General features: G+C 63.8%; 120 protein-coding genes, 1 tRNA gene and 1 riboswitch (2 of these 122 running past the window's edge). Of the genes, 44 read left to right on the forward strand and 77 right to left on the reverse strand.

From position 1 onward, the window contains the following. The 7 genes in view from EO245_RS10670 to EO245_RS10700 are tightly spaced (at most 42 nt apart) and all read left to right on the forward strand, a layout consistent with a single transcriptional unit that may run on beyond the window. Positions 1–202, forward strand: the final stretch of a protein-coding gene (locus tag EO245_RS10670; RefSeq protein ID WP_128892911.1) for an invasion associated locus B family protein. 296 nt of this gene lie to the left of the window's left edge; 202 of the gene's 498 nt are visible here — the last part of the coding sequence; its start codon lies beyond the left edge, outside the window; it ends in the stop codon at positions 200–202. A 42-nt stretch (positions 203–244) separates the two neighbouring features. Continuing rightward, positions 245–1,483 carry a 23S rRNA (adenine(2503)-C(2))-methyltransferase RlmN gene (rlmN, locus tag EO245_RS10675; protein WP_128892912.1) on the forward strand — a complete coding sequence of 413 codons (1,239 nt, stop codon included), beginning with the start codon at positions 245–247 and terminating at the stop codon, positions 1,481–1,483. Beyond that, the gene (locus EO245_RS10680) at positions 1,480–2,070 is read left to right on the forward strand and encodes a bifunctional 2-polyprenyl-6-hydroxyphenol methylase/3-demethylubiquinol 3-O-methyltransferase UbiG (protein WP_128892913.1); all 591 of its coding nucleotides are present in this window, start codon (positions 1,480–1,482) and stop codon (positions 2,068–2,070) included. Before rlmN ends, EO245_RS10680 begins: the two co-directional genes overlap by 4 nt. Next, positions 2,067–2,720: an MOSC domain-containing protein gene (locus tag EO245_RS10685; protein ID WP_128892914.1), complete on the forward strand. Its 654-nt coding sequence runs from the start codon at positions 2,067–2,069 to the stop codon at positions 2,718–2,720. The genes EO245_RS10680 and EO245_RS10685 overlap by 4 nt, the downstream gene beginning before the upstream one ends. 42 nt (positions 2,721–2,762) lie before the next feature. Next, positions 2,763–3,527 carry an SDR family oxidoreductase gene (locus EO245_RS10690; RefSeq protein WP_128892915.1) on the forward strand — a complete coding sequence of 255 codons (765 nt, stop codon included), beginning with the start codon at positions 2,763–2,765 and terminating at the stop codon, positions 3,525–3,527. Then, positions 3,524–4,186, forward strand: coding sequence for a cytochrome b/b6 domain-containing protein (locus EO245_RS10695; RefSeq protein WP_128892916.1), 663 nt, complete (start codon positions 3,524–3,526; stop codon positions 4,184–4,186). The genes EO245_RS10690 and EO245_RS10695 overlap by 4 nt, the downstream gene beginning before the upstream one ends. Beyond that, positions 4,183–4,944, forward strand: a complete 762-nt coding sequence (locus tag EO245_RS10700) for a molybdopterin-dependent oxidoreductase (RefSeq protein WP_128892917.1) — start codon at positions 4,183–4,185, stop codon at positions 4,942–4,944. Before EO245_RS10695 ends, EO245_RS10700 begins: the two co-directional genes overlap by 4 nt. Here EO245_RS10700 and EO245_RS10705 read toward each other — a convergent pair whose 3' ends face one another. Then, complete coding sequence (locus EO245_RS10705) at positions 4,945–5,388, reverse strand: DUF1801 domain-containing protein (RefSeq protein WP_128892918.1); 444 nt, start codon at positions 5,386–5,388, stop codon at positions 4,945–4,947. A gap of 81 nt (positions 5,389–5,469) precedes the next feature. Here EO245_RS10705 and EO245_RS10710 point away from each other — a divergent pair, with 81 nt between their 5' ends. After that, entirely contained in the window at positions 5,470–6,783 is a 1,314-nt protein-coding gene (locus tag EO245_RS10710; RefSeq protein ID WP_128892919.1) for a cyclopropane-fatty-acyl-phospholipid synthase family protein, read from the forward strand. Positions 6,784–6,787: 4 nt separating this feature from the next. Here the strand turns inward: EO245_RS10710 and EO245_RS10715 are convergent, their stop codons facing one another. After that, positions 6,788–8,167: an acyltransferase gene (locus EO245_RS10715; RefSeq protein WP_128892920.1), complete on the reverse strand. Its 1,380-nt coding sequence runs from the start codon at positions 8,165–8,167 to the stop codon at positions 6,788–6,790. 155 nt (positions 8,168–8,322) lie between these two features. On the opposite strand from EO245_RS10715, the gene EO245_RS10720 reads away from it, so the two are divergent. Then, positions 8,323–9,537, forward strand: a complete 1,215-nt coding sequence (locus tag EO245_RS10720) for an argininosuccinate synthase (protein ID WP_128892921.1) — start codon at positions 8,323–8,325, stop codon at positions 9,535–9,537. 871 nt (positions 9,538–10,408) lie between these two features. Then, a complete protein-coding gene (locus tag EO245_RS10725) occupies positions 10,409–10,885 on the forward strand; it encodes a septal ring lytic transglycosylase RlpA family protein (RefSeq protein ID WP_234026879.1) in 477 nt (158 codons plus the stop codon). A gap of 13 nt (positions 10,886–10,898) precedes the next feature. Here the strand turns inward: EO245_RS10725 and EO245_RS10730 are convergent, their stop codons facing one another. From EO245_RS10730 to EO245_RS10740, 3 genes are all read right to left on the reverse strand, one after another. Next, complete coding sequence (locus tag EO245_RS10730) at positions 10,899–11,519, reverse strand: TIGR02466 family protein (protein WP_128892922.1); 621 nt, start codon at positions 11,517–11,519, stop codon at positions 10,899–10,901. Positions 11,520–11,611: 92 nt separating this feature from the next. After that, on the reverse strand, positions 11,612–11,923 hold the full coding sequence (locus EO245_RS10735; protein ID WP_128892923.1) for a hypothetical protein: 312 nt from the start codon (positions 11,921–11,923) through the stop codon (positions 11,612–11,614). Between the two features lie 219 nt (positions 11,924–12,142). Further along, positions 12,143–12,649, reverse strand: coding sequence for a hypothetical protein (locus EO245_RS10740; protein ID WP_128892924.1), 507 nt, complete (start codon positions 12,647–12,649; stop codon positions 12,143–12,145). A gap of 398 nt (positions 12,650–13,047) precedes the next feature. On the opposite strand from EO245_RS10740, the gene EO245_RS10745 reads away from it, so the two are divergent. After that, on the forward strand, positions 13,048–13,524 hold the full coding sequence (locus tag EO245_RS10745; protein WP_128892925.1) for a hypothetical protein: 477 nt from the start codon (positions 13,048–13,050) through the stop codon (positions 13,522–13,524). 22 nt (positions 13,525–13,546) lie between these two features. Next, positions 13,547–14,941 (forward strand): HD domain-containing protein, encoded by a 1,395-nt coding sequence (locus EO245_RS10750; protein WP_164931305.1) that lies wholly within the window; start codon positions 13,547–13,549, stop codon positions 14,939–14,941. Here EO245_RS10750 and uvrA read toward each other — a convergent pair. Further along, complete coding sequence (uvrA, locus tag EO245_RS10755) at positions 14,938–17,853, reverse strand: excinuclease ABC subunit UvrA (protein ID WP_128892927.1); 2,916 nt, start codon at positions 17,851–17,853, stop codon at positions 14,938–14,940. The two genes, EO245_RS10750 and uvrA, sit on opposite strands and share 4 nt — an antisense overlap. Positions 17,854–18,468: 615 nt before the next feature. Here uvrA and EO245_RS10760 point away from each other — a divergent pair. Both EO245_RS10760 and EO245_RS10765 read left to right on the forward strand, forming a co-directional pair. Further along, on the forward strand, positions 18,469–19,164 hold the full coding sequence (locus EO245_RS10760; protein WP_234026880.1) for a lysozyme: 696 nt from the start codon (positions 18,469–18,471) through the stop codon (positions 19,162–19,164). 145 nt (positions 19,165–19,309) lie between these two features. Beyond that, positions 19,310–21,550, forward strand: coding sequence for a M3 family metallopeptidase (locus EO245_RS10765; protein WP_128892928.1), 2,241 nt, complete (start codon positions 19,310–19,312; stop codon positions 21,548–21,550). Positions 21,551–21,569: 19 nt separating this feature from the next. Here EO245_RS10765 and EO245_RS10770 read toward each other — a convergent pair whose 3' ends face one another. The 5 genes from EO245_RS10770 to EO245_RS10790 form a co-directional block, all read right to left on the reverse strand. Continuing rightward, positions 21,570–21,860, reverse strand: a complete 291-nt coding sequence (locus EO245_RS10770) for a GCN5-related N-acetyltransferase (protein ID WP_128892929.1) — start codon at positions 21,858–21,860, stop codon at positions 21,570–21,572. Positions 21,861–21,874: 14 nt separating this feature from the next. After that, complete coding sequence (locus EO245_RS10775; protein WP_128892930.1) at positions 21,875–22,600, reverse strand: ABC transporter ATP-binding protein; 726 nt, start codon at positions 22,598–22,600, stop codon at positions 21,875–21,877. Then, the gene (locus EO245_RS10780) at positions 22,600–23,553 is read right to left on the reverse strand and encodes an iron ABC transporter permease (RefSeq protein ID WP_128892931.1); all 954 of its coding nucleotides are present in this window, start codon (positions 23,551–23,553) and stop codon (positions 22,600–22,602) included. Before EO245_RS10780 ends, EO245_RS10775 begins: the two co-directional genes overlap by 1 nt. Beyond that, entirely contained in the window at positions 23,550–24,332 is a 783-nt protein-coding gene (locus tag EO245_RS10785) for an ABC transporter substrate-binding protein (RefSeq protein WP_128892932.1), read from the reverse strand. The genes EO245_RS10780 and EO245_RS10785 overlap by 4 nt, the downstream gene beginning before the upstream one ends. Before the next feature lie 89 nt (positions 24,333–24,421). Further along, positions 24,422–26,293 carry a TonB-dependent siderophore receptor gene (locus tag EO245_RS10790; RefSeq protein WP_234026881.1) on the reverse strand — a complete coding sequence of 624 codons (1,872 nt, stop codon included), beginning with the start codon at positions 26,291–26,293 and terminating at the stop codon, positions 24,422–24,424. A 177-nt stretch (positions 26,294–26,470) separates the two neighbouring features. Next, positions 26,471–26,658, reverse strand: a riboswitch (cobalamin riboswitch). 184 nt (positions 26,659–26,842) lie between these two features. Here EO245_RS10790 and EO245_RS10795 point away from each other — a divergent pair. From EO245_RS10795 to EO245_RS10860, 14 genes are all read left to right on the forward strand, one after another. Further along, entirely contained in the window at positions 26,843–28,000 is a 1,158-nt protein-coding gene (locus tag EO245_RS10795; RefSeq protein ID WP_234026882.1) for a cell wall hydrolase, read from the forward strand. Positions 28,001–28,098: 98 nt separating this feature from the next. After that, on the forward strand, positions 28,099–28,413 hold the full coding sequence (locus tag EO245_RS10800) for a hypothetical protein (protein ID WP_128892934.1): 315 nt from the start codon (positions 28,099–28,101) through the stop codon (positions 28,411–28,413). Positions 28,414–28,524: 111 nt separating this feature from the next. Then, positions 28,525–30,489, forward strand: a complete 1,965-nt coding sequence (locus EO245_RS10805) for a bifunctional diguanylate cyclase/phosphodiesterase (protein WP_128892935.1) — start codon at positions 28,525–28,527, stop codon at positions 30,487–30,489. 287 nt (positions 30,490–30,776) lie between these two features. Beyond that, on the forward strand, positions 30,777–31,751 hold the full coding sequence (mdh, locus tag EO245_RS10810; RefSeq protein ID WP_128892936.1) for a malate dehydrogenase: 975 nt from the start codon (positions 30,777–30,779) through the stop codon (positions 31,749–31,751). Between the two features lie 38 nt (positions 31,752–31,789). Further along, positions 31,790–32,680, forward strand: a complete 891-nt coding sequence (sucD, locus tag EO245_RS10815; RefSeq protein ID WP_128892937.1) for a succinate--CoA ligase subunit alpha — start codon at positions 31,790–31,792, stop codon at positions 32,678–32,680. Between the two features lie 80 nt (positions 32,681–32,760). Further along, complete coding sequence (locus EO245_RS10820) at positions 32,761–35,604, forward strand: 2-oxoglutarate dehydrogenase E1 component (protein ID WP_128892938.1); 2,844 nt, start codon at positions 32,761–32,763, stop codon at positions 35,602–35,604. Between the two features lie 12 nt (positions 35,605–35,616). Further along, entirely contained in the window at positions 35,617–36,849 is a 1,233-nt protein-coding gene (gene odhB / locus EO245_RS10825) for a 2-oxoglutarate dehydrogenase complex dihydrolipoyllysine-residue succinyltransferase (RefSeq protein WP_128892939.1), read from the forward strand. Positions 36,850–36,947: 98 nt separating this feature from the next. Beyond that, a complete protein-coding gene (lpdA, locus tag EO245_RS10830; RefSeq protein WP_128892940.1) occupies positions 36,948–38,357 on the forward strand; it encodes a dihydrolipoyl dehydrogenase in 1,410 nt (469 codons plus the stop codon). Further along, positions 38,357–39,172: a hypothetical protein gene (locus EO245_RS10835; RefSeq protein WP_128892941.1), complete on the forward strand. Its 816-nt coding sequence runs from the start codon at positions 38,357–38,359 to the stop codon at positions 39,170–39,172. The genes lpdA and EO245_RS10835 overlap by 1 nt, the downstream gene beginning before the upstream one ends. 1 nt (position 39,173) lies before the next feature. Next, entirely contained in the window at positions 39,174–39,590 is a 417-nt protein-coding gene (locus EO245_RS10840; RefSeq protein ID WP_128892942.1) for a VOC family protein, read from the forward strand. Positions 39,591–39,653: 63 nt separating this feature from the next. Next, the gene (locus EO245_RS10845; RefSeq protein WP_128892943.1) at positions 39,654–41,027 is read left to right on the forward strand and encodes a serine hydrolase; all 1,374 of its coding nucleotides are present in this window, start codon (positions 39,654–39,656) and stop codon (positions 41,025–41,027) included. Between the two features lie 59 nt (positions 41,028–41,086). Next, positions 41,087–42,424 carry an amidase family protein gene (locus EO245_RS10850; RefSeq protein WP_128892944.1) on the forward strand — a complete coding sequence of 446 codons (1,338 nt, stop codon included), beginning with the start codon at positions 41,087–41,089 and terminating at the stop codon, positions 42,422–42,424. Between the two features lie 10 nt (positions 42,425–42,434). Beyond that, a complete protein-coding gene (locus tag EO245_RS10855) occupies positions 42,435–43,127 on the forward strand; it encodes a PepSY domain-containing protein (RefSeq protein ID WP_128892945.1) in 693 nt (230 codons plus the stop codon). After that, complete coding sequence (locus EO245_RS10860; protein ID WP_128892946.1) at positions 43,120–43,827, forward strand: trimeric intracellular cation channel family protein; 708 nt, start codon at positions 43,120–43,122, stop codon at positions 43,825–43,827. Before EO245_RS10855 ends, EO245_RS10860 begins: the two co-directional genes overlap by 8 nt. On the opposite strand, the gene EO245_RS13455 is transcribed toward EO245_RS10860, so the two are convergent. The 41 genes from EO245_RS13455 to EO245_RS11065 form a co-directional block, all read right to left on the reverse strand. Beyond that, the gene (locus EO245_RS13455) at positions 43,797–44,510 is read right to left on the reverse strand and encodes a hypothetical protein (RefSeq protein ID WP_199798650.1); all 714 of its coding nucleotides are present in this window, start codon (positions 44,508–44,510) and stop codon (positions 43,797–43,799) included. The two genes, EO245_RS10860 and EO245_RS13455, sit on opposite strands and share 31 nt — an antisense overlap. 116 nt (positions 44,511–44,626) lie before the next feature. After that, on the reverse strand, positions 44,627–45,211 hold the full coding sequence (locus EO245_RS10870) for a hypothetical protein (protein ID WP_128892947.1): 585 nt from the start codon (positions 45,209–45,211) through the stop codon (positions 44,627–44,629). Between the two features lie 135 nt (positions 45,212–45,346). After that, a complete protein-coding gene (locus EO245_RS10875; protein ID WP_128892948.1) occupies positions 45,347–47,491 on the reverse strand; it encodes a prolyl oligopeptidase family protein in 2,145 nt (714 codons plus the stop codon). A gap of 62 nt (positions 47,492–47,553) precedes the next feature. Then, on the reverse strand, positions 47,554–48,957 hold the full coding sequence (locus EO245_RS10880) for a serine hydrolase (RefSeq protein WP_128892949.1): 1,404 nt from the start codon (positions 48,955–48,957) through the stop codon (positions 47,554–47,556). A gap of 10 nt (positions 48,958–48,967) precedes the next feature. Then, positions 48,968–50,131, reverse strand: a complete 1,164-nt coding sequence (locus EO245_RS10885; RefSeq protein ID WP_128892950.1) for a saccharopine dehydrogenase family protein — start codon at positions 50,129–50,131, stop codon at positions 48,968–48,970. Further along, positions 50,109–50,777 carry a DUF4166 domain-containing protein gene (locus EO245_RS10890; protein WP_234026883.1) on the reverse strand — a complete coding sequence of 223 codons (669 nt, stop codon included), beginning with the start codon at positions 50,775–50,777 and terminating at the stop codon, positions 50,109–50,111. The genes EO245_RS10885 and EO245_RS10890 overlap by 23 nt, the downstream gene beginning before the upstream one ends. 154 nt (positions 50,778–50,931) lie before the next feature. Continuing rightward, a complete protein-coding gene (gene rplQ / locus EO245_RS10895; protein ID WP_128892951.1) occupies positions 50,932–51,354 on the reverse strand; it encodes a 50S ribosomal protein L17 in 423 nt (140 codons plus the stop codon). Positions 51,355–51,435: 81 nt separating this feature from the next. Further along, a complete protein-coding gene (locus EO245_RS10900; protein WP_128892952.1) occupies positions 51,436–52,494 on the reverse strand; it encodes a DNA-directed RNA polymerase subunit alpha in 1,059 nt (352 codons plus the stop codon). 104 nt (positions 52,495–52,598) lie between these two features. Continuing rightward, on the reverse strand, positions 52,599–52,988 hold the full coding sequence (gene rpsK / locus EO245_RS10905) for a 30S ribosomal protein S11 (protein ID WP_067598921.1): 390 nt from the start codon (positions 52,986–52,988) through the stop codon (positions 52,599–52,601). Positions 52,989–53,047: 59 nt separating this feature from the next. Continuing rightward, positions 53,048–53,416 (reverse strand): 30S ribosomal protein S13, encoded by a 369-nt coding sequence (gene rpsM / locus EO245_RS10910; protein ID WP_128892953.1) that lies wholly within the window; start codon positions 53,414–53,416, stop codon positions 53,048–53,050. Positions 53,417–53,750: 334 nt separating this feature from the next. Further along, positions 53,751–55,112 (reverse strand): NADP-specific glutamate dehydrogenase, encoded by a 1,362-nt coding sequence (gene gdhA / locus EO245_RS10915; RefSeq protein ID WP_128892954.1) that lies wholly within the window; start codon positions 55,110–55,112, stop codon positions 53,751–53,753. Between the two features lie 168 nt (positions 55,113–55,280). Continuing rightward, on the reverse strand, positions 55,281–55,961 hold the full coding sequence (locus EO245_RS10920) for an SRPBCC family protein (protein ID WP_128892955.1): 681 nt from the start codon (positions 55,959–55,961) through the stop codon (positions 55,281–55,283). A 63-nt stretch (positions 55,962–56,024) separates the two neighbouring features. Then, complete coding sequence (locus tag EO245_RS10925; protein WP_128892956.1) at positions 56,025–56,672, reverse strand: adenylate kinase; 648 nt, start codon at positions 56,670–56,672, stop codon at positions 56,025–56,027. Positions 56,673–56,703: 31 nt separating this feature from the next. Beyond that, positions 56,704–58,068, reverse strand: a complete 1,365-nt coding sequence (secY, locus tag EO245_RS10930; RefSeq protein WP_128892957.1) for a preprotein translocase subunit SecY — start codon at positions 58,066–58,068, stop codon at positions 56,704–56,706. Between the two features lie 105 nt (positions 58,069–58,173). Further along, positions 58,174–58,659, reverse strand: coding sequence for a 50S ribosomal protein L15 (gene rplO / locus EO245_RS10935; protein WP_128892958.1), 486 nt, complete (start codon positions 58,657–58,659; stop codon positions 58,174–58,176). Between the two features lie 79 nt (positions 58,660–58,738). Next, positions 58,739–58,924, reverse strand: coding sequence for a 50S ribosomal protein L30 (gene rpmD, locus EO245_RS10940; protein WP_128892959.1), 186 nt, complete (start codon positions 58,922–58,924; stop codon positions 58,739–58,741). A 4-nt stretch (positions 58,925–58,928) separates the two neighbouring features. Next, positions 58,929–59,723 (reverse strand): 30S ribosomal protein S5, encoded by a 795-nt coding sequence (rpsE, locus tag EO245_RS10945; protein ID WP_234027014.1) that lies wholly within the window; start codon positions 59,721–59,723, stop codon positions 58,929–58,931. Then, positions 59,723–60,067 (reverse strand): 50S ribosomal protein L18, encoded by a 345-nt coding sequence (gene rplR, locus EO245_RS10950; RefSeq protein ID WP_128892960.1) that lies wholly within the window; start codon positions 60,065–60,067, stop codon positions 59,723–59,725. Before rplR ends, rpsE begins: the two co-directional genes overlap by 1 nt. A 1-nt stretch (position 60,068) precedes the next feature. After that, positions 60,069–60,602, reverse strand: coding sequence for a 50S ribosomal protein L6 (rplF, locus tag EO245_RS10955; protein WP_128892961.1), 534 nt, complete (start codon positions 60,600–60,602; stop codon positions 60,069–60,071). After that, positions 60,602–60,997, reverse strand: a complete 396-nt coding sequence (gene rpsH / locus EO245_RS10960; RefSeq protein ID WP_128892962.1) for a 30S ribosomal protein S8 — start codon at positions 60,995–60,997, stop codon at positions 60,602–60,604. Before rpsH ends, rplF begins: the two co-directional genes overlap by 1 nt. An 11-nt stretch (positions 60,998–61,008) precedes the next feature. Next, entirely contained in the window at positions 61,009–61,314 is a 306-nt protein-coding gene (rpsN, locus tag EO245_RS10965) for a 30S ribosomal protein S14 (RefSeq protein WP_128892963.1), read from the reverse strand. Positions 61,315–61,341: 27 nt separating this feature from the next. Further along, on the reverse strand, positions 61,342–61,920 hold the full coding sequence (gene rplE / locus EO245_RS10970; RefSeq protein WP_128892964.1) for a 50S ribosomal protein L5: 579 nt from the start codon (positions 61,918–61,920) through the stop codon (positions 61,342–61,344). After that, positions 61,913–62,233, reverse strand: a complete 321-nt coding sequence (rplX, locus tag EO245_RS10975; protein WP_128892965.1) for a 50S ribosomal protein L24 — start codon at positions 62,231–62,233, stop codon at positions 61,913–61,915. The genes rplE and rplX overlap by 8 nt, the downstream gene beginning before the upstream one ends. Then, positions 62,233–62,601 carry a 50S ribosomal protein L14 gene (gene rplN, locus EO245_RS10980; protein ID WP_128892966.1) on the reverse strand — a complete coding sequence of 123 codons (369 nt, stop codon included), beginning with the start codon at positions 62,599–62,601 and terminating at the stop codon, positions 62,233–62,235. Before rplN ends, rplX begins: the two co-directional genes overlap by 1 nt. 62 nt (positions 62,602–62,663) lie before the next feature. Then, positions 62,664–62,954 carry a 30S ribosomal protein S17 gene (gene rpsQ, locus EO245_RS10985; protein ID WP_128892967.1) on the reverse strand — a complete coding sequence of 97 codons (291 nt, stop codon included), beginning with the start codon at positions 62,952–62,954 and terminating at the stop codon, positions 62,664–62,666. 10 nt (positions 62,955–62,964) lie between these two features. Continuing rightward, on the reverse strand, positions 62,965–63,171 hold the full coding sequence (gene rpmC, locus EO245_RS10990; RefSeq protein ID WP_128892968.1) for a 50S ribosomal protein L29: 207 nt from the start codon (positions 63,169–63,171) through the stop codon (positions 62,965–62,967). Positions 63,172–63,174: 3 nt separating this feature from the next. Further along, entirely contained in the window at positions 63,175–63,606 is a 432-nt protein-coding gene (gene rplP, locus EO245_RS10995) for a 50S ribosomal protein L16 (protein WP_128892969.1), read from the reverse strand. Between the two features lie 21 nt (positions 63,607–63,627). Beyond that, complete coding sequence (gene rpsC / locus EO245_RS11000) at positions 63,628–64,323, reverse strand: 30S ribosomal protein S3 (protein WP_128892970.1); 696 nt, start codon at positions 64,321–64,323, stop codon at positions 63,628–63,630. A 1-nt stretch (position 64,324) separates the two neighbouring features. After that, positions 64,325–64,702 carry a 50S ribosomal protein L22 gene (gene rplV, locus EO245_RS11005; protein WP_128892971.1) on the reverse strand — a complete coding sequence of 126 codons (378 nt, stop codon included), beginning with the start codon at positions 64,700–64,702 and terminating at the stop codon, positions 64,325–64,327. Continuing rightward, positions 64,702–64,977 carry a 30S ribosomal protein S19 gene (gene rpsS / locus EO245_RS11010; RefSeq protein ID WP_128892972.1) on the reverse strand — a complete coding sequence of 92 codons (276 nt, stop codon included), beginning with the start codon at positions 64,975–64,977 and terminating at the stop codon, positions 64,702–64,704. The genes rplV and rpsS overlap by 1 nt, the downstream gene beginning before the upstream one ends. Positions 64,978–64,983: 6 nt before the next feature. Next, the gene (gene rplB, locus EO245_RS11015) at positions 64,984–65,820 is read right to left on the reverse strand and encodes a 50S ribosomal protein L2 (RefSeq protein ID WP_128892973.1); all 837 of its coding nucleotides are present in this window, start codon (positions 65,818–65,820) and stop codon (positions 64,984–64,986) included. 23 nt (positions 65,821–65,843) lie between these two features. Continuing rightward, positions 65,844–66,152, reverse strand: coding sequence for a 50S ribosomal protein L23 (locus tag EO245_RS11020; RefSeq protein ID WP_128892974.1), 309 nt, complete (start codon positions 66,150–66,152; stop codon positions 65,844–65,846). After that, positions 66,145–66,768 carry a 50S ribosomal protein L4 gene (gene rplD, locus EO245_RS11025; RefSeq protein ID WP_128892975.1) on the reverse strand — a complete coding sequence of 208 codons (624 nt, stop codon included), beginning with the start codon at positions 66,766–66,768 and terminating at the stop codon, positions 66,145–66,147. Before rplD ends, EO245_RS11020 begins: the two co-directional genes overlap by 8 nt. A gap of 2 nt (positions 66,769–66,770) precedes the next feature. Then, positions 66,771–67,628 carry a 50S ribosomal protein L3 gene (gene rplC / locus EO245_RS11030; protein ID WP_128892976.1) on the reverse strand — a complete coding sequence of 286 codons (858 nt, stop codon included), beginning with the start codon at positions 67,626–67,628 and terminating at the stop codon, positions 66,771–66,773. A gap of 267 nt (positions 67,629–67,895) precedes the next feature. Then, complete coding sequence (rpsJ, locus tag EO245_RS11035; protein WP_006831877.1) at positions 67,896–68,207, reverse strand: 30S ribosomal protein S10; 312 nt, start codon at positions 68,205–68,207, stop codon at positions 67,896–67,898. A gap of 321 nt (positions 68,208–68,528) precedes the next feature. Further along, entirely contained in the window at positions 68,529–69,704 is a 1,176-nt protein-coding gene (gene tuf / locus EO245_RS11040) for an elongation factor Tu (protein WP_128892977.1), read from the reverse strand. Positions 69,705–69,796: 92 nt separating this feature from the next. Then, on the reverse strand, positions 69,797–71,893 hold the full coding sequence (gene fusA / locus EO245_RS11045; RefSeq protein ID WP_128892978.1) for an elongation factor G: 2,097 nt from the start codon (positions 71,891–71,893) through the stop codon (positions 69,797–69,799). A 113-nt stretch (positions 71,894–72,006) separates the two neighbouring features. Beyond that, positions 72,007–72,477: a 30S ribosomal protein S7 gene (gene rpsG, locus EO245_RS11050; RefSeq protein ID WP_128892979.1), complete on the reverse strand. Its 471-nt coding sequence runs from the start codon at positions 72,475–72,477 to the stop codon at positions 72,007–72,009. Between the two features lie 134 nt (positions 72,478–72,611). Next, positions 72,612–72,983 (reverse strand): 30S ribosomal protein S12, encoded by a 372-nt coding sequence (gene rpsL / locus EO245_RS11055; RefSeq protein WP_006831873.1) that lies wholly within the window; start codon positions 72,981–72,983, stop codon positions 72,612–72,614. Between the two features lie 364 nt (positions 72,984–73,347). Then, complete coding sequence (locus tag EO245_RS11060; protein ID WP_128892980.1) at positions 73,348–74,055, reverse strand: hypothetical protein; 708 nt, start codon at positions 74,053–74,055, stop codon at positions 73,348–73,350. After that, a complete protein-coding gene (locus EO245_RS11065; protein ID WP_128892981.1) occupies positions 74,015–75,061 on the reverse strand; it encodes a site-specific DNA-methyltransferase in 1,047 nt (348 codons plus the stop codon). The genes EO245_RS11060 and EO245_RS11065 overlap by 41 nt, the downstream gene beginning before the upstream one ends. 337 nt (positions 75,062–75,398) lie before the next feature. Between EO245_RS11065 and EO245_RS11070 the strand changes: the two genes are divergently transcribed. Beyond that, entirely contained in the window at positions 75,399–76,100 is a 702-nt protein-coding gene (locus EO245_RS11070; protein ID WP_234026884.1) for a hypothetical protein, read from the forward strand. Here the strand turns inward: EO245_RS11070 and EO245_RS11075 are convergent. The 4 genes from EO245_RS11075 to EO245_RS11090 all read right to left on the reverse strand — a co-directional run bounded on the left by EO245_RS11075 (position 76,097) and on the right by EO245_RS11090 (position 79,938). Next, complete coding sequence (locus EO245_RS11075) at positions 76,097–76,633, reverse strand: GNAT family N-acetyltransferase (protein ID WP_128892982.1); 537 nt, start codon at positions 76,631–76,633, stop codon at positions 76,097–76,099. The genes EO245_RS11070 and EO245_RS11075 overlap by 4 nt on opposite strands. Continuing rightward, positions 76,630–77,433, reverse strand: a complete 804-nt coding sequence (locus EO245_RS11080; RefSeq protein ID WP_128892983.1) for a LysR substrate-binding domain-containing protein — start codon at positions 77,431–77,433, stop codon at positions 76,630–76,632. Before EO245_RS11080 ends, EO245_RS11075 begins: the two co-directional genes overlap by 4 nt. A gap of 43 nt (positions 77,434–77,476) precedes the next feature. Beyond that, on the reverse strand, positions 77,477–77,875 hold the full coding sequence (gene apaG, locus EO245_RS11085; protein WP_128892984.1) for a Co2+/Mg2+ efflux protein ApaG: 399 nt from the start codon (positions 77,873–77,875) through the stop codon (positions 77,477–77,479). 77 nt (positions 77,876–77,952) lie between these two features. Further along, complete coding sequence (locus tag EO245_RS11090; RefSeq protein WP_164931307.1) at positions 77,953–79,938, reverse strand: S9 family peptidase; 1,986 nt, start codon at positions 79,936–79,938, stop codon at positions 77,953–77,955. 298 nt (positions 79,939–80,236) lie between these two features. Between EO245_RS11090 and EO245_RS11095 the strand changes: the two genes are divergently transcribed. From EO245_RS11095 to EO245_RS11105, 3 genes are read left to right on the forward strand one after another with little or no spacing between them, the layout of a single operon-like run. Next, a complete protein-coding gene (locus EO245_RS11095) occupies positions 80,237–81,484 on the forward strand; it encodes a Tad domain-containing protein (protein WP_128892986.1) in 1,248 nt (415 codons plus the stop codon). A 5-nt stretch (positions 81,485–81,489) separates the two neighbouring features. Next, positions 81,490–81,969, forward strand: a complete 480-nt coding sequence (locus EO245_RS11100) for a TadE/TadG family type IV pilus assembly protein (RefSeq protein WP_128892987.1) — start codon at positions 81,490–81,492, stop codon at positions 81,967–81,969. Then, positions 81,969–82,361, forward strand: coding sequence for a TadE family protein (locus EO245_RS11105; protein WP_164931308.1), 393 nt, complete (start codon positions 81,969–81,971; stop codon positions 82,359–82,361). Before EO245_RS11100 ends, EO245_RS11105 begins: the two co-directional genes overlap by 1 nt. A gap of 57 nt (positions 82,362–82,418) precedes the next feature. Here the strand turns inward: EO245_RS11105 and EO245_RS11110 are convergent, their stop codons facing one another. Together EO245_RS11110 and EO245_RS11115 are read right to left on the reverse strand one after the other, a co-directional pair. Then, positions 82,419–83,345 (reverse strand): sensor domain-containing diguanylate cyclase, encoded by a 927-nt coding sequence (locus tag EO245_RS11110; protein ID WP_164931309.1) that lies wholly within the window; start codon positions 83,343–83,345, stop codon positions 82,419–82,421. Positions 83,346–83,588: 243 nt separating this feature from the next. Continuing rightward, on the reverse strand, positions 83,589–84,251 hold the full coding sequence (locus EO245_RS11115) for a helix-turn-helix transcriptional regulator (protein ID WP_128892990.1): 663 nt from the start codon (positions 84,249–84,251) through the stop codon (positions 83,589–83,591). A 162-nt stretch (positions 84,252–84,413) separates the two neighbouring features. On the opposite strand from EO245_RS11115, the gene EO245_RS11120 reads away from it, so the two are divergent. Continuing rightward, complete coding sequence (locus tag EO245_RS11120) at positions 84,414–85,196, forward strand: SDR family NAD(P)-dependent oxidoreductase (RefSeq protein WP_128892991.1); 783 nt, start codon at positions 84,414–84,416, stop codon at positions 85,194–85,196. Positions 85,197–85,223: 27 nt separating this feature from the next. On the opposite strand, the gene EO245_RS11125 is transcribed toward EO245_RS11120, so the two are convergent. Further along, the gene (locus EO245_RS11125; protein WP_128892992.1) at positions 85,224–85,877 is read right to left on the reverse strand and encodes a hypothetical protein; all 654 of its coding nucleotides are present in this window, start codon (positions 85,875–85,877) and stop codon (positions 85,224–85,226) included. Positions 85,878–85,924: 47 nt separating this feature from the next. Next, the gene (locus EO245_RS11130) at positions 85,925–86,527 is read right to left on the reverse strand and encodes a 2-hydroxychromene-2-carboxylate isomerase (RefSeq protein ID WP_128892993.1); all 603 of its coding nucleotides are present in this window, start codon (positions 86,525–86,527) and stop codon (positions 85,925–85,927) included. 130 nt (positions 86,528–86,657) lie between these two features. On the opposite strand from EO245_RS11130, the gene EO245_RS11135 reads away from it, so the two are divergent. Then, positions 86,658–87,062 carry a DUF6628 family protein gene (locus EO245_RS11135; protein ID WP_128892994.1) on the forward strand — a complete coding sequence of 135 codons (405 nt, stop codon included), beginning with the start codon at positions 86,658–86,660 and terminating at the stop codon, positions 87,060–87,062. Here the strand turns inward: EO245_RS11135 and EO245_RS11140 are convergent. Both EO245_RS11140 and EO245_RS11145 read right to left on the reverse strand, forming a co-directional pair. After that, positions 87,059–88,264 (reverse strand): PLP-dependent aspartate aminotransferase family protein, encoded by a 1,206-nt coding sequence (locus tag EO245_RS11140; protein WP_128892995.1) that lies wholly within the window; start codon positions 88,262–88,264, stop codon positions 87,059–87,061. The two genes, EO245_RS11135 and EO245_RS11140, sit on opposite strands and share 4 nt — an antisense overlap. Positions 88,265–88,305: 41 nt before the next feature. Beyond that, on the reverse strand, positions 88,306–88,848 hold the full coding sequence (locus EO245_RS11145; RefSeq protein ID WP_234026885.1) for a TetR/AcrR family transcriptional regulator: 543 nt from the start codon (positions 88,846–88,848) through the stop codon (positions 88,306–88,308). A gap of 71 nt (positions 88,849–88,919) precedes the next feature. Here EO245_RS11145 and EO245_RS11150 point away from each other — a divergent pair, with 71 nt between their 5' ends. Next, positions 88,920–89,318 (forward strand): hypothetical protein, encoded by a 399-nt coding sequence (locus EO245_RS11150; protein WP_128892996.1) that lies wholly within the window; start codon positions 88,920–88,922, stop codon positions 89,316–89,318. Between the two features lie 5 nt (positions 89,319–89,323). On the opposite strand, the gene EO245_RS11155 is transcribed toward EO245_RS11150, so the two are convergent. Continuing rightward, positions 89,324–89,524 carry a hypothetical protein gene (locus EO245_RS11155; protein WP_128892997.1) on the reverse strand — a complete coding sequence of 67 codons (201 nt, stop codon included), beginning with the start codon at positions 89,522–89,524 and terminating at the stop codon, positions 89,324–89,326. A gap of 183 nt (positions 89,525–89,707) precedes the next feature. Here EO245_RS11155 and EO245_RS11160 point away from each other — a divergent pair, with 183 nt between their 5' ends. After that, a complete protein-coding gene (locus EO245_RS11160) occupies positions 89,708–90,982 on the forward strand; it encodes a glycosyltransferase family 39 protein (protein WP_128892998.1) in 1,275 nt (424 codons plus the stop codon). 3 nt (positions 90,983–90,985) lie between these two features. On the opposite strand, the gene EO245_RS11165 is transcribed toward EO245_RS11160, so the two are convergent. The 6 genes from EO245_RS11165 to EO245_RS11190 form a co-directional block, all read right to left on the reverse strand. Further along, positions 90,986–92,074 carry a glycosyltransferase family 2 protein gene (locus tag EO245_RS11165; protein WP_128892999.1) on the reverse strand — a complete coding sequence of 363 codons (1,089 nt, stop codon included), beginning with the start codon at positions 92,072–92,074 and terminating at the stop codon, positions 90,986–90,988. Between the two features lie 11 nt (positions 92,075–92,085). Further along, positions 92,086–93,144, reverse strand: coding sequence for a 3-isopropylmalate dehydrogenase (gene leuB / locus EO245_RS11170; RefSeq protein WP_128893000.1), 1,059 nt, complete (start codon positions 93,142–93,144; stop codon positions 92,086–92,088). Then, the gene (recO, locus tag EO245_RS11175; RefSeq protein WP_128893001.1) at positions 93,141–93,743 is read right to left on the reverse strand and encodes a DNA repair protein RecO; all 603 of its coding nucleotides are present in this window, start codon (positions 93,741–93,743) and stop codon (positions 93,141–93,143) included. The genes leuB and recO overlap by 4 nt, the downstream gene beginning before the upstream one ends. A 12-nt stretch (positions 93,744–93,755) precedes the next feature. After that, positions 93,756–94,007: an accessory factor UbiK family protein gene (locus EO245_RS11180; protein ID WP_128893002.1), complete on the reverse strand. Its 252-nt coding sequence runs from the start codon at positions 94,005–94,007 to the stop codon at positions 93,756–93,758. 180 nt (positions 94,008–94,187) lie between these two features. Next, positions 94,188–94,736, reverse strand: a complete 549-nt coding sequence (locus tag EO245_RS11185; RefSeq protein WP_128893003.1) for a TspO/MBR family protein — start codon at positions 94,734–94,736, stop codon at positions 94,188–94,190. Between the two features lie 100 nt (positions 94,737–94,836). Further along, the gene (locus tag EO245_RS11190) at positions 94,837–95,583 is read right to left on the reverse strand and encodes a TlyA family RNA methyltransferase (protein WP_128893004.1); all 747 of its coding nucleotides are present in this window, start codon (positions 95,581–95,583) and stop codon (positions 94,837–94,839) included. A gap of 98 nt (positions 95,584–95,681) precedes the next feature. On the opposite strand from EO245_RS11190, the gene EO245_RS11195 reads away from it, so the two are divergent. The 3 genes from EO245_RS11195 (at position 95,682) to EO245_RS11205 (ending at position 98,846) form a co-directional block, all read left to right on the forward strand. Then, the gene (locus EO245_RS11195) at positions 95,682–96,251 is read left to right on the forward strand and encodes a hypothetical protein (RefSeq protein ID WP_128893005.1); all 570 of its coding nucleotides are present in this window, start codon (positions 95,682–95,684) and stop codon (positions 96,249–96,251) included. Positions 96,252–96,820: 569 nt separating this feature from the next. Then, positions 96,821–97,903 (forward strand): branched-chain amino acid aminotransferase, encoded by a 1,083-nt coding sequence (locus EO245_RS11200; RefSeq protein ID WP_128893006.1) that lies wholly within the window; start codon positions 96,821–96,823, stop codon positions 97,901–97,903. A 1-nt stretch (position 97,904) separates the two neighbouring features. Then, a complete protein-coding gene (locus EO245_RS11205; RefSeq protein WP_128893007.1) occupies positions 97,905–98,846 on the forward strand; it encodes a rhodanese-related sulfurtransferase in 942 nt (313 codons plus the stop codon). Positions 98,847–98,881: 35 nt separating this feature from the next. Here the strand turns inward: EO245_RS11205 and EO245_RS11210 are convergent, their stop codons facing one another. Then, complete coding sequence (locus EO245_RS11210) at positions 98,882–100,216, reverse strand: MFS transporter (RefSeq protein ID WP_128893008.1); 1,335 nt, start codon at positions 100,214–100,216, stop codon at positions 98,882–98,884. A gap of 90 nt (positions 100,217–100,306) precedes the next feature. Further along, positions 100,307–101,233, reverse strand: coding sequence for a LysR family transcriptional regulator (locus EO245_RS11215; RefSeq protein WP_128893009.1), 927 nt, complete (start codon positions 101,231–101,233; stop codon positions 100,307–100,309). Between the two features lie 107 nt (positions 101,234–101,340). On the opposite strand from EO245_RS11215, the gene EO245_RS11220 reads away from it, so the two are divergent. Together EO245_RS11220 and EO245_RS11225 are read left to right on the forward strand one after the other, a co-directional pair. After that, positions 101,341–102,042 (forward strand): pirin family protein, encoded by a 702-nt coding sequence (locus EO245_RS11220; protein WP_128893010.1) that lies wholly within the window; start codon positions 101,341–101,343, stop codon positions 102,040–102,042. A gap of 96 nt (positions 102,043–102,138) precedes the next feature. Next, entirely contained in the window at positions 102,139–102,732 is a 594-nt protein-coding gene (locus EO245_RS11225; protein ID WP_128893011.1) for an FMN-dependent NADH-azoreductase, read from the forward strand. A gap of 61 nt (positions 102,733–102,793) precedes the next feature. Here EO245_RS11225 and EO245_RS11230 read toward each other — a convergent pair whose 3' ends face one another. The 4 genes from EO245_RS11230 to EO245_RS11245 all read right to left on the reverse strand — a co-directional run bounded on the left by EO245_RS11230 (position 102,794) and on the right by EO245_RS11245 (position 107,577). Then, on the reverse strand, positions 102,794–103,498 hold the full coding sequence (locus tag EO245_RS11230; protein ID WP_128893012.1) for a hypothetical protein: 705 nt from the start codon (positions 103,496–103,498) through the stop codon (positions 102,794–102,796). Then, the gene (locus EO245_RS11235) at positions 103,495–104,088 is read right to left on the reverse strand and encodes a hypothetical protein (protein ID WP_128893013.1); all 594 of its coding nucleotides are present in this window, start codon (positions 104,086–104,088) and stop codon (positions 103,495–103,497) included. Before EO245_RS11235 ends, EO245_RS11230 begins: the two co-directional genes overlap by 4 nt. Before the next feature lie 117 nt (positions 104,089–104,205). Further along, positions 104,206–106,263 (reverse strand): NAD(+) synthase, encoded by a 2,058-nt coding sequence (locus tag EO245_RS11240; RefSeq protein WP_128893552.1) that lies wholly within the window; start codon positions 106,261–106,263, stop codon positions 104,206–104,208. Between the two features lie 291 nt (positions 106,264–106,554). Continuing rightward, positions 106,555–107,577 (reverse strand): DNA topoisomerase IB, encoded by a 1,023-nt coding sequence (locus EO245_RS11245; RefSeq protein WP_128893014.1) that lies wholly within the window; start codon positions 107,575–107,577, stop codon positions 106,555–106,557. 176 nt (positions 107,578–107,753) lie between these two features. Here EO245_RS11245 and yghU point away from each other — a divergent pair, with 176 nt between their 5' ends. The 3 genes from yghU to EO245_RS11260 all read left to right on the forward strand — a co-directional run bounded on the left by yghU (position 107,754) and on the right by EO245_RS11260 (position 110,171). Continuing rightward, positions 107,754–108,605 (forward strand): glutathione-dependent disulfide-bond oxidoreductase, encoded by an 852-nt coding sequence (yghU, locus tag EO245_RS11250; RefSeq protein WP_128893015.1) that lies wholly within the window; start codon positions 107,754–107,756, stop codon positions 108,603–108,605. Positions 108,606–108,669: 64 nt separating this feature from the next. Continuing rightward, entirely contained in the window at positions 108,670–110,049 is a 1,380-nt protein-coding gene (locus tag EO245_RS11255) for an MFS transporter (protein ID WP_164931311.1), read from the forward strand. A 47-nt stretch (positions 110,050–110,096) separates the two neighbouring features. Continuing rightward, a tRNA-Gln gene (locus EO245_RS11260) sits at positions 110,097–110,171 on the forward strand. Between the two features lie 143 nt (positions 110,172–110,314). Here the strand turns inward: EO245_RS11260 and EO245_RS11265 are convergent. Together EO245_RS11265 and EO245_RS11270 are read right to left on the reverse strand one after the other, a co-directional pair. After that, entirely contained in the window at positions 110,315–111,226 is a 912-nt protein-coding gene (locus EO245_RS11265; protein WP_128893017.1) for a DUF1499 domain-containing protein, read from the reverse strand. Between the two features lie 42 nt (positions 111,227–111,268). Then, positions 111,269–111,630, reverse strand: the 3' portion of a protein-coding gene (locus tag EO245_RS11270) for a TIGR02281 family clan AA aspartic protease (protein ID WP_128893018.1). Its footprint extends 316 nt past the window's final position; 362 of the gene's 678 nt are visible here — the last part of the coding sequence; its start codon lies off the right edge, out of view — the gene reads right to left on this strand; its stop codon occupies positions 111,269–111,271.

Genomic DNA, 111,630 nt, shown 5'->3' on the forward strand with positions numbered 1-111,630 from the left:
CGAGCTGACCGGAAACGGCGGCAATGCCTGGGCGCAAGACCAGGCGATGGATGCCGCCATAGTCGCCGCCATGCGATCCGCCGAGCGCATGACGGTGAGCGCGCGCGACACGCGGGGGCGCAGCTTTACCAACAGCTACGACCTCGCCGGTGCGGCGACCGCAATGGATGCCGCAACCGTCGGTTGCTCGCGGATGCGCTGAGGCTGGCAAAACCCCGCGGGCTGCATTATATGGCGCGCTCCCATGGCAGATACCGCACTCATGAGCATCCCGGGGCAGGTGGACCCCGTACCCGTCGCGCGTGACATCACGCCGCGCGCCGACGGTCGTATCGACCTGATCGGCCTTCCCAAGGAGCGCATCCGCGAACTGTTCGAACAGGCCGGTCTCGATGCCAAGCAGGCCAAGCTGCGCTCGAAGCAGGTCTACCACTGGCTCTACCACCGCGGCGTCAGCGATTTCGCCGAGATGACGGACATCGCAAAAACCATGCGCCCGTGGCTGGCCGAACGCTTCGTGGTCGGCCGCCCGAACGTCGTCGAGGCCCAGCATTCGAGCGACGGCACGCGCAAGTGGCTGCTGCAGACCGATGACGGCCACGATTTCGAGATGGTCTTCATCCCGGATGCCGACCGCGGGACCCTGTGCGTGTCGAGCCAGGTCGGTTGCACGCTCAACTGCCGTTTTTGCCACACCGGCACCATGCGCCTCGTGCGCAACCTGACACCGGGCGAAATCGTCGGGCAGGTCATGCTTGCGCGCGATGCGCTGGGCGAATGGCCGAAGGGCCGGATGGACGGGCTCGACGATGCCGAGGACAGCTCGCACTACACCGCCGACGGGCGCCTGCTGACCAACATCGTGATGATGGGCATGGGCGAGCCGCTCTACAATTTCGACAACGTCCGCGATGCGCTGCGCCTCGTGATGGATGGCGACGGTCTCGCGCTCTCGAAGCGCCGTATCACTCTCTCCACCAGCGGTGTCGTGCCGATGATGGAGAAGTGCGGCGAGGAGATCGGCGTGAACCTTGCCGTCTCTCTCCATGCGGTGACCAAGGACATTCGCGACGAGATCGTGCCGATCAACAAGAAGTACGGCATCGAGGAGCTGCTCGAAGCCTGCGCGGCCTATCCGGGCGCGAGCAATGCGCGCCGCATCACCTTCGAATACGTGATGCTCAAGGACAAGAACGACACCGACGAGCACGCACACGAACTCGTCCGGCTGATCCGTGAATACGACTTGCCCGCGAAGGTGAACCTGATCCCGTTCAACCCCTGGCCGGGCGCGCCATACGAGTGCTCGACGCCGGAGCGGATCAGGGCATTTTCGAATATCATTTTCGAAGGTGGCATCAGTGCGCCGGTTCGCACTCCCCGCGGGCGCGACATCGACGCAGCCTGCGGGCAGCTGAAGACCGCCGCGCAGAAGAAGAGCCGCGCCGAGCGCGACCGCGAGGCGGCAGCAGCAGCCGAATGAGCGATCCGGCCACTCTTGCGTTCTACCAGGAGCAGGCCCCCCGCTATACTTTGAGCTTCGCGCAGGGGCCCAGCCGCCACCTAGACGCATTCCTCGACCGGCTGAAACCCGGCGCGCGTATCCTCGAACTCGGCTGCGGCGGAGGGCGCGACTCTGCGCGCATCCAAGAGCGCGGTTTCGACCTCGATGCGACCGACGGCGTGGCGGCGATGGTCGCGAAGGCGAACGAGCGCTTCGACGTCGGCGCAAGGCTCCTGCGGTTCGACCAGCTTCGTGCGCGCGCGGCCTATGATGCGGTATGGGCTCACGCATGCCTGCTGCATCTTTCCCGCAAGGACCTTCCCGGCGTGCTGCGCGCAATCCATGCCGCGCTGCGACCGGGCGGCTGGCACTTCGCCAATTACAAGCTCGGCGACGGCGAGGGGCGCGACCTCCTCGGCCGGTTGCACAATTTCCCGTCGACCGACTGGCTGGTGAAGACCTATCGCGAAGCCGGTTTCGAAATCGTCGAAAGCGAGACCTATCCCGGCAAGGCCGCCGATGGAACGCAGCGCGACTGGATGGCGTTGACGCTTCGCAAGCCATGACGAAATCTCCCGAAATCCTCGCCCTGTGCGTCGGCAAGAGCGCACCTTTCGCGCGCGGTGAGCAGAGCGCGATCGACAAGCGACCGGTGGAAGGACCGATCCGCGTCCTCGAACTCGGGCTGGAGGGTGACGAACAGGCCGACCGCAAGCATCACGGCGGCATCGACATGGCGCTCCATGCCTATGCCAACGAGCACTACCCCGACTGGATCGCGCAATTCGGCGAGCACCATCGCCTCCCCGCGCCCGGCAGCTTCGGCGAAAATCTGGCCCTGCACGGTGCGACGGAACACAACCTGTGCATCGGCGACAGGTTCCGCCTCGGCAGTGCGGTGATCGAGATCAGCCAGGCGCGCCAGCCGTGCTGGAAACTCGAAACGCATCTTCGACGCGAGGGCATCGTCAAGGCGATCATCCAGAACCACCGCAGCGGGTGGTATTTCCGTGTCGTGGAGGAAGGCGAAGCAGAAGCAGGGCAGACTCTCGAATTTCTCGAGCGCGGCCACGATGGCTGGACGCTGGCACGCTGCTTTTCGTTGCTGTTCGATCCGACTGCACCCGGAAAGCCGGGGGAGATCGCGGAAATGGCGCAGCTTGAGAAGCTCTCGCAGGACTGGCGCAATCGCGCGGCGAAAATCGCCGCTCTCTGAGCGCCCTTCACATCCTGCGGCTTTTGTGGTGCAGTCGAAATCGTGACCCGGCCTTCGATACTCATCACCGGCGCCGCCAAGCGCATCGGCGCAGAGCTTGCGCGGGCTTTCGGAAATGCCGGATGGCACGTCGTCATCCACTATGGCAGCTCGGCGAAAGAGGCCGAGGCGCTCGCGGACGAGCTTCCTTCCGCCGAAGCGATCCACTGCGACCTGTTCGACAGCGACAGCGCAGTGAAGATGGTCGAAGCGCTGGCCTCGCGGCTCGAAGACTGGCGCGTGCTGGTCAATTGCGCGGCGATTTTCAAACCCGACGATGTAACCGCGCTCGATCCCAAGACGTATGACAGGTCGATGGTCATCAACGCGAAGACACCGATCCGCATGGCGCAGGCCTACCTGCGCTGCGCCCGCGCGAGCGGCGGTCGGCGGGTGATCCAGTTCACCGACCAGAAGCTTGAAAACACCAATCCGGACTTCTTCAGCTACACCATGAGCAAATACGCCGCCTCGGGCGCGATCCCGATGCTGGCGATGGGCGCTGCCGAAGCAGGCGACCGTGTCTATGGCCTCGCCCCGGGCGCGATCCTGCCGAGCCACGACCAGAGCGAGGACGAGATCGAGCAGAGCCACGTCCTCAACCTGCTGCGCCGCAAGACCGGTATCTCCGAAATCGCCGATGCCGCACTGTTCCTCGCCGGAGGCCATCTCGCGAGCGGTGAAACCCTCTTCATCGACAGCGGCCAGCACCTGCTGAACCAGAGCCGCGACGTTATCTATCTCGCGCGCGAGGGCATCGAGCGGTGAAGCGCCACGCGCTCAGCACGAGGGTCTGGCACTGGCTCAACCTGCTGTGCGTGGTGATCCTGTTCATGAGCGGGCTGAACATCTCGAACGCGCATCGCTACCTCTATTGGGGCGACTATGGTTTCTCACCGGCAGACGCGTGGCTTGCCGTCCCGCGCTTCCCCGGGTGGATGACCATCCCCGACTATTACAGCCTCGCCAAGGCGCGCGACTGGCACATCCTGTTCGCATGGCCATTTGCGTTGGGAATGCTCTTCATGTGGGTCGCAATGCTGGTCAACGGCCACTTCTGGCGCGACATCCGCACCCACCTTGCGGAGTGGAAGCCCCGCGCGATCTGGCACGACATTCGCGAGCACCTGCGGCTGAATTTCGATCACGGCGAGGGAAATTACAACTTCCTCCAGAAGCTCGCATACGGCGTGGTGCTCGGCATTGTCCTGCCGGGGATGATCTTCACCGGCATGGCGATCAGCCCCGGCTTCGAACCGGCAGCACCGTGGCTGGTCGACATGTTCGGCGGCAGGCAGAGCGCACGCTCGTTCCACTTCATCTTCGCCTGGGGCCTGTTCGCTTTCTTCGTCGTCCACGTCCTGCTGGTGCTGGTGAGCGGCCCGATCCGGCAACTGCGCGACATGATCACCGGAGGCACGCGATGAGCGATCACCCTCCCCGCATCGGCCGCCGTGGCTTCCTCGCCGGGTTCGGCGCGCTCGTCGCGACCGGATGCTCCAAGGTCGCCGAAAGCCCGATCACCCAGTCGCTCTTCTCGGCTGCCGAGGGCTGGCACAAGACGGTCCACCGCGCCCTTGCCGACCGTATGGCGCTGGCAAAGGAATACCCGCGCTCCGCCATCTCGCCGACGTTCCGCGGCAATGGCTCACTGACGGTCGATACCGATTTCTACCGTCAGCAGCTTTCGGCCGGATTTCCCGAATGGCGTCTCGAAGTGCGCGGCATGGTCGATACGCCGATGAGCCTGACGCTCGAGAACATCCGCAAGCTGCCCCAGCGCACCCAGATCACCCGGCACGATTGCGTCGAGGGCTGGAGCGCGATCGGCGAATGGACCGGGCCTCAGCTATCCGTGCTGCTCGACGCAGCAGGCGTGCAGGAAGGCGCGCAATTCGTCGTGTTCCGCTGCGCCGACACGCTCAATGGCGACGACTATTACGAGAGCGTCGACATGATCGATGCGTACCACCCGCAGACCATCGTCGCACACATGCTCAATGGCGAACCGCTGCCGGAAAAGAACGGCGCGCCGCTACGCATGCGGATTGAGCGCCAGCTCGGCTACAAGCACGCGAAATACCTGACCGCGATCGAGGTCGTATCGACCCTCGACCAGATCGGCGACGGCAAGGGCGGCTATTGGGAAGATGTGGCCGGATACCAGTGGTACGCCGGCATCTGATCATTCGCCGGGCGGGTAGATCCGGTTCATCGTCGCCCAGTCGGCCGCGACCATCTCCTCCAGCACGTCCATGTCCACGTCGGCGAGCTTGTTAATGTAGAGGCAGCTCTTGCCGGTCGAATGCTTGCCTAGCCTTGCCAGAAACGCCTCGCGCTCCTTTGCCGCAAGCTCGTCGCAATAGCCGCCCATGAGATAGAGCGAATGCTTCGCCTTGCGCGGGCTGAAGCCGGATCGCATCCAGTGGACGTCGCGTCCGCTGGCATAGGTGGTGCGGTACTGGCCGTAGCCGATGATGCTCGGCCCCCACATCTGCGGTACCTCGCCCGTGACCCGCCGGAACATCGCATCGAGGACTTGCGCTTCTTCACGCTTTCGCTCGGGTTCGACCGAAGCGATGAAGTCCGCCGGATCGACGTCGGTGATCTGTGTCTTGGCCTCGGCCATGGTTCTCTCCCACTGCGATTGACAGCCTAGCAAGCGGGGCGCAGTCTGTCAGCGGACTGGAATTTGGGGGAATTCAACCGGATGTGGCTACTCGACAAGTTTCTCGGCAAGGCGATCAAGCACGGGCAGATGATCGTCACCGACCATGACGGCAAGGAATATACCTACGGCCCCGGAGGCGGCGAGTACCGCCCGGAGGTCGGCGGCCGCCCCGGTCCAATCCGCATCCGGCTGACCCATCCCAAGGCGGCGAGCCACATCGCGCGTTACCCGCAGCTCGGCGCTGGCGAGGCTTTCATGTGGGGCTGGCTCGTCGTGGAGGAACCGCATGACATTCGCGACATGATCCTGTTCGTGACGATGAATGCCAAGCGCCTCGGCGAAGCGTCGCTCAAGCCCAAGGGACCGCTGCGCAAGGGCGCGCAAAAGCTGCTGGCGAAGCTCGACGGGATCAACAAGCGCAGTTCTGCCCGCAAGAATGCAGAGCACACCTACAACCTCACGCGCCAGCTTTACGAGCGCTTCCTCGACGAGGATCGCCAGTACACCATGGCCTATTACCGCGAGGATCCGGAGGCGACTTCGCTCGAGAAGGCGCAGATGGACAAGAAGGCGCATCTCGCGGCCAAGATGTATCTCAAGCCGGGCATGAAGGTGCTCGACATCGGCTGCGGCTGGGGCGGTTTCGCGCTCTATCTGCACAAGATGTACGGCGTCGAAGTGACCGGCGTCGCCCTCGCTCCCGACCAGATCGCCTTCTGCAAGGAACGCGCCGAGCAGCTGGGAGTGGCGGACAAGGTCCAGTTTCACCTGATGGATTACCGCGACGTGGAAGGCGAGTTCGACCGCATTTCCAGCGTCGGCCTGCTCGAACACGTCGGGACGATCCACTATCCGGAGTTCTTCGAGCACACCAACCGCCTGCTCAAACCCGACGGCGTGATGATCAGCCATTGCTGCGGCCGCGCCGGCCCTCCCGGCTTCACCGATGCCTGGACGCGCAAATACATCTTCCCCGGCGGCTATATCCCTGCGCTGAGCGAACTCGTGACCGAGAGCGAGAAGGCAGGCTGGCAGGTGATGGACGTCGAGGCGATGCGCTTCCACTACAGCTACACGCTGGAGGAGTGGTACAACCGCACCGTCATGCACCGCGACGAGATCACGGAAATGTATGACGAGCAGTTCTATCGCATGTGGCTGTTCTATCTCGCCGGCGCTGAGCAGAGCTTCCGCAACGGCACGATGGTCAACTGGCAACTCCAGTATGTGAAGAACCGCGAAGCCGTGCCGATGACCCGCGAGTACATACACGAAGAAAGCGCCCGCCTGCGAGAAATGGGAGAAGTCCCTAGCTGGCGGTTCGACCCGGCACTGAAGGAAGCGGCGGAGTAACCGCTCAGGAGCTTGCGCCCTCGCCCGCCGGGCCGCGCTTCACCATGTCGTAGACCGGCCCGAAACCGAGGAAAGCCGCGCCGACGAACGGCAGGGCGACGACCCACAGCCTGACACCGGTGATGCCTTCCGGGCTCGCAATACTGATGGCTGCCGTCATGGCTAGGCCGGTACAGATCGCGACTACGCCGAGCACGACCCTTATCTTGGGCACGGTGCGCCCGCCGCGGATCGGTCCGAAGCTGCGCTCGTGACGGGCGAAGATGCCGATCATCGGCAGCAGCGCGAGAATATAGAGCGCGAACCACACCGGCCGGCTCGCCCACCATTCGCCTGTCCCCGGATAAGCCTCGAGGCCGATTCCACCCAGCGCCCAGGCGGCAACCATCACCAGCACGAATGCGGTGAGATGCCACAGGTAAACGGTCATAATCATGCCGTTCATCAGGACCGTCGCGGTCCAGACCGATAGATTTTCGAGCATCCGCCTGCCCCAGGGCTCAAGCGTGAGAACGATGCCAGTCTGGGTCATGCCGAGCGCGAGCAGCGCGACGGTCGGCGGCATCGAATTGGTCATCTCCGCTCCCGGTACGCCGATCATGGCGATCGGGTATGGGCCGAAAACCGTCAGCGAGACGAGCGGGGCAAGGCTCGCCGCGGTCCACATGATGCGATGCCCGGTCCCCCCGAATGCACCGTCGCGCCACGCGTAGCCAAGCTGGTGGATGCCGACCCAGACGAATAGGAAGTTGAGGAAATTGACGTAGGGAACGCCTCTCGCGATCGTCGCATAGTCGGTCAGCACTGCGGCCACGACCAGCAGTAAGAACGAGCCGAAGCCGAGCTTCTGCCACGCCTTATAGGTGACCGGCGTCAGCGCGGTGACGAGCAGGTAGACGGCGAGGAACCACACGGGGATCAGCGCAAGCTCGGTCGCCATGCGCACCTGCCCGCGCTCCATCCCGAACTGCGTCATGCCGAGCGCGATCAGCGCCCACAGGAGCAGCACGGGAAATACCGGCGTGATCAGGCGCTGCACCCGGCTCGCGAACCAGTCGCGATAGATGCCCGGCCGCCTGCCCCCGCCCTCGCTCTCGGCATTCCGTAAGGTCGCGGCCCAGCTGACCGAATTCGAATAGCCGCCGACGAGGAAGAAGATCGGCATCACCTGGAAGCCCCAGGTCAGCCACTGCGACCACGGAAGTATCCCGAGCAAATGCCCGCCGACGATCTCGCCGCTCTCGTCGAGATAGGGTGCGGCGACCAGCCAGTGGCCGATGACCACGGCTAGGATCGACAGTGCTCTCAGGAAATCGACCCAGCGATTGCGCTCGGGCGGCGCCATTTGCGCCATCTCGCGCGCCTTGTGCCAGCTAGCCAGCATTGCGAACCCTCCATGCTTCAGCGCAGCTGCGAATATCCGATGCGCCCTCGCAGCGTCCAATTCCCTCGCGTCAATTGCTGTTGAAATGCGCGCAGCCCCTTCCCTCGCCCCGCGTTTGTCGGCATGGGGCGCACCGAGTTCAGGAGTGCATTGGAATGTCCGACATCAAACGCGTCGTCCTCGCCTATTCGGGCGGCCTCGATACCAGCGTCATCGCCAAGTGGCTCGAAGTGGAGCGCGGGCTGGAGGTCGTCACCTTCACCGCCGACCTCGGCCAGGGCGAGGAAATCGAACCCGCGCGCGAAAAGGCGCGCGCCATGGGCATCCCGGACAAGCACATCTTCATCGAGGACCTGCGCGAGGAATTCGTGCGCGATTTCGTCTTCCCGATGATGCGCGCCAACGCCCGCTACGAAGGCGACTACCTGCTCGGCACCAGCATCGCGCGGCCGCTGATCTCCAAGCGTCTCGTCGAGATCGCGCATGAGACCGGCGCCGATGCGATCGCCCACGGCGCGACCGGCAAGGGCAACGACCAGGTCCGCTTCGAACTGTCGGCCTACGCGCTCGATCCCGATATCAAGGTCATCGCCCCGTGGCGCGAATGGGACCTGACGAGCCGCACCGCACTGATCGCCTGGGCCGAAAAGCACCAGATCGCCGTACCGAAGGACAAGCGCGGCGAAAGCCCGTTCTCGACCGATGCGAATCTCCTCCACACCTCTTCCGAAGGCAAAGTCCTCGAGGATCCGTGGGAGGAAACGCCCGACTATGTCTATTCGCGCACCGACCATCCGGAAGACGCGCCGGACGAGCCGGAATACATCACCATCGATTTCGAGCGCGGCGACGGCGTGGCCCTCAACGGCGAGGCGATGAGCCCGGCAACGCTGCTCACTGCCCTCAACGATCTTGGCCGCAAGCACGGTATCGGCCGCCTCGACCTGGTCGAGAACCGCTTCGTCGGCATGAAGAGCCGCGGGATGTACGAAACGCCCGGCGGCGAGATCTACGCCCGCGCCCATCGCGGTATCGAGCAGATCACGCTCGATCGCGGAGCCGCCCACCTCAAGGACGAGCTCATGCCGAAATATGCCGAGCTCATCTACAACGGCTTCTGGTTCAGCCCGGAGCGCGAGATGCTGCAGGCAGCGATCGACCTCAGTCAGGAGAAGGTTTCCGGCACGGTTCGGCTCAAGCTCTACAAAGGCCTCGCCAGCGTGGTCGGTCGCAAGTCGCCCAATTCGCTCTATTCCGAAGCGCACGTCACCTTCGAGGACGACGCCGGTGCCTACGACCAGCAGGATGCGGAAGGCTTCATCAAGCTCAATGCACTGCGTCTGCGGCTACTTTCGAAGCGGAATTCGTAGCGCGGCCGACAAGCTTGCGACGAGCGGTTGACTTATCCACCGTCGTCCACAGCGAATTTGGGGAAAAGTGGAAAACTCGGGGTTGCCAGCCTTGAACGACTCACCCGACCGGCGCAGTCTTAACTCATCGGACGGGGCGGAAAATCTCTCCGGTTGAAGGTCTAACGACCGGAAATCGAAGAACTTTCTCAAACCAACCGACGTTGCGGCAACTGTCCGCGCGGTCTTTGAGGACCATTTGAAGAAGGTTTCGACCGGAGGCAAGTGGGCCGCTCGAGAAGAACGCGAATGCAAGCTGCAACAGGCCGGAGATCCTGGTCGGTCAACGATGGTGAAGCGAGGCTGAGGTCTGGTGGAGCCGCTTGAGTTGGCAGGCCGTCAAAGGGATCGAAGGTCTCGGGACTGGAAAGCCATGCGGAAGATCTTCGGATCGGAAGGATGGAAAGAAAGCCCCGGATGCCGGCGCGAGCGCCGGTGACAGAACCGGATATCCGGCTTGCCGGATGGAAGGGAAAACATCGGGCGCCAAGCGCTTCCGAAATGGTTCGCCAGGAAGGAAGACCACGCGCTGGTGAGAGTGGGGTCGGCAGCAATGCCGGCCCCATTTACTTTGGGCGCCACCCTCCCCAACCGGCCATTGCGACCGATTCTCCAACGCGAAAAAAGCCGGAATTTCATGCAAAATCGGGCAATTCGGATGTGCGCAATCGGGCATATTGCCGCATTTTGCGCTCATTTCGCCGGTGAACCGTTCACCAGCGTCGATGAGCTGCCAGGCGCATTTGGAACCTTAACTTCCCGCCGGTAATTGCGGCCCCCAACGACGGAGGGCCAATTGCCTCACCATAAGTTGATTGTTCGAAAAGCTGTCATGCTGTCCGCTGCAACGATGCTCGCGCTGTTCCCGGCGTCGGCAGCCGTGTCTGCGTCCAACGAAGCAGAATTCGAGGAAAGCTTCGTCGAATTCGAAGCGCTGCCGGATATGCCGGAAGCGACCGGCAACGTCGTCGACATCACCGAATTCGAGCCGCCGGTCGAGGAAGAAGCTCGCGGCGAATCCCTCGGTGCCGGTGTCGCCTCCTACTATGGCCGCCGCTTCCACGGTCGCCCGACGGCGAGCGGCGAGCGGTTCGACATGCATGCGATGACTGCCGCCCACAAGACGCTGCCCTTCGGGTCGATGGTGCGCGTCACCAACACCCGCAACGGCAACTCGGTGGTGGTCCGCGTCAACGATCGCGGTCCCTTCGTCCGTGGCCGCACGATCGACGTGTCGCGCGCTGCGGCGGAAGAGCTTGGCATGGTCGGCAGCGGTCACGCCCGGGTGGAGCTCGAACTGATCTCCTGACGCGCCCGCGTCCCTACAACTCCAGCTCGCTCACGTCGCGGAAGGATCCGATCTTCCCGCGCACGAAGGTGTTGAACGCGATCGAGTGGCGGTTCTGCTGCGAGGTGTTGGTTTCGACATAATGCTGCAGCGAGCTCGAGAAGAGCACCAGGTCGCCCTTGGTCGGCACGACGGCATTGCGCGGTGCGTTGTAGATGTTCTGCTTTTCCCCGTTCACCGCGATCTCCAGCTGGCGATAGCCATTGTGGCGCTCGAAAATCATGCTGCCCGGCGGGTTCGGCAGGTCGGTATAGTAGAGCGATCCGGACACTAGCGAGTTGGAGTGCGTGTGCCCGTGCATCCCCACTCCCGGCGGGTTCATCAGCGACCAGCTCTGCGTTACCTCGAGCCGCTGCGAGATGCCCATCACCTCGCGCGCGAAGGTATCGAGCGCTTCCTGCACCGCCTTCTTGATGCTCGCCATCTCGGGCCGCTCGAACAGGTAGAGCTCCTCCGAAATGCGGTTCACCTGGTTATCGAGCATGGGGAGAGCCTTGATTAGCTTCTCCTGCTTCGGCGTGATCGCATCGGCGATATTGGTCTTGAAATACGGCTCCGCGAATAGCGGTTTGACGTCGAAAGCGCGCGTGGCCATCGGCTTGCAGTCCCCCAAATTTTACCCCGCTTGCAAATTAAGCGTGGGAAGCGAGGAACCGCAAGGGGGCACCCGCCCCCTCCCCGGTAAAATCAGTTCGGCAGGCGAGCCCCGTTGCGCGCGGCGCAGGTGCGGGTGATCCGGCTCATGTGGTCGAAATCCGAGCCGAAGGCGTCGATCAGCGAATAGCCGTGCTTCTCGAACTCGCCATACATGCATTCGCACGCGCCGACGGCCTTGCGCTCCTCAGGGACGATTTGGCGCACCTGGCGCAGGCAGCCCTCCATATGCGCGCTGTAGGCGTACTCCCCGCCCGCATCGTCACCGCGCAGGCCCTGGCCCACGTGGAAGAACGTCAACGCCGAAACGGCCCCGACCGCACCCAGTTTTACCGCCTTCATCATGGCAAGCTCCCATGTTGGAAGCGGCGAGTGTCGCAAGACAGGGTGGAGATCGGGTTAAGGCGCGGCGTGTAGGAAAGTTACACTTGTTACGGTGTTTGTTTGGCCTCAGGCGCCGGCGGCCGCATCCGCGGCCTTGGCTATCCTCCGGGGGCCCGACCCCTGCGGGGCCACCCCTCCGGGCGCGCAGTCGCGCTTGCGCTCGCCTGTGGCTCGCGGGGGCTAGCCTTCAGCCTCCTCCTCGCCCTCCCAATAGGCGAGGCGGTCGGACTCCTCTTCGCTGTCCCGCGCCTCGATGTCGGAGAGCAATTCGCCCGATTGTGCGTAGCGGCCCAGTGCGGAGTCGAAATCCTCCGCCACGGCCGAGAGGTCGCGGTTCTGCGCATTGCTGTCGAGCCGCGCGAGGTGGGCGAGCAGCAGGCGGTTGTCGAACCGCCGACGCGTCGCGACGAGCTCGCCCTTGTAGAACACCTCCTCCTCGGTCCCGTTGATCGCGCGGTCGGCCAGCACCTCCTCGATCGCCGAGCGCGCGACCACCAGCGCCGCATCCCACCCGCGCGCGAAATGCGCATCCGCCCGCCGCCAGCGATAGGCGGTCATCGGCGCGACCGAGACTGTGCGCGCCGCCGCCCGGACATTGCCGGAAAGCGACAAAGCCTCGAGAAACCGCGCACGGCGATCATGCGTGAAAGGCTGCTGGAATTGCTCGGAAACGGGAAGCTGGGACATGTCGGGTTCCTCTGTCGGGGATCAGGGAACCGGACCAGCTATAGGGTTCGGGGCGTGTAGGACAGGGGGAATTTGCATCGTCAATCCCGAATACGAACGATGAATATCGTTTTCTGTTTATAAAATCTTCGACCTCCTGTCGGTCGTGCATCTTAACGGGACGGCCTCGACGCGCGGAAAGACTTTACTTCGCTACAGAAGCTTGTCTCTCATACTTTCTTGACTGTCTTCAATTTTTGGCACCGTTGTTCCGTCTCGAACGCCAATCACTGGTGGGGACAAATCAATCGAATACGGTGATAAATTGACCTACTGCAGATATAAGGCTCAACCGACAGTCACTTGACAGAGGGTCGTTCCGCTGCCAATGAACGGAACGAAGAGGGAACGCTCCGCTTATGACCGAACAGACTGACGTATTGAAGCTCGTGTTGAACGAGTTAGAAATGAGTCACGGCATTAGTACTATGGATGATCGAATAGGCATTCAGAAGGTTGTTTGCCTAGTACAAGAAGCTGGGCTGCAACTAGGTTATAGCTACAATTGGTATGTCAGGGGTCCTTATTCCCCGTCTCTCGCTTCGGACTACTATGCATTAGCGCAGAATGGTGCCGAGAACGGCGGTCAGAAGCTTGTTCTCACGGACTTCGCAAAATCTGTAGTTCAAAAAGTCCGACCGCTTCTCGACCCCCCAGAAGAGTTCACATTGGGTCGAGTATATTGGCTGGAGTTACTCGCCTCAATCCTATACCTCCGAAAGAGGCTAAGAATGACGGATGAAGCGTCACGGGCAAAAATTCAATTGAGTAAAGCAACATTGCATCCGTACTATGATTTGGCTAACAACGCGCTGAACGAGTTGGATTTCTTATGAGGGGTTAATCTTGTCACTAGACTTGAACGGTAAAACAATTACCGACCCCCTTTATGGAAACATTCACCTTTCCGAGATTGAAGCAAAAATTGTATCAAGTCGCTGCTTTCAGCGCTTGCACAATGTGCGGCAGCTAGGCTTAGGCCATCTAGTATTCCCTAGCGCTGGATATTCTCGCTTTGCGCATTCGGTTGGCGCATGTTTCAACGCAGAGCGGATCCTCACTGCGATCGAGGCAAACTCAAGTCGCAAATTTGAAGACCAAGAGAGGCAGGCGTTTCGCTTGGCAGCGCTGTTGCACGACCTTGGGCACTTTCCATTCTCGCATACCACAGAACATGCCATTAAGCGCTTCTATCGGCATGAAATCTTCAAAACAGAAGAAGCAGCTCAGCAAGAGTTGGCAATTGCCGGTCCATCGCAACCACCAGCGACCTATCTCGACCATGAAGACACAGGCAAACTAATCTTTCTTGAAGATGCGGAAATCGACGCTGCCTTCGCATCAGTGGATTCAGTTTCGAAAAGTGATGTAACTTCTGCATTTATTGACGAAAAGCTTTCGACAATAATTTCCTCAGATCTGGATTGTGACCGCCTCGACTATCTGCGGCGAACCTCGCTTCATTCCGGCGCGCCATATGGTGCGGTAGATGTAGATTTCATAATAAGTAAATCGACCGTAGATGGCGATGGTCGTTTCTGCTTCGATCGGAAAGCCACGAGGGCAGCGGACCACCTCCTTGTGTCGCGTTTCTACGATTTTATGCAGATACCGTATCAGAAGACGGTTGCTGCGCTCGAATGGAGCCTTGAGGAGTCGGTGCTTTGGCTTTTGAAGGACGGCCGTGTCAACTTATCAGAACAAGGCCTAAAAGCGCTGCTTGAGCGAGATCAGTGGGCTAGCTTCGATGACGGCGAACTAACCGCAATGATGCGGGAAGCCAGACACGAGTGTTCGGATCCTGTTTATAAGGATCACATTGCAGCGGTGTTGGATCGCAACCCGGCAAAACTAGTATATTCTTGGGAGGTGTTGGCCGATCTCAAGAGCGATGAACAGACGGCTCGCGAGGAACTTCTAGAATATAAAATTCGCGAAACAGCTGAACGTTTTGATATTGATGTAAGGCGATTTAATATTTGGAAAGCGCCCTTCAAGCTTTCAAAAGCGGGACCAATTCTGCAAGGCTCACCAAAGGACAGAGATTACAGCGAAGAGGAAGCACAGCAACTAATTCATATCTTGCGCAAAGGTGAACAGGCCTCGTCACCTTTGATTGATATGAACTCCACTGTGGCTCATCATCTATCCACCTTGCGATATCGTGTGCTTAGAATTTACTACCTTCCTTCTCTCAAAGATCCACCTGGCATGAAAAAACAACTGCGAGAAGCTTTCGAAAAGCACAATTAATGTGTCGCCTCCCGCTGCTTAGCCAACATCGGCCGCAGGTACTGCCCCGTATAGCTCCCCTCCACCGCGGCGACTTCCTCCGGCGTGCCTTGTGCGACGACTTCACCGCCTCGCACGCCGCCGTCGGGGCCGAGGTCGAGGATGTGGTCGGCGGTCTTGATGACGTCGAGGTTGTGCTCGATCACCACTACCGAATTGCCCTGGTCGACCAGCCGGTGAAGCACTTCGAGGAGCTTGCGCACGTCCTCGAAATGGAGGCCGGTGGTGGGCTCGTCGAGGATGTAGAGCGTCTGGCCGGTGCTGCGTTTCGACAGTTCCTTGGCCAGCTTCACGCGCTGGGCCTCGCCGCCTGACAGCGTGGTCGCCTGCTGGCCGACCTTGACGTAGCCCAGCCCAACCTCGTTCAGCATGTGCATCTTGTCGCGGATCGGGGGGACGGCCTTGAAGAAGTCCTCCGCGTCCTCGATCGTCATGTCGAGCACGTCGGCGATGGAGTGGCCCTTGAATTTCACCTCCAGCGTTTCGCGGTTGTAGCGCTTGCCGCCGCATTCCTCGCAGGTGACGTAGACGTCGGGCAGGAAGTGCATCTCGATCTTGATGAGGCCGTCGCCCTGGCACGCCTCGCAGCGGCCGCCCTTGACGTTGAAGCTGAAGCGGCCGGGCTTGTAACCGCGCGCCTGCGCTTCCGGCAGGCCGGCGAACCAGTCGCGGATCTGGGTGAAGGCGCCGGTGTAGGTCGCGGGGTTGGAGCGCGGAGTGCGGCCGATGGGCGACTGGTCGATCTCGATCACCTTGTCGCAATATTCGAGGCCGGTGACCTTGTCGTGCGCGCCCGCGATGACCCGCGCGCCGTTCAGCGAACGCGCGGCGGAGGCGTAGAGCGTGTCGATGGTGAAGCTCGACTTGCCCGAGCCGGATACGCCCGTGATGCAAGTGAAGGTGCCGAGCGGGATCGAGGCGGTGACGTCCTTGAGGTTGTTCGCCCGCGCGCCGTGGACGGTGAGTTCGTGCCCGTTGCCCTTGCGGCGCTTCGTCGGCACCGCGATCTCGCGCCGTCCGGTGAGGTAGTCGGCGGTGAGCGATTTCCTGCTCCGCTCGATCTGCTTGAGCGTGCCCTGCGCGACGACCTCGCCGCCATGCACGCCCGCGCCGGGGCCGAGGTCGACGATGTGGTCGGCGGTGCGGATCGCGTCCTCGTCATGCTCGACCACGATGACCGTGTTGCCGAGGTCGCGCAGGCGCTTCAGCGTTTCGAGCAGGCGGTCGTTGTCGCGCTGGTGGAGGCCGATGCTCGGCTCGTCCAGCACGTAGAGCACGCCCGACAGCCCGCTGCCGATCTGGCTGGCGAGGCGGATGCGCTGGCTCTCCCCGCCCGACAGCGTGCCGCTGGTCCGGTCGAGGTTGAGGTAGTCGAGCCCGACATTGTCGAGGAAGCCCAGCCGCTCGTTGATCTCCTTGAGGATGGCCTTGGCGATCTGGCTCTGCGTGTCGTTGAGCTTGCCGTCGAGGGCGAGGAACCACTCCTTCGCATCGGCGACGCTCATCTTGACCGGCGTTGCGATGTCGGTCCCGGCGACCTTCACCGCGAGCGCCTTTTCATTGAGGCGCTTGCCGCCGCAGGTCTCGCACGGCTGCGCGGTCTGGAACTTGGACAGCTCCTCGCGCATCCAGGCGCTTTCGGTCTGCAACATGCGGCGGTTGAGGTTGCCGATGACGCCTTCGAACGGCTTGTTGACCGTGTACTGCTTGCGCCCGTCCTTGAAGGTGAGCGGCACGCGCTGGCCCTTGGTGCCGTAGAGAATGGTCTCGCGGTTCTCGGGCGAAAGCTCGTTCCACGGGGTCGTCAGGTCGAAACCGAACTCGGTCGCGAGCGACTGCAGCACCTGCATGTAATAGGGCGACGGCGGATTGGACTTGGCCCACGGCACGACCGCGCCCTTCTTGAGGCTCAGCGCCTCGTTCGGCACGACGAGCTGCGGGTCGAACAGCTGCTTCTCGCCAATCCCGTCGCAAGTCGGGCAGGCCCCCTGCGGCGCGTTGAACGAGAACAGGCGCGGCTCGATTTCCTCGATCGTGAAGCCGGAGACCGGGCAAGCGAACTTTTCGGAAAAGACGATGCGGTTGGCGGGCAGCCCCGCGCCCTTCATCGCACCGCCACCGGCCGCCTCTTCCTCGCGCCCCGGCACGACGCCGTCGGCAAGGTCGACATAGGCCAGCCCCTCGGCCAGCTTGAGCGCGGTTTCGAAACTGTCGGCGAGGCGCGTTTCCAGTCCTTCCTTCACCGCAAGGCGATCAACCACGACTTCGATATCGTGCTTGAACTTCTTGTCGAGCGCGGGCGCTTCCTCGATCGGGTAGAGCTCGCCGTCGATGCGTACGCGGGTGAAGCCCGCCTTCTGCCACTCGGCCAGTTCCTTGCGGTATTCGCCCTTGCGCCCGCGCACCACCGGCGCGAGCAGGTAGAGCCGCGTGCCTTCGGGCAGCGCCATGACGCGGTCGACCATCTGGCTTACGGTCTGCGCGCTGATCGGCTCGCCGGTTGCGGGCGAATAGGGGACACCCACCCTCGCCCACAGCAGGCGCATGTAGTCGTATATTTCGGTCACCGTCGCCACGGTCGAGCGCGGATTGCGGCTCGTCGTTTTCTGCTCGATCGAGATGGCGGGCGAGAGGCCGTCGATATGCTCGACATCGGGCTTCTGCATCATCTCGAGGAACTGACGCGCATAGGCACTCAGGCTCTCGACATAGCGTCGCTGCCCCTCGGCATAGATCGTATCGAACGCGAGGCTCGACTTGCCCGAACCCGACAGGCCCGTGATGACGATCAGCGCGTCGCGCGGCAGGTCGATATCGACGCCCTTGAGGTTATGCTCGCGCGCGCCGCGTACGGAAATCTTGGTAAGTGCCATGTGCGAGCGTGTTCCCGAATTGTTCGCTTTGGTCAAGAGGGCCGCCCTGCGCCGGGCCAGCCATGCATGAATGAGCGGACAGGCAGCGCGAGAGTTCCAGCGATGTGGGAAAGAGCCGCACAAATGCAAGCGCGGGAGACCGACGCGGCGTGCGGCCGGGTTCCCTCGCCCTTCGAATCAAAAACGGGCCCGGCGCGAGGCCCGACCCGTTTCTGTGCAACCAACCGTTTGAATCTGTTGCGACCCCGTGGAAGCGCTCTGCGATGTCTCCCCCACGACGCGGTCTGGATAGCAGCCGCCCCGGCTTTCCCATTGTATGAGACCGTCATTGTCCCGCGCTCGCACGCCGCGGCGAATATGCGAACCGCCCGGTCCGTGCCTGAGGTTCGGTGAAGCGTGGACCTTTCCGCAAGCCCGAACCGTTGAATTGTTGAATGGAAACATCGCGCTAGCAGGATCGCCTGGGACGGACGCTGAACCTGCATGTGCGCCGACAGCAAGGACAACGAGATGCCCCCGCGAGATATCGCTCGCCCAAGAAAATCACCGCTCCCGTCAAGAACGCGAAGGCCCGGCGCCGCGAAGCGCCTGGTCGGGAAGCTCAAGCAACGCCGCATGGCGCGGCTCGAGGACAAGCGACGGCGCATCCGTGCCGGGCTCAGGACCAAGCGCAAGAAGCGCAAGGCCGCCTTCGCCCTGTCGGCCAGCGTGATGGGGCTGAATACTGCCGCGCTCGATAGTGCGACTTCGATGCAGCAGGCCGGTGTAATTGCGCAGATGCAGGACGCGGGAGCGATCCCCGACGCCAATGGGCGTGTCGAAGCGCGCTTTCTCGAAACCAGTGACGAGATGAAGGAAGCCCTGATCGAAGAAGAGGGCGTGCGGCTGACGGTCTACCGCGATGTCGCGGGCTATCCGACCGTGGGCGTCGGGCATCTCGTCAAGCCGGGCGACAAGCTGCGCGTCGGCGACCGGATCAGCGAAGAACGCGCGCTCGATTTCCTCGACCGGGACCTGCAGATCGCGGAACGCGGCGTCCAGCGCCTCGTCGGCGATCTCAGGCTGACCCAGCACGAATTCGACGCCCTCGTCGATCTCGTCTTCAACGTCGGCGAAGGCAATGTGTCGGAAGCGAGAAGCCCTCGCCTGAACGAAGCGATCGCCAGCGGAGATTACACGGCGATTGCAGCCGAGCTCGAATATCACCACGCGGGCGGCGCGAAGGCCAAGGGCCTCGTCTATCGCAGCGAACGGCGCACCAACATCTTCCTCGAGGCGACCTACGAGGATCCGCGCGAATTGCGCGCATAACTGACGACATTTGCCGACCACGATGGCCCCTTCGACGGGGCCATCTTGCTTTTGCGAGCAATCTCCGGTTCAAGCGCCGCTAGCTAAGGCATTTCACATCCCGGCATCGTCCGATGCCCGAAGAACACACCCTATGGGAGACTTTATGAAGGCCCACATCCTGGCCACCTCCGGCCTCGCACTCATTCTTGCAGGCTGTTCGACCTACGCCGCCGAGGCACCGGTCGAGACCGCCGCGACCCAGACCGTCGAAATCCCGCAGGCGACCGGCTACTTCGCCGAGCGCAGCGACCTGCCGTTCTACGCGCCCGATTTCACCCAGGTGTCGGATGACGACTACCTGCCCGCGTTCGAGCAGGCGATGACCATCCACAAGGCCGAGATCGAAGCGATCAAGGCGAACCCGGCTGCGCCGACCTTCGAGAACACCATCGTCGCGCTCGAAACCTCGGGCCAGATGCTCGGCCGCGTCGCGACCATGTTCTTCGCCCTCACCGGCGCGAACACCAACGACACGCTCGATGCGGTGCAGGCCGAAATCGGCCCGAAGCTGGCTGCACACTCGGATTCGATCACGCTCGACCCGGTTCTCTTCGCCCGCGTGAAGGCGATCTACGACAACCGTGCCGCGATGACGATGGAGCCGGAAGATGCCGTGTTGCTCGAGGAAACCTACGAGAGCATGGTCCAGGCAGGCGCGCTGCTGACCGATGCCGAGAAGGAACAGGTCCGCGCGATCAACACCGAGCTTTCGACGCTGACGACCGAGTTCAGCCAGCGCGTGCGCGCGGCGACGGTCGAAAACGCGCTGATCGTCGACACGCGCGAGGAACTGGCCGGCCTGTCCGATGGCGAGATCGAGGCTGCGGCCAAGCTCGCTGCCGACAAGGGCATGGAAGGCAAGTTCGCCATCGCCCTGCAGAACACCACCCAGCAGCCTTCGCTGCCGAACCTCGAAAACCGCGCCGTTCGCGAGAAGCTCTTCACCCTCAGCCACGACCGTGCGGTGATGGGCGACAAGAACGACACGCGCGAGCTGATCGCCAAGATCGCCCAGCTGCGTGCGCAGAAAGCCGCCCTGTTCGGCCAGCCCGACTGGGCGAGCTATGTGATGTACGACCGCATGGCGAAGACGCCGCGCACCGCGCTCGACTTCATGGAGCAGATGGTCCCCGCCCTCGCCGCAACGCAGCGGCGCGAGGCGGCCATGCTCAATGCCAAGATCGAGGAAGAAGGCGGCGACTTCGAAGTGAAGCCGTGGGACTGGTATCGCTACGCCGAGATGGTCCGCAAGGAGAAGTACGACCTCGATGAAAACGCGGTGAAGCCGTATTTCGAGATCAACTCCGTGCTCGAAAACGGCATCTTCTTCGCTGCGAACAAGCTTTACGGCCTGTCGTTCGAGAAGCGCACCGACCTGCCGGTCTATCACCCGGACGTGACCACCTACACGGTGTTCGACAAGGACGGCAGCGAGCTCGGCATCTTCTACTTCGACCCGTACCAGCGCCCGTCCAAGCGCGGCGGCGCGTGGATGAGCAACTTCGTCGACCAGAGCTACCTGTATGACCAGAAGCCGGTCATCTACAACGTGCTCAACATCCCGAAGGCGCCCGAAGGCGAACCGCAGCTGGTCAGCTTCGACAACGTCAACACGCTGTTCCACGAATTCGGCCATGCGCTGCACGGCTTCTTCGCGGACCAGAAGTATGCCTCGCTCTCCGGCACGGCGACCGCTCGCGACTTCGTCGAGTATCCGAGCCAGGTGAACGAGCTGTGGGCCACCTATCCGGAAGTGCTGCAGAACTACGCCAAGCACTACGAAACCGGCGAGACCATCCCGCAGGAGCTGATCGAGAAGATCGAACGCGCCGCCAAGTTCAACCAGGGCTACGATTTCGGCGAAGTCGTCGAAGCCGCCCTGCTGGACATGAAGTGGCACGCGCTGAGCCCGGAACAGGCTGCCGCGATCAACACGCCTGAGGAAGTGGACGCGTTCGAGCGCAAGTCGCTCGAAGAGCTCGGCCTCGAGATCGATCTCGTCCCGCCGCGCTATCGCAGCAGCTATTTCAATCACATCTTCAGCTCGTCGACCGGCTACAGCTCGGGCTACTACAGCTACCTGTGGACCGAGATGCTCGACCGCGACAGCCGCCAGTGGTTCCTCGACAATGGCGGTCTGACCCGTGAAAACGGCGACCACTACCGCGCGACCGTGCTCAGCCGCGGCGGTACGATGGACTACTTCAAGATGTTCGAGAACTTCCTCGGTCGCGCGCCCGACGTGACGCCGATGCTGGTCGCACGCGGCCTCACAGGCAGCGACGAAGCGGCGGACAGCACCGCCTCTGACGGCAAGCTGCCGGCGAGCACGGTCTCGAAGTAAGCGATATGCGGGGCGAGCCCTAGAGCTTGCCCCGCCATTCGAGCGAGCGGCGATTGAGAGCCGCGAGGTCCGCCTCGCCCTCGATCGCCGCTCGTCCCGTATCCAGCGCCCGTTTGAGCAGGTCGTCAGGGGCATTCCTGTAGGCGGGCGGCACGATATGCTCGCGCCACGGCCCGCCGACTGCATTGTCGAGCAGGATACGCTGGAAGCAGTGATCGAAGCGCACCGGCCAGCCGCGTTCCTCGGCAAGAGCGGGCATCTTCTCGCGAGTCAGTGCGAACCATTCATCGACGAGATCGGGGCTGGCCATGCCCGCCCAACGGCTCAGTAGGCGATGAGTGCCTGTCCGCCGGTCTGGCCGACCCACTCGCCGCCGACATCCCACACATCGCGCAGGACCTGCGGCGACAGCGCCAGGTCGGGCTCGGCATCGGCATGGACCCGCCCATTGTCGAGCACGATGACCCGGTCGGCATGGTTCATCGCGAGCGCGAGGTCGTGGACCACCATGACCACGCCCTTGCCCGCCTCGACCTGGTCCATCAACACGTCCATCAAAGCGATCCGGTGACCGATATCGAGCGCTGCGAAAGGCTCGTCGACGAGGATCCAGTCGGGCTCGCCCGCCAGCACGCGAGCCAGCAACGCCCGCGCTTTCTCGCCACCCGAGAGACGCGAAGCCGGGCGGTCGGCAAGGCCCAGGCAGTCGGTCGCGGCGAGCGCGCGCTCGATCGCCAGCTCTCCCCGGTCGCGGTGCGGCAGGCGTCCGAGTGCGACGAGGTTGCGCACCGAAACGTCCCATGCGACCTCGCCCTGCTGCGGCAAATAGCCGATGCGCTTTGCCCGCTCGCGCGGTGCGATTGCCGCGATGTCCTGCCCGTTTAGATGAGCCGTGCCCGCGTCGGTCGCCAGCAGGCCGGCCAGCACTTCGAGCAGGGTCGACTTGCCGGCCCCGTTCGGCCCGCAGATCGCGGTGATCTTCGCCGGTTTGAGCGAGGTCGACACCTGCTCGATCCGGCCAGCGACGGTCGCTCCGCGTGTCTCCAGCATCAGGCCAGCCCCCGCCGCATTTTCACCAGCAGGTGGAGGAAAAACGGCGCACCGATCAGGCTGAGCGCGATGCCGAGCCGCAATTCGGTGACCGTCGGCAGGATACGCACCGCGCTATCCGCCACCAGCACCAACAAGGCTCCGGCAAGCGCGCTCGGCAGGACGAGCTGCGATGGTCGCCTGTCGGTCAGGGGCCGCACGAGATGCGGGACGATGAGGCCGACGAAGCCGATGATGCCTGCAACCGCGACGCCGCTCCCCACGGTGAGGCCGACACCGCCGATCAGCAGGAAGAGCACGCGCCGCTCGTCCATGCCGAGCGAACGTGCCGCCGCGTCGCCGAGGATCAGCGCATCGAGATCGCGCCCGAGAAATGCGAGCAAGCCGATCCCCGCAAAGGTCAGCGGCGCGGCAAGCCACAGGTCGCGCCAGCTGCGGTCGGTCAGCGCGCCCATCAGCCAGCCGACGATCTCGCTCATGGCGAAGGCATTGGGCGCCATCGAAATCGCAAGGCTCGTCAGCGTGCCGGCGAGGCTCGCGATCATCAGGCCCGCCAGCGTGAACAGGGCGATGCCCCCGGTGCGCCCGGCGATCAGTGCCAACAGGGCCATTGCGCCGCCTGCCCCGAGCAGGGCGAGCAACGGCAAGGTCCAGGGCTGCGCCTGGTACCCGAACCAGAAGCTCGCAACCGCGCCCAGTGCTGCCGAGGGAGCGATGCCGAACAGGCCCGGATCGGCCAGCGGGTTGCGCAAATAGCCCTGCATCGCCGCACCTGCCGCCCCCAGCCCCGCCCCGATGACGAGTGCCAGCAGCGAGCGGGGCAAGCGCAGTTCGGCAAGGATGATCGCCGCATTGGGCGTCTCTGCCGGATCGATCCACACGCGCCCCGCCAGCAGCGACACGGGCAGCACAACAGCGATCAGGCCGAGGAGGATGAGCGAGGCGCGGTTCATGCCGCCTGCCTCCTGATGGCGCGCAGCCGCTCCATCGCACGGATAATCGTCGGCCCGCCGCAGTATAGCAGCGAGGCGTCGAAACGCTCGGTCCGCATGTCGGAGAGCGCTGCGAGCGAAGGATGCGCCTGCGATCGCTCGCGCCCCGCCACCAGCAGCACCTCGGGCGGATCGGCCAGCAGGGCTTCGAGCGAGAGGTAATCCGCCTGCCCCAGCCCGCTCGCCGCGCTGTGGCTGGTGAGGCCTGCACGGCGCATCAGGTCGGAGACGAGCGTCGTCTCGCCCGGCACGATACCGCCGGGTTGCCACAGGACGGCGCTGAGCCTGTCGCCGGATTGATCGGGCTGTGCTGCGCTGGCGATCGAACCGGCGAGTTGCTGTGCTGCCTGTTCCTTACCCGCGATAGCGCCCAACCGCTCGACCTGCGCGATGCTCTCGTCGACCGATGCCGCCATACCGAACGTCTCGACCCGCACGCCGAGATCCTCGAACGCCGCGCGTGTCGCGGGCGGCAGGAAGCTGCCCGCGACCACCACGTCCGGGTCGAGCGCCAGCACTTCCTCCACCGTGCCTCCGGTGGACCGGAACCGGCGCGCCTTGGCCGCGTCCATCGAACTTGCCGCCGGATCATGGCTGTAGTGCGAGATCGCGAGCAGCTGCGAAGGCTCGGCAATCTCGGCAAGCACGGCATCGGTGCAGGGGTTGAGGCTGACGATGGTCGGGCGTTCGTGGTTTGCCGGTTCGCGCGCTTCAGGAGCAGCGCATCCAGCCAGCGTCATTCCCGCGCAGGCGGGAATCCAGAGCTGGAGCAGTGCCCGGCTAGCCCTGGACCCCCGCTTTCGCGGGGATGACGAGGGAGGCGGAAGGTTCACAACCCCGTCCGTACCCCGACGAACACGCCCCGCCCGGGCGAGGCATATCCAGCCGCCGTCTGGTAGTCCGCATCCGTCACATTCTCGACGCGCGCGAACAGGTCGAGCGTGTGCTGCTTCGCACGATCCAGCATCAGCACCGGCTTCACGACGCGCAGGTCGATCACCACGAAATCGTCGATCGCAACGCTGTTGGCCGCATCGTCGAAGCTGTCGGATACGAAACGCATTTCCGCCCCTAGCGTCGGGCCGAACACCCATCGCTCCTGCAGCTGGTAATCCGCCGAAAGCGTCAGCGCGTGCTGCGGCCTGCGGGCAAGGACATTGCCTTCGTTCGGCGAGCCGGAGGTGCGGTTCTCGCTATCGATATAGGCATAGGCTGCGCGCAGTTGCAGCTTGTCGCCAAGCCTCTTGCCCGCTTCGAGTTCGAAACCCTGCGCGCGCGTGCGCCCGACATTGTCATAGGTGCCGAACGGACGGTCGGTGCAGATGCCACCCGTCACGCCGAAGCAGGAGACGAAATCGATCAGGTTCTCGGTATCGCGGCGGAACAGGGTGAAGCCGGCATAGTCGAGCCAGCCGCGGTTCTTGTAGGCGATGCCGATGTCGAAGCTGGTGCTTTGTTCGGGCACGAGCGTCTCGTTGCCGAAATCGCTGAACAGCTGGAACAGCGTCGGCGCCTTGAAACCCTCGCCGATGCTCGCCTTGAGCCGCAGGTTGGCGGCAATCTCGTAGCTCACGTCTGCCCCGAAACTCGCGGCGCTGCCGAAGCGGGCATGATCGTCGAACCGCCCGCCTGCGTGCGCCGACAGTCCGCCGAACTCGATGCCGAGCTGCGCATAGGCACCGAAGATACTCGTGTCGTTGCCCGCATCGAACAGCGTCTCGTATTCGAGCCACTCGTTCTCCGCGCCGAAATTGACCAGCAGCGGGCCGATCGGGCGCCATTCGCCTTTCACTTCGATGCGATCGGAGCGGCCATCGCTGGTGAAGCCCGGGGCGCTGCCGAACGCCGGGTCGAAATTGTCGCGCGCGGTGTCGGCGAAGGAATAGTTCGCCTGCACGAACAGCGGCCCGCCGTCGTAGATCGCACCGGCCGCGCCGGACAGCTGGCGGGTTTTCTGGAATTCGTCCGTGTCTGCGAGGGTGAAGGAGGGGAACGGGAAACCGTCGATCTCCAGCTCGCCTTCCGCATAGCGCGCGCGAGCGAAGAGCTCCCATTCGTAGGACAGGTAGAGCCTGCCCTGCCCGTTGACGGTCCATTGCTCGAACCCGTCGGCCTCGGTGCCGTTCGCAGCGGCCGAGAAGCCGTCGGTGCGGAAGTAGCTCCCGCTCGCGCCAAGAAAGCCGCCATCCCCGCCGATGCCTCCGCTCGCGGACAGGTTCACCGTGTCGCGCGCGCCATATTCTGCGCTGGCGAGAATGCGGCTTTCGGCACGGGTCGAGGCGACGAGCACACCGCCGATCGCGTCCGATCCCCACACAGTGCTGTTCGAGCCGCGCAGCAGTTCGATCTTTTCGAGATTGCCCGCAAGCAGGTTTCCGAAATCGAAGCCGCCACCGGGCGCAGCCGGATCGGACATGCGCACGCCGTCGACGATGGTGAGCAGTTGCTCGGCCTCGGCTCCGCGCACGCGCACGCCTGTAAAGCTGCCGATCCCGCCGTTGCGGGCGAACGTCACGCCCGGCGCGCGGCGCAGGACACGGGTCAGGTCCGCGCCCTGCACCTCGGCGATATCTTCCGCATCGAAAATGGCGACGGGCTGCCCGGTATCCTCGACCTCGATCCGCGTACCGGTCGCGGTAATGGTGATCTTGTCTTCCTGTGTCTGCGTGCCCGGGAGCGGGTCGTAGCCGGCGGTGGACAACTCCTCCTCGCCTATCACGTCCTGGGCGATCGCCGGACTTGCGAAGGCTATAAGAGAAGCACCAAGAAACAGATATTTACGCACTGAACCTCCTGTCATGAACGAAGTCGCTCATGACGGAAGCGAGCACCGCGAATTCGGCGCTCCCCCGTTTGCCATCGGTACACCCCGCCCGCGGCCGAACGACGCATCTCGGGCAGGTCTCCTGGCTCCCGGATCGACGCTTTCCCGCCGCCTTCCCATCCATCGGACAGTGGCATTTGGCGGGATCGCTCCCCGGTCACAGTTGCGGGGGCAGCGGAGGATTGTCACCTCCTTCCCTCTTAGGCCGGCTCTCACCGGCAACCCGTGACACGGAATCGCCCCTAGGCCCGCTTCACCGCGCGGGCAAGCCCGAGGCGCGCGATTCACTCCATCACAACCATCGGCCTTAACCGCTCTTTGCAAGCTGTTCCGCCAAGGGACGGGTGCCGACATGCCCCTCGCGTGAATGACGAGGGCACGATACGCGCCACGGCGCGACCCGACACCGCGAGACGAAAGAGCCAAGTGACCAAACGCCCGACCAGAAACGACCGCCGCCAGCCGCGCCGCCGCGCGCCTGCGCCGCATCGCGGTCGCCGTCTGCTGGCGCTCGCAGCGGTGGTCGCGGTCCCGGCTTTCGCGGCTCCGTCCGACTGGCAACCTTTCGCACGGCCCGCGACCGAAGCGATGATGGCGGAAACCGCCGCCCCCATGCCGTTCGAAACACCGGGCGAGAGCTTTCCGGGCTCGGCCTTCTACTACCTCGAGGACCAGCCGCGCCTCGCTTACGATTTCGAGGAGCAGGATACGCTGCTGTTCGACATTTCCGGCACCGGCGATCTCGATGCGGTGGAAGAACTCGCGGCGAGCCGCGCCGGCCCCGCAGCGCGAGCATTCGCAGGCGGCGGCACCGGTCTCGACAAGGCCCGCGCGCTGCAATGCATGACGCAGGCGATCTATTACGAGGCGGCGAGCGAGGCGATCGGCGGCCAGCGCGCGGTGGCGCAGGTGGTGCTCAACCGCGTTGCGCATCCGAGCTATCCGAACAATGTCTGCGGCGTCGTCTTCCAGGGCAGCGAGCGCACGACGGGCTGCCAGTTCAGCTTCACCTGCGACGGTTCGCTACGGCGCAAGCCTTCTCCCGCCGCGTGGTCGCGCGCCCGCATGGTCGCGCAGGACGCGCTTTCCGGCAGCGTCTATGCGCCGGTCGGCCTCGCCACGCACTATCACACGGTCTGGATCTATCCCTACTGGGCGCCGAGCCTCGACCATGTCGGCACGATCGGCGCGCACCGCTTCTACCGCTGGCGCGGCGCTGCGGGCAAACCGGGTGCCTTCACCGCCGCCTATCGCGGGGCTGAGGGCATCCCTGCCCCCAACCTGCGCGCCGCCTCGGCAAGCGACACGGCGAAGGATGCAGCCGATCCGCTCGCGCTCGCCAAGGCCTACGAAGAAGCGCGGGCGAAGGCAGAGGCCGAGAATCGCTCGCTCGCACCCTCACGGGCACCCGCGCGGGCGGCAGCTCCGGCCTATTCGAGCGATGTGGAGGCCCGCGGCGGCGACAAGGCTTTCACTGCCGAAAACCTCCCTGCATCGGGCGGCGTGAAGCCGGAATATGCGAACTCTGGCCGCTGGCTGCGCGAACCGGGCGCGCCGGCCGCGAAAAACCCGCCGGGCAATTAACCTCGGCTCAACCTTGATACCTCACCAAGCCTTAGCGTGAGCGGCGCTAACAGGCTGCCATCACGCCGAATTTTCGCGATCAGAAGGTATCACTCCGCATGACGGTTCACTTTGCCGCCGCCCGCAAGCCAGAGCGCTCCGTTGTGGCCCGCATCCTGCGCCGTCCGGACCTGGGACCGATCGCGAACGACAATGGCGACAGCGTCTTCAGCGACCGCCAGCTCCAGGCAACGCTCCGCCACTTCGCAAAGCATGGCCTGGGGGCTGCCCAGGCGGCACGGGATGAGGCCGAGAAAGCCTTCTTCGCCGGCGATCGCGAGAGCTACGACTGGTGGCTCGGCATCTGCCGCACGCTCGACCGGCGCGTTGCCGAGCAGGTCGAACGCCGCGAAGCGCTCAGCGACACGCTCTGATCCCAATATTCCCGAAGGACACGGGTGACCGGCATATTGCCGGAATACCCTGTCGTTTTTGGTAATTAAGGCGTTAACCCGACGGGAACCTCTTGGCGTTATCGCGGGCGAATGGCCAAGGCCCGGATCGTTAAGCAGGTGCGCAAGGGACTGATCCGTCTCATGCACGATGACGCCCTGACCGAAAGGGTCAGGCGCACCCTCGTGCGCACGCTCTACACCCAGCCTTCGAGCCTTGCTTTGGGTGCCGCCGCCGGCATCGTCGCCTCTTCGATCGTTGCCTACCAGTCCGGTTCGACGGGGATCATCATCCTCACCGTGGCTCTGACCGTGGTGGCGATCGCCCGCGTCGCGGCAGGCATCGGCCTTTCGCCTGACAAGACCCATCGCTCGACCCGCCAGCTCGAGATTCTCTACGAGATCGGGGCGTTCACCTACTCCTTCCTGCTCGGCACGATCGCCGCACTGACGCTGCTCATCGACGCCGGCGCGACATTGAAAGTCGCAATCGTCGCCAATGCCCTATGCTACGGCGTCGGCATCTGCGGTCGTAACGCCGGCCGCCCGAGCATTGCACTCGGCCAGCTGATCCTCGTCTGCGCACCGATTTTCACCGTCTGCCTTATCATCGGCGATGCACCGCTCCTGTTCCTCGGGGCGACGATCATCCTGCTGATCCCGGCGATGGCCTCGATCATGCTCAACATCTTCAAGGTCCTGCGCGACAGCATCGCTTCTGCCGAGGAATCGGAGCGCATGGCGGAAAAAATGCGCATCCTCGCGCGCACCGACGTCGTGACCGGCCTCGCAAACCGCGCGGGCCTCAACCACGAGATCGTCGAGCGCCTGACGCAGATTGCCGACGACCAGATGCTCGCCGTATTCTGGGTCGACCTCGACCGGTTCAAGGAAGTGAACGACCTGCTCGGCCACCCGGTCGGCGACCGCGTGCTCGTCGAAACCGCGCGCAGGCTGAAGGAAGTCACTCCGGACGAAGCTTCCGTTGCCCGCTTCGGCGGCGACGAGTTCGTCATCTTCTGCGAAGTCGAGAACCGCCGCGAGTGCGAGAAGCTGGCGAGCGAAATCCATGCCGAGATCATGCGTCCGATCCGCCTCGACGGCGACCGGATGGAAGTCGGCGCATCGATCGGCATCGCCATGCTGCCCGACGACGGGCTCGATGCCGACACGCTGATGCAGAACGCCGACCTCGCGCTCTACCACGCCAAGGTCAACGGCCGGAAGCAGACCTGCTTCTACCACACCTCGATGAGCCGCGACCTGGTGCGTCGCCGCGAGATCGAAGCCGAACTGCGTGCCGCGATCCTCAAGGACGAGCTGTCGATCTTTTTCCAGCCGATCGTCGATCTCGAAACCGGCAAGATCCGCACTTTCGAGGCGCTGGTGCGCTGGTTCCACCCGGAAAAGGGCGAACTGCGCCCCGACGAATTCATCCCCGTGGCAGAGGAAACCGGCGTTATCGTCACGCTCGGCAACTGGATTACCACGCAGGCCGCCAAGGCCGCTGCCCAGTGGCCAGAAGACGTGACCGTCGCGGTCAACCTGTCGCCGCTGCAGATCAAGGCTCCGGGCGCCGCGCTCGGTATCATCAACGCGCTTCGCAATGCCGGGCTCGATCCCAAGCGCCTCGAGCTGGAAGTCACCGAAAGCGTCTTCCTCGACGACGACAACGCGACCGAATACTTCATCGAGGACCTCTCGAAGGAAGGCATCCGTTTCGCGCTCGACGATTTCGGCACGGGCTATTCCTCGCTCAGCTACATCCACAAATATCCGTTCAAGAAGATCAAGGTCGACCGCAGCTTCGTCTCCGGCCCGGATGTCGGCACGAAAAGCGACGCGATCATCCGCGCCGTGGCGGAACTCGGCTCGAAACTCGACATGGATATCGTGGCCGAAGGCATCGAGACGGTCGAGCAGGTCGAAATCGTGCGCGATGCGGGCTGTACGCTCGGCCAGGGCTATCACTTCAGCCGCGCCGTGCCCGACTATCTCGCGACCATGCTGCTCGCCAAGGAACGCGGCGAGGACGGACCGTCGAAGGCCGTCGCCTGATCGGCTTTTCGCGGCCGGTCCGGAACCGGCACGCGCCTGTCGCATTTCCCAACTGATCTCCGCGGGTTCGCAGGCACGCTTTCGCTCGGCCGAACGCCTTTATTGCAATTGCGAACTATTATCAAAAATAAGTCTGTAGCACGGCCTTTTGACGGTTGCATTCGCATCCTGAGGGGCCTAGGTCGCTTGCCAACTGCCGGGCGCTGCTTCCTCGCGGGACGCGGGCGTGCGCCAATCGGCTCGGATCCACCGGTCCCGCATGGTTTTGGAAGGACGGATTCCGGAATATGGCCCAGACCGTTGGACGCAAGAAGATTGCCCTCATCGGCGCCGGTATGATCGGCGGCACCCTCGCCCACCTCGCTGCGAAGAAGGAAATGGGCGACATCGTCCTGTTCGACATCGCCGAAGGCATGCCCCAGGGCAAGGCGCTCGACCTCAGCCAGTGCGGCCCGATCGAAGGCTTCGACGCCAAGATCACCGGGTCGAACGACTATGCCGACATCGCAGGCGCAGACGTGGTGATCGTCACCGCCGGCGTCCCCCGCAAGCCCGGCATGAGCCGCGACGACCTGCTCGGCATCAACCTCAAGGTCATGAAGTCGGTCGGCGAAGGCATCAAGAACAACTGCCCCGACGCATTCGTGATCTGCATCACCAACCCGCTCGACGCGATGGTCTGGGCGCTGCGCGAATTCTCCGGCCTGCCGCACAACAAGGTGGTCGGGATGGCAGGCGTGCTCGACAGTGCGCGCTTCGCGACCTTCCTTGCATGGGAATTCGGCTGCTCGGTGAAGGACGTGAACGCCTTCGTCCTCGGCGGCCACGGCGACACCATGGTCCCGGTCACCAGCTACACCACGATCAACGGCATCCCGGTCAACGACTACGCCAAGATCAAGGGCGTCTCGCCCGATCGCATCGACGACATCGTCAAGCGTACCCGCGGCGGTGGCGGCGAAATCGTCCAGCTGCTCGGCAATGGCTCGGCCTACTACGCGCCGGCGACCAGCGCGATCAGCATGGCCGAAGCCTATCTCGGCGACCAGAAGCGCATCCTGCCGTGCGCGGCCTATGTCGACGGCAAGTACGGCCTCGACGGCCTCTATGTCGGCGTGCCCGCAGTGATCGGCGCGAACGGCATCGAAGACGTGGTCGAGATCGAACTGTCGGACGAGGAAAAGGCCAACCTCAAGGTCTCCACCGACGCGGTCGAAGAACTGCTCGAAGCCTGCAAGGGCATGGATAGCTCGCTCGCCTGAGCGGCAGGTACTGAATTCCGATCAGGAGAGGCTAAATAATGTCCATTCTCGTAAACAAAGACACCAAGGTCATCACCCAGGGGATGACCGGTAACACCGGCACCTTCCACACCCAGCAGGCGCTCGATTACGGGACGCAGATGGTTGCTGGTGTGACGCCGGGCAAAGGCGGCACCGACCACATCGGCATTCCGCAGTTCAACACCGTGCGTGAAGCCAAGGCCGAAACCGGCGCGACCGCATCGTGCATCTACGTGCCGCCGCCCTTCGCGGCCGATGCGATCCTCGAAGCGATCGATGCCGAGATGGAACTGATCGTCACCATCACCGAAGGCATCCCGGTGCTCGACATGGTGCGCGTGAAGCGCGCGCTGCAGGGTTCCAAGTCGCGCCTGATTGGTCCGAACTGCCCGGGCGTCCTGACGCCGGGCGAGTGCAAGATCGGCATCATGCCGGGCTCGATCTTCAAGAAAGGCAGCGTCGGCGTCGTCTCGCGTTCGGGCACGCTGACTTATGAAGCCGTCCACCAGACGACCATGGTCGGCCTCGGCCAGACCACCGCGGTCGGCATCGGCGGCGACCCGGTCAACGGCACCAACTTCATCGACGTGCTCGACATGTTCCTCGACGACGACGACACCAAGTCGATCATCATGATCGGCGAGATCGGCGGCAGCGCGGAAGAAGAAGCGGCCGAGTTCATCAAGCAGGAAGCAGCCAAGGGCCGCAAGAAGCCGATGGTCGGTTTCATCGCCGGTCGCACGGCGCCTCCGGGCCGCCGCATGGGTCACGCAGGGGCGATCGTCTCCGGCGGCCAGGGCGGCGCGGAAGACAAGATCGCGGCGATGGAAGCGGCGGGCATCCGCGTTTCCCCGAGCCCGAGCGAACTCGGCACGACCCTCGACGCACTGTTGAAGGAACTCGCCTGACCGATAACCGGCGCTGAGCGCATCTCCTCCCCGGGAGCGCAAAGCCGGTTCGGTCATTGGTTCCAAGAGGTGACCTGACCATGGGCAACGAAAACCAGACCTTCCTCCCCGAGCTTTCCGACCAGGAAGGCCCGCAGCCCGGACCCAGTTGGGGCAACCCGGGCTGGCTCGCCACGGTATCGGACAGCGATGCCGACCTGACCCAGGCTCTCGACCCGACGCAGATGAAGCTCGCGGTCGCTGCTGCTGCGGCCAAGGCCGGCAAGCCGACCGACCCCAAGGCGATCGAGGAAGCCGCTGGCGATTCCATCCGCGCGATGCTGCTCGTGCGGCTCTACCGCGTGCGCGGTCACCTCGCGGCCAATCTCGACCCGCTCGGCCTCGCCCATCGCGACGAGCCGGAAGACCTCTCGCTCGAGTGGCACGGCTTTGCCGGCCAGGAAGACAAGGAAGTCTATGTCGGCGGCGTGTTCGGCTTCGAATGGGTCAAGGTGCGCGACCTATATGCGGCACTGCGCGCGACCTATTGCGGCAATGTCGGCCTCGAATACATGCATATCGCCGATACCGAGGAACGGCGCTTCCTGCAGGATAAGTTCGAGAGCCCGGAAGACACGATCCAGTTCACCGACGAAGGCAAGAAGGCGATCCTCCAGGCGGTAATCCGCGGCGAGGAATACGAGAACTTCCTCGGCAAGAAATACGTCGGCACCAAGCGCTTCGGCCTCGATGGCGGCGAATCCATGATCCCCGCGCTCGAAGCGGTCATCAAGTATGGCGGCGCGCTCGGCGTGCGCGAGATCATCTACGGCATGGCCCACCGCGGCCGCCTCAACGTCCTCGCGAACGTGATGGGCAAGCCGTACAAGGTCATCTTCCACGAATTCTCCGGCGGCAGCGCCAATCCGGAAGACGTGGGCGGCTCCGGCGACGTGAAATATCACCTCGGCACCAGCACCGACCGCGAGTTCGACGGTATCGAGGTTCACATGAGCCTCGTCCCCAACCCCTCGCACCTCGAGGCGGTCGATCCGGTCGTGCTCGGCAAGGCGCGCGCGCAGCAGGCTATCCGCGACGATCTCGACGCGCATGAGCAGGTGCTGCCCGTGCTGATCCACGGCGACGCGGCCTTCGCCGGCCAGGGCGTCGTGTGGGAAAGCATCAGCCTTACCGGCATCAACGGCTACAACACCGGCGGCTGCATCCACTTCATCATCAACAACCAGATCGGCTTCACCACCGCGCCGAAGTTCTCGCGCGGCTCGCCCTATCCGTCCGACATCGCGAAGGGCGTCCAGGCGCCGATCCTGCACGTCAATGGCGACGATCCGGAGGCAGTGACCTTCGCCTGCAAGCTGGCCGTCGAATACCGCCAGACCTTCAAGCGCGACATCGTGATCGACATGTGGTGCTATCGCCGCTTCGGCCACAACGAGGGCGACGAGCCCAAGTTCACCCAGCCGCTGATGTACGACGCGATCCGCAGCCACAAGAAGGTCAGCTTCCTCTATGCCGACAAGCTGATCGAGGAAGGCGTGATCGAAAAAGGCACCGCGCCCCAGCTGCGCGATGAATTCTCCGATCACCTGCAGGAAGAATTCGACGCGGCGAAGAGCTACAAGGCCAACCAGGCAGACTGGTTCGGCGGTCGCTGGGCAGGCCTCAACAAGCCGGCCGACCCGGAAAGCGCGCGCCGCAACGTCGAGACTGCGATCGAGAAGAAGCTGTTCGACAGCCTCGGCCGCACGCTGACGACGGTTCCCGACGACCTGACCATCCACAAGACGCTGGGCCGCGTGATCGACGCCAAGCGCGAGATGTTCTCGAGCGGCGAAGGCTTCGACTGGGCAACCGCCGAAGCGCTCGCATTCGGCAGCCTCGTGACCGAAGGTTACGGCGTGCGCCTGTCGGGGCAGGATTCGGGCCGCGGCACTTTCAGCCAGCGCCATGCCGTCTGGACCGACCAGAAGGACGAGCGCAAATACATCCCGCTCTGCCAGCTGCCGCACGGCAAGTTCGAAGTCTACGACAGCCCGCTGTCCGAATACGGCGTGCTCGGCTTCGAATACGGTTTCGCCATGGCGGACCCGAAGACGCTGGTCCTGTGGGAAGCGCAGTTCGGCGACTTCGCAAATGGCGCGCAGATCATGATCGACCAGTTCATCGCGTCCGGCGAGGCCAAGTGGCTGCGCGCCAACGGCCTCGTGATGCTCCTGCCGCATGGCTACGAAGGCCAGGGTCCGGAGCACTCCTCCGCCCGTCTCGAGCGCTTCCTGCAGCTGTGCGCGAACGACAATATCCAGGTCTGCAACATCACCACGCCGGCGAACTACTTCCACGTGCTTCGCCGCCAGATGCTGCGCCCGTTCCGCAAGCCGCTGGTCATCATGACGCCCAAGTCGCTGCTGCGTCACCCGCTGGCGAAGAGCAGCGCGGAGGAATTCCAGGGCGAGCATCACTTCATGCGGATCAAGTCCGACCTGACCGAGATCGCGGACAAGAAGGTCCGCCGCCTCGTGCTGTGTTCGGGCAAGGTCGCCTACGACCTGATGCAGAAGCGCGACGAGGAAGGGCTCGAGGACGTTTCGATCGTCCGCATCGAGCAGCTCTACCCCTTCCCGGGCGACCCGCTGGCGGTGCGCCTGAAGCGCATGACCAATCTCGAAAGCGTCGTCTGGTGCCAGGAAGAGCCGAAGAACAACGGCTCGTGGTTCTTCGTCGAAAGCAAGATCGAGGAAGCCCTCACCGAGGCCGGACATGCCGGCATGCGACCGAGCTATGCCGGCCGCGAAGTCGCCGCATCGCCCGCCACGGGCTATGCCAAGCGGCACGAGGAACAGCAGCGCTCGCTCGTCTCGATGGCGCTCGGACTGAACGACGGCGGCAAAGCCGCCCGCAACGCAAAAGCCAAGAAGAAGGCCTGAGGAACACGCATTATGGCCACGGAAATCAAAGTCCCCACGCTCGGTGAATCGGTCGCCGAAGGCACGATCGGCGAATGGCTCAAGCAGCCCGGCGACGCGGTTGCGGTCGATGAACCGATCGCGAGCCTCGAAACCGACAAGGTCGCGGTCGAAGTCCCCTCCCCCGTCGCTGGCGTGATCCAGGAGCTCAAGGCCGAAGTCGGCGACACGGTCGAAGTCGGCGCGGTGATCGCCATCGTCGAGGAAGGCGCAACCGGCGCCGCCAAGGGCGAGGAGGCTGGCCGTAAGGAACAGCAGGCCGACAAGGGCGAAGAGAAGCGCGAGGAGGCCCCCGCTGCCGGCGGCGATGCCTCGCAGACGCTCAGCCCCGCGGTGCGCCGTGCGGTGCTCGAACACGGCGTCGATCCGACGACCATCAAGGGCACCGGCAAAGACGGCCGCCTGACCAAGGAAGACGTGATCGCTGCGGCCAAGGCGAAGGGTGACAGCCCTGCCCCGTCGACCAGCGCTCCGGCCCCGGCCCCCGCAGCTGCCGCTACCGGTGAACGCCGCGAGGAACGCGTCAAGATGACGCGCATGCGCCAGACGATCGCCAAGCGCCTCAAGGGTGCGCAGGAGAACGCTGCGCTGCTGACCACCTTCAACGACGTCGACATGACGGCGGTGATCGAGGCCCGCACCAAGTACAAGGACCTGTTCGCCAAGAAGCACGACATCCGTCTCGGCTTCATGGGCTTCTTCGCCAAGGCCGCCTGCCTTGCGCTGAAGGACGTGCCGGCAGTCAACGCCTATATCGAGGGCGACGAGATCGTTTATCACGACTACGTCGACATCTCGGTCGCGGTCTCGGCGCCTAACGGCCTCGTCGTGCCCGTCATCCGCGACGCGCAGGACAAGGGCTTCGCGCAGATCGAGAAGGATATCGCCGACTTCGGCAAGCGCGCCAAGGAAGGCACGCTGACGATGGAAGACATGAAGGGCGGAACCTTCACCATTTCCAACGGCGGCGTGTTCGGTTCGCTCATGTCGACCCCGATCATCAACCCGCCGCAGAGCGCCGTTCTCGGTCTCCACCGGATCGAGGATCGCCCCGTCGCGATCAACGGCCAGGTCGAAATCCGCCCGATGATGTACATCGCGCTGAGCTACGACCACCGCCTGATCGACGGCCGCGAGGCGGTTACCGCACTGAAAATCATCAAGGAAGCGATCGAAGATCCGACCCGGATGCTGATCGATTTGTAACTCACTCGCGCCCTCCGTCATTCCCGCGAAGGCGGGAATCCAGCTTCGGAGGGTGCAAACTGGATCCCCGCCTTCGCGGGGATGACGAGAGAAGAGAAATGGCTGAATACGACTACGACGTCCTCGTCATTGGCGCTGGCCCGGGTGGCTATGTCGCCGCGATCCGCGCTGCGCAGCTGGGCCTGAAGACCGCCTGCGCGGAAAGCCGCGATACGCTTGGCGGGACCTGCCTCAACGTCGGCTGCATCCCCTCGAAGGCCATGCTGCACGCGTCGGAATTCTACGATGCGGCTGCGAACGGCGCGATGGAAGAGATGGGCATCGAGGTGAAGCCGAAGCTCAACCTCGACAAAATGCACGCCCAGCGCCTCGACGCTGTCGGCGGCCTGACCAAGGGCATCGAGTTCCTGTTCAAGAAGAACAAGGTCGACTGGAAGAAGGGCCATGCCACCTTCCAGGATGCGCACACGGTCAAGGTCGGCGACGAGACGGTTACCGCGAAGAACGTCATCATCGCGACCGGTTCGTCCGTGACCCCGCTCCCGGGTGTCGAAGTCGACAACGACAAGGGCGTGGTGGTCGATTCCACCGGTGCGCTCGAACTGCCCAAGGTGCCGAAGAAGATGGTCGTCATCGGCGGCGGCGTGATCGGGCTGGAGCTCGGCTCGGTCTGGCGTCGTCTCGGCGCGGAAGTGGTCGTGGTCGAGTTCCTCGACAAGCTGCTGCCGGGCATGGATGACGACGTGCGCAAGGAAGCGGCCAAGATCTTCAAGAAGCAGGGCATGGAACTGCGTCTCTCGACCAAGGTCACCGGCGTCGAGGTCAAGGGCAAGAAGGCCACGCTCACGCTCGAACCGTCTGCGGGCGGCGACAGCGAAACGCTCGAAGCGGACTGTGTGCTCGTCTCGATCGGCCGCAAGCCGAACACCGACGGGCTGGGCCTTGAGAACATCGGCCTCGAAACCAACCAGCGCGGGCAGATCGAAACCGATCACGACTTCCGCACCAAGGTCGACGGCGTGTGGGCCATCGGCGATGTCGTCCCGGGTCCGATGCTGGCGCACAAGGCCGAGGACGAAGGTATCGCCTGTGCGGAGAATATCGCGGGCCAGACCGGCATCGTGAACCACGACATCATTCCGGGCGTCGTCTACACCCTCCCCGAATTCGCCGGCGTCGGTCTGACCGAGGCCGAAGCGATCGAGAAGATGGGCGACAAGGCCAGGATCAAGGTCGGCAAGTTCCCGATGATGGCCAACAGCCGCGCCAAGACCAACCACGAGCCGGACGGCTTCGTGAAGATCATCGCCGAGGCCGAGAGCGACCGCGTGCTGGGTGTGTGGGCAATTGCCAACGTCGCCGGCACGATGATCGCCCAGGCTGCACAAGCAATGGAATTCGGCGCAACGAGCGAAGACATCGCCTACACCTGCCACGCCCACCCGACGCATTCCGAAGCGATCAAGGAAGCGGCGATGGCGGTCCAGGGCAAGCCGATCCACATCTGATGACGAGCGCGCTGCGGCAGTCGCTGTCCGGCAAGACGGCGGCGCTGCTCGCGCTTGGCATCCCTGTCCTCGCAGGGATCGCCTATCTCGCCGCGTTCGGCGCTCCGCAAGCCTACTGGATGACCAACGCGGCTGCGCTTGCGGGCGCGATGCTCCTGGTGCTCGTCGGCCTCCCCCGCCTTTCGATGCGGGGCGCACGCGTGGCAATGACGGCGCTCATAGCGGCGATAGTCCTCCCGCTTCTCATCGGCCCGGAAGTATCGGGCGTAACCCGCTGGATTTCGGTGGGTCCGGTGACGCTTCACACGGGCAGCCTGTTCATCCCCGCTCTTGCCGTCCTCGCATCGCGCGATGGCGACTATGCCGCCGCCTGGCTCGGTCTCGCGGTGGTCGTGACCCTTCGGCAGCCCGATGCGGCGAGCGTGTTCGCTCTCACCGGCGCGGCGGTCGGCATCTACATGGCACGAGGGGACTGGAAGGTCGGGCTGGTCGTCGTCGCAGGCTTTTTCGCCGGCATCCTTGCGGCACTACGCGGCGAGCTCCCAGCCCAGCCGTTCGTCGAGCGCGTTCTGGTCGATCTGGTGAGCGCGATGCCGGCATTGGCCCTCGGCCTGTTGCTCGCACTGGTGGCGGGCTTCTACCTCATGTCGCACGGGCTTGCGCGCCCGAAGCACGAGCGCTTCGCCCTCGCTGGAACGCTCTTCGGCTTCTCGCTCATGGCCATCCTGTCGAACTATCCCAGCGTGCTGATTGGCTATGGCGCATCGCCGATCCTCGGCTATGGATTGGCGCTGAGCCTGCGCCCGGGAGAATGACATGAGCCTGCGCCCCTTCCATCTCGCCTTCCCCGTCCATGACCTCGAAGCCGCGCGCCGGTTCTGGGGCGAGACCATGGGTTGCCCGGAAGGCCGCTCGTCGGACGAATGGATCGATTTCGATTTCTACGGCCACCAGATCGTCGCCCATCTTTCGGTCGAAACCGGCGACCGTGCGAGCAATGCAGTCGACGGTCATGACGTGCCGGTCCCGCATTTCGGCATCGTGCTGACCATGGACGACTGGAAGGAGCTAGCCGAGCGGCTGACGAAGGCCGGGACGAAATTCCAGATCGAACCCTGCATCCGCTTCGAAGGGCAGCCGGGCGAACAAGCGACGATGTTCTTCCGCGATCCTAGCGGCAATGCGATCGAGATGAAGGCGATGGCGAACCCGGAGAACCTCTTCGCCCGGTAACACCTTGTTCTTGCAACGCTGCATTCAGGGTGTATTATTGATGTAAATCACCGTGGAGGCAGCATGAAATTCACCCCCCGACACATCGCCCTGGCAATTGCGCCCGTCTCGCTGCTCGCGATCGCCCTGCCCGCTGCGGCGCAGGACACTGCGCGCATGGACGAGGTCATCGCTGCGGAAGTCGATACGAATGCGTTCATGGGCACGGTGCTCGTTGCGCAGGGCGACGGCATCGTGCTGCAGAGAGCCTACGGCGATGCCAACATCGAATGGGATATCGACAACACGGTCGACACGAAATTCCGCATCGGGTCGGTGACCAAGCAGTTCACCGCCGTCGCGATCCTGATGCTCGCCGAAGAAGGCAAGATCGACCTCGATGCGGCAGTGAAGAGCTATTGGCCCGGCAGCCCGGAAAGCTGGGATGCGATCACGGTGCGTCACCTGCTCCAGCACACTTCCGGCATTCCCAACGTCACCAGCTTCGACGACTTCCGTTCCGAGATCAAATACCTGCCCAAGACGCGCGAGGAGATGATCGAACGCTTTGCGGGAGAGCCGCTGGAGTTCGCACCGGGCGAGAAATTCGCCTATTCGAATTCCGGCTACCTGGTGCTCACTGCGCTGGTCGAGGAAGCGAGCGGCGAGAGTTACGAAAGCTTCCTGCGCTCGCGCATCCTCAACCCGCTCGGCATGGCGAATACCGGGATCGATACGAGCGCGGCGATCCTGCCCAAGCGTGCCTCGGGCTATTCCCCGGCCGAGAACGGCGTGGTCAATGCCGATTACGTCTACATGGGCATCCCGCGCGGCGCAGGCGCGATGTATTCGACCACCGGCGATTTGCTCAAATGGCAGCGCGGGTTGTTCGGCGGCAAGCTGCTCAAGCCGGAATCGCTCGAGCAATATCTCACCCCGCCCGATATCGAGGCTTTCAACGGCGGCAAATACGCCCTTGGCGTGGTCGAACAGCCGGGTGATGAAGGCACCTATTATTGGCACAGCGGCGGGATCGAGGGTTTCAATGCATGGCTCGGCCACGACCGGGAACGGGATATCACCGTGGCGGTGCTGGCGAACCTCAATGGCGGTGCGGCGACCAAGCTCGGCCATTCGCTGATGACGCTCACCCAGGGCGGCGAAGTTCAGCTGGCGAACGAGCGTGTGGCCGTCGCGACCGAGCCCGACGAGCTGGGCGAATATCTCGGCACCTACGCTCTCGCCCCGACGTTCAAGATCACCATCACGCAGGACGAGAACGGCCTCGTCGCGCAGGCGACCAACCAGCCCGCTTTCCCGCTGTTCAAGGAAAGCGAGGACATGTTCTTCCTCAAGGTCGTCGATGCGAAGGTTCGTTTCGACCGCGATGAGGATGGAGCGATCACCGGGCTAACACTGTTCCAGAACGGCGCCGAAATGCCCGGCGCGCGCGAATAACGCAGCCGATTGCGCCCCCTCCCCTCGCGTCCTAGACAGGTGCGCAAGGGGAGAGGACCATGACGTTTCCGAAGCTGACCGACGAGCCGACCGCGCTCGGAATCGCCGCGCAAGTCCGTAGCGGCGCGCTTTCGCCGCTCGAGGCGGTGGATGCCGCTATCGCCCGGATCGAGGCGCTGGATGGCCCGATCAACGCAGTCGTCGTGCGCGACTTCGACCGTGCGCGCGACCGGGCGAAGGCGATGGTCGGGCTCGACATCATGGACAGCCAGCCGCTCTTCGGCGTGCCGATGACGATCAAGGAAAGCTTCGACATCGCCGGCCTGCCGACCTGCTGGGGTCACCTGCAATACAAGGACAATATCGCCACCCGCGATTCCAAGGTCGTGCGACAGCTCAAGGAAGCCGGGGCCGTGATCCTCGGCAAGACGAATGTCCCGCCCGATCTTGCCGACTGGCAATCGACCAACCCGGTCTATGGCCGCACGGTCAATCCGCACGACCATTCGCGCAGCCCCGGCGGCTCGTCGGGCGGTTCGGCTGCGGCGGTTTCCTCAGGAATGAGCGCGTGCGAGTTCGGGACCGACATCGGCGGCTCGGTTCGCGTACCCGCGCATTTCTGCGGCGTGTGGGGTCACAAGTCGAGTTGGGGACTGGTCAGCAAGCACGGCCACGACCACCCGGCGATGGCAGGCCGCGATGCGCATGACGGCGTCCTCTCGATCGCCGGGCCGCTTGCGCGCAGCGGAGCCGATATCGACGTACTGATGCGCTTGACGGCGACGATCCCCATTCGCAGCACCGACAAGCCGCTGAAGGAATGTCGCTTCCTCGTCGTAATGGACCAGCCGGTCTGCCCGGTCGACGGCGCTGTGCGCGGACCGATCGAGGCGGCGATCGAGGCGATGGAAGCGGCAGGATTGCGCGTCGACCGCAGCAGCGACCTGCTGCCCGACCTCGGCGCGCAGCATGGCCATTACCTGCGGATGCTCAATATCGCGATGGCGCGCGGCATGCCCGGCCCCGACGGTCGGCGTGCCACCGCGACCGACTGGTTCGACCTGCTCGACGCGCAGGCGCGCAACGAAGGCGCTTGGGAGAACCTGTTCGCGACCTACGATTTCGTCCTGTGCCCGCCGGCGCCGGTCCTCGCCGTGCCGCATCACGACGGACAGATCTTCCAGAGCGAGATCGAGATCGACGGGAAGATGGTCCGCGCCGCTGACGGCCTCGCCTATGCCGGAATCGCGACTTTCCCGAACCTGCCGAGCACCGTGCTTCCCGTAGGCGGAACAGGCGGGCTGCCATGCGGCATGCAGGTGATCGGGCCGCGCTGGAGCGATCTGGACTGCATAAGTGCCGCGCGGGGAATTGCCGAGATACTGGGCCACGGCTAAGCGGCGCGCCATGGCACGACAGAAATTCATGCAGCGCTTCGCCAAGTGGCACATCTGGCTGGGCTGGCTGGTCGGCGTTCCGATCCTGATGTGGACGCTCACCGGCCTGTTCATGGTCGCAAAACCGATCGAGGAAGTGCGCGGCAATCACTTGCGCATCGAGCAGCCTGCACAGCCGCTAGCCCTGCCGGGCGGGGCGTCGCCCGCCAATGGCCCGGTCAAGGAAATGCGCGCCTTCATGCAGCGCGGGCAGGCGATCAGCGAAGTCACCATGATGGACGGCAGCGTGCGCCGCTTCGACCTCGCCAGCGGTGAGGCGATCGAGCCGCTCGATGCGATCGGTGCGCGCGAAGTGGCGGCAAGCGCCATCAAGGGCGGCGACAAGGTTGAAAGCGTGACCTTCTTCGAAGCCGATGCTGTTCCCTTCGACTTCCGCCGTCCGATGCCGGTGTGGCAGGTCGCACTCGAGGACGGGACGCATGTTTACATCGGGCGCGACAGCGGGGAGATCGAGGCGGTCCGCACCCGCTGGTGGCGCGGCTTCGATTTCATGTGGGGCCTGCACATCATGGACCTGCAGACGCGCGAGGATACCTCGCACCCGATCCTGATCATCTTCGCGATCCTCGGCGTCATCGGCTCGCTGCTCGGCTGCATCCTAATGTTCCGTCGGCGCAAGGCACGCGTCAAAGTCAATGGATGAGATAATTCCCACCCCGGTCCTCGACGCGCTCGATGTGCTGGGCGTCGCGGTCTTCGCGCTGTCGGGAGCCTTGCTCGCGGCGAAGGAGCGGCAGACTTTCGTGACCATGGCGTTCTTCGCGCTGGTCACGGGTGTCGGAGGCGGCACGATCCGCGACCTGCTGATCGATGCGCCGGTTTTCTGGATCAGCGACCCGTGGATCGCGGCCGTTTGCCTCGCGACGGCACTGATCGCCTGGTTCACGCCGACGCGCTGGTGGGAAGGTCGCTTGCTCGACTATTCGGATGGCCTCGGCCTGACGGCCTATGCCGTGCTCGGGAGCGCCAAGGCCTTGAGCTATGGCGTGCCGCCGGTTCCGGCGATCCTGATGGGCATCATCACGGGCTGTGTGGGCGGCATCATCCGCGATGTGGTTGCCGGTCGCCCATCGATCATCATGCGGCCCGAGCTCTACGTCACGGCAGCCGCGCTTTCCGCGACGCTGAATGTGCTGGGCAGCTTCCTGCCGCTGCAGGACTGGCTGGTATGGACGATCGCGACGGCGGCAGGACTGGTCCTGCGCAGCGCCGCGATCCGGTTCAACCTCGCGCTCCCTTCCTATCGCGAGGGGCGCAAAGGGCTGGAAATCGAAGAGGTTGCGGTCCTTACCGAAGAGGAACTCGAGACGGGTCAGCCGTCGAAATCTTCGTCCTCGTCATAATCGCCGTCGATCGGGCCGCCGGGATAGGACGGCAGGTTCTCGCCCTGCTCGTCGGCATTGCGGCGGGCGTCGCGGTAACGCGAATCGTCCCACTGGCGGTCGCTCGCCTGGCGATCTTCCGCATCGTAGGAAGCACCTCGGCCCGAGAAGGTCAGTTCGGAGATCCGGCCGTCGTTCCCAATGCGGCAGAAGAAGCCGTCGCCATTATATACGCGCCCGGTGACCATCCAGCCTTCGCCGTCGCGGCTGACGTTGTCGACCGTGTCGACCCGCACGTCGCGCTCGATCTCGGCGAGGCACATGTCGACCGCACGGTCGATGCCTTCGCCGCCGTTCGAATAGCGCGAGCCGCGATTGCGGTCATAGTCGCGATAGCGGTAATCCTCGCGCACGCGCTCGCGGCGCTCGTTGTTCTTGGAAGCCGCGCTGGCAATGGCAGCGATGCCGCCGATGATCAGGACGCCGGCAAGCACGTCGCCCGCGTCGACGCGGTTGCGACGATAGCGGCGGTAACGATGGCGCTCGGCAATTTCGCCGTCGCCATCCCATTGCGCGACATTGGTGTCCGCATAACCCGTGTGGCCCGTCGGCATCGGAATGTCGGCTGCGGCGACCGGCATCGCGGCCATGGAGAAGATCGCGGCGAAAGCGGCAGCGGATGCGGGTTTGGTAAAGCGGGTCATGGTTGGTCCCCTTGATCGAGAAGCGACGCACTGCCGCCATATTGCGCATAAAACTAGGCGGCCCAGGCTGTCGTCAGCCTGAACCGCCCAGCGTGACTATCTGTCGGTGTCAGCGATCACCGCAGGCCGCGGATACCGCTGTAGTCGATGTCGACGACACGGCCGCGTTCGATCTCGCAAGTGAACTTGCCCCGATCGTAGCCCCGGCGGTCGTAACCGCGACGGTCGTAGCGATCATAGCGATCGTACCTGTCGTAGCGATTGTAGCGATCACCATAGCGGGAGTAGCCGCGCTGGCCGTCGACAACGAGCCGGCCCTTCACTTCCCAGCCACGACGCTCGCGATCGACATCGCGGATTTGCGTCACATCGGCGAAGCGGTAGCCGGCACGGCGCGCATCGCGCTCGACGGCGTTGACGCAGCGCTCGATCGCGGCGCGCGGATTGCCACGCACACGGTAGTCGCGGTCGTAGTAGCGGCCATCGCGGTAGCGGTACCGGTCGCGGTCGTTGCTCGCAGCGGAGGCCACTGCTGCGATGCCGCCGATGATCAGCGCGCCGGCGATAATGTCGCCAGCGTCGATGCCACGGTCGCGGTGGCGATCGTTGGCGAATGCGGGGGTGGCGGAAGCCATCGCCATCGCACCTGCGGCGACGGTTCCGATTGTGCCTTTCAACAGGGCTTTGGACATGGTCTTCATGGGACGTTCCTCGTTCCGGATCGAAGCCGTGTGCCTCGATTTCGAATGCCGGTCTAAAGGAACGCCCCTGATGTCACCCTGAATTACGGTTACAGGCGATGTTCAGGAAACCGATCAATTTCCTGAACGCGCGGATTATTCCTCGTCCGACAGGTCCAGGCCGGTGAAATAGGCCAGGAATGCGCCCACATCGGCCGCTTCCTCGATCGCCTTGTCGGTCGGCTTGCCCGAGCCGTGGCCGGCACGTGTTTCGATACGGATGATCTGCGGCTTGTCGCCTAGCTCGGCCGCCTGCAGCGCTGCGGTGTATTTGAAACTATGACCCGGAACCACGCGGTCGTCGGTGTCGGCGGTCGTCACCAGCACTGCCGGATAATCCTCACCGTCACGCACGTTGTGATAGGGCGAGTAGGTCAGCAGGTAGTTGAAGTCCGCTTCCTTCGACGGATAGCCGTAATCGTCGACCCAGTAACGGCCCGCGGTGAAGCGGTCGAAGCGCAGCATGTCCATCACGCCGACTGCAGGGTGTGCCGCATCGACGAGATCGGGTCGCTGGTTAACCACCGCACCGACGAGCAGACCGCCATTCGAGCCGCCTTCGATCGCAAGGCCATTCGGCGTCGTGTAGCCGTTCGCCTTGAGGAACTCGCCCGCTGCGATGAAGTCGTCGAACACGTTCTGCTTGTTCATCAGGCGGCCGCCGTCGTGCCAGTCCTTGCCGTATTCGCCGCCGCCACGGATGTTCGCGACGACATAGGCGCCGCCCGCATCGAGCCATGCGATGCGGCTCGGCGAGAAGCCCGGCGTGAGCGAGATGTTGAAGCCGCCATAGCCGTAGAGCAGCGTCGGAACCGCCTTGCCCTCTGCCGCGATATCCGCGCGGCGCACGAGGAACATCGGCACCTTGGTGCCATCCTTGGAGGTGTAGAACAGCTGCTCGACGGTGTAGTCGTCGGGGTTCATCGCGACATCGGGCTGGGCCCAGACCTCGCTCTCCCCGCTATCCATGTCGTAGCGGTAGATCGTGGTCGGGCGGTTGTAGCTCGAGAAGTAGTAGAAGGTTTCGCTCTTATCGAGCTCGCCGCCGAAGCCGCCCGCACTGCCTATACCGGGAAGCGCAACGTCGCGCTGCAGCGTTCCGTCGAGGCCGTGAATGCGGATGAGGCTCTTCGCGTCCTTGAGGTAGCTGGCGACCAGCTTGCCGCCAACCAGCGAGACGCCCTGCAGCGTCTCTTCCATTTCCGGAATGATCGTGACCGCTTCCGGGTCATCCTGCGCGAGGTCGAACATCACCAGCTTCTCGCGCGGGGCGCCGTCATTGGTGACGAAATAGAAATTGTCGCCGTCATTGCCGACGTAGGAATAATTGTGATCGAACCCGGGGATGAGCGTGCGCTTCTCGCCCGTTTCGCGGCTGACCAGCGTAACCTCGTAGCGGTCGTCCGTGCCGCTCGAGCTGGTCACCAGGACATAGCGTCCGTCGTCGGTCACATTGGCAAAGTGGTTGAGATCGGGGCGATCCGGCGTCGCGTAAACCAGTTCGTCTTCGCTCTGGTCGAGGCCGAGGCGGTGGAAATAGACCTGGTGGTTGGTGTTGAGCGCCTGGAAGGTCTCGCCCTCGCCCGTTTCAGGGAAGCGGCTGTAGTAGAAACCCGAACCGTCCTTCGCCCAGCTCAAGCCGGAGAACTTCACCCACTCGACCTCGTCGGCAAGTATGTCGCCGGTCGCGACGTCCATGACGCGCACGGTGCGCCAGTCGCTGCCGCCGTCCTGGATCGAATAGAGCAGCTTGCTGCCGTCCTCGGTCGGGACCCAGCCCGACAGGGCGGTCGCGCCGTCCTTGGCCCATTCGTTGGGATCGATCAGCATGCGCGGTTCGCCGTCGAGGCCTTCGCGCACATAGAGCACCGACTGGTTCTGCAAGCCGTCGTTGCGGCTGTAGAAATAGCGCCCGCCTTTCTCTGTCGGTATGCCGAAGCGTTCGTAGTCGTAGAGTTCCTTGATGCGCGCTTCGTAGGCTTCGCGGCCCGGCAGTTCGGACAGGAAGCTATCGGTCAGCTCGTTCTGGCGCGCCACCCACGCGGCGACCTCTTCGCTGTTGCGCACGTCCTCTTCCAGCCAGCGGAACGGGTCGGCGACTTCCTGTCCGAAGATGGTTTCGACCGTGCCGTCGGCGCGGGTTTCGGGATAGGTCGGCACGGGCATGTCCTGGGCTGAAATGGGGTTGGCAAAAGCAAGGGCGATGGCAGATGCCGCGAGGGCGGCGGTGCGAAGGCGCATGGGTCTCTCCGGTTGGGTATTCTGGTTGGAAGGGGATGTAAGTAGCTGGCCCGACTTTGCAATCAATCCTCGATTGCCTTGAGCACGGAGCGCGTGAAAGCCTCGATATCGAAGCGTGTGCCGGCGGGATCCTCGCCGCGCCGCACGATGACGATCTTGCGGCTCGGCACGATCACGACATGCTGCCCGCGATTGCCGAGAGCGGCGAACGTGTCGGACGGAATGCCCTCGCTCGCATTGAGCAGCCAGAAGCCCGCACCGTAGCCGAAGCCGCGCCCCTCGGGCTGCGGGCCGCTCGGCGAGGAGACATATTCGACCCAGCCCTCGGGCAGGATACGCGTACCGTCGGGCAGCACGCCGTCGTCGAGATAGAGCTGCCCAAACAGCGCAAGATCGCGCGCGGTGGACCAGACCTGGCTCGAAAGCACATAGCTGCCCTCCCAGTCGGTCTCGGCGACGGTGTGGTTCATGCCGACCTGGTCGAAGAAGGCGCTCGGCGGATGCTGGTCGAAGCTCCAGGCGATTGCCTTCACCGCCATCAGCGTGTCGTTGTTGGCATAGCGATAGACGGTCCCCGGCTTGTGGACGAGCGGCCAGTGAACCGCTGTCTCCTCGACCGAGCTGCCACCGAAGTAAAGCGGGTCGGTCCGGTTGCCCGGCGTGTCAGAATAGCGCCCCGAAGCCATCCGCAGCAGGTGGTCGATACTGATGAGCATGCGCGCATCGCCCGCCTTGGACCATTCGGGCAAGACGGCGTGCGGGAGGCCGTTGCCCATCTTGTTGTCGACCTTGGCCTCGCCGCGATGGACCGCAGCGCCTACCAGCGTCGCCGTGATGCTCTTGGCGACCGACCACGTGCGCTGCGGCGTGTTGCGATTGAAGCCCTCGGCATATCGCTCGGCGGCGATTTCGCCGTCCTGGAGCACCACGACGGCCGTGGTTCGGGGGCCGATGCCTTCCTCCTGCTCGAACGCGGTGGCGACCGTCGCATCGAGCACCGCGCTCGCCTGCGCTTCGGGCCAGGCCATTTCCATGTCCGGTGCCTCTCTCAGCGTCACCACCGGCGGGCCACCTCCGCCGATCGGCATGATCGAGCAGCCGCGCTGGGAATCATGCAGTGCAAGGCGTGGCGGCATGTCCTCGGCCCATTCGACCTTCACGCCGCGGATCTGTGCATCCGGTGCTGGATTACGCATGATCTCGTAAGGCAGTTCGCGCACGATATCGTCGAGCGGCGCCTGGATGCCCGTCAGTTCCCAATCGTGGACGCTCTGCGGTGTCCTCGTCGTGCCCGCCCGCTCGGCATTTGCGATCGCGCTGCATAGGAAAAGCGCCTTGTAGCCTGCCGCGAGCGCGCGGTCGTAGCGGGTGTCGAGTTCGTCCTGCTGGCTCTGGGCCGTGGCAGGCACGGCAATCGGGATCGTGGCGAGAAGCAGCGCGCCGGCTGCGAGGGTCTGACGGATCATGGGGCGGGAGTTATGCAGCCCGCGACAGTGCTGTCAAAGCCTCGCTTGCACCGCCATGCGTTTCGACCTGGCTGTGGACGATACCGAGCCGCGCGAAGTCCGCTTCGAACTCTCTCAGCGAGAGCATTCCCGCACAGACATGCGCGCCCGGCTCCGGCCCCCAGCCATCGCGAAACCGCCGGACGAGAGCGAGCGCCGCGAGGATGGGGACGTTCGGTCCCCGGTTTGCATCGGCACGCAGGTTCCACCGCGCATGGATAGCCCTGCCCTCGCCATCCTCGCCCCTCGCCTCGACCGTCATTGCACCGCGATCGGAGCCAAAGGGGAGGAAGAGCCGCGAGATCGCGAGCATCGGCCTCGCCAGCGGCCTTAGGCTCTTCAGCCAGCCCCAGCGCACCGGCATTGCGCATAGCGCGAGGCCGAGATGGAGGATGCCGAGTTCGAGCCCGGCGAAGAACTCCGCCGACCGGCGCGGCCGGTAGCGCTGGACCAGCAAGTCCTGCTCCGGCGTGTCGCAGACGGCGGCCCAGCGGCGCCCCGGATCGCCGGTATCCTCGCGGTGGACCATGCCCCAGCCCGGCACCTGCTGCCATTCGCCTTCGCGGAAGACGCGGACGGGTTTGCCGACGTATGACAGGATCGCCTCGACGACCGACAGGCCGCGCGGGGCGCGGTTGCCGGGGAAGATGCCGATGCGAATGTCATCGATTGCGCGCCACCCCGCCGTCATCCGGTCGAGTACGGCATGGCTCAGCGCAGGGATGGAGCTCGCGCCCGTGACCAGCGGCACGCCGCAGCGCCGTGCTGCGTCGTCGAACCCGGGAAAGTCGGCGACGAACTGCCGGCCGTCGGCAAGATCGACATAGGGCGTCTTCGAAGCGAGCGCGGCGACGATCACATGCGACTGGCTCGCCTGGAACGGTCCGGCAGCATCGATCACGAGGTCGAAGGGCTCGAGGTCCTCTTGATCGATCGCATTGCGGTCGAGGACAAGGATGGATGGCTTAGGCGACAACTGGCTCGCAACGTCGACAAGCTTGCTCCGCGTGCGCCCGCCGAGCGTGATCTCGACACCCGGCTCGCCGGCCGCGAGCGCCGCAAGCCTGCTGCCGAACACTCCGCTGCCGCCGATGATCAGGACCTTGAGCGCGCTATTCATCGCGAAACTCCGCATGCTGCACGACCAGTGCGCCGAATAGCGGATGGTCGAGCCTGAGGTCGAAAGCAAAGCGCCCCTTGCCGAGATCGCGGTGGACGACTGTCGTGCGGCCCGGCCCCATCCAGTGCGGAATGCGAAGGCGCAGCCTGCCGAGGCGAAGGAAATAGTGGTCGCTGCGGAAGACCAGGCCGCTTTGGTCGGCCTCTACCTTTAACGCCATGCCGAAGCCGCGCCCGAGATATTCCTCGAGCCCCGTCGGTCCACGGAATTGTTTCGCGCTATTGATCGCCTGCGGGAAGGAACCTGCGCGGCTGTAAACCCTCGTCCAGCATTGCCCGCCGCTCTGCGCATGTTCGCTGACGGAGACGACCGCGACCTGTTTTCCGCCACTTTCGAGCGGGAGGGGAGAACCGAACAGGCGCGCTGCCTGCGCCAGCATCCAGCCAAGCCGCGAATGCTTCGTTGAGAGGACTTCGCCCCGGTAGACCGCGATGTCCGAAGGACCAATGCGCTTGGCGAAGCGGGCCTGCACTGCAGCCGGCAGTCTTCGCCACGCGGCTTCGCCGACCAATCGCCTGAACCGCAGGTCCACCGCCTTGCCGCCATGGCCGGGATCCACCCGTTGGAGCGGCGCGGAATTCCGTTCGACTGCTACGCTCATGGCCCGCACTCCCTCTTCGGCGGATTGGCGTTTCGCTGTGACCTACGTTTATTTCTGTCAAAACAGAAATTACGCTAAAGCATTCGGGAGTCAAGGCAAAAGAAAAGGGCCGGAGGTTTCCCCCCGGCCCTTTCGGTGTTCGGTGAAGCGCGGCTTACGCGTCTTCGAAATCGTCTTCTTCGGTCATCACCGGGCCGCTGTCCTGGCCCTTGGCGTCGACGTCGCGGTCGACGAGTTCGATGACCGCCATCGGCGCAGCGTCGCTAGCGCGGTAGCCGGCCTTGATGATGCGAGTGTAGCCGCCGTCGCGATCCGCATAACGCTCGGCCAGGACGTCGAACAGCTTCTTGAGCTGCGCGTCGTCGCCGAGACGGCTCAGCGCCAGGCGACGGTTCGACAGGCCGCCACGCTTTGCAAGCGTGATCAGCTTTTCGACATACGGACGCAGTTCCTTGGCCTTCGGAGCCGTGGTCAGGATCTGCTCGTGCTTGATCAGCGCGGCCGACATGTTGCGGAACAGGGCCTTGCGGTGGCCCGACTTGCGGCTCAGCTTACGCTGCGAAATTCCGTGACGCATTATACTTTCCTTCGTTCGTAAGGGGGCCGTGCGAGGTACCCCGGTACGGGCCGGATATTCGGGTCCGGCCCATTCCCGTAATTAGCCGAGAAGTTCCTGTTCGAGCTTCTTGGCCATTTCTTCGATGTTCTCCGGCGGCCAGCCCGGGATATCCATCCCGAGGCGCAGACCCATGCTGGAGAGGACTTCCTTGATCTCGTTGAGCGACTTGCGGCCGAAGTTCGGTGTACGCAGCATCTCGGCTTCGGTCTTCTGGACCAGGTCGCCGATGTAGATGATGTTGTCGTTCTTGAGGCAGTTGGCCGAACGGACCGACAGTTCCAGCTCGTCGACCTTCTTGAGAAGGTAGCGGTTGAGCTGGTTGGCGTCGCTTTCTTCCGGCTGCGCGGCCTGGCCGATCATGGCCGAGCTCGGCTGCGGGATACCGTCTTCGAAGTGGACGAAGAGGGTCAGCTGGTCCTGCAGGATGCGCGCGGCATAGGCCACCGCGTCTTCCGGCGTAACGGTGCCGTCGGTTTCGACGGTCAGCGACAGCTTGTCGTAGTCCAGTTCCTGGCCGACGCGGGCGTTCTCGACCTTGTAGCTCACCTGGCGAACCGGCGAGTAAAGCGAGTCGACCGGGATAAGGCCGATCGGCGCGTCTGCCGGACGGTTCTGGACAGCCGGGACGTAGCCTTTGCCGACGTCTGCGGTCAGTTCCATGTTGAGGTTCGCACCTTCGTCGAGGTGGCAGATCACGAGATCCTTGTTCATCACCTCGATGTCGCCGGTCACGGCGATGTCACCGGCGGTGACTTCGGCCGGGCCGGTCGCGGAAAGCTGCAGACGCTTGGCGCCTTCGCCTTCCATCTTGAGGGCAATCTGCTTCACGTTGAGGACGATGTCGGTCACGTCCTCGCGCACGCCGGCGAGCGAGCTGAACTCGTGCAGCACGTTCTCGATCTTGATCGACGTGATCGCGGCACCCTGGAGCGACGAAAGCAGAACGCGGCGCAGCGCGTTGCCGAGCGTCAGGCCGTAGCCGCGCTCGAGCGGTTCTGCGACGAAGGTTGCCTTGCGGCTCTTGTCGCCACCGGCTTCCTTGATGTCGAGGGTGTTGGGTTTCTTAAGTTCCTGCCAGTTCTTGGTATTGACGGACATGGATTTCCCCTGGGACTAGATGCGGGCAGGACCGGCAGCGCCTTGTGAGCGCGTCCGGTCCGAGGAATGTCGGCGACCCCGAAGGGCCGCCAGGCAGGTTCGGATCAGACGCGGCGCCGCTTCGAAGGCCGCACGCCGTTGTGCGGGATCGGCGTCACGTCACGGATCGACGTGATGTTGAAGCCGACTGCAGCGAGACCACGCAGCGCGCTCTCACGACCCGAGCCCGGGCCCTTCACTTCGACTTCGAGGGTGCGAACACCGTGTTCCGCAGCCTTCTTGCCGGCATCGTCTGCAGCGACCTGCGCGGCATACGGCGTCGACTTGCGGCTACCCTTGAAGCCCATCATGCCGGCGCTGGACCAGCTGATCGCATTGCCCTGCGCATCGGTGATGGTGATCATGGTGTTGTTGAAGCTGGCGTTGATGTGCGCCACGCCGCTGGTGATGTTCTTCTTGTCACGGCGCCTGATCTTGGCGGGTTCGCGTGCCATTTCTCGTATTCCTTTTTTTGCGGACGAAGGAAAAAGCCTGAAGGTCTCTAGGACCCGGCTTACTTCTTCTTCCCGGCGATCGGCTTGGCCTTGCCCTTGCGGGTACGGGCGTTCGTGTGCGTGCGCTGACCGCGAACGGGCAGGCCGTTACGGTGACGCAGGCCGCGATAGGACTTGAGGTCCATCAGGCGCTTGATGTTCATCGCGGTTTCACGACGAAGGTCGCCTTCGACCGTGTGGTCACTGTCGATCGTTTCACGAATGCGCAGGACTTCCTCGTCGGACAGGTCCTGGACACGGCGGGTGTGATCGATGCCAAGCTTGTTGGCGATCTCGACGGCCGTCGTGCGGCCAATACCGTGAATGTAGGTCAGCGCGATGATAACGCGCTTGTTGGTGGGGAGGTTTACCCCGGCAATACGAGCCACTTACTTCTCCATGCTCCACAGGGATTTACGCCGTTTCGCCGACTGGCAAAGGGACGCACCCCTATCTCATCGCTCAATTCAATCGACCGCTCCGGCGCCGCTACGGCAAAAAGCCCGGATGGCGCGCATCATTGGCTGCCGCCTGCCGGACTTCTCCGAAATTGTCGAATGAATGGCGCGCTTACGGTGATTCGCCTCTCAGGTCAACAGGCGACGCGCGCAACAAGCGACGCCGCCCATATGGGTGGCGCACCGTGCAATGCAACTATCCTACACGAGCCGGGCGGCTTGTCAAAATAGCTCGCACCCACACGGCGCGCCGGAATGTGGACGATCAGACGACGCCGAAGGCCAGCATGGCGTCGGCGACCTTCTTGAAGCCGGCGATATTCGCGCCCTTCACGTAGTCGACATAGCCGCCGTCCTGCTCGCCATATTCGACGCACTTGCCGTGGATGCCCTCCATCAGCTCGGTCAGCATTTCACCGAGCCGTTCGTGGTTCCAGCTGATGCGCTCTGAGTTCTGGCTCATCTCGAGGCCGGAGACCGCGACACCGCCGGCATTCGCCGCCTTGCCCGGGCCGTAGAGGATCTTCGCATCGTGGAAGACCTTCACCCCCTCGAGCGTCGTCGGCATGTTCGCGCCTTCCGATACTCCGATCACGCCGTTGGCGACCAGAGCCTTCGCCTCGTCCTCGTTGAGCTCGTTCTGCGTCGCACACGGCAGCGCCAGGTCGCACGAGACGTCCCAGGGGCGCTTGCCTTCGTGGAAGGTCGCATTGGTGAAGTGGTCGGCATATTCACTGATCCGCCCGCGCTTCACGTTCTTGAGCTGCTTCACCCAGTCGATCTTCTCCTGGTCGAACCCGTCGGGATCGTGAATGAAACCGCCGCTGTCAGACAGGGTCAGGACCTTGCCGCCGAGCTGGGTGATCTTCTCGGCCGCATGGGTCGCGACATTGCCCGAGCCGGAAATGACCGCCGTCTTCCCCTCGATGTCATCGCCTTTGTGCTTGAGCATGTTCTGCAGGAAGTAGACCGCGCCGTAGCCGGTCGCTTCAGGCCGCATCTGCGAGCCGCCATATTCCGTCGCCTTGCCCGTGAGCACGCCTTCCCAGCGGTTGGTGATGCGCTTGTACTGGCCGAACATGTAACCGATTTCGCGCGCGCCCACGCCGATGTCGCCTGCCGGCACGTCGGTATCCGGGCCGATATGGCGATAGAGTTCGGTCATGAAGCTCTGGCAGAAGCGCATGACCTCGCTGTCGCTCTTGCCCTTGGGGTTGAAGTTCGCCCCGCCCTTGCCGCCGCCCATCGGCAGGCCGGTGAGCGAGTTCTTGAAGGTCTGCTCGAAGGCGAGGAATTTCAGGACGCTTTCGTTCACGCTCGGGTGGAAGCGGATGCCGCCCTTGTAGGGGCCGATGGCGTTGTTGTTCTGGACGCGCCAACCGCGCTGGACGCGGATGTTGTGGTTGTCGTCTTCCCAGCACACGCGGAACGAGACCACGCGGTCGGGCTCGGCGATGCGGCGCAGGATCTGCGCTTCGTGGTATTCTTCCTTGTCCTCGATGAAGTCGAAAATGTCCTGCGCAACCTCGTGCACGGCCTGGATGAATTCATCCTGGCCCGGATTGCGCTTCTTAACGCCTTCCATGAACTGGTTGAGATCGACGTGACGGTCGTAGACTGAAGCCATGGGTCCCCTCCTGAGCTGGCGGGAGGGACTTCGCCCCTGCCCCGCAAGATTGTCAGCGACCACTAGCGCGTCATGTATCGCGGTCGGTTTTCCGACTCGCGCCTATGTGCATGGGCGGCACCCTAGCGACGAATGCCGCCATGCCAAAGGCCAAGTTTCTCCAAGCGCTTACTCGATATCGCCGAACGCTTCGTCGACCGACTCGCGTTCCGGAGCATCCTCTTCAGCCTCTTCCTCGGCAGCTTCGCTCTCTTCCGGAGCCTCTTCAGCCTTGTCCTCGGCAGGCTTCTTCGGCTCGTCGACGCGGCCGAGCAACTCCGCGAGATGCGAGAGCTGCTGGCTCATCACCCCGTCGACCGCACGCGCGATCACCGGGGTTTCGAAGCGCATGTAGCCACCCACGACATATTCGAAGACGATCACCGTGCCCTCTTTCGATTCCGAAAGCGCAATGGTGAGAACGCCATCGACCGGCTCGCTCTGGAGCGGGCCCAGGCCGCCGCGCATGCGCAGGACATTGTCGGGCGAGGCGTGGATGACGGTCATGTGCTCGACGCTGCCGGCGAGGCCGACTTCGTCGCGCTTTTCATCGGCGGGGATACGTTCGCAGAAACAGCCGCCACCCTGCGGGGTGATCGACATGTTTTCCGCATCGCCGCTCCAGGTGTGGGCATCGTCCCACCACTCGCCAGGCGAAATCAGCTTGAGCCAGGTTTCGCGCAGGTCGGCGGAAACGACCGCCCGGTCGCGCGTGACGAAGCTGCCGTTGCCTTGCGCGACGACTTCCGCCTGCGCCGGTGCGGAGACGGCAAGTGCCAGCACTGCGGCCGGTACGATGGATTTGAGCATTTCGATCCCTTTCCTTGGCCGCACCTATTCCACGTGAGGGGCGGCTTGGAAAGGGTCGAGATTTCAGGAAGCGAGGATAGCTTCGATCGCCTTGGTCACGTCCTCGATCGCGGCCATGCCGTCGACCCGGCGGACGATACCGCGATCTTCGTAGAAGGGCAGGATCGGCGCGGTCTTGGCGCGATATTCCTGCATCCGCTTGCGAACGGTTTCCTCGTTATCGTCGGGACGACGCTTGAACTCGGTCGAACCGCACTTGTCGCACACGCCCTCTTTCTCGGGGAGCTTGTAGCGATCGTGATAGCCCTCACCGCAATTGGCGCAGGTGAAGCGGCCGGTGATGCGATCGACCAGCGCGTCCTCATCGACCTGAAGCTCGATCACGTAGTCCAGCTTGCGGCCGTTCTTTTCGAGAATGCCGTCGAGCGATTCAGCCTGTGCGGCGGTGCGCGGGTAGCCGTCGAAGATCGCGCCGACATCGTCGCCCATGGCGGCAAGTTCGGCATCGATCAGCGCGGAGACGATCTCGTCGGAAACAAGCTCGCCGCGCTCCATCACTGCCTTGGCACGCAGGCCGACCTCGCTCTGCGCCTTGACTGCGGCGCGAAGCATGTCGCCGGTCGAGAGCTGGCGCATGCCATGATGCTCTACGAGATTGGCTGACTGCGTACCCTTGCCCGCACCCGGCGGACCCAACAGGATGATGTTCACGAGCAATACCCCCTTGGTGCCGCCGTGCGGATCAACGCATGCGGCCCTTGAGTTTGGCCTTCTTGATGAGGTCACCATACTGGTGCGCGAGAAGATGCGACTGGATCTGGCTGATCGTATCCACAGTCACGTTCACGACGATCAGCAGGCTGGTGCCGCCGAGGAAGATCGGAACGCCGAGCTGGCCGATCGCCCATTCGGGGATGATGCAGACCAGCGTGAGATAGATCGCGCCAACCACCGTGATGCGGGTCAGGACGTAATCCAGATAGTCGGCGGTGCGCTTGCCCGGGCGGATGCCGGGGATGAAGCCGCCGTTCTTCTTCAGGTTCTCGGCCGTGTCTTCCGGGTTGAAGACGACAGCGGTGTAGAAGAAGCAGAAGAAGATGATGCCGATGGCGTAGAGCGCGAGGTAGAGCGGCTGGCCCTGCCCGAGGTACTGCAGCATCTGCTGCAGGAACGCGCCGCCGCTGCTGTCGGTATCGAGCGAATTGCCCGCGAACTGCGTGATCGTCAGCGGCAGCAGGAGCAGCGAGCTGGCGAAGATCGGCGGAATGACGCCTGCGGTGTTGAGCTTGAGCGGCAGGTGCGAACGGTCGGCTTGCATCATCCCGCGGGCCGTGGCGCGCTTGGGATACTGGATCAGCAGGCGGCGCTGGGCGCGCTCGAAGAAGCAGATGATGAGGATCAGGATCACCACCATCGCGATGAAGGCAGCTATCACCGGTGCCGTGATGTTACCCGTGCGGCCGCCTTCGAACAGGTTCGAGGCGAAGGTCGGGAACTGGGCGACGATGCCCGCCATGATGATCAGCGAAACACCGTTGCCGATGCCGCGGCTGGTGATCTGCTCGCCCAGCCACAGGAGGAACATGGTGCCGCCGATGAGGCTGATGACCGCAACGATACGGAACATCACGCCCGGGTCGACGACCGCCTGCAGGCCATTGGCCGCGGCGAAACTTTCGAGGCCCGATGCGAGAAACCAGCCCTGGATCGCGCACAGGAAGACCGTGCCGTAACGGGTGTACTGGTTCAGTTTCTGGCGCCCGGTGGCGCCTTCCTTCTTCAGCGCGGCGAGCGTCGGGTGGAGCGAAGCCGCCAGCTGGATCACGATCGAGGCCGTGATGTAGGGCATGACGCCGAGCGCGATGAGGCTCATGCGCTCGAGGCTGCCGCCCGTGAAGGTGTTGAACATGTCGAGGATGCCGCCGCGTGCCTGGTCCGTCAGGTTCTGCAGCGCGGCCGGGTTGACGCCCGGGAGCGGCACGAAGCTCAGGAAGCGGAAGACGATCAGCGCACCGATGGTGAACCAGATACGGTTCTTGAGCTCGGTCGCTTTCGAGAAGTTGGCGAAGCTGAGATTGCTCGCAAGATTATCGGCGCGTGATGCCATGGGAAGTTCTTGAATCCTGATGTGGCGCCGGTCCCTCCCGGCTCAGGCAAGATAAATAGGGAGCGGAGGTTCGATTGTCGAACCCCCGCTCCCTAATTTTACCGTTTAGTCGGCTTTTTCGGCCGTTTTCTTCGGCGCGGTCACTTCGACCGAACCGCCAGCCTTTTCGACCGCTTCGATCGCACCCTTCGATGCGCCGGCGACGACGAACTTGACCTTGGCCTTCAGTTCGCCCTTGCCCAGCAGGCGGACGCCGTCCTTGCCGCCACGGGCGAGGCCGGCAGCCTTGAGGGCCGCGTGGTCGATGTCCTTCTTCGCATCGAGCTTCTTCGCGTCGATGAACTTCTGAACCATGCCGATGTTCACTTCGGCAAAGTCCTTGCCGAACGGATTGTTGAAGCCGCGCTTCGGAAGACGCATGTGAAGCGGCATCTGGCCGCCTTCGAAGCCCTTGATGGCAACGCCCGAGCGGCTCTTCTGACCCTTCTGGCCACGGCCACCGGTCTTGCCCTTGCCCGAGCCGATACCACGGCCGATGCGCATGCGACCCTTGCGGGCGCCTTCGTTGTCACGGATGTCGTTGAGTTTCATAGTGTGCACTCGCTTTCGCTTTGTTTCGCGCTGAAATGGAAGCGGCCCGGTAACGAACCGGACCGCTTCGGTAAAGTGATTAGTCGATGATCTCGACGAGATGCGGGATCTTTGCGACCGCGCCACGCACTTCCGGCGTGTCCTGGCGTTCGACGACCTTGTGCATCTTGTTGAGACCCAGGCCGATCAGGATCTTGCGCTGGCTTTCCGGCCGACGCAGGGGCGATCCGACCTGCTTGAGCTTGATGGTTTCTTTCTTCGCCATCGTCTTACTCCGTTACGGCAGCAGCTTCAGCTTCCGCCTCGGCTTCGCTGGCGCCACCGCGACCGAGCAGGTCGGCGACCTTCTTGCCGCGACGCTGCGCAACCGACTTCGGCGACGACTGGTTCTGCAGCGCGTCGAAGGTGGCGCGGATCATGTTGTAGGGGTTCGACGTACCGACCGACTTGGTCACGACGTCGGCAACGCCCAGGCTCTCGAACACTGCACGCATCGGACCACCGGCGATGATGCCGGTACCCGGAGGTGCGGTGCGGACGGTGACCTTGCCGGCACCGAAACGACCCTTGCCGTCGTGGTGCAGCGTGCGACCTTCCTTGAGCGGGACGCGGATCATCTTCTTGCGCGCAGCAGCGGTAGCCTTGGTGATGGCTTCCGGAACTTCGCGAGCCTTGCCGTGGCCGAAGCCGACGCGGCCCGAGCCGTCACCGACGACAACCAGAGCTGCAAAGCCGAAACGCTTACCGCCCTTAACGGTCTTCGAGACGCGGTTGATGTGAACCAGCTTCTCGATGATGCCGTCGTCTTCTTCCTCGCGGCGACCACGACCACCGTCGCGGCCACGACCGCGGCCACGGCCACGGTTGTCACCACCGTCACGGCCGCCACGGCCACGACGCTGCTGCGGCTTGCCTTCGTCGCCCTGGGCAGCCGACTGGTTGTCGGCAGCTTCGGACGGCGTGTCGGCAACAGCCGGCTCTTCGTGCGTCACAGCGTGCTCGGTTTCAGCGGTAGCGACCTTCTGTTCTTCGGTCGCTTCGGTTTTCTTTTCGTCTGCCATTATCAGAACTCCAGCCCGCCTTCGCGGGCGGCATCGGCCAGCGCCTTCACGCGGCCATGGTAGAGGAACCCGCCGCGGTCGAACACGACAGTGGTGACGCCAGCCTTCTTGGCTGCCGCGGCGATGTCCTTGCCGACCTTGGCTGCGGCTTCGACGTTACCGCCGGCACTCTTGCTGCCCAGCGTCGAGGCAGCGGCCACGGTGCGGCCTTCTGCGTCGTCAATGATCTGGGCATAGATGTGCTGGCCGGTGCGGTGGACCGACAGGCGCGGCTTGCTGCCGGCGTGCTTGCGCAGAGCCGTGCGGACACGGCGACGGCGGCGTTCGAACAGGGAAAGCTTAGCCATCTTACTTCTTCTTCCCTTCCTTGCGGAAGACGTATTCGCCCCGGTACTTGATACCCTTGCCCTTGTAGGGCTCCGGCTTGCGCCAGCGGCGGATTTCGGCGGCAAACTGGCCGACGGCCTGCTTGTCGATGCCCGAAACCTCGACAGTGGTCTGGTCGGGAGTCTTCACTTCGATGCCTTCCGGCACGTCGAGGTCAACGTCGTGGCTGTAGCCGAGCTGAAGCTTGAGCTTCTTGCCCTGCGCCTGCGCACGGTAGCCGACACCGGTGATCTCGAGAGTCTTCGTGAAACCTTCGGTGACGCCTTCGACCAGGTTCGAGACCAGCGTGCGCTGCATGCCCCAGTAGGAACGCGCCTGCTTGGTGTCGTTGGCCGGGTTGACCTGGATCTCGTCGCCTTCGACCTTGTAGTCGATGAGGTCGGACAGACCCATGGAAAGGGTACCCTTCGGACCCTTCACGGACAGCGTACCGTTGTCGATCTTGGCCTCGACCCCGCTCGGGATCGCGACCGGCTTTTTGCCGATGCGGCTCATCAGAACACCTCCGCCAGCACTTCGCCGCCGACGTTCTCGGTGCGAGCTTCCGCGTCGGAAAGCACGCCCTTCGGCGTCGAGACGATGGTGATGCCGAGGCCGTTGCGCACGGTCGGAAGTTCCTTCGAACCCGAATAGACGCGGCGGCCAGGCTTGGAGACGCGAGCGACGTGCTTGATCGCAGGTTCGCCCTCAAAATACTTCAGTTCAATCCGCAGTGCCGGGTGCTTGCCCGAAGCGTCTTCGCTGTAGCCACGGATGTAGCCTTCGCGCTGGAGCACTTCGAGGACGTTCGCACGCAGCTTGGAAGCCGGCGAAAGGACGGAGTCCTTCTTCGCCTGCTGGCCGTTGCGGATACGGGTGAGCATATCACCCAGGGGATCGGTCATTGCCATAATCTAGATCCTCACCAGCTCGACTTGGTCAGGCCCGGAATCAGGCCCTTGTTGCCGAGGTCGCGCAGCTCGATACGGTTGATGCCGAACTTGCGATAATAGCCGCGCGGGCGGCCGGTGGTGGCGCAGCGGTTGCGCACGCGGGTCGGGTTCGCGTTGCGCGGGATTTCCGCCATCTTCAGGCGCGCGATGAGACGTTCGCTCTCGTCGAGCGATTCATCATCGGCAATAGCCTTCAGACGCGCGTATTTCGCCGCGTACTTCTTCACGAGCTTCTTGCGACGCTCGTTCTTGTTGATCGAACTCAGTTTCGCCATTGGACTTAAGCTCTCTTCCTTAGCGGCTCACGCCGCTTCCTTTTCTGCGGCTTGCTCAGCCGGGAACGGGAAACCGAACAGGCGAAGCAGCTCGCGCGCTTCCTCGTCGGTCTTCGCGGTGGTGGTGACGATGATGTCCATGCCGCGCACCTTCTCGATCTTGTCGTAGCTGATCTCCGGGAAGATGATCTGCTCCTTGAGACCCATCGCGTAGTTGCCACGACCGTCGAACGACTTGGCGTTCAGGCCGCGGAAGTCGCGGATGCGGGGCATGGCGATGGTCACCAGGCGGTCGACGAATTCGAACATGCGGTCGCGGCGCAGGGTAACCTTGCAACCGATCGGCATGCCTTCACGCAGCTTGAACTGCGCAATCGACTTCTTCGCCTTGGTGATGACCGGCTTCTGGCCGGCGATCAGCGCCATTTCTTCAGCGGCAACCTGAACCTTCTTCTTGTCCTGGCTGGCTTCGCCCACGCCCATGTTGAGCGTGATCTTTTCCAGCTTCGGAACTTCCATGCGGTTCTTGTAGCCGAACTTCTCGGTCATCGCCTTGACGATCTCGTCGTCGTAGCGCTTCTTCATGCGAGGCGTGTAATCAGCCATCGATGGTCTCCCCGGATTTCACGGCGACACGGACCTTCTTGCCGTCCTTCTCTTCGAAGCGGACACGGGTCGGCTTGCCGTCCTTGGGATCAGCCACGGCCACCTTCGAGATGTGCATCGGCGCTTCGAAGCGATCGATGCCACCCTGCGGGTTGGTCTGGCTCGGCTTGCGGTGACGGGTTGCGACATTCATGCCTTCGACCACGACCTTGGCTTCCTTCGGGAGAACCTTGGTCACGGTGCCGGTCTTGCCCTTGTCCTTGCCGGACAGGACGACGACGCTGTCACCCTTCTTGATTTTCGCGGCAGCCATCAGAGCACCTCCGGAGCGAGCGAAATGATCTTCATGAAGCCGCGACCGCGCAGTTCGCGCACGACCGGGCCAAAGATACGCGTGCCGATCGGCTCTTCGCTCTTGTTGACCAGGACAGCGGCGTTGCTGTCGAAGCGGATCACGCTGCCATCGGGACGACGAACGTCCTTCTTGGTACGCACGATCACCGCACGGTGCACGTCGCCCTTCTTGACGCGTGCACGCGGCTGGGCTTCCTTCACGGAAACCACGATCACGTCGCCAACGGAAGCAGTCCGGCGCTTAGAGCCACCCAGTACCTTGATGCACTGGACGCGCTTTGCGCCGCTGTTGTCCGCGACGTCGAGATTGGATTGCATCTGGATCATAGATCCGGTTCCTTCTCACTGGCTTGCCGGTACGAGTCCGGCAGTTCCTAACGTCTAAAGTCTCAGTTACCCGCGGCTTCCACGTCGAGGTCGGCTTCAACAGCCACGCCCTTCGACGCCTGCACACGGTCGATGACGGTCCACGTCTTCGTCTTGGAGATCGGTTTGGTCTCCTCGATGCGGACGGTATCGCCAACGTTGTATTCGTTCTTCTCGTCGTGCGCGTGATAGTTCTTCGAGCGACGGATGATCTTCCCGTAAAGCGGGTGCTTCACCTTGCGCTCGACCTTCACGGTCACGGTCTTGTCGGTCTTGTCGGAGGTGACGGTCCCGATGAGGATACGCTTCGGCATCGTTAGCTCCTTAAGCCTTGGCCGAAGCCGCTGCGCGTTCGGTCTGCAGAGTCTTGATCTGCGCGATCGTGCGGCGGACTTCCTTGATCCGCGCAGGGGCTTCCAACTGGTTGGTCGCCGCCTGGAAGCGGAGGTTGAACTGCTCGCGCTTCAGCTCGGTGAGCTGCTCTGCGAGCTGGTCGTCGGACTTGGTGCGAAGGTCTTCGATCTTGGACATCGTTTAGCCCTCCAGGTGCGAGGTGTCGCCGAAACGGGCAACGACCTTCGTCTTGATCGGAAGCTTCATCGCCGCACGCTCGAAAGCGGTTGCAGCGAGCGGACCGGGGACGCCGTCGAGTTCGAACAGGATGCGACCCGGCTTGACGCGGGCAGCCCAGTATTCGACCGAACCCTTACCTTTACCCTGACGGACTTCGGCAGGCTTCTTCGACACCGGCACATCCGGGAACACGCGGATCCAGAGACGACCCTGACGCTTGATGTGACGCGTGATCGCACGGCGAGCCGCCTCGATCTGGCGCGCGGTGATCCGCTCCGGCTCGAGGGCCTTGAGACCGTAAGAGCCGAAGTTCAGCGTGGTGCCGCCCTTCGCGTCGCCCTTGATCTTGCCCTTGAAGGCCTTGCGGTACTTGGTTTTCTTCGGTTGCAGCATTTTCTCTTACCTATCCTGCAATCAGCGCGCCGGACGGACGCCCGAGGTCTGGGCTTCCATCATGAGACGGTCCTGCGCGGTCGGATCGTGAGCGAGGATTTCGCCCTTGAAGATCCAGACCTTGATGCCGATGATGCCGTATGCGGTCAGCGCTTCGGCTTCTGCATAGTCGACATTGGCGCGCAGCGTGTGCAGCGGAACGCGACCTTCGCGATACCACTCGACGCGGGCGATTTCAGCGCCGCCGAGACGGCCACCGCAGACGATCTTGATGCCTTCGGCGCCAAGGCGAAGGGCCGACTGAACGGCGCGCTTCATCGCACGGCGGAACGCGACACGGCGGATCAGCTGGTCGGCGACACCCTGGGCGACGAGCTTCGCGTCGATTTCCGGCTTGCGGATCTCGACGATGTTCAGCTTCACTTCGCTTTCGGTCATGGTCGACAGCTTCGAACGCAGCTTTTCGATGTCTGCGCCCTTCTTGCCGATGATGACACCCGGGCGAGCCGCGTAGATCGAGATGCGGCAAAGCTTCGCCGGACGCTCGATCACGACCTTCGAGATCGCAGCCTGCGGCACGTTCTCGAGGATGTACTTGCGGATCTCGATGTCTTCCTTGAGCAGCTTCGCGTAGTCACGCCCTTCGGCGTACCAGCGGCTGTCCCAGGTACGGTTGATCTGCAGGCGCAGACCGATCGGATTGCTCTTCTGGCCCATCTTACGCCTCTTCCTGCTCGCGAACCACGATACGAAGGCGGCTGAACGGCTTCAGGATGCGAGTGCTCCGGCCGCGGCCACGAACGTGGAAACGCTTCATGGTGATCGACTTGCCGACCGAGGCTTCCGCCACGACGAGCGAGTCGACGTCGAGATCGTGGTTGTTCTCGGCATTGGCGATGGCCGAAGCGAGAACCTTGCTCGCGTCCTTGGCCATGGCCTTCTTCGAGAAAGCGAGGATGTTCATCGCTTCCTCGGCCTTCTTGCCACGGATGAGCTCGGCCACGAGGTTCAGCTTCTGGGCCGAACCACGAATGGTGGTGCCGACTGCCAGCGCCTCGTTTTCAGCAACGCGGCGGGGTGCTTTCTGCTTGCCCATTAGCGCTTACCCTTCTTGTCGGCGATGTGGCCGTGGAACGTGCGCGTGGGCGCAAATTCACCAAGCTTGTGACCGACCATTTCCTCCGAAACGGAGACGGGGATGAATTTCTGACCGTTGTAGACGTTGAACGTCAGACCAACGAACTGCGGGAGGATCGTCGAACGGCGCGACCAGGTCTTGATCGGCTTGTTGCTGTTCGCATCCTGTGCTTCCTCGGCTTTCTTGAGGAGGCTGAGTTCGACGAACGGACCTTTCCAAACGGAACGTGCCATGTCCGATTACCTCTTCTTCTTCGCGTGACGCGAACGGATGATCATCTTGTCCGTCGCCTTGTTCTTGCGGGTACGAGCACCCTTGGTCGGCTTGCCCCACGGGGTAACCGGATGACGGCCACCAGAGGTCTTGCCTTCACCACCACCGTGCGGGTGGTCGACCGGGTTCTTCGCGACACCACGGGTGAGCGGCTTGATGCCCATCCAGCGGCGACGACCGGCCTTGCCCAGGTTCTGGTTCTGGTTGTCCGGGTTCGAAACCGCGCCGACGGTGCCCATGCAGTCCGCACGCAGGTAGCGCTGCTCGCCCGAGTTCAGGCGAACGATGACCATGCCGCGGTCACGACCGACGAGTTGGACATAGGCGCCTGCGCTGCGAGCGATCTGGCCACCCTTGCCCGGCTTCATCTCCACGTTGTGGCAGATGGTGCCGACCGGCATCTGGCCGAGAAGCATCGCGTTGCCCGGCTTCGTGTCGACCTTCTCGCCGGCAATCACCTTGTCGCCAACAGCGAGACGCTGCGGAGCGATGATGTAGGCGAGTTCACCGTCATCGTACTTGATGAGCGCGATGAAGGCGGTGCGGTTCGGATCGTATTCGATCCGCTCGACGGTGCCTTCGACGTCCCACTTGCGACGCTTGAAGTCGATGAAGCGGTACTTCTGCTTGTGACCGCCGCCCATGCCACGCGAGGTGACATGGCCCTTGTTGTTGCGGCCGCCCGTCTTGCGCTTGCCTTCCGTCAGCGACTTGACCGGCTTGCCCTTGAACAGGCCGGACTTGTCGACGAGGATCAGGCCGCGGCGTGCCGGGCTTGTCGGTTTGTAGTTCTTGAGTGCCATTGTTCTATCCTAGTCCCTTGGCCTCAGAGCCCGCTGGTGACGTCGATCGAGTCACCTTCGGCCAGCGTAACGATCGCCTTCTTGACGTCCGTGCGCTTGTACGGCTTGCCCTTCCAGCGCTTCGACTTGCCCTTCTGGACGAGCGTGTTCACGCCGGTAACCTTGACATCGAACAGAGCTTCAACCGCTTCCTTGATCTGCGGCTTGGTCGCTTCGTTCGCTACCTTGAAGACGACGGCGTTGTGTTCCGACGCCAGGGTCGACTTCTCGGTAATGTGCGGTGCCACGATCACATCGTAGTGACGCGCGTCGATTTCCTGCTTCTTAGCCATTGAAGCGCGCCTCCAGCTTTTCGACCGCGTCCTTGGTCAGGACGAGCGTGTCGTGGTTGAGGATGTCGTAGACGTTGGCGCCCATGGCCGGCAGCACGTTCACGCCCGGCAGGTTGCCGGCGGCCTTCTTGAAGGCGTCGTTCACGCTTTCGCCGTCGATCACCAGGACCTTGCCGTTGAAGCCGGCCTTGTCGAAGTGACCCTTGAGAGCCTTGGTCTTGGCGTCCTTGAGTTCGAGGCTGTCGACGACGACGAGGCCGTCCTTCGCCTTGCTCGAAAGCGCCATCTTGAGACCGAGGGCACGGATCTTCTTGTTCAGCGACTGCTCGAAGTCACGCTTGCGCGCACCATGAGCCTTACCGCCGCCGATGAAGATCGGAGCGCCGCGGTCGCCGTGACGAGCGCCGCCCGAACCCTTCTGCTTGCCGAACTTCTTGCCCGTGCGCGCAACGTCGGAACGTTCGCGGGTCGGACGAGCCGTACCGCGGCGGTTCTCGAGCTGCCAGGTGACGACGCGGTGCAGGATGTCTGCACGCGGCTCGACACCGAACACGGCATCGTTGAGCTCGATATCGCCCGACGCCTTACCGTCGATTTTCTGGACCTTGACCTTCACGATCAGGACTCCTCGTTCTTAGCATTCGGATCGGCTTCGGGGGTGCCGCTTTCGGTACCCACGCCCGCGTCCTGCTGCTGAGCCAGCTTTTCCTGCTGTTCTGCAGAAACTTCGGTGCCGACTTCGTGCTCGGCCGCGCTCTCGACGAGGCCGGCGTCAGCGTCTTCCGATTTGAATTCGTCTTCGTTGCGACGCATCGCACCCGGGAACGGCAGATCGGCGTGCGAAACCTTCACGGCATCGCGAACGACGAGCCAGCCATTCTTGTGGCCGGGGACCGAACCCTTGACGAAGATCAGACCGCGGTCGGCGTCGGTGCGCACGACTTCGAGGTTCTGCTGGGTACGCTGGCGATCACCCATGTGACCAGCCATCTTCTTACCCTTGAAGACCTTGCCCGGATCCTGGTTCTGACCGGTCGAACCGTGCGAACGGTGGCTGATCGAGACACCGTGCGATGCACGAAGACCCCCGAAGCCCCAACGCTTCATTGCACCGGCGAAACCCTTACCCTGGGTGTGACCGGTGATGTCGACCTTCTGGCCTGCGACGAAGTGTTCCGCGCTGATCCGCGCGCCGACCGGAAGCAGTGCTTCTTCGCTGTCGACGCGGAATTCCGCGACCTTCATCTTCAGCGGAACTTCGGCTTTCGCGAAGTGCTCACGCTGCGGCTTGTTGACGTTCTTCTGCTTGGCTTCACCCGAACCGACCTGCAGGGCGAAGTAGCCATCGCGGTCTGCGGTACGGTGGGAAACAACCTGGCAGTCTTCCAGAGCGAGAACGGTCACGGGAACGTGACGTCCGTCCTCCTGGAACAGGCGGGTCATCCCGACTTTCTTTGCGATTACGCCGGTGCGCATCGTCAAAACTCCTAACACAGAGGCACCCCGGCCCATCCGAGGTGCTTGCCAGCCCGTTTTGTGATGCGTCGCCCCGTCCGGGCTGAGTGCTCGCAAGACCGGAATTGGTCCGTTGAGCTAGACGGGGGACGCAGCCCGGATAAATCCGGCGGTATCCCTATGTCTTGCCGGGAAACCAGGAAGCCTGGCGATCCGGCGGGGCCATACGGAGCCCCGAAACTCTCGGCCCGGTTTAAGGTCGGGGCCGATCGACCGGAGACAAGTGGCTTAGGCCAGCTTGATCTCGACGTTCACGCCGGCAGCGAGGTCGAGCTTCATCAGAGCGTCGACGGTCTGGGCGTTCGGCTGCACGATGTCGAGCAGACGCTTGTACGTGCGCACCTCGAACTGCTCGCGCGACTTCTTGTCGATGTGCGGGCCGCGGTTCACGGTGAACTTCTCGATACGCGTCGGCATGGGAATGGGACCACGAATAAGGGCACCCGTACGACGCGCGGTGTCTGCGATTTCGCCAGTTGCCTGGTCGAGAACGCGATGGTCGAACGCCTTGAGGCGAATGCGGATATTCTGAGCTTCCATTACCTACACCGATGCGAAAGAGCCAAATGAGCCGTTGCCGGCCCAAAAAAAGAAGGCCCGCCCTAACTGAGCCCGGTTTCCCGGAACGGGCGACCTTCCATTAATTCCGTTTGCACAGAGACGAATCTCTGTCTGTGGGCGCGCATATACGGGTGACACCCGCTTCTGGCAACCCCCGATTTCCGCCGAATTTCACGACGGATTTCCGACACGCGGCGAGCCGTGCAACGGCTACGATCTGCAGGCCGGAATTCGGCGGAAAGAAAGGGCCCGCCCCTCGAGGGAGGCGAGCCCCAATCTTTCAGCCGTGATCGACGAAGCTTACTTCGTGATCTTCGAGACGACGCCCGAGCCGACGGTACGGCCGCCTTCGCGGATTGCGAAGCGGAGACCTTCGTCCATGGCGATCGGAGCGATCAGCTTAACGTCGATCGTCACGTTGTCGCCCGGCATGACCATCTCGGTACCTTCCGGCAGGATCACTTCGCCCGTCACGTCGGTCGTGCGGAAGTAGAACTGCGGACGGTAGTTGGCGAAGAACGGCGTGTGACGGCCGCCTTCGTCCTTCGAGAGGACGTAGACTTCTGCGCTGAACTCGGTGTGCGGGTTGACCGAACCGGGCTTAGCGAGGACCTGGCCACGCTCCACGTCTTCACGGCCGATGCCGCGGATCAGGGCGCCGATGTTGTCGCCGGCTTCACCGCGATCGAGCAGCTTGCGGAACATTTCGACACCGGTGACGGTGGTCTTCTGCGTGTCCTTGATCCCGACGATTTCGACTTCGTCGCCAACGTTCACGACGCCGGTTTCGACACGGCCGGTGACAACCGTACCACGACCCGAAATCGAGAACACGTCCTCGATCGGCATCAGGAAGTCCTTGTCGACCGGACGGTCGGGCTGCGGGATGTAGGTGTCGACAGCTTCCATCAGTTCCTTGATGGAGTTCTCGCCGATTTCCGGATCGCGACCTTCGAGAGCGGCCAGAGCCGAACCCTTGATGATCGGAATATCGTCACCCGGGAAGTCGTAGTCCGAGAGAAGCTCGCGGATTTCAAGTTCGACGAGCTCGAGCAGCTCTTCATCGTCGACCTGGTCGACCTTGTTCATGTACACGACCAGAGCCGGAACGCCGACCTGACGCGCAAGCAGGATGTGCTCGCGGGTCTGCGGCATCGGGCCGTCAGCAGCGTTCACGACCAGGATGGCGCCGTCCATCTGGGCCGCACCGGTGATCATGTTCTTCACGTAGTCGGCGTGACCCGGGCAGTCGACGTGCGCGTAGTGACGTGCGTCGGTTTCGTACTCGACGTGTGCGGTCGAGATGGTGATGCCGCGCTCACGCTCTTCCGGAGCCTTGTCGATGTTTGCGAAATCGACTGCAGCGCCCTGGACCTTGGTGATAGCCGCGGTCAGCGTGGTCTTGCCGTGGTCAACGTGACCGATGGTGCCGACGTTAACGTGCGGCTTATTGCGCTCGAATTTTTCCTTCGCCATTTTCCAATAACCTCTGTCTTAAATTTGGGATTTCTGCGGGGAGGAAACGGCGCCCGCGGAATCAGGCGCCGCCCCTAGACCGTGAAGCTGGCTTACGCAAGCTTCTCCTTGACTTCCTGTGCAACGTTAGCCGGCACTTCGTCGTAGTGGCTGAACTGCATCGTGTACTGGGCGCGGCCCTGAGTGAACGAACGCAGCTCGTTGACGTAACCGAACATGTTGGCCAGCGGGACGAAAGCTTCGACCGCCTGTGCGTTGCCGCGGCTGTCGGTGCCCTGAATCTGGCCACGACGGCTGTTGAGGTCGCCGATGACGTCGCCGAGGTAATCCTCGGGGGTCACGACCTCGACCTTCATGATCGGCTCGAGCAGCTTGATGCCCGACTTCTGTGCCACTTCACGCATTGCACCGCGGCCGCAGATTTCGAACGCGATCGCGCTCGAGTCGACGTCGTGGTACGCGCCATCGACCAGACGGATGTCGAAGTCGATGATCGGGAAGCCGACGAGGTAGCCGCTTTCGGCCTGCTCGCGCATGCCCTTCTCAAGAGCCGGGATGTATTCGCGCGGAATGTTACCGCCCTTGATCTCGTCGACGAAGTTGATGCCGCCGCCGCGTTCACCCGGGGTAACGACGACCTTCGCACGGCCGAACTGACCCGAACCACCCGACTGCTTCTTGTGGGTGTAGTCGACTTCGACTTCACGGGCGAGCGACTCGCGGTATGCCACCTGCGGCGCACCGACGTTCGCTTCGACCTTGAACTCGCGCTTCATGCGATCGACGAGGATGTCGAGGTGAAGCTCGCCCATGCCCTTGATGATCGTCTGGCCCGATTCGTGATCGGTCGAGACGCGGAAGGACGGATCCTCGGCAGCCAGGCGGTTGAGCGCAACGCCCATCTTTTCCTGGTCGGCCTTGGTCTTCGGTTCGACCGACAGCTCGATAACCGGCTCAGGGAATTCCATACGCTCGAGAATGATCGGAGCGCTCGGGGCACACAGCGTGTCGCCCGTCGTGGTTTCCTTGAGGCCGGCAATAGCGACGATGTCGCCAGCGAATGCTTCTTCGATGTCCTCGCGGTTGTTCGAGTGCATCAGCAGCATACGGCCGATCTTTTCCTTCTTGTCCTTCACCGAGTTCAGGACCGAGCCCTTGGAGAGCTTGCCCGAGTAGATGCGCGTGAAGGTGAGCGAGCCGACGAACGGGTCGTTCATGATCTTGAAGGCCAGCGCCGAGAACGGCTCGTCGTCGGACGACGGACGGGTCGCTTCTTCGTCGCTGTCGGGCAGGACGCCCTTGATCGCCGGAACGTCGAGCGGCGACGGCATGTAGTCGACGACCGCGTCGAGCAGGGGCTGGACGCCCTTGTTCTTGAACGCCGAACCACACAGGACCGGAACGAACGCGCGTTCCATGGTGCCCTTGCGGATGAGCTTCTTCAGCGTTGCCGCGTCCGGAGCTTCACCGGTTTCGAGATACGCTTCCATCGCATCGTCGTCCTGCTCGACGGCAGTTTCGACGAGCTTTTCGCGATACTCGGCAGCCTTGTCGGCCAGGTCTTCCGGAATGTCGACGTAGTTGAAGCTTGCGCCGAGGCTTTCGTCTTCCCAGACGATGCCGCGCATGTTCACGAGATCGACGACACCCTTGAGGTCGCTTTCCGCGCCGATCGGCAGGTAAAGCACCAGCGGGGTCGCGCCGAGGCGGTCGACGATCGACTGGACGCAGTAGTAGAAGTCGGCACCGGTGCGGTCGAGCTTGTTGATGAAGCACATCCGCGGGACCTTGTACTTGTCGGCCTGGCGCCAGACGGTCTCGGACTGCGGCTCCACGCCGGCAACGCCGTCGAACACCGCGACCGCGCCGTCGAGGACGCGCAGCGAACGTTCGACTTCGATGGTGAAGTCGACGTGGCCGGGGGTGTCGATGATGTTGATCCGGTGCTCTTCACCCTTGCCGTCTTCAGCGCGCCAGAACGTGGTCGTCGCTGCCGAGGTGATGGTGATGCCGCGTTCCTGCTCCTGCTCCATCCAGTCCATGGTAGCGGCGCCGTCGTGGACTTCGCCGATCTTGTAGGACTTGCCGGTGTAGTAGAGGATACGCTCGGTCGTGGTGGTCTTGCCGGCATCGATGTGGGCCATGATGCCGATATTGCGATAACGCTCCAGCGGATAATCGCGGGCCATGTTGAATTCCTCGTTTCGGGGTTGGCGAGTGCTCGCGCCCCATATGGTGAGTTGTGTGACCGGTTAAAGACAGCCCGCCCCGCCTGCGGAGCGGACTGCCCGAAAACCGGCAATTACCAGCGGTAGTGGCTGAACGCGCGGTTCGCGTCGGCCATGCGGTGCGTGTCTTCACGCTTCTTGACCGCATTGCCGCGATTGTTCGCCGCATCCATCAGCTCGCCCGAGAGACGGGCAGCCATGGTGGTTTCAGCGCGGCCACGCGCGGCCGAGATCAGCCAGCGGATCGCGAGGGCCTGGGCACGCTCGGGGCGAACCTCGACCGGAACCTGGTAGGTCGCACCACCGACGCGGCGGCTGCGAACTTCGACCTGCGGCTTCACATTGTTCAGCGCATCGTGGAACAGCTGGACCGGATCGGTCTTCGCCTTGGTTTCGACCGTGTCGAGCGCGCCGTAGACGATACGCTCTGCAACGGACTTCTTACCGTCCAGCATCAGGTTGTTCATGAATTTCGAAAGGACCTGATCACCGAACTTGGGATCAGGCAGGATTTCCCGCTTCTCGGGACGACGACGACGTGACATGTTTAAAACTCCTTTGGAGTGGCCGCTCACATCCGTGAGCGTCCTAGCGGCTCCGGCCCGCTCCCCCACCCTTCCACCCGGAGTATATCCTTATGGGTGGAAAGGTGGGGGAACGGTCCAGACCCGCGCCAAACTTACTTCGGACGCTTCGCGCCGTACTTCGAGCGCGACTGCTTGCGATCCTTCACGCCCTGCGTGTCGAGCACGCCGCGAAGGACGTGGTAGCGCACGCCCGGAAGGTCGCGCACACGGCCGCCGCGGATGAGCACGACGGAGTGCTCCTGCAGGTTGTGGCCTTCACCGGGGATGTAGGAGATGACTTCGCGCTGGTTGGTCAGGCGAACCTTGGCAACTTTACGCAGAGCCGAGTTCGGCTTCTTCGGGGTCGTCGTATAGACGCGGGTGCAGACACCGCGCTTCTGCGGGTTCTGCTCCATTGCAGGGACCTTGCTCTTGGCCTTCTGCGGAACGCGGCCCTTGCGGACCAGCTGGTTGATCGTCGGCATTGAGTTCTCTCTTCACCGTGTGGGAGCGTTACGATGACGGATGGAGAGATGCGGGACCGTGCTGCCGTCATCCCCGCAACAGCGGGGAGCCAGCGAGGCAAGCACGCCCGCGAAGCGGACATCTTGACCTGCACGAGCCTGAAACGCTCCACCCGCCGCGAACGCCGGGTTACTTTGACGGCTGCCCCTCAGAAGGCCCCGCGTGGGGGACCATCCCAATAGAAAAGAGCCACGTCGCAACAGCGACTGGCCCCCGGGACATGACCGGCAATGTTCAGCTCTATTGACCGACGCGGGCCAGGAGCCTGCGTTGGTTGGGCGCGCACTTAGTGGGGTTTGGGAACGGGGTCAAGGGGAGGCTGTGCTAGAACCTCTTATCATATTCCTGCGAAATACGCAGGAGTGCAGCTCCATACTCGTTCGTAACCTTGGTGGAATCGGGCCAGCCAAATCTAAACGGCGCTGCGTTGGTAGCTTCGAACGGTAGGATTATAAGTTCGTCGAAAAGAGGGGCAACTCTCTGGCGTATCCGTTTCTCAGCTTCGACGCACTCATCGATTGGGTGACGATACTTGGCTGTCCCATCAGTTGGATAGGATCGATTGCCTTCATGAGAGATATAATGTGGAGCCTGGTTTATACCCACGATAGCGACGCAAATCGGATTGCCGTTTGCGCGAAAAACCCGTGCTTGATTTTCGAGATCAGACATGACCCTGTCGACCTGCTTGATCATCGCCTTCGCTAGGATTTTGGTTTCAACGCCAATTTCAATATTAGCGATCGGGCCGCGAGGCACATTGTATCCAGGCAGATAATTCGGCGTGAGATGCGGTAGCAACGCTCCGAAGCTTCCGTCGCCCCTTCTGTTTTCTTTTCCGGTGATAAGGTTTTTCGTATTTACGACTTTATCATCAGCCTTAACGCCGTGCACGAATTTAGGAGACTTTCCGAGATCGAGAAGATCCTCAAACAGCTCCAACGCGACCTTGTCGCCGTTGTTATGCGCCCGGTGCCGATATACGACCCCGTTAAATAGGGACTGAAACCTTTTCAGCACCTTGTACGTCATCGCAATTTCGCTCCTTATTCAAGCCAGATTGCGTAACATCGATCAGATGGGCGTCAATGGCGCCAACTTTTCGCTTTGTGGATACTGCCTTAGTCAAATTCGACCTTGCGATATCAATGTAGGCGCTTTCGATATCAAGGCTAATAGAATTCCGTCCGGAGTTAAGAGCTGCCACCGCGGTGCTGCCGGTACCGCCAAATGGATCGAGAACGATATCTCCAGCGAACGAAAACATCCTAATCAAGCGCTCGGCCAACGCTGGTGGATACGGAGCAGGGTGCCCCCGCCGTGTGGAGGCTCCTCTAATATCCGTCCATATACTCCGCCACCAACTTTGCATTTCTTGCTTTGTCAGCATTGACAGTGCTTTTTGTAGGGGGTCGACTTTACGGTACCCCCCCCCTTTTCTCATGAAAAGAATATATTCAATGTCGTTTTTCACCACTGCTCCGGGCTGGTATGGTTTTCCGTAAAAGCCAGCACCGTTACCTTCAGCTTCAGTGACCCCATTGGCAATTTTATGCCACATTATTGGCGTCAGACAGTCTAGTCCAACGCCACGCGCTCGCACTTGGATATCTGCATGAAGAGGCATTACGTAGTGCCTGCCCCCCTTTTTTCGAGGGACGCAAACATCACCGACAACACACACAATTCGACCACCAGGAACTAATACCCGCGCACATTCCCTCCAAACCTTGTCGAGTTCGTCCAAAAACTCCTCATAATCCTCGACATCACCCATTTGACCTTCAGAACCTTCGTATTGCTTCAAGGTCCAGTACGGCGGTGAAGTGACCACTAGGTGCACCGAGGCGTCTTCTAGAAAAGACAAATTCCGGGCATCCCCCAATCGAAGTTCGTGGTTGGTTGAAGAGTATGGTGCTGGCCAAGGAACTTCTCGGAACCTTTCGTTCGCTGCCCTGAAGATTTTGAGCGCTTCCGAGCTGTTGTCAGCAAGCGGTAACTCTATCTCTTCGCCGTGGAGTTTGACGACCCTACCCATGCAATCTGTTCCCGTTTTATTCACAAACCCTCAATGACAATGCGAAGGCTAATTTGCAACGAAGGATCGCACTACTGTCCCCAGAATGGATCTATCGCTGTAGGCTGGTCGAAGCGTATCTGAACTACAATGCCTCATGGCGCGCTATACGCGCATTGTACCCTGATAGCGAAAACCATTATCCACTTCGCAGTTTCTTGCATCGCCTCTCAAACGCCGGGCGCGACGCGTCCGCGTCGCTTGGCTTCCTCGCGTGAGCTCGGGCGGGAAGTCGCCCTTGCCTCGCCTGCGGCTCGATGATTTCGCCGGCTAGAAACCATTTTCCTACTCCGCCGGAATGTGCATCCTGCGCGCGGTCATGTCCTCCGACCACCCTACCCCTACCCGCGCCACTCCCCGCCAGGCCACCAGCGCCGTTGCGCATGTCGCTCCGCTGCCCGAGGATGGCGATCCGCTGCTTGCCTTCGCGCCCTTCATCCATTCCGCGCCGCGGCGTAACTCCATCACGCCCGATCTCCAGCGCCGGTTCATCGCCACGCTCGCGGCGACGGGAATCGTTGCCCAGGCCGCGCGCTCGATCGGGAAGAGCATGGAGGCGCTCTACAAGCTGCGCGCGCGGGTCGGGGCGGAGGGGTTTGCACAGGCCTGGGACGCGGCGCTCGAGCGCGGGGTGCAGCGGCTCGAGGATTGTGCGCTCGAACGCGCCATACAGGGCACGCCCACGCCCATCGTCTCGGGCGGCGAGATCCTCGGCACGTGGGACAAGCCGGACAACACGCTGCTGCGCTTTCTCCTCCAGCATCGCCTGCCGGAGAAATACGGCATCCACCGCATCGGCCCGGGCCATCCGGTCTACCAGTCGATCCGCAAGGAGGTGGAGGAGGAGCTTGCGGCGAAGAACCGGATGAGCGCGAAGGAGGCGCGCGCGGTGATCGATGCGAAGCTCGAGGAGCTGCGCCAGCGCGTCATCGCCAAGCGCCAGCGCCGCGGCCATGTCGAACAGCACATGCCGGGCGAAATCGACGGTTCGGGGATCTAGCCCCGCGCGGCCTGCCACTCGCTTTTCAGGAGCCCGTAGAGCAGCACGTCGCGCAGGCCGATATGGGTCGTCTCGTGCTCGCGAAGATGCGCCTCGCGGGTAAAGCCGAGCTTTTCGAGCAGGCGGATCGAGGGGGTGTTGTCGACATCGACCTCGGCAGTGAGCTTGCGGTGGTCTTCCGCTGCGAAGAGGTGGTCGATGAGCGCGGCGGTGCATTCGCTCGCGACGCCCTCGCCCTGCCGCGCGATCACGGTGATCCAGCCGAGTTCGGCCACCCCATCCTCATGCGCAGGGACCGCGACGAAGCGCGCGGCGACCTCGCCGCTCGTCTTGTCCTCGGCAATCCAGGTGCGGCCGTTCCAGTCGGGGTCGAACAGCCATCCGGCGAGCTCTTCCTCGCTGTCGAACTTCGGGCGGGTGAGATAGCGGCACTGCGCCTCGTCGCCGAGCGTCGTCAGCAGCGCAGGCGTGTCCGACGGCTCGATGGCGCGCAGGGTGAAGCGCGGCGTTTCGAGAGTGGGGACCGGGGTCATTCCTCGGTCAGGAAGGCGACGAGGCTCTTGACCTTCTTCTGCCGCCACTGGGGCAGCGGCGCGACTAGCCAGTAGGCGCGGCGCCCTTCGTCCGGTCCTTCGAGGATCTGCAGCTTGTCCGCCTTCAGCGATTCCTCGACCAGCAGGTAGGGCAGGATCGCCTTGCCCATGCCGGCGACCGCGCTGGAGAGCGCCTGCCCCGCATTGCCGACCTGCACGCAGGGCTGCGCGCCTTCGGGAAGCGGGGCGCCGGGCCAGTCGATCCACGTCTCGAGCACCTCTTCCGGTGCATCCTTCGCGGCCACGACCACGCGGCGCGCGGGCGCGAGTTCGACCCCTTCGAGGTCGCCCGGCCCGTCGACCAGCCGCACGGCAAGGTCGAGGTTCGCCTCGGTGAAGTCGGCATTCTCGTTCTCGACCAGCTGGTACTGCACCCCCGGCGTCGCCTTGCGGAATGCGGCGAGGCGCGGGGCGAGCCACTGGGCGTAGAATTCGCGCGGCGCGGCGATGGTGTAGCGATCGCTCGCCTGGCCAGCCTGCATCGCCTGCACGCTTTCCTCGAACTTGAGGAAACCTTCGCGCAGCGCATCGAGGCCCGCGCGCCCTTCCTCGGTCAGCTCGAGCCCCTTGGACGTGCGGCGGAACAGCACCGTCCCGAGGTGATCTTCCAGCGCACGGATCTGCTGGCCGACCGCAGCCGGCGTCACCGCCAGCTCGTCCGCCGCGCGGGTGAACGAGAGGTGCCGGGCCGCCGCGTCATAGACGCGCAGGGCATTCAAAGGCAGGTGCGTACGCTTCATGGGAGCGCGGGTTTAGGGCGCGTTACGCTGCGTTGCAATATAATCAATTCGCCTCGGCGGGCGCGGCGAGCGGGAAGAAGGGAATGCGCACCTCGAGCGGTTCTCCGCCCTCGTCGGTGAAGGTGTAGAAGCCTTCCATCGTGCCATGCGGCGTCGCCAGCGGGCAGCCGGAGACGTAGTCGTGGCTCTTGCCCGGCGCGAGGACCGGCTGTTCGCCGACCACGCCTTCGCCATCGACATGGTTCACCATCCCGCGCGCATCGGTGATCCGCCAATGGCGTGTGCGCAGCTGCAGCGTCTCGTCAGAACCGTTCTCGATCCGGATGTGATACACCCAGAACCACTTCCCCGCTTCAGGCTGCGATTGCTCGGGCAGGAAGTTGACGGCGACCCTCACGGTGACGCCTTCGGTGGTGGCTGCGTGCTGGAACAGTTCCTTCATGACGCCCACAAGGTAACAACGCGCAGGCGAATGCACAATTGCGCGGGCATCAACTTATCCCACGCGCGGTGCAATCCTCACTCGGCCGGATTGTGCTTCGCGAGGAAGGCGACCAGCGCATCGTACCACGCCTTCTCGTTTTCCGGCTTCGAGAAGCTGTGCCCCTCGTCCTCGATCACGAGCTCGGTCACCTCGGCATCGCTGCCCTTGAGCGCGCGCTGCATCTTGCGGAACTGGCTGAACGGCACGACCGAATCGTCCTTGCCGTGTGCGAGCAGGATCGGGCGGGTCAGCTTTTCCGCATTGTTCGCCGGCGAAACCAGGTCGAGGTCGAAATCCTCCTCGCCCTCGACCCGCTGGCGCCAGCGGTTGCTGCCCTTTCGCGAGAAGAACTGCTTGTCGTATTTGAGCTGCGCATCGAGGTCGGTGACCCCTGCCCAGCTGGCCGCGCAGCGATAGCGTTCGGGATTGCGGGTCGCGGCCCACAAAGCCGCGTAGCCGCCATAGGAGCCGCCGACCACGCACACGCGGTGCTTGTCGGCCACGCCCTGTGCGACCGCCCAGTCCATCGCGTCGTCGAGATCGTCCTGCATCTTGCGCCCGATCTGCCCACGACCAAGGTTGCTGAACCGGTCGCCATAGCCCGAGGAACCGCGGAAGTTGGGCTGCAGCACGGCATAGCCACGATTGGCGAGCAGCTGGACCTCGTCGTTATATTCCAGCTTGTCGCGCACGCCGTAAGGTCCGCCATGCGGCATGATAATGAGCGGCAGACCGGTGCCCGCCCGGCCGCGCGGCAGGGTGAGATAGGCACGGATCGTTTCGCCGTCGCGCGCTTCGTAGCTCACCGCCATGGGCCGGGCGAGCGTGCGGAAATCGATGTTCGGCCGCAGCTCGGCGAACTGGTCGAGCCGGCCTTCGTTCGCGGTGAGGACATACATCGCACCCGGATCGTTCTCGCCGCCGGCATAGACCAGCATGCGGTCGCCATCGCGGTCGCTCGACGTGATCCAGACCTGCTCTTCCTTGAGCGCGCTTTCGAGCATGCCCTGGTATTTCTTACGCTGCTCGTCGAACCACACGACGCGTTCGCGGTCGTCGGTGTAATAGACCGCGAAAGGCTCGCCCTTCAGGAAGGTCGCCTCGTCGATATCCCACTCGGGATGCTCGTAGACCGTCTCGATCACCTCTTCCTTGAGGAAGTCGAACTTGCGCAGGCCGACACGGCCGCTTTCGCCTTCGGTCAGGACATAGCCTTCGTCGCTGCCGCTCTTGATGATCGACACTTCCCAGAAGGTGTCCCTGCGATCTTCTTCACGGACCTTGGCGGCCATTTCGAGGTCGCCGGTCGCATCGCTGCGGTAATAGACGCGCAGGCGATTGCGGTACCAGCCCGAGCCGAGGCGGACGACGCCCGCATCATCGGCATACCAGTTCCACACGCCGTCCTTCGGGCCCTGCACTTCCGATATGTCGCCGCCCGGATACAGGTCGAAACGATAGACCGACGGGTAATCGCGGATCGTGCGCTGCATCGATACGAGCGCGAAGTTCCCGTTATCGTCGAGATGAATCAAATTGTCGCCATCGACGATCGATTCCCGGCGCCCTGCCCGCTTCAGTTCGAGATAGCGGCTGTCGCCCGTGTCGATATTGGCGAGGAACAGGCGGGTATAGAGCACGTCGTCGCCGAAGAATTTGCCCGGCTGCGAAATCGAGACGATGAGCTTGCTGTTGCCGGCCCAGCGCAGCCACTCGATATCGGCCGGCTCCTCGATACCGAATTTCGACACCGGCTGGCGGGTCGAAGCGTCGAAAATGACGACATTTGTCACGCCTTCCACTTCGACCATCGCGGCCATCCGGCTTCCGTCGGGAGAGAGCTTCGCGCTCTTCAACTGGCTGCGCCCGGCGAAAGCGGCGGTCGGGATGATCGGCGGCTTGCTATCGGCCGTTGCGGCAGAGGCATTCGCCTCCTGCGCGCCCGTTTCCTGCGCCAAAGCCTGCGGCGCGATACTCAACCCTGCCGTCGCCAGTGCGACAGCAAAAATGCGACCCGTCATGTACAACCCCTGCTGGTACGATCCTCCTGCCAACCTACCCAATGACGTCCGACGCGCAATGTATACGAGCGACATATGAACCGGTGCGGCGGGCGGGGAAATTTTCTCGCAGGGCCGATTTTAGGCCCGAATTAACCGTGGTGACCCGCAGTTCTCCGACACCCTCGCTCCCTGCTCCGAATTACGAATAAACCACGAGCAGACATGGTTAAATTCGAGTGAACCGTGAATGCTTGAGAATCCTTAGCTATCGGGGGCCGAATTCACGTCATCGTAACCAAATGCGGGGGCGTGCGTGATGATCGAAAAGCTGCGCAAATTGTGGCAGGACCGCCGTGGCAACGTGCTGATGATATCGGCAATCGGGGCTGCATCGATGGTCGGCGCTGCCGGCATCGGCGTCGATACCGTCCAGTGGTATTTGTGGAACCGCCAGTTGCAGCAGGCCGTCGATTCAGGTGCCATGGCAGGTGCATACGGCCTCCACTACGGCACCGACGTTACCAACACGGCGACCGGCGAAATCGATCGGAACTTCGTCGATGCGTTCAACGTCATTCGCATCGTCCACCCACCGCAGGAAGGCGCCTATACCGGCGATACCGGGGCAGTCGAAATCGTGGCGACGACAAGCCAGAGCCTGCCCTTCTCCAGCCTGTTCATGGACACCCCGCCGACAATTCGAGTCCGTTCGGTCGCAGCCACGGTCGCGGGCGGGGAACACTGCGTGATCGCGCTCGCCGAGAACGGGACGGGCATCTACGTCCACGGTAATGCCGATGTGAACCTCGGCTGCGGTGCGGCGGCGAACTCGCGGGTCACCAGCGCGGTCGACCTGACCGGTACCAGCTGGCTCAATGCCGACCCGATCAGCGCGGTCGGCGGGATCAGCTATTCCGACCGGAACATTCCCGACGATGCGACCCTGCTGCCCTACGGCCTGCCGGTCGAGGATCCGCTGGCCTCGCGCGGTCTCGACGTTCCGACGAGCCCGGCGGGCTGCACCTACAACAACTTCACCGTCCAGCCGAACCGCACGGAGACGATCTTCCCGGGCCGCTACTGCAATGGCATCGCACTGAAGGGCAATGTGACGATGTCGCCCGGCGTCTACATCATCGATCGCGGCTTCTTCGACATCTCGAGCCAGGCGGACGTGGTCGGCGAAGGTGTGACGATCATCCTTACCGGCAACAGTTCAAGCAACATCGCCGAGCTGAAGATCAACGGCGGTGCCAAGCTCGACCTGCGCGCGCCGACGAAGCTGGAAGACCCGGACTGGTACAACATCCTGTTCTTCCAGGACCCGATGGGCTCGAGTGTCGAAAACGTGATCAACGGCGGCTCCGACCTCAAGTTCAAGGGCGTGGTCTACCTGCCCAACGGCAACGTGCGCTTCAACGGCAATGCAGGTCAGAATGCGGAATGCCTGCTGCTGGTCGCACACCGGGTCAATTTCTCGGGCACGAGCGCGCTCGATAACGACTGCCCCGCCGATTACGACGATGTGCAGACGCGCTCGCGCATCATCCGCGTAGTGGAGTAACGACGATGAGCCTCAACTCTCTCCTCGCACAGCTGCGCCGCGACCGGAAAGGCTTCGGCGCGATGGAACTGGCGCTGGCGATGCCCTTCCTCATCCTCCTCGGCCTCGGCACGGTCGATGCCTCGAAGCTGATCTCCACCAAGATCGATTTCGAGCAGGCCGCCCAGCGCGGCACCGACTTCGCGCTCGCCAAGCGGCCCAACGGCAGCGACGGCAGCTACATCCAGGCCGAAGTGGCCTCGATGGCCGGGATCGACGCGCAGGATGTGACCGTCACCATCTTCCTCGAATGCAACGGCGTGAAGCAGACGAATTTCGCAACCGTCTGCGCCGCCGGCCAGAGCCCCGCCCGCTTCGTCAGCGTCGAGGTCCGCAAGGACGTCGCGACCGAATTCGACTGGAGCTTCTTCGGCCGCATGTTCGACATAAAGGCCTTCGACAGCACCGTCAGCGTCGCGGGCGACAGCCTGGTGAGGTTCCAGTGATGCTGCGCGCGCTTACCGCCGATCGCGAGGGTTCGAGCACGGTCGACTTCGCCTATGCGCTGCCCGTGCTGGTCGCCTTCATGCTCGGCATCGTCCAGATGGGCGTGACACTGCATTCCTCGGGTGCGCTGCGCCATGCCGCGGGCGAAGGGGTACGCCTCGCCAAGGTCAATCCCGACGCGACCGAGACCGAAGTGCTCGACCGCGTTCGCAGCGAACTGACCGCGATGGACAGGGACAAGATCACCTCGCTCACATTCGAGAGAGGCACCTCCGACGGGGCCGACTATGGCCGCGTCTCGATCAATTACGAGGTCGAGCCGATCGTGCCTTTCCTGCCGATCCCGACGATCACCCTGTCGGAATCCAAACAGGCCTACCTGCCCAAATAAGGGGGTCTGGCGACGAATCGGCCCCCGTTCGATTCGCCGCCAGTCCGGCTAACCGGGTTAACCGCCGAGCGGTATCGCCCGTGCCGGAATACGCATCATGCGGCGGCGCGAAAGGCGCTCGCCGGCAGGTTCGACCGTATTGCCGCCCTTCGCCTTGGCGAGTTTGAGCGCCAGTTCCGCATTGTTGAGCGTCACGTCGAGGCTCGCCCCGATCTCGGCAAGGCCGATGCTGATCGTCGGCTGGGCACTATCGCGAGAGCCCAGACCGCGCCATTTCTCCACCAAGTGCGTCGCCCAGCCGGTCGCCTCGTCCTGCGACATCATCGGCATGAGCAGGCCGAAACTGTCGCTGCTGGCGCGCGAGATCGTGGTGCAATTGGGCATCGTCCCGCGCAGGAAATCGGCGAATGCGACGAGCAGCCGGTCACCTTCGGTCAGGCCATGCTTGCGGTTCACCTGCCGCAGCCCGTCGATCGCGACGAGCGCCAGCGTGCCGCCCGATCCGCGCTCGACCAAATGGCCGAGCATAGAGAGGAATGCGCGGCGATTGGTCGCCTCGGTCAGCGGATCGGTCATCTCGCTCTTGAACACCCGCTCCTCGAGCCGCTTGGCCTGTTCGATATTGCGCAAATGGCCGAGCACGCCGCACACCCCGCCCTGCCCGTCGCCGATGGCGCGCAGGCGGAACCTGAACCACTGGCCGACGCGCCGCGCCCTGAACTCGCCCTCGCAGCCGAGTTGGCGCCCCTTGAGCGTTGCGCGCAGCGAGCTTGCCAGCGGATCGGCGGTTGCCGGCTCCGCCAGGTCGAGCACATGCGGCCCGATCAGCAGGTCGCCCAGCGCAAAGCCCAGCGCTTCGAAACTGCGCTGCGCCTGCACCACGAACCCGCGCCTGTCGGCGGTGAACACGATATCTTCCGAACTGTCCGCGAGCAGGCCGTACAACGCCCTAAGCTCGCGCTTTGCGAACCCGAGATCCCCCAAGGTTTTTGCCCCCTGCTTGGGAGCCGGCCGCAAGACTTCCCGGCGCGAAGCGCACTCGCCATCGCGCCGGGAAGCGCCCCTCGCGCCCGGCAACCCGAATTGACCCAATGAAAATCTGCCCCCTGTTCGCCTTGCGTTAGTTCTGTTAGCTAACACATTGCTTTTTCAGCATATTTTCACATCCCGTTTACCATAAATCGGCAGGATGTGAAGGCACTTGGCTGTTCGCGGGGGTGCGAAGTGTCAGAGTTCTATGAGGATCTTGACCTGGTCGGGCCGGATGCCGATCGAGCGCGCAATGCTCTCGCGGCTCTCGGCGAGTATCCCGGTCAGGCGCGGGTCGGACCAGTCGCTTTCGAGGTCGTTCGCCGTTGCTCCGAGCAGTTTTGCTAGCGCGTCGAGATGGCCCTGCGTCGGGCGCGCCTTCTCGTGCTCCCACGCCCAGACCGTCGGCTTGCTGACACCGATCCGCTCGGCAACCGCATCGAGCGTCAGGCCCGCTTCACCGCGCAGGCGCCGGATCCGTTCGCCGAAACTTTCGCCCGGGATCGCGAGGCCGCCGCTCCTGAGCGTAACATCGTTCTCCACCGCGCTGCGCAGCTCCGCCGCGCTCAACACGGCCTGCGACACCGGTTCGCGGAATTCGCAGCCGAACAGCCTGCCGCTCGCCCATACCACCCGCGCCTCGCGTTCGCCGACTTCGGGCAGTTCGACGATCAGCCCATCGCCTTCCGCCAGCTCCAGCCCGGTCTGGATCAGCAGGCCGGTGCTCGAGGCATTGTGGATTTCGACATTCGCGCTTTCCCCGCTCGGCAGGCTGCCACGCGTGGCGAGCCGCAGCCGCCTGCGCGCATCACGCGTGCGCGGGGAATCGGAAATACTGTCGAGATAGGCCGATACGGACAGGGGTCGCGCTCCTTTGCGATTGGGACATCCTGAATCGGCCCGAGAAAGTTAACATCTGGTTGAGAAACGGCGGAGCGCACCGCGTTTGAGACGGGGTGACGAGGCCCGCGTTTCCTGCAACATACCGCGCAGAAAAAAGACACGGCTGAAGAGGAGAGAGCCATGCCATTTGCGCCATTCGACCTGACCGGGAAAGTCGCCCTAGTGACCGGCGGCAACGGAGGCATCGGCCTCGGCATGGCGGAAGGCCTTGCCCAGGCAGGGGCCGATGTCGCGATCTGGGGCCGCAATGCCGACAAGATGGCGAGCGCGAAGGAAAAGCTCAATGCCACCGGTGTAAAGGTTCTCGCCCAGCAGGTCGACGTGACGGACGAAAAGGCCGTCGATGCCGCGATGCAGGAAATCGCCGACACCTTCGGGCGGCTCGACTGCTGCATAGCCAATGCCGGGACCGGCTTCGGGCGTTCGCGCTTCGAGGAAATGCCGACCGAGCTGTGGAAGAAGACGATGGAGACCAATCTCGACAGCGCCTTCTACACGCTGCGCGCCGCCTCGCGCCTGATGGTCGAGCGCGCGAGGGGCGGCGAGCCGGGCGGTTCGCTGGTCGCGATCTCCTCCATGTCTGCCGTGTCGGGCGCGCCGGGCAACCAGCCCTATGCGACGACGAAATCGGCGATGACCGGCATGATGAAGGGCATCGCGGTCGAATACGGCCGCTACGGCATTCGCGCGAACACCGTGCTGCCAGGCTGGACCATGACCGACCTCGCCGCGCCCGCGCTGGAATCGGAAGGGTTCGAAAAACACGTCCTCCCGCGCGTTCCCGTCAAACGCTGGGGCACGCCAGAGGATTTCGCCGGCATCGCGGTCTATCTCGCGAGCGATGCCTCGTCCTATTTCACCGGCCAGGAAGTGATGATCGACGGCGGCTACATCGTCTTCTGACGAGGCGGCAGGCCGATAGATATCTTGCTAGGTATTCGAACGCGTGTTCGCCACGTATCCCAGAGTCTCGCTCGTCCCGTCGCCTACGAAGGACGACTTGATCGCATGGTCGGCGCCGAAGGAATCTTTGTACTCAGCCTCGATGGTAGCGTTTACCTGCGTGCCCCCAGTCTGAAGAGCCAAGTACTCACCCTGAGAAACAGTGAATGAGGTATTCCTGCCCCATTCGTCATGCGGCATGATGGCACCCAGCCCGGACAATTTCTCGCTCGCTCCCTTGATGCGCTGCTTTGTCGCGGATTCGGTAAGCTCGAAGTCGATGTTTAAAGCGAGCTGGTCAGCAGGTGTGTTGCCAAAGTTCTTCAACTCGATCCTTAGCTGACATTGTACCGGCTGGTCCGGCATCTGCGGCTTACAAACGAACTTCACGCCGTTGAAGTCGAGGTACGCGCGATTGAGGCGCTGGGTCGATTCTACCGCAATCTCATTCGCCTCCGATGCCGTCATGTAGGCGCGGAATGCGAAAAACGCGGCAACACCGGCGACGGCCATCCCCAACAAACCAAGCCAAAAACTGCTCGTTGCGGCGCTCGACGCAATATCGACCGCCGCCCACGCTGCTTCGGCACTACAAATCTCCGCCGAAATATCCGGCGAGCAGTTGGCGACTTGCTCGGACATGACCGGATTATACGAAACGCCCCTTAAAAATACAGCACATTACTTTATCAATGCTCGGCCAGCATTTCCTCCATCTGGCCGAGGCGTTCCTTGCCGAAGAACATTTCCTCGCCGATGTAGAAAGTCGGGATGCCGAAGGCGCCGCGGTTCACTGCGTCCTCCGTGCTGTCGATCAGCGCCTGCTTGATTGCCGGGTCCTGCGACTGGGCGAGCAGGCTTTCGCCATTGAAGCCTGCTGCGCCAAGCGCCGCCCCGACCTGTTCGGCATCGGTGACGTCAAGGCCGCGCTCCCAGATCGGTGGCAGCATCGCCTCGATGAAGTCGATCCGGTCGTCGCCCTCGAGCGCGATGAGCATGCGTTGGAGCGTGACCGAGTTGAACGGGAACTGCGGGTTCATGGTGAAGCGCTGCAAGTCGTGCCGGGCGATGAAACGGCGCATTTCGAGCATGCCGTACTCGTTCTTCCCCTTGATCCCCGCATCGCGGATCATCGGCGGCGCATTGCCGGTCAGCTTGTGCATCCCGCCGAGAAAGACCGGCGTGATCGTGAGCGACGCGCCCTGCCCGGCGAGCATTTCGCGCAAGGGATACCAGGCGAGATAGGCGTTGGGGCTTACGAAATCGAAGATGAACTCGACGGTCTTGGTCATTGCTGCGCGCCCCTTATGGCTGGATTCGCACCCGAGCGTAGTGCGCGCGGGGAAAATAGAAACCGCAAAGGGTTGACCTTGCCTTTGTTGCGAATGATTATCATTTGCATCTTGATTCGAGGAGGCCCGATTGTCCGACACCCATTCCCATCGCTGCGCCCTTCCCCTGATGCTGCCGGAGGACCGCGACGAGCGGCTGCTGCTCGTGCTCTTGAGGCGCATGGCGATCCATGGCCTGCACGATGCGCGGGCGGGCTGGATGGCGCTGGAGAATTACGGGATCGGCTTTCGCAAGCCGCTCGTCCTGATGCGCTGCTTCCTGCATGAACTGGCGAGCGCTTCCAAACGCAACATCCGCCTCGCCCCCTGCTGCGCGCCGCGCATGACGCGTGACGAAGGGCTGATGCTCGCAGCGATCGACTTGCCGAGCCTCGATGTGCTCGAAGCGTTGACCGATGCAGGCGACGTATCGCGGGTGATGTCCGCCGCCCATGCGCTGCGCGGCGAACTGGTGCGGGCGGCGAGCGCTCCTTAAAGCCCGGCTGCCTTCAGCGCGCGGTCCATGTCTTCCTTCAGGTCCTCGATATCCTCGAGGCCGACATTGATGCGCAGCATGCCTTCGGGAATGCCCATTTCCTCGCGCGCCTCGGGCCCCATGTTGGCGTGGGTCGTGCTCGCCGGGTGGCACATCAGGCTGCGCGCGTCGCCGATATTGTTGGAGATGTCGATCAGCTCCAGCGCGTCGAGGATCGCATGCGCCTGCTCGCGCCCGTCGACGATGAAGCTGAAGATCGGACCACAGGCATCCATCTGCTTCATCGCGAGCGCGTGGCGCGGATGGCTTTCGAGGCCGGGGTGGAGGATCCGGGGCACGCGGCCCTCGATGAACTTGCCGAGTTCGAGCGAGTTCTCGCTCTGCTTGTGCGCGCGCAGCGACAGCGTCTCCAGCCCCTTGTGAACCACCCAGGCGTTGAACGGCGCGATATTGGGGCCGGTGTTGCGCTGGAACGGCAGCAGCACCTCGTCGATGAACTCCTGCGAGCCGCACACGGCCCCGGCGAGCACGCGGCCCTGCCCGTCCATCAGCTTGGTCGCGCTGTAGGCGATCACATCCGCGCCGAACTCGATCGGCCGCTGTAGCGCGGCAGTGGCGAAGGCGTTGTCGACCACGGTCGTGATCCCGCGCGATTTCGCGAGGCCGCAGACGCACTCCAGATCCACGATGTCGAGCGTCGGGTTTGCCGGGCTTTCGAAGAAGAACACCTTGGTGTTGGGCCGGATCGCGGCGTCCCATTCCTCGTTCACCGCGCTGTCGATTACCGTCGTCTCGATGCCGAACTTGGGCAGGAGATTGTCGACCAGCCAGCGGCACGAACCGAATGCGGCGCGCGCGGCGACGACATGGTCGCCGGTCTGGAGCTGGCAAAGCAGCGCAGTGGTCATCGCCGCCATGCCGCTCGCCTGGGCGCGGCAGGCTTCCGCCCCTTCGAGCAGCGCGATGCGTTCTTCCAGCATCGCCACGGTCGGGTTCTGCAGGCGCGAGTAGGTCATGCCCTCGGCCTCGCCAGCGAAGCGCGCGGCGACTTCGCCTGCGGTATGGAAAGTGTAGCCCGAGGTGAGGAACAGCGCCTCGCTCGTCTCGCCATGTTCGCTTCGCCACGTGCCGCCGCGCACTGCCTGTGTCGCGGGACGCCAGTTGCGCGTGATGGAACGGTCGGTGCCGGTCGTCTTCTTCATGGGGCAAGAGGCTTAGGGACGACGCGCGGACGCGACAAGCGTCACTCGCTTTGCAGGCCGGAAAGCCCGTCTTTGCCGATGGCGCCGCGCCCGACCGCCTGGAGCATTTGCGCGCCCTCGATGAAGGTCAGCACTTCGCGCGCGCCTGCATGGGGGTCCGGGTCGCTTGCGGGCAGGTGATCGACGACCCATTCGAGCAGGCGGTCCATGATCGCCCCGGCAGCCGTCAAATAAGCCTCGTTCCCGCGCGCACAGCCGCCGACGATGTCCCACCAGATGCGGAAGAACGGCGCAAACTCCGGCCTTCCGGTGACTTCGAGTACCGTTTCGGCGCATGCACGGCGCGAGCTTGCCCGCCCCGCCGGAAAAGCCGTGTCGAGCGCAGCGGCGAACATCTCCGCCAGATGCGCAAGGACATCGGCGAGCAGCGCCTGCTTGTTGCCGAAATGATAGACCAGCATCCGGTCGCTCGTCCCCGCCGCCTTGGCAAGCGGGCGCAGGCTCGCATCGTTCAGCCCCTCCGCCAGCACATGCGCGGCAAGTTTCGGCAGGAGCGTTTCGCGGGACAGGGGCTGCTTTGCCATGAGGCACTTGTAGCGGGTGCTACATCGCGCTACAAGTGTAGCAGTCGCTACAACGAGTCGGGAGAAGTCCCATGTCCGCCTACATGATCCTGTTCCTCGCCGGTGCCGCCGTGATCGGCCCCGTCGTGCTTTATCTCGCCTTCGCGAAGGAGCCGAAAGGCAGCGCCGCATTCGCCGCCGCCATGTGCGGAGCCTTCGCCGGCTTCACCGCCGTCACGATAGGAACCGAAGGCGTGCTGCCGGTGATCGAAAACCACGCGAACAATTTGTGGGGCGTGCAGGTGTGGTACGACCTGCTGATCGCAGTGAGCATAGCGCTGCTGTTCGTGATCCCGCGCGCCCGTGCGGCAGGCATGAACGTGCCGCTTTGGGTCATCGCCGTGGGACTGACGGCAAGCATCGCGCTGCTCGCCATGGTCGCCCGCCTCTTCTGGCTCGAACATCGCCAGGCAGCGTCCGCCGAAGCGTAAGCGGCCTAGACGATCTCGCCCGTCACCGGATGGCCCGAGCGGTGCTTGCTCGGGTCTTTCTCGAAATCGAACTTGCGCCAACCCTCGCGGTCGCGGATCAGCGGCGCATTGCAACTATCGCAGCGGGTCCTGAAACTCAGCCCATCATGCCATACGCGCCGCCTGTCGACAGCATGGCCCGACAGCCGGCAAGCCAGCTTACCCAACACCGATATTCTCCTGGTTCGACCCCGAACGGCCTGAGTCGGCCCGTTCGATATCAGCCTATTACCATAGATTTCGGTTCGCATGTTAGTTTTTCCTTCGGCCTGCAAACGTATTCGCTCGGTCGAAGTTGATGCGACAAAGCCGCTTGCCGTTCGCTTGGCGGATGGTTACGCAATCGCCCGATGTCGGGGCCCAGCGAGCAACCTGTCGATCCGTGGCGCTGGTGCCTGTTGTTGGCACTGGCTTTCGTCGCGCTTTCCTTCGTCCGCCTGGCGATCCCCTCGACCCCGCTGTTCGACGAGATCCACTACCTTCCCGCCGCGCGCGAGCTGATCGCGGACTGGGGCTGGGTCAATCGCGAGCACCCGACGCTCGGCAAGCAGATCATCGCACTCTCCATGTTGCTGTTCGGCGACGACAGTTCCGGCTGGCGCGTCATGTCGGCGCTGTTCGGCGGGCTGGCGCTGTTCGCCGGAATGCGCGCGCTGTGGTTCATGACGCTCTCGCGTTTCGCGACGCTGGCCTACGGTGTGTTGCTGGCAACCGGCTTTGCGCTGTTCGTCCATGCGCGCATCGCCATGCTCGACATCTTCATGGTCGCCTTTTTCCTCGTCGCACTGTGGCAATGCGCCGCAGCCGTGCGCGAGCCGGAGACCGGCCTGTGGCGCCTTGCAATCGCAGGCGTGATGATCGGCTTCGCGATGGGATCGAAGTGGAACGTGGTGTTCCTTGCCATGGTCCCGGGCCTCGCCTTCTTCGCCTTCCGCCTCGCTGCCGGACGGCGCAGGCTGTTCACCAGCCAGCGAGGCATGCCGATCCCCGGCATCGCGCTGTGGCAGGCGGCCCTGCTGCTCGGAGCCTTGCCGCTTTTCGCCTACTGGCTCACCTATTGGCCCGCCTATCTCGCCCCGATAAACCCCTTGCGGCCCGACGGCTTCGTCGCGCTCCACCGCGAGATCATGGCGCTGCAGGAATCGGTCAAGAAGCCGCATCCCTACCAGAGCACCGTGTTCGACTGGGTCTTCAACCTGCGCGCGATCTGGTATCTCTACGAGGATGTCGACGGGGCGCAGCGCGGCATCGTCCTGCTCGGCAATCCGCTGACCATGCTGGTCGGCCTGCCCGCGATGATCTGGGCCGCATGGGCCGGCATCTTCCGGCAGCGGTGGGACGCGCTGGCGGTCTTCGTGCTTTATGCGGTGAGCCTCGGCATGTGGCTCGTCGTCAACAAGCCGATCCAGTTCTACTACCACTACTTCCTGCCGAGCTGCTTCCTGCTCGCCGCCCTCGCCCTTGCGCTGGACGAGCTGCGCACGCGCGGCTGGGGCTGGGTTTCGTGGATCGTGCTCGCCGGATCGGTCGGCTTCTTCGTCTATTTCTACCCCATCATCAGCGCGATGAAGCTCGACGGGCTCTACAGCTTCCTCGCCTGGACCTGGCTTGAAGGCTGGCGCTAACGCCTAGTAGCGCCCCCAGACGACGCGGCTCGACAGCGCGTAGTTCCACACCGCGCCGATGACGATGCCGGCCAGCGCGGCGAGCACCCAGAACACGCCCTGCCCTTTGAGGAATCCCGCTACCGCGACATTGGCGAGCGCGCCGACCGCGCAGGTCGCGCAGAAGCCGAGCCAGCCTGCAAGGATCGCGCTCGCGCCCTTCAGTCGCTGGTCGCGGTAGGTCAGCCAGTTGTTGAGCCAGAAATTGAACGTCATCGCGCCGAAGGTCGCCAGCGCCTGCGAGGGCACGAAGGCGACGGCCAGCTCGCGGAACAGAAGCGCGAGGATCGCCATGTGCACGCCGACGCCAAGCGCGCCGACCGTGCCGAACAGGGCGAAGCGGGTCGGGATGACGCGGCCGAACGTGCGCTCATACAAACCGATGAGGAATTCGAAAGCGACCGCGCGGTCGAGCTTACTCTCCCCGCAGCGCCGCTCGGCGAATTGCAGCGGGACTTCGCGAATACGCAGCCGCTCTGGCGAGGTCGCGAGGATGTCGAGCAGGATCTTGAAACCGACCCCCGACAGGCGCGGTGCGAGCGCGCGCGCGCGGCTCGTCTCGAGCAGGAAGAACCCGCTCATCGGGTCGGTGAGGTCGACGCCGGTGATGCGCCGCGCGATGCGGTTGGCCCAGCCCGATGCCTTTTCGCGCCGTGCGCTGGCGAGCCCGGCTGCGCTGCCGCCTTCGACGAAGCGGCTGGCGACGGCGACATCGGCCTCGCCCGATTTCACCGCTTCGAGCATGGTGCGCAGCAGCGCCGGGTCGTGCTGGTGGTCGGCGTCCATCACCGCCACGTAAGGAGCTGCGGTCGCGCACATGCCCTCGATCGCCGCCGAGGCGAGACCGCGCCGTCCGATGCGGTGGATCACCCGGATGCGGCTATCGGCCAGCGCCAGATTGCGCGCTGCATCAGCCGTGCCGTCGGCGCTGTCGTCGTCGACGATGACGATTTCCCAGCCCTCCGGCCCCAGCGCATCCTCGATCCGGTTGACCAGCGGCGCGATGTTCTCGCGCTCGTCCAGTGTCGGCAGGATGATGGCGAGGTCGAGCATGGCGAGCGGCCTTAAAGCCGTTCGACCACCGCGTCACCGATTTCCTTGGTCGATGCCGTCCCGCCGAGGTCTGCACCGAGCACACCGTCGGCAACCGCCTTCGCGACCGCCGCCTCGATGCGGGCGGCATCCTCCTCGCGGCCGAAGCTGTGGCGCAGCATCATCGCGGCCGAGAGGATCGTCGCCATCGGGTTGGCGATCCCCTGCCCTGCGATGTCGGGCGCGCTGCCGTGGATCGGTTCGTAGAGGCCGAAGGTGCCGTGCGCGGTCATCCGCTCGCCGAGCGAGGCGCTCGCCAGCAGGCCGATCGAGCCGACGCACATGCTCGCCTGGTCGGACAGGATATCGCCGAAGAGGTTGCCGGTGACGACGACGTCGAACTGGCCCGGATTGCGCACAAGCTGCATCGCGGCGTTGTCGACATACATGTGGCTGAGCTCGACATCGGGGTACTCGCCCGCGACCTCGCACACGACATCGCGCCACAGCTGGCTGGTTTCGAGCACGTTCGCCTTGTCGACACTGCACAGGCGGCCCTTGCGGCCCTGCGCGGCGCGGAAGGCCGTGTGGGCGATGCGCCGGACCTCGCTTTCGCTGTAGGACATCATGTCCCACCCCTCGCGCTCGCCGCCCGGCGTTTCGCGCATGCCCTTGTCGCCGAAATAGACGTCGCCATTGAGCTCGCGAACGATGAGGAGGTCGATTGCGCGGGCGACTTCGGGCTTCAGAGCGGAGGCATCCTCGAGGCCCGGAAAGACGTTCGCCGGGCGAAGGTTGGCGAACAGGCCAAGCTCGCTGCGCAGGCCGAGCACCGCCTGTTCGGGCCGCAGGTGGCGATCGAGGTTGTCGCAGGACGGATCGCCCACCGCGCCGAACAGGATCGCGTCGGCAGCGCGCGCCATGTCGAGTGTTTCTGCGGGCAGCGGATGACCATGGCGCTGGTAGGCGATCGCGCCGACATCGCCCTCGAACAGTGTCAGGCCCGGCAGGCGCAGGCTTTCGAGCACCCGCACGGCCTCGGCCATGACTTCCGTCCCGATTCCGTCGCCTGCAAAAATCGCTACTTTCATCGCACCATCCGCCCCAGTCGCTCGTACAGCATGATGCGGGCGGCCATAACATCGCCCCGCCGGTCGGCAAGAAGGTAGCGCTCGATCAGGGGGCCCTGGGCGGCAAAGATTTCCAGCAGCGGCTCAAGCTCCGCTTCGGCAGGAGGCGGACCGCCCCCGTAGCCGAGCTCGCGCAGCAGCAGCGCCTCATAAGCGATCAGCCCGCGCAGCCAGTCGCGCGCCGAGCCTGCATTACAGATCGCATCGAGCAGCGCGCCGAGCGCGCTGTAGAGCGTGGGATAGGGATTGCGTTCCGGCAGCGCGGTGGCGGTGAGCGCAGTCGCCCAGCCGATCGCGGCGGCAGGCAAAGGCTCGGCCAGCCAAGGACCACGGCTCTGCACGAGCTCGACCTTGGCGAAGGGAAGCTGGCTGTCGGATTTTGCGCGCAAGTCGACTTCGACGAGGTTGCCGGGAATGACCACCGGGCGCAGCTGCCGCCCGCGCCCGCCCGCGACATAGCCCGCGACTAGCCCATGCTCTTCGGTCAGCATCCTTGCGATGACGGCTGTCTCGCCATGCGAGCGCGCGGCGAGAAGGATGGCAGGGGCGCGCAGGTTCATCGCGCCGCGCCCTTACTTGGAAGCGAGCTTCGCCTCCAGCTCGGCGAGGCGTTCGCTGAGCTTTTCGTTTTCTTCCCGCGCCTTGGAAGCCATTTCCTTCACCGCGTCGAATTCCTCGCGGCTGACGAAATCCATTCCGCCCATCGCTTCCTTGACCCGCTCACGGGCGCTCTCGCGCGCCTCGCGGGTCATGCCGGCAAAGGTGCCAGCCGCGCTGTTGGCGAGTTTGACGAAGTCGGCGATCAAAGGGTTTTGGCTTTGCATCTCGCCCAGATGGGACGAGATGCCGTTTTTGTCTAGCCTCAAGCGCCGGCGGGGCCATCCGGCCCCTTGGCTATCCTCGCTCATGCGACCTTGCGGTCGCGTCGCTGCGGGCGGGCAGTCGCCCTTGCGGCCCTGGGCGGGCCGGGCCAGGCCTAGCCGGTCAGCAAGCCACCAACCCTTCTAAAACTCGATCCGCTGGACCGACTGGGTCGGTGCCTGTCCGTCCGCTTCCGGGTTGAGGCGCAGGAACTCGTAATTGAGCACGCTCGCGAAGCCGACCCACGCGAGATAGGGAATGAGCAGCGCCCCGGCGAGCGCACGAATGCGCCAGAAGGCGACGATAGTCGCGATCAGCGCAATTGCCAGCAGGCCGAGGACGATCAGTCCGCCGGTCATCTGGTAGGCGCCGAAGAACACCGGCGTCCACGCGATGTTGAGCGCGAATTGCACCACGAAAAGGATGATCGCCAACGTGCGCCCCTTCGCCCCCCAGGCCGCGCAGATCAGCGCCAGTGCAAGGCCCATCATCACGTAGAGGATCGTCCACACGATCCCGAACCAGATCGGGTCGGGAAAGATCGAGGGCTTCACGAGCGACTGGAACCACGCGCTGTTCGGGCTGCCGAACTGGCCGGAGAGGAAACCCAGCAGCACGCAGGTCGGCACGGTGAACAGGGCCCAGCGAATGAAGCTGGCGCGCAATTGTCCTTTCGATGCGAGGACGCTCATGAATTCTCCCGGTCCGATTCGCGGAAAAAGGATATTGGCGGGGCGACAGGCGGGCCGCAATGCCGCTTACCATAGTGTTCCGCTGCGGGATGCTTGGAGATCAAACGGTTGCACCGCGGCGGGCGGAGATGAGGAACTCGACATTGCCTTCCGGCCCGGTGATCGGGCTCTGGACGATACCGTCGACCTGCCACCCCTCGCCTTCGAGCCAGTCGCGCACTTCGTCGCACACGCGCTGGTGCAGGGCCGGGTCGCTCACGACGCCCTTCTTGCCGACCTCCTCGCGCCCGACCTCGAACTGCGGCTTGATCAGCGCGACAAGCCGGCAGTCCGGCTCGGCGAGGCGAAGCGGCACTTCGAGCACTTTTTCGAGGCTGATGAAGGACGCATCGCACACCACCCAGCTATAGGGGCGGCCGATCATTTCGGACGTCAGGATACGTGCGCTGGTCTGTTCGAGCACGGTGACGCGCTCGTCCTGCCGCAGCTTCCAGGCGAGCTGGTTGGTTCCGCTGTCGACCGCGATCACATGCGCCGCGCCCTTCGTCAGCAGCACATCGGTGAAGCCGCCGGTCGAGCTGCCGACATCCATCGCGGTCACCCCGGCCGGGTCGAGGCCGAACTCCTCCAGCGCATGCGCTAGCTTGATCCCGCCGCGGCTAACCCACGGGTGATCGCGCCCGCGCACTTCGAGCGGTGCGTCCTCGGGCAATTGCTGACCGGGCTTCGACATCTTGGTCTCACCCGAGAACACCACGCCCGCCATCACCAGCGCCTGCGCGCGTGTGCGGCTTTCCACCAGCCCCCGCTGGACAAGCATTTGGTCGAGACGTGCCTTGCGCGCCATGCGAGCGCCGATAGAAGGGCACAGGCGTTCTTGCCAAGCGAAAGCGGCATGCTCGCGGAACTTTGCCGGTGTGAAAGGATTCGAAGAGGCAACAACATATGGCTGATCCGACGAAACTTTTCGCCCGCCGCTCGCGCATGCTGGTGGCCCTGCTCGCCCTCGGCGCTGCCTGCTGTGCGCCGCCCCCGCCGCCGATCGTGCAGGAACGCCCCCGGCCGGTCCCGACCCCGACGCCCACTCCTACGCCGCCGCCCGCAGTGGTAGAACCGGAGTACGACAACTGGGCCGACGCGCCGCAGACGCCGGGCGACTGGAGCTATGTCAGCGAACGCGGCGAGACGCTCGCCATCTACGGTGTCGCATCGAACGATCCCGCTTTCATCCTGCGCTGCAACCGGCAGACGCGGCGAGTCGGAATTGCGCGAGTCGGTGCGATCAACGTGTCCGTGCCGATGCGCATTCGCACCGAGACCGAGGAGCGCCTGCTGACCGTCACGCCGCTTCCCGGAGCAAGGGCGATGCTGACCACGGAGCTCGATCCGAACGACCGCCTGCTCGATGCGATGGCCTTCAGCCGCGGGCGCTTCGCGGTCGAGACCGCCGGGCTGCCGACGCTCTACCTGCCGTCCTGGCCGGAAGTGACGCGGGTGATCGAGGATTGTCGCTAGGCATTAAAAAGGCCGCACATTTCTGCGCGGCCACAATCATCAATTCTGACGTGGGAAAACTTTTTTTCAAGCCTTGTTTTCACATCCCATCCGACTCAAATTGACACTTGAGTTCAGCGGCGAACGCGAAACTCGGCCCCCGGTGATACGGACTGGGTCTTGGCTCTACAGCGCGAAAGGAGGTGATCCGATGTCTCATGGTTCAGCAGAGAGGTCGGCAAGTTTCCGCACGGAGCACTATCGGTAATTCCATACCCTTAGAGGCTTCGTGAGCGGCACTTCCTGGCCGCTGACCATGCGAAAGGCGGTACCTCCTACGGGCGAGGGCCGCCTTTCTCATTTCTGTGTTACGCGCCCCATCCGGGGCGCGATTTCCTCGCTCATGCGACCTGAAGGTCGCGTCGCTGCGGGCGGCCGGTCGGCCTTGCGGTCGCTGAGCGACCGTTTCCCCCTTTCAGACACGGTCTCGACGGGCACAGCGCCCCTCCGGATGGGGTGCGCAAAAAACAAACCCACCTCCAAACCAGCCACCGCTTGCGGAAAGCGAGCGCAGGATTTAACCGCGCAACATGGAATTCCAGACGATACCCCACCCCGCCCCCGTTCCGGGCGAGACGCGCCAGCAGGCTATTGCCGATCCGGGCTTCGGCACGCTGTTTACCGACCACATGGTCGAAATCGACTACGACGAAGCGAAGGGCGGCTGGTTCAGCGCCAAGGTCGGGCCGCGCCAGCCGATCACGCTCGATCCCGCTGCCGCGGTACTGCATTACGCGCAGGAAATCTTCGAGGGCATGAAAGCCTACCAGTACGAGGAAGGCGGTCTCGCCCTCTTCCGTCCGGAGGCGAATGCGCAGCGCTTCAATGCGAGCGCGCGCCGCATGGCGATGCCCGAACTGCCCGAAGAGCTGTTCCTCGAATCGATCCGCCAGCTGGTCGCGGTCGATCGCGAGTGGGTTCCGACTATCCCGGGCGGCGCGCTTTACCTGCGCCCCTTCATGTTCGCGACCGAGGCCTTCCTCGGCGTGCGCCCGGCCAAGCAGTACAAGTACCTGCTGATCGCCTCGCCGGTCGGCGGCTATTTCAAGTCGGGCCACTCGGCGGTGAAGATCTGGGTCAGCCGCAACTACACCCGCGCAGCCCCCGGCGGCACCGGCGCGGCGAAGACCGGCGGCAATTACGCGGCCAGCCTCGTCCCCCAGGCCGAAGGCATCGCCAACGGCTGCGACCAAGTCGTCTTCCTCGACGCGGTCGAGAAGAAGTGGATCGAGGAACTGGGTGGCATGAACCTGTTCTTCGTGTTCGACGACGGCACGGTCATCACCCCGCCGCTCACCGGCACGATCCTGCCGGGCATCACCCGCGACAGCCTGATCGCCCTGCTGCGCGAAGAAGGCCTCAACGTGCGCGAGGAGCCCTACAGCATCGACCAGTGGCGCGCCGATGCGACCAAGGGCAATCTCGTCGAGACGATGGCCTGCGGCACTGCTGCGGTCGTCACCCCGGTCGGCACGGTCGTCGGCCCGGATGGCGAGTTCACCATCGGCTCGGGCAGCGCCGGCCAGATCACCTCCAAGCTGCGCGAGCGCCTCGTCGGTATCCAGACCGGCAAGATCGCCGACAGCCACGGCTGGGTCACGAAGCTTCCCTGATATGACCGATCCGTCGCCGATCACCGTTGCGGCGCTCTACCAGTTCACGCCGTTCGAGGACCCGGCAGCGCTGCGTGAGCCGCTGCTCGCCCTGTGCGAGGAAGTGGGCGTGCGCGGCACGCTGCTGCTCGCCAGGGAAGGCATCAACGGCACGATCGCGGGCAGCGAGAACGCGATCGCCCGCGTGCTCGGCCATATCCGCTCGCTTCCCGGCTGCGCCGATCTCGACGTGAAGTTTTCCGGCGCGGACGAGATGCCCTTCAATCGCACCAAGGTCCGGCTGAAGCGCGAGATCGTCACCATGGGAGAGCCCGATATCGACCCGCGCGAAAGCGTCGGGCGCTATGTCGCGCCGGAGGACTGGAACGCGCTGATCGCCGATCCCGACACGCTCGTGATCGATACGCGCAACGATTACGAAGTCGCCATCGGCACCTTCCGCGGCGCGGTCGATCCCAAGACCGCGAGCTTCCGCGACTTCCCCGAATGGTTCCGCGCCCACCGCGAGGAATTGCTCGAGGGGAAGAAGAAGGTCGCGATGTTCTGCACCGGCGGTATCCGGTGCGAGAAATCGACCAGCTTCCTGCGTTCCGAAGGCGTGGACGAGGTCTATCACCTCAAGGGCGGCATCCTGAAATATCTCGAGGACGTGCCGGCCGAGAAAAGCCTGTGGGACGGTGAATGCTTCGTCTTCGACGAGCGCGTCGCAGTCGGCCACGGGCTTGAACAGGGCACCCATGCGCTGTGTCGCGCGTGCCGCAGGCCGGTCAGCGAAGAGGACATGGCCTCGCCCGCCTGGGTCGAAGGCGTCAGCTGCCCGCACTGCATCGACGAACGCGACGAAGCCCAGCGCGCCCGCTATGCCGAGCGCCAACGGCAGGAAGCGCTCGCGCGGAAGCGCGGCGATGCGCATGTCGGCAAGCGCCTGCCGACCAGCGGCTGAGCCTCCCGCCCAGCCGATAAGCCTAGTCGATACGCCTAGTCGATCCGGGGCCTGACCCGCTCGTCGTTCGCGAGGCTGGCGGCGATCTTCTCGTAATATTCCGGCCGGCGCGGATAGCGCACGGTGAGAAGCAGCACGAGGCTCGCCACCATGCCCGATCCGACAACGAGGAAGATGCTCTGCAGGCCGCCCATGCTCTCCGCGCGGCCGAGCATGAAGGCGCCGAAGGAAATGCCGAAATTGCTCACCGCCATGTAGATGGTGAACTGCGTCGCGGCGACCTTCGCATCGCATAGCCGCATCGAGACCGGTAGCAGCGCGACCGTCAGCAGCAGGTCGAGCGCGATCCACGCATAGACGAAGCCGATGAACAGCGCCGGATCGCTCCAGTACGGCATGGAGAGATACATCGTCCCGGCCATGAACAGCTGCACGACGAGCCAGCCGATCCCGGTCCGCTTGGCGCCGAACTTGTCGCCGAGCCAGCCGCCGAGCGTCAGGCAGAGCACGCCGGCGACAAGACCCGCAGTCGCGGTCAGCGCGGCGATTTCGCTCTCGTTCCAGCCGACATATTGCGCGCCGATCAGCGGCGTCACGCCGGTCATGCCGCCATAGAGCATCCCCCGGCCGAACAGCACCGGGAGCCACAGCAGGCTCTGCGATTTCACCAGTGACAGGAAGGTCGATTTGAGGATCGGCCACCATGCATCGGCCTGGATAGCGAGGTTGCGTTCATGCGCGGTGCCCTTGGTCCAAGGCAAGCGGCGCTCCCCTTCCCGCTCGCGGAACGCGATGATGTAGAGGCACAGCAGGAAGACCAGCGCGGCCACCAGCACATAGGCTGCCGGAGCGCCGTATGTCCCGATGACCGCGCCCGCCACCGCGGTCCCCGTCGCGATGCCGATGGATTGCCCGCCGAACATCATCCCGCTGCCGCGCGCGCGCTCGTCCTCTTCCATGATATCGACCGCGAGCCCGTCGACCGCGACATCCTGGAATGTCGTCGCGACGTTCAGCGCAAAGCCGATCCCGCCCAGCAGTGCCACGTCCGTATAGGTCGGGTTGAGGGCGATCGCGCCGAGCAGGACGAGGATCATCGCGCCCTGCGCACCGATCAGCCACACCCTGCGCCGTCCCATCGCGAGGAAGGTGTAGCGGTCCATGAAGAAGCCGTTCACCAGCTTGAGCGACCACGGCAGCGCGGTCAGCGCGACGACCGATCCGATGTCCGCCGCGCTTGCGCCATTGGCTGCCATCCACGCGGGTATCGCAAACCAGCTCAGCCCGATCGGCAGGCCCTGTCCGACATAGAGAATGAATAGCGTGAACAGCCGCAGCGGCCTGCTCCGCGATAGGATCAACGATTGCATGTGTCCGTCCCCTCGACACTGCGCGACCGCTGGAAGGGAGGAAACCGCGAACCGGGCCCGATGGATTGTATGGAAGCGACAGGGGCCGCTTTAAGTCGCCCCGCGCACCGCGAGCCCCGCATCGCATTTGCCCAGCCGCTCGCGGAAAGTGTCAATCAGCCAACTGGTCGCAGGGCCCGGCCTGCGGTCGCGCCGCCATAGCGCGCTGAGCGTATAATCGGCGCCGGGCTTCTCGGGCAGGTCGAGTTCGACAAGACGCCCTTCGGCGAGGTCGGCAGAGACCATGTGACGCGGCATGTTGCCCCAGCCGATGCCCTCGCGCAGCAGCGAATGCTTCGCGCCGAGGTCGGCGAGCCGCCAGCTTAGCGGGCTGAGGACCGAGAACTCGCGTCCCTCGGTCAGCTTCGAACGGTCTGACAGGATGAGCTGGAGATGCTCGCGGCTTTCTCCGGGCTTCACGCCCTTGCGCGCCAGCGGATGGTCGGGCGCGGCGACGGGTACGAGCTCGACCGCGCCGATCGCCTGGCGTTCGAGGTCGGGATGGTCGCCGAGCACCGGTCCACCCACCGCCAGTTCCGCCTCGCCGTCGAGCAGGCATGCCGCCACTGCGCCCAGCCCCTCGACATGGAGGCGCAGCGACACGGTCGGATACATCGTGCGAAATTCGCGCAGCACCTGCGCGGTCACTTCGCCGGGAAACATCACGTCGAGGACCAGCGAAACCTCGCTTTCAAGGCCCGCATGCAGGCTACGTGTCTTGGCGACCAGCGCATCGACCCCATCGGCGACCGCGCGTGCTTCGGGCAGCAGCCCCTCGCCCGCATCGGTCAGCACCGGCTTCTTCGATCCCTCGCGCTCGAACAGGGTCACGCCGAGCTGTGCCTCCATCTGCGCGATGCCGTAGCTGACGGCGGAAACCGCCCGCCCCATGCGCCGCGCAGCCGCGCCGAAGCTGCCTTCCTCCGCCACAGCGAGGAAGATGCGCAATTGGTCGAGGCTCGGCTCGCCCAGCTTCACTGTTCAGCTTTCTTGAACATTTCGAGCGATTTTATCTCACTTATCCGTTGGAACGACAAGGCCTATCTCGGCGTCGGAAAGCAAGACACTCCAACAGGAGATACGCCATGATCGAACTGCGACCCTTTGAAAGCCTCGGCGCCGCCAACCACGGCTGGCTCGATGCGCGCCACCACTTCTCCTTCGCCGGCTACCACGATCCCTCGCGGGTGAACTGGGGTGCGCTGCGCGTCTGGAACGACGACAAGATCGCCCCGAAGTCGGGCTTCCCGACCCATCCGCACAGCGACATGGAAATCATCACCTACGTCCGCAGCGGCGCGATCACGCACCGCGACAGCATGGGCAACGAAGGCCGTACCGAAGCGGGCGACGTGCAGGTGATGAGCGCGGGCAACGGCGTCCAGCACTCGGAATTCAACCTGGAGGACGAGGAAACCACGCTCTTCCAGATCTGGATCATCCCGAGCGAGCGCGGCGGCAGCCCGAGCTGGGGTGCGCGCAAGTTCCCCAAGGACGACCGCGCCGGCCAGTTCGTGCCCCTCGCCAGCGGCGCGGCGAACGACGATGACGCCCTTCCCATCCGCACCGATGCCCGTGTACTCGGTGCCACGGTGAAGGCCGGCGAAAGCGTGACCTACACGCCGCGCGATCCCTCGCGGCATCTCTACCTCGTCCCCGCGACCGGCAAGATCCGCGTCGAGAACGTCGAGGCGAAGGCGCGCGACGGTATCGCCATCACCCAGCAGGAAAGCGTGACCATCACCGCGATCGAGGACAGCGAACTCGTCCTCGTCGACGCGGCCTGACGCAAACGCGGAATACCCCGACGCTCCCCCTCCGATCCCCTCCTCCAACCCTTCGGAGGGGGAGCACCCCCAAGATTCACCAAGGAGCCACCACTCATGTCGAACATTCTCCACATCACCGCCAGCATCCGCGGCGCCGAATCCGTCTCCCGCTCGCTCAGCTCGACCATCGTTGCCGGCCTGCGCGACAAGACCGGCGCAACTGTCGTCGAGCGCGACCTGTCGGCCAACGACCTGCCCTTCGTCGATGCGGAGCGCTTCGCGGCGAACCTCGCTCCCTATGCCGAGCGCACGCCCGAACAGCAGGAACTGGCAGCCATCGCCGACCAGCTTATCGACGAACTGCAGCAGGCCGACACCATCGTCTTCGGCGTGCCGGTCTACAATTTCTCGGTTCCCGCTACCGTGAAGGCCTGGGCCGACCTCGTCGCCCGCGCTGGCACGACGTTCAAATACACGGAGAACGGCCCGGTCGGCCTGCTCGACGGGAAGAAGGTCTATATCGCGATCGCTTCGGGCGGGACGCCGGTCGATAGCGAGATCGACTTCATGACCCCGTGGCTGCGCCACTTCCTCGGCTTCCTCGGCATCACCGACATCGAGACCGTCGCAGCCGACGCGATCATGGGCGCAGGCGGCGAAGAGCGTATCGCCGAAGCCAGCGCCGAAGCGCAGAAGCTGGCCGCCTGACAGCGGCTCGATAGTTCGAAAGAGAGGGCCGGGGCGATGCTCCGGCCCTTTTTCATGTGCGCTAATCCTGCGGCGGGTTCACGACATTGTATTCGAGCGCTTCGGCCGGGCTGAGGCAGTAGCGTTCGCCATCACCGCCCTTCCCGCCGGTCGCGAGTTGCCGGTACATGATATCGGTCAGCAGCTTGCGGCTGAGGCCCATCCTGATGAGGAAATCATTGTCCTCGCTCGCCAGCAGGGCGGAGAGCTGCTCGATCTCGCCGATCAGCTCGACCGTGTCCTCCGTCCCCTTGTCGACCGATTCCGCGATGACTTCGCGCTGGCCGGTATGGGTGAACATGTGGACCATGAAGATCCCGCCCGGTTCGATTTCCCGGCTGAGCCCGCCCATGAAAACGAAGTTGCACGCGGAGAAGCATGTCCAGCCACTCGGAATGCGGGTCGGCAGGAACAGTTCGCGAATGACCTTGCCCGCCTCGTTCCCGGCACGTGCATCCCCGCCGCGCGAGCGGACCCAGACTTCCTCGATCGTCTCGTCTGCCGAGAGCACGTCGTAGAGGCGGTCGGGCAGGACCGGATCGATCACGCCTTCGGCCAGCAGCACGCGTTTCCCGTCGCGCTCGACCGGGGTCAGCTTCATCGGGCTGGCCGGACCCCAGTTCGGCTCTTTCGGGCAGGTCGGATTGTCCGGGTCCTTCGCGCCCGCGTTCGACATGAGCAGCAGCGCCGCTGCCAGAACTGCGGGAATGCGACCGGACCGGATCATGCGACGATCGAATAGCGCCGCGAGCCCGGCGGACGGCACATACGCTTGTTTGCCTTCGTCTCTTCCCCGTTCACGATGATGACGTCGGTCACCGTTATGCAGTCGAGCTCGCTGCCGGTATCCTCGCGCGAGGTCACGGTCGACGTGCCGCTCACCCCGTCGCGCGTTTCCGATTTCCACGATGCGGACGAACCGATAGCCGGGCGGCTTTCGACCGGGTCGCCGCCATCCTCGTCTTCGCCATCGGGCAGGACCGATCGCGTGGCGCGCAGGGTCGCATCGGCGGCGAGCTTCTGCTCTTCGGGATCGAGCTTGCAGGCGATTTCGGTGCTGATCTGGTCGGAGAATTCGCCCACGGGCGCAAATCTCGAGAGGCCGGTTTCATTGCCGGCGCGACGTGCGGTCCGCCCGAATATGCCCCCGAGGATTCGGCTGCCGGCGGACTTTTTCTCGCCCTCTTGCGCGCAGCCATCGTCGCTCGCCCTGGCATCGTCGACCACATTGCGCACGTCGCGCGGCAGGAGTCCGCCGAACTGCGCCTGTGCCGGAGCGGCCGTCATGGCCGCTACCGCGAGCCAAGCAAGGCTCAAGCGCAGTGTCCTCATCGAATTGCGAAGCATCGGTTCGCTGCCTCCCAAACACATGATATTTCACATGGCGGGGGTCGCGACTTGGAAAAAGCCGACACTTTTGCCGCTTTTGCCCGCTCAGCTGTCGGGCAGGCCGTCCTTCAGTTCCTGCAGCCAGAGATCGGCCACGGCATCGCTCGGCGCGCGCCAGTCGCCGCGTGGCGAGAGCGCCCCGCCCGCGCTCACCTTCGGCCCGTTCGGCAGCGCGCTGCGCTTGAACTGGCTGAACTGGAAGAAGCGCCAGAGGAATTTCTCGAGCCAGTGGCGGATCGTCGCGAGGTCGTATTCGCCCTTGCGTTCGTCCGGGAAACCCTCGGGCCATTCGCCCGCCTTCACATCGTGCCATGCATGCCAGGCGAGGAAGGCGACATGGCTCGGCTTCTGCCCCCAGCGGATGATGTGGTGGAGGAAGAAGTCGTTGAGCGCATAGGGGCCGATGGTGCTCTCGGTGCTCTGGATTTCGCCGTCCGCACCGGCGGGCACGAGCTCGGGCGAAATCTCGGTATCGAGGATCGAGAGCAGGATTTCATCGGTCGCATCGTCGAACTGGTGCGTCGTGGTGGTCCAGCGGATGAGATACTGGATCAGCGTCTTCGGCACGCCCGAATTGACGTTGTAGTGGCTCATCTGGTCGCCCACGCCATAGGTGCACCAGCCGAGCGCGAGTTCGGAAAGGTCGCCCGTCCCGATAACCCAGCCGCCATGCTGGCCCGACAGGCGGAACAGGTAATCGGTGCGCAGGCCCGCCTGCACATTCTCGAAGGTCACGTCGTAAACCGGCTCGCCATCGGCGAAGGGGTGGCCGATGTTCTCCAGCATCATCGTCGCGGTCGGCTTGATGTCGATTTCCTCGGCGGTGATGCCGAGCGCTTCCATCAGCTTCCACGCGTTCGACCTGGTAAGATCCGAAGTGCCGAAACCCGGCATGGTATAGCCGCGGATCGTAGTGCGCGGCAGGCCAAGCTCGTCGCATGCCTTGGCCGCGACGATCAGCGCATGGGTGCTGTCTAGCCCGCCGGAAATGCCGATAACGAGCGACTTCGGGTTGGTCGCCTCGATCCGGCGGATGAGGCCGGAGACCTGGATGTTGAACGCCTCGTAGCAATCCTCGTCCAGCTTGTGCTGGCGGTTGGGCACGAAGGGATAGCGCCGTACGGGGCGCTCTAGCCCGATATCGCCGCCTGCCGGTTCGTGGTCGAAGCTGACCGTGCGATACCAGTCTTCCGGCCTGCCATCGGCTTCGGCGGCATCGTTGAACGTGCCCATCCGCATGCGTTCATTGAGGATGCGCTGGCAGTCGACATCGGCGATGCAGAGTTCGGGCCGGCGGTCGAAGCGCACGCTTTCGACCAGCTCGTCGCCAAGTTCAAAGATCATGCCCTGCCCGTCCCACGCCATGTCGGTCGTGCTCTCGCCATAGCCGCTCGCCGAATAGGCATAGGCGCACGCGCCGCGCGCGCTGCTTGCACGGCACAACAGGTGGCGCTCGTCCGACTTGCCGATGGTGATGTTGGAGGCCGAGAGGTTGAGGACGATGGTCGCACCGGCCAGCGCGGCACGGATGCCGGGCGGGTTCGGAGCCCAGTAATCCTCGCAAATCTCGATCCCGAAGCTGAAACCGGGGATGGTCGGATGGGCGAAGATCACGTCGGTCCCGAAGGGCACGCTCGCCCCGCAGATGTCGAGTGTCAGCCCGATGCATTCGTGACCGCGCGCGAACCAGCGCTTCTCGTAATACTCGCGGTAGTTCGGCAGGAAGCTCTTGGGCACGATGCCGAGGATTTCGCCGCGGCAGATCGCCAGCGCGCAATTGTAGACCCGGCCGTTGCGGCGCAGCGGCGCGCCGATGACGAGTACGGTCGCTATCTCCCGGCTTGCCTCGACGATATTCGCCAGATGCGTCTCGACCGCTTCGAGCAGCGCGGTCTGCATGTGCAAATCGTCGATCGCGTAGGAGGACAGGCACAGCTCGGGATAGAGCAGCAGGTCGACGTTCTGCGCGTCCGCCTTGCGCGCTTCCTCGAGTATCCCTTCGGCGTTGTAGGCCACGTCGGCGGTGCGCACCTTGGGCGTGCTCGTCGCGACGCGGACGAAGCCGTGGGTATGCAAATCGTAGAACGGATGGGTGTCGCTCATTCGCGAGGGGCCTTTCGCTTTGCGAGGCGTGGTTCGGTCCGCCGGTTCGAGCCAGTCGGCTGGCTCGCAAATACCGAGATCGGCGAGGCGTTTCTGCACGGCGGCGCGGGCGATCTTGCCCTTCGCCTCCCAGCCGTAGACCGTTCGGCTCGGCCAGGGCTTCGGCTCGCCATAGCGCGCGCCGAATTCTTCCGCCGAAAGCGGCGGCTTTTTCGCCTCGCGCCAATGGCGGATTTTCTGGCCGGCCTTATGCATGCACCTCTAGTATCCTGAAAGGATACCGGCGGTCAATCAGGCTGCGAGCAATTCCTGCGCGGCGGGCGCTTCATGCAGCAATTCGATCAGCCCGCGTTCGTGCCGCGTCTGGTATTTCGTCTTGCGCGGAAGGACCAGACCCTCGCGCCATTCCTCGAAGCCGTTGCTGCGCGAGAGAATGTCGATCACCGCCGGGTGGATGTAGCTCTTGCGAGCGATAGCGGGCGTGTTGCCGAGCTTGTCGGAAACTTCCTCCAGCATGGCGCTGATCGTCGGCTCCTCCTTCGCCTCGCACAGCAGGCCGAAGCCGAGGACGCTGGCGTGCCAGGTGCGGAAGTTCTTGGCCGTGAATTCCTCGCCCATTGTTTCGCGCAGGTAAGCGTTGACGTCGCTGCTGCAGAGTTCGCAGCGGTTTCCGTCGGCGTCGTAGTACTGGAACAGGTGCTGTCCCGGCACGTCGCGCGCATCCTGCACCGCGCGCGCCAAATGCTCGTCGACCAGCGTCACGTCGCGTTCCTTGCCGCCCTTGCCGACGAAGTGGAAGCGCACCGTGTCGCCTTCGATCAGCGCATGTCGGTCGCGCAGAGTGGTCGCGCCGAAGCTCTTGTTGGTCTTCTTGTAAATCTGGTTGCCGATCCGCACGAAGCCCATGTCGAGCAGGCGCACGACAGCCGCCAGCACGCGCTCGCGGGTGGGACGGTCGCCCTTGATGTCTTCTTCCACCCGCTTGCGCACAAGTGGCAGGAGTTCGCCGAAGGCGAGGCACCCGTCGAACTTCTCGCCTTCCTTCATGACGCGGAAATCGGGGTGGTAGCGGTACTGCTTGCGCCCCTTGTCGTCATAGCCGGTGGCGAGGATGTGACCGTTCGGCGCGGGGCAAAACCATGCGTCGGTATAGGCAGGCGGCAGTGCGATCGCATTGAGCCGGTCGCGCTCCTTGCTGTCTTTGATAAGCGCTCCCTTGGGATCGTAATAGGACCAGCCGGTGCCCGAGCGCTTGCGGCTGATGCCTGGCAGGCTGTCATCGACGAAGATGAGATCGGAAGGGTCAGACGCCATGGCGCATCAACTGCCTGAAAGCGCAGCCGGTTCCTTCGGTTCGTCGCAATTTGCTCCCGTGAAGTTCGGCCACCCGGCCTGAAAGCAATCCTGCGCGCGCTTGCGCTTGCGGTAGCAAACCGCCACCCCAAGTCGAACAGCCTTGCACAGCCAAGCCGACAGGAGCGCAAACGACGATGGCCGATCCCACCTACACCCCGCCCAAGGTCTGGACCCACGATGCCGAGAACGGCGGGCGCTTCGCCAGCATCAACCGGCCGACCGCCGGTGCGCGCGAGGACAAGGACCTGCCGGTCGGCGAACACGACTTCCAGCTCTACTCGCTCGCCACGCCCAACGGGGTGAAGGCGACGGTCATGTTCGAGGAATTGCTCGAAGCCGGTTTTTCGGATGCCGAATACGATGCGTGGACGGTCAATATCGGCGACGGGGTGCAGTTCACCTCCGGCTTCGTCGACCTCAACCCCAACAGCAAGATCCCGACCATGCTCGACCGCAGCGGCGATGAACCCGTTCGCGTGTTCGAAAGCGGGGCGATCCTGATGCACCTCGCCGAGAAGTTCGGCGCCTTCCTGCCAACCGATCACACGCGCGCCGAAGTGCTGAGCTGGCTGTTTTGGCAGGTCGGCAGCGCGCCCTTCATCGGGGGCGGTTTCGGCCATTTCTACGCCTATGCGCCGGAGAAATACGAGTACCCGATCAACCGCTACGCGATGGAAACCAAGCGCCTGTTCGACGTCGCCGACCAGCGTCTCGCCAGGTCGCAATATCTCGGCGGCGACGAATACACGATCGCCGACATCGCGACCTTCCCGTGGCTCGCACCCTTTGTGACCGGCGGGATCTACAACGACGCGAAGACCTTCCTCTCGATCGACGAATACGAGCATGTCGGACGCTGGGCGCGCGAAATCCTTGACCGCCCGGCCGTGCGCCGCGGCCGCATCGTCAACAAGGCCTGGGGCGAGGAGGACGAGCAACTGCTCGAGCGCCACTCGGCCGCCGATTTCGAAGGCAAGAAAATCTGACCGGCGGCGCGGGCGGTTGACAGCAACGCCCGCATCGCTTCCTCTCGGACTTGAGGAGAAGCCTTTGGCCGAGAGGTCGCACGAGAAGATCGGGATCGGCGAAAAGCTGGGCTACGGCGTCGCGGACCTGTCGTCGGGCCTCTACCTCAATTTCTTCGGCTTCTTCCTGCTCTATTTCTTCGTCGACCTCGGAGGGCTGGCACCCGCGGCCATCGGCCTCATGCTGTTCCTGACCAAGCTGGTCGATGCCGTGACCGACCCGATGATGGGCGCGATCGCGGACCGCACGCGCACGCGCTGGGGCCGCTACCGCCCCTATCTGTTGTGGGGAGCGCTGCCCTTCGGCGCATGCGGCGCGCTGGTCTTCGCCGCGCCCGACCTCAGTCCGGCGATGACGCTGGTGTGGGCCTATGCGACCTACACGCTGGCGATGCTCGCATACACGGCGGTCAACGTGCCCTACTCCGGCCTGCTCGGCGTGATCTCGCCCTCGGCGCACGAACGGGCGAGCGTCACCGCCTATCGCATGGTCTTCTCCTCGCTGGCCGGTATCACGATCGGCATCCTCGGCACGACGATGGTGCGAGAGCTCGGCGGCGGCGACGAGGCACTTGGCATCTTGCTGACGATGAGCTGCATTGCCGCCTTCTCGGTCTTCTGCATCCTCACGACCTTCTTCACGACGAAGGAGCGCATCCCGCCGGCTCCGCAGCGCGGATCGATCAGGCAGGACCTCGCCGCACTCGTCCGCACCCCGCCATGGATCGCGCTCGCCATAGCAGCGATCCTCGGCGTTCTCGCGATCGCTTCGCGCGCCGGGAGCGCATTGTTCTGGTTCAAATACGTCGCGCAGGATCAGGGCACGCCGGTGCTGCTGTTCCTCGACCGGGTCGCGCTGTTCTACACCGCGCTCGCGCTCGGGCAGGTTAGCGGCGTGGTCCTCGGCAATTTGCTGCAGCGCCGGTTCGAGAAGCGCGACATCATCCTCTTCGGCGGCATGCTCAAGGTCGCGGGCATTCTCGCGTTCTACCTCTTCCCGATCGACGCAGTGGTGCCGCAAACCTTCGCGCAGCTGTTCGTCGGCATCGGCTTCGGGTTGCTGATGGTGATGTCGTTCTCGATGTTCACCGACATTGCCGAGTTCGTCGACTGGAAGTCCGGCCTGCAGATGACCGGGCTGGTTGTCGCCGCGTCGATCTTCGCGGTGAAGGCAGGCATCGCGTTCGGCTCGGCCGTTCCGGGCTTCGTGCTCGACCTGACGGGCTTCGTCGCGGGCGAGGTGCAGAGCGAGACCGCCATGCTCGGGATCGAGCTGTCCTTCGCGGTCATCCCCGCCCTGTCGCTCGTCCCGGCGATGATCGCGATGTTGTTCTACCGCCTCGACCACAAAACGATTGCGCGGGTCGAGGCCGACCTCGGCATTCGCCGCGCAGAAAACGCCTGACGGGCCTTCACAAGCCGGTTTGACGCGTTATAGGGAGCGCCCGCTGCTGGGGTGTAGCCAAGCGGTAAGGCAGCGGTTTTTGGTACCGCCATGCGCAGGTTCGAATCCTGCCACCCCAGCCAGCCTTTCCCGAACAATTGTCAGCTGAGGATCGAACCTGCTCCCGCAGGGATTGCAGGTCGAAGCCGAAGCGCGTCAGCGCGCAGGCGACGCCGGAGGCGGCAATCCTGCCACCCCAGCCAGCCTTTCCCGGACGAGTTTTCGCTTATTCGGCTTCGTCGCTCTCGGCGTCGGCCTCTGCGGCTTCTTCGATCGCCGGCGCCTCGCTCGGCATGCGCGAGGTCAGGCGGTCGAGCGTCGCCTGGCGCAGGTCTGCAATGCGCTCGGCATTCACGCCGAGGTCGCTCAGGCCCACGCGCGAGGTCGAGCGGAAATCGACCTTCGAGCCGTTCTCGGTCGGTCGCACGCGGGCAACCACGTCGTCGAGGAAGCCGTACCAGAATACCTTGTCGGTCCCCTCGACTATGCCCGTCTCGGCATTGGCGGTGATGTTCTTGTAGCCGCGCATTTCCATCGCGGCCTCGATCACCGCGACGACCTCGTCGACCGGTTCTTCGACATAGAGCGTCGAGAGGTCGAGATCGGGGTAACCCGTGGCGATCAGGTCGGCGAGCGTCTTGCCCGCGACGGATTCCTGCCCCTGGTATTCCTCCAGCGTGTCGAGCGGCACGTCGAACGGGTGGAGCGCGTTCTTCGCCTCGTCGGCTTCGCGCGCGGCGACCATTTCGTCGGAGAACTGCGGCGGATCGGCGGTGTCGGTCGCGACGTCATGGATGAACGGCACGCTCTGCGCCTGGTTGCGGAGGCCGATCAGCCCGGCGAACAGCGCCACGGGGATCGCCAGCGCGACCAGCGCCGAGAACCAGCCCGTGCGCGGCTTCTTCGCCAGCGTCGCGACAAGCGCGGCGAGCGCGATCACCCCGAGCAGCGTCGGCAGCAGCGGCAGCGGCAGGCTGGGCGGCGCGATCGGGCGCATGGCGCTCATCGTCAGGGTCGAGAAACCGGTGAGCGGCTTCCAAAGCCCGGCGGTGGCGCCGAACATGGCGATGGCGAACCACAGGATGCTCAGCACCGAGAGGGCGAGCGCAAGGCGGGCGAAACGGGCGCGTTTGGTCATGGACGCGATTGATGCCGCAGCGCGCGCGTCACGGCAAGCGCGTTAAGACTCGCTCCACTCCACCGCAGGCTGCGGATTGTTGGGCACGAGGATCAGCGTGTTGTCCTCCACCCGCCAGCTCTTGAGCCGCGAGAGGAGGTTCATGCCGATGACGTTCGTATCGCCCAGATTGGGCGCGATGACCGCGTCGAGCCCGCGCGCCGCGACATTGCCGAAGCGCAGTTCCTCGACCGTCGCGACCTTGGCGGAGATCGTGCCGTTCGCCGTATTGAGGCGGATTGGCAGGCCGCCGGGACGCGGCTCGAGGCCGATGCGGCTTGCGGTCCGGTCCGACAGGGCAGTCAGCGTCGCGCCGGTATCGATCATGAAATTGACCGGCTCGCCATTGACCTCGGCCTGCAGCC

The sequence above is a fragment of the Erythrobacter sp. HKB08 genome (assembly GCF_004114695.1).
Lineage (GTDB): Bacteria > Pseudomonadota > Alphaproteobacteria > Sphingomonadales > Sphingomonadaceae > Parerythrobacter_A.

Bases quoted from the DNA above. Each gene is read 5' to 3' on its own strand.
- rlmN (WP_128892912.1), top strand. From the start codon at position 245: ATGGCAGATACCGCACTCATGAGCATCCCGGGGCAGGTGGACCCCGTA.
- EO245_RS10680 (WP_128892913.1), top strand. From the start codon at position 1,480: ATGAGCGATCCGGCCACTCTTGCGTTCTACCAGGAGCAGGCCCCCCGC.
- EO245_RS10685 (WP_128892914.1), top strand. From the start codon at position 2,067: ATGACGAAATCTCCCGAAATCCTCGCCCTGTGCGTCGGCAAGAGCGCA.
- EO245_RS10700 (WP_128892917.1), top strand. From the start codon at position 4,183: ATGAGCGATCACCCTCCCCGCATCGGCCGCCGTGGCTTCCTCGCCGGG.
- EO245_RS10705 (WP_128892918.1), bottom strand. From the start codon at position 5,388: ATGGCCGAGGCCAAGACACAGATCACCGACGTCGATCCGGCGGACTTC.
- EO245_RS10710 (WP_128892919.1), top strand. From the start codon at position 5,470: ATGTGGCTACTCGACAAGTTTCTCGGCAAGGCGATCAAGCACGGGCAG.
- EO245_RS10715 (WP_128892920.1), bottom strand. From the start codon at position 8,167: ATGCTGGCTAGCTGGCACAAGGCGCGCGAGATGGCGCAAATGGCGCCG.
- EO245_RS10720 (WP_128892921.1), top strand. From the start codon at position 8,323: ATGTCCGACATCAAACGCGTCGTCCTCGCCTATTCGGGCGGCCTCGAT.
- EO245_RS10725 (WP_234026879.1), top strand. From the start codon at position 10,409: ATGCTGTCCGCTGCAACGATGCTCGCGCTGTTCCCGGCGTCGGCAGCC.
- EO245_RS10730 (WP_128892922.1), bottom strand. From the start codon at position 11,519: ATGGCCACGCGCGCTTTCGACGTCAAACCGCTATTCGCGGAGCCGTAT.
- EO245_RS10735 (WP_128892923.1), bottom strand. From the start codon at position 11,923: ATGATGAAGGCGGTAAAACTGGGTGCGGTCGGGGCCGTTTCGGCGTTG.
- EO245_RS10740 (WP_128892924.1), bottom strand. From the start codon at position 12,649: ATGTCCCAGCTTCCCGTTTCCGAGCAATTCCAGCAGCCTTTCACGCAT.
- EO245_RS10745 (WP_128892925.1), top strand. From the start codon at position 13,048: ATGACCGAACAGACTGACGTATTGAAGCTCGTGTTGAACGAGTTAGAA.
- uvrA (WP_128892927.1), bottom strand. From the start codon at position 17,853: ATGGCACTTACCAAGATTTCCGTACGCGGCGCGCGCGAGCATAACCTC.
- EO245_RS10760 (WP_234026880.1), top strand. From the start codon at position 18,469: ATGGCGCGGCTCGAGGACAAGCGACGGCGCATCCGTGCCGGGCTCAGG.
- EO245_RS10765 (WP_128892928.1), top strand. From the start codon at position 19,310: ATGAAGGCCCACATCCTGGCCACCTCCGGCCTCGCACTCATTCTTGCA.
- EO245_RS10770 (WP_128892929.1), bottom strand. From the start codon at position 21,860: ATGGCCAGCCCCGATCTCGTCGATGAATGGTTCGCACTGACTCGCGAG.
- EO245_RS10775 (WP_128892930.1), bottom strand. From the start codon at position 22,600: ATGCTGGAGACACGCGGAGCGACCGTCGCTGGCCGGATCGAGCAGGTG.
- EO245_RS10780 (WP_128892931.1), bottom strand. From the start codon at position 23,553: ATGAACCGCGCCTCGCTCATCCTCCTCGGCCTGATCGCTGTTGTGCTG.
- EO245_RS10785 (WP_128892932.1), bottom strand. From the start codon at position 24,332: ATGACGCTGGCTGGATGCGCTGCTCCTGAAGCGCGCGAACCGGCAAAC.
- EO245_RS10800 (WP_128892934.1), top strand. From the start codon at position 28,099: ATGACGGTTCACTTTGCCGCCGCCCGCAAGCCAGAGCGCTCCGTTGTG.
- EO245_RS10805 (WP_128892935.1), top strand. From the start codon at position 28,525: ATGGCCAAGGCCCGGATCGTTAAGCAGGTGCGCAAGGGACTGATCCGT.
- mdh (WP_128892936.1), top strand. From the start codon at position 30,777: ATGGCCCAGACCGTTGGACGCAAGAAGATTGCCCTCATCGGCGCCGGT.
- sucD (WP_128892937.1), top strand. From the start codon at position 31,790: ATGTCCATTCTCGTAAACAAAGACACCAAGGTCATCACCCAGGGGATG.
- EO245_RS10820 (WP_128892938.1), top strand. From the start codon at position 32,761: ATGGGCAACGAAAACCAGACCTTCCTCCCCGAGCTTTCCGACCAGGAA.
- odhB (WP_128892939.1), top strand. From the start codon at position 35,617: ATGGCCACGGAAATCAAAGTCCCCACGCTCGGTGAATCGGTCGCCGAA.
- lpdA (WP_128892940.1), top strand. From the start codon at position 36,948: ATGGCTGAATACGACTACGACGTCCTCGTCATTGGCGCTGGCCCGGGT.
- EO245_RS10835 (WP_128892941.1), top strand. From the start codon at position 38,357: ATGACGAGCGCGCTGCGGCAGTCGCTGTCCGGCAAGACGGCGGCGCTG.
- EO245_RS10840 (WP_128892942.1), top strand. From the start codon at position 39,174: ATGAGCCTGCGCCCCTTCCATCTCGCCTTCCCCGTCCATGACCTCGAA.
- EO245_RS10845 (WP_128892943.1), top strand. From the start codon at position 39,654: ATGAAATTCACCCCCCGACACATCGCCCTGGCAATTGCGCCCGTCTCG.
- EO245_RS10850 (WP_128892944.1), top strand. From the start codon at position 41,087: ATGACGTTTCCGAAGCTGACCGACGAGCCGACCGCGCTCGGAATCGCC.
- EO245_RS10855 (WP_128892945.1), top strand. From the start codon at position 42,435: ATGGCACGACAGAAATTCATGCAGCGCTTCGCCAAGTGGCACATCTGG.
- EO245_RS10860 (WP_128892946.1), top strand. From the start codon at position 43,120: ATGGATGAGATAATTCCCACCCCGGTCCTCGACGCGCTCGATGTGCTG.
- EO245_RS13455 (WP_199798650.1), bottom strand. From the start codon at position 44,510: ATGACCCGCTTTACCAAACCCGCATCCGCTGCCGCTTTCGCCGCGATC.
- EO245_RS10870 (WP_128892947.1), bottom strand. From the start codon at position 45,211: ATGAAGACCATGTCCAAAGCCCTGTTGAAAGGCACAATCGGAACCGTC.
- EO245_RS10875 (WP_128892948.1), bottom strand. From the start codon at position 47,491: ATGCGCCTTCGCACCGCCGCCCTCGCGGCATCTGCCATCGCCCTTGCT.
- EO245_RS10880 (WP_128892949.1), bottom strand. From the start codon at position 48,957: ATGATCCGTCAGACCCTCGCAGCCGGCGCGCTGCTTCTCGCCACGATC.
- EO245_RS10885 (WP_128892950.1), bottom strand. From the start codon at position 50,131: ATGCGGAGTTTCGCGATGAATAGCGCGCTCAAGGTCCTGATCATCGGC.
- EO245_RS10890 (WP_234026883.1), bottom strand. From the start codon at position 50,777: ATGAGCGTAGCAGTCGAACGGAATTCCGCGCCGCTCCAACGGGTGGAT.
- rplQ (WP_128892951.1), bottom strand. From the start codon at position 51,354: ATGCGTCACGGAATTTCGCAGCGTAAGCTGAGCCGCAAGTCGGGCCAC.
- EO245_RS10900 (WP_128892952.1), bottom strand. From the start codon at position 52,494: ATGTCCGTCAATACCAAGAACTGGCAGGAACTTAAGAAACCCAACACC.
- rpsK (WP_067598921.1), bottom strand. From the start codon at position 52,988: ATGGCACGCGAACCCGCCAAGATCAGGCGCCGTGACAAGAAGAACATC.
- gdhA (WP_128892954.1), bottom strand. From the start codon at position 55,112: ATGGCTTCAGTCTACGACCGTCACGTCGATCTCAACCAGTTCATGGAA.
- EO245_RS10920 (WP_128892955.1), bottom strand. From the start codon at position 55,961: ATGCTCAAATCCATCGTACCGGCCGCAGTGCTGGCACTTGCCGTCTCC.
- secY (WP_128892957.1), bottom strand. From the start codon at position 58,068: ATGGCATCACGCGCCGATAATCTTGCGAGCAATCTCAGCTTCGCCAAC.
- rplO (WP_128892958.1), bottom strand. From the start codon at position 58,659: ATGAAACTCAACGACATCCGTGACAACGAAGGCGCCCGCAAGGGTCGC.
- rpmD (WP_128892959.1), bottom strand. From the start codon at position 58,924: ATGGCGAAGAAAGAAACCATCAAGCTCAAGCAGGTCGGATCGCCCCTG.
- rplR (WP_128892960.1), bottom strand. From the start codon at position 60,067: ATGGCTAAGCTTTCCCTGTTCGAACGCCGCCGTCGCCGTGTCCGCACG.
- rplF (WP_128892961.1), bottom strand. From the start codon at position 60,602: ATGAGCCGCATCGGCAAAAAGCCGGTCGCGATCCCGAGCGGGGTCGAG.
- rpsH (WP_128892962.1), bottom strand. From the start codon at position 60,997: ATGGCAATGACCGATCCCCTGGGTGATATGCTCACCCGTATCCGCAAC.
- rpsN (WP_128892963.1), bottom strand. From the start codon at position 61,314: ATGGCGAAACTGAGTTCGATCAACAAGAACGAGCGTCGCAAGAAGCTC.
- rplE (WP_128892964.1), bottom strand. From the start codon at position 61,920: ATGGCTGATTACACGCCTCGCATGAAGAAGCGCTACGACGACGAGATC.
- rplX (WP_128892965.1), bottom strand. From the start codon at position 62,233: ATGGCTGCCGCGAAAATCAAGAAGGGTGACAGCGTCGTCGTCCTGTCC.
- rplN (WP_128892966.1), bottom strand. From the start codon at position 62,601: ATGATCCAGATGCAATCCAATCTCGACGTCGCGGACAACAGCGGCGCA.
- rpsQ (WP_128892967.1), bottom strand. From the start codon at position 62,954: ATGCCGAAGCGTATCCTCATCGGGACCGTCACCTCCGACAAGACCGAC.
- rpmC (WP_128892968.1), bottom strand. From the start codon at position 63,171: ATGTCCAAGATCGAAGACCTTCGCACCAAGTCCGACGACCAGCTCGCA.
- rplP (WP_128892969.1), bottom strand. From the start codon at position 63,606: ATGCTGCAACCGAAGAAAACCAAGTACCGCAAGGCCTTCAAGGGCAAG.
- rpsC (WP_128892970.1), bottom strand. From the start codon at position 64,323: ATGGGCCAGAAGAGCAATCCGATCGGTCTGCGCCTGCAGATCAACCGT.
- rplV (WP_128892971.1), bottom strand. From the start codon at position 64,702: ATGGGCAAGCAGAAAGCACCCCGCCGCGTTGCTGAAAACGAGGCGCTG.
- rpsS (WP_128892972.1), bottom strand. From the start codon at position 64,977: ATGGCACGTTCCGTTTGGAAAGGTCCGTTCGTCGAACTCAGCCTCCTC.
- rplB (WP_128892973.1), bottom strand. From the start codon at position 65,820: ATGGCACTCAAGAACTACAAACCGACAAGCCCGGCACGCCGCGGCCTG.
- EO245_RS11020 (WP_128892974.1), bottom strand. From the start codon at position 66,152: ATGGCTAAGAAGCAGGAAATCGACGCGCGTCACTACGATGTGATCGTG.
- rplC (WP_128892976.1), bottom strand. From the start codon at position 67,628: ATGCGCACCGGCGTAATCGCAAAGAAAGTCGGGATGACCCGCCTGTTC.
- rpsJ (WP_006831877.1), bottom strand. From the start codon at position 68,207: ATGGAAGCTCAGAATATCCGCATTCGCCTCAAGGCGTTCGACCATCGC.
- tuf (WP_128892977.1), bottom strand. From the start codon at position 69,704: ATGGCGAAGGAAAAATTCGAGCGCAATAAGCCGCACGTTAACGTCGGC.
- fusA (WP_128892978.1), bottom strand. From the start codon at position 71,893: ATGGCCCGCGATTATCCGCTGGAGCGTTATCGCAATATCGGCATCATG.
- rpsG (WP_128892979.1), bottom strand. From the start codon at position 72,477: ATGTCACGTCGTCGTCGTCCCGAGAAGCGGGAAATCCTGCCTGATCCC.
- rpsL (WP_006831873.1), bottom strand. From the start codon at position 72,983: ATGCCGACGATCAACCAGCTGGTCCGCAAGGGCCGCGTTCCGCAGAAG.
- EO245_RS11060 (WP_128892980.1), bottom strand. From the start codon at position 74,055: ATGACGTACAAGGTGCTGAAAAGGTTTCAGTCCCTATTTAACGGGGTC.
- EO245_RS11065 (WP_128892981.1), bottom strand. From the start codon at position 75,061: ATGGGTAGGGTCGTCAAACTCCACGGCGAAGAGATAGAGTTACCGCTT.
- EO245_RS11070 (WP_234026884.1), top strand. From the start codon at position 75,399: ATGTGCATCCTGCGCGCGGTCATGTCCTCCGACCACCCTACCCCTACC.
- EO245_RS11075 (WP_128892982.1), bottom strand. From the start codon at position 76,633: ATGACCCCGGTCCCCACTCTCGAAACGCCGCGCTTCACCCTGCGCGCC.
- EO245_RS11080 (WP_128892983.1), bottom strand. From the start codon at position 77,433: ATGAAGCGTACGCACCTGCCTTTGAATGCCCTGCGCGTCTATGACGCG.
- apaG (WP_128892984.1), bottom strand. From the start codon at position 77,875: ATGAAGGAACTGTTCCAGCACGCAGCCACCACCGAAGGCGTCACCGTG.
- EO245_RS11090 (WP_164931307.1), bottom strand. From the start codon at position 79,938: ATGACGGGTCGCATTTTTGCTGTCGCACTGGCGACGGCAGGGTTGAGT.
- EO245_RS11095 (WP_128892986.1), top strand. From the start codon at position 80,237: ATGATCGAAAAGCTGCGCAAATTGTGGCAGGACCGCCGTGGCAACGTG.
- EO245_RS11100 (WP_128892987.1), top strand. From the start codon at position 81,490: ATGAGCCTCAACTCTCTCCTCGCACAGCTGCGCCGCGACCGGAAAGGC.
- EO245_RS11105 (WP_164931308.1), top strand. From the start codon at position 81,969: ATGCTGCGCGCGCTTACCGCCGATCGCGAGGGTTCGAGCACGGTCGAC.
- EO245_RS11120 (WP_128892991.1), top strand. From the start codon at position 84,414: ATGCCATTTGCGCCATTCGACCTGACCGGGAAAGTCGCCCTAGTGACC.
- EO245_RS11125 (WP_128892992.1), bottom strand. From the start codon at position 85,877: ATGTCCGAGCAAGTCGCCAACTGCTCGCCGGATATTTCGGCGGAGATT.
- EO245_RS11130 (WP_128892993.1), bottom strand. From the start codon at position 86,527: ATGACCAAGACCGTCGAGTTCATCTTCGATTTCGTAAGCCCCAACGCC.
- EO245_RS11140 (WP_128892995.1), bottom strand. From the start codon at position 88,264: ATGAAGAAGACGACCGGCACCGACCGTTCCATCACGCGCAACTGGCGT.
- EO245_RS11145 (WP_234026885.1), bottom strand. From the start codon at position 88,848: ATGGCAAAGCAGCCCCTGTCCCGCGAAACGCTCCTGCCGAAACTTGCC.
- EO245_RS11150 (WP_128892996.1), top strand. From the start codon at position 88,920: ATGTCCGCCTACATGATCCTGTTCCTCGCCGGTGCCGCCGTGATCGGC.
- EO245_RS11160 (WP_128892998.1), top strand. From the start codon at position 89,708: ATGTCGGGGCCCAGCGAGCAACCTGTCGATCCGTGGCGCTGGTGCCTG.
- EO245_RS11165 (WP_128892999.1), bottom strand. From the start codon at position 92,074: ATGCTCGACCTCGCCATCATCCTGCCGACACTGGACGAGCGCGAGAAC.
- leuB (WP_128893000.1), bottom strand. From the start codon at position 93,144: ATGAAAGTAGCGATTTTTGCAGGCGACGGAATCGGGACGGAAGTCATG.
- recO (WP_128893001.1), bottom strand. From the start codon at position 93,743: ATGAACCTGCGCGCCCCTGCCATCCTTCTCGCCGCGCGCTCGCATGGC.
- EO245_RS11180 (WP_128893002.1), bottom strand. From the start codon at position 94,007: ATGCAAAGCCAAAACCCTTTGATCGCCGACTTCGTCAAACTCGCCAAC.
- EO245_RS11185 (WP_128893003.1), bottom strand. From the start codon at position 94,736: ATGAGCGTCCTCGCATCGAAAGGACAATTGCGCGCCAGCTTCATTCGC.
- EO245_RS11190 (WP_128893004.1), bottom strand. From the start codon at position 95,583: ATGGCGCGCAAGGCACGTCTCGACCAAATGCTTGTCCAGCGGGGGCTG.
- EO245_RS11195 (WP_128893005.1), top strand. From the start codon at position 95,682: ATGGCTGATCCGACGAAACTTTTCGCCCGCCGCTCGCGCATGCTGGTG.
- EO245_RS11200 (WP_128893006.1), top strand. From the start codon at position 96,821: ATGGAATTCCAGACGATACCCCACCCCGCCCCCGTTCCGGGCGAGACG.
- EO245_RS11205 (WP_128893007.1), top strand. From the start codon at position 97,905: ATGACCGATCCGTCGCCGATCACCGTTGCGGCGCTCTACCAGTTCACG.
- EO245_RS11210 (WP_128893008.1), bottom strand. From the start codon at position 100,216: ATGCAATCGTTGATCCTATCGCGGAGCAGGCCGCTGCGGCTGTTCACG.
- EO245_RS11220 (WP_128893010.1), top strand. From the start codon at position 101,341: ATGATCGAACTGCGACCCTTTGAAAGCCTCGGCGCCGCCAACCACGGC.
- EO245_RS11225 (WP_128893011.1), top strand. From the start codon at position 102,139: ATGTCGAACATTCTCCACATCACCGCCAGCATCCGCGGCGCCGAATCC.
- EO245_RS11230 (WP_128893012.1), bottom strand. From the start codon at position 103,498: ATGATCCGGTCCGGTCGCATTCCCGCAGTTCTGGCAGCGGCGCTGCTG.
- EO245_RS11240 (WP_128893552.1), bottom strand. From the start codon at position 106,263: ATGAGCGACACCCATCCGTTCTACGATTTGCATACCCACGGCTTCGTC.
- EO245_RS11245 (WP_128893014.1), bottom strand. From the start codon at position 107,577: ATGGCGTCTGACCCTTCCGATCTCATCTTCGTCGATGACAGCCTGCCA.
- yghU (WP_128893015.1), top strand. From the start codon at position 107,754: ATGGCCGATCCCACCTACACCCCGCCCAAGGTCTGGACCCACGATGCC.
- EO245_RS11265 (WP_128893017.1), bottom strand. From the start codon at position 111,226: ATGACCAAACGCGCCCGTTTCGCCCGCCTTGCGCTCGCCCTCTCGGTG.